General features: G+C 58.5%; 101 protein-coding genes and 2 pseudogenes (2 of these 103 running past the window's edge). 63 read left to right on the forward strand and 40 right to left on the reverse strand.

Annotated elements, in window-relative coordinates; genetic code table 11:
- Together I6I72_RS11260 and I6I72_RS11265 are read right to left on the reverse strand one after the other, a co-directional pair.
- On the reverse strand, positions 1-9 hold the 5' portion of the coding sequence (locus tag I6I72_RS11260; RefSeq protein WP_005528582.1) for a CYTH and CHAD domain-containing protein. Its footprint begins 1692 nt before the window's first position; the window shows 9 of its 1701 coding nt (coding positions 1-9); its start codon is at positions 7-9; its stop codon lies off the left edge, out of view.
- Between the two features lie 92 nt (positions 10-101).
- The gene (locus I6I72_RS11265) at positions 102-1199 is read right to left on the reverse strand and encodes a DUF2786 domain-containing protein (RefSeq protein WP_049062564.1); all 1098 of its coding nucleotides are present in this window, start codon (positions 1197-1199) and stop codon (positions 102-104) included.
- A 186-nt stretch (positions 1200-1385) separates the two neighbouring features.
- Here I6I72_RS11265 and I6I72_RS11270 point away from each other — a divergent pair, with 186 nt between their 5' ends.
- From I6I72_RS11270 to I6I72_RS11295, 6 genes are all read left to right on the forward strand, one after another.
- A complete protein-coding gene (locus tag I6I72_RS11270; protein ID WP_005528586.1) occupies positions 1386-2717 on the forward strand; it encodes a glutamine synthetase family protein in 1332 nt (443 codons plus the stop codon).
- Between the two features lie 24 nt (positions 2718-2741).
- Complete coding sequence (locus I6I72_RS11275; protein WP_201806892.1) at positions 2742-5840, forward strand: bifunctional [glutamine synthetase] adenylyltransferase/[glutamine synthetase]-adenylyl-L-tyrosine phosphorylase; 3099 nt, start codon at positions 2742-2744, stop codon at positions 5838-5840.
- Positions 5841-5952: 112 nt separating this feature from the next.
- Positions 5953-6270, forward strand: coding sequence for a hypothetical protein (locus tag I6I72_RS11280; RefSeq protein WP_005528589.1), 318 nt, complete (start codon positions 5953-5955; stop codon positions 6268-6270).
- A 21-nt stretch (positions 6271-6291) separates the two neighbouring features.
- The gene (locus I6I72_RS11285; RefSeq protein ID WP_049062566.1) at positions 6292-6732 is read left to right on the forward strand and encodes a hypothetical protein; all 441 of its coding nucleotides are present in this window, start codon (positions 6292-6294) and stop codon (positions 6730-6732) included.
- Positions 6733-6903: 171 nt separating this feature from the next.
- Positions 6904-7113 carry a hypothetical protein gene (locus I6I72_RS11290; RefSeq protein WP_049062567.1) on the forward strand — a complete coding sequence of 70 codons (210 nt, stop codon included), beginning with the start codon at positions 6904-6906 and terminating at the stop codon, positions 7111-7113.
- A 51-nt stretch (positions 7114-7164) separates the two neighbouring features.
- Entirely contained in the window at positions 7165-7884 is a 720-nt protein-coding gene (locus I6I72_RS11295) for an AAA family ATPase (RefSeq protein ID WP_049062568.1), read from the forward strand.
- Here the strand turns inward: I6I72_RS11295 and I6I72_RS11300 are convergent.
- Positions 7881-9182, reverse strand: coding sequence for an MFS transporter (locus I6I72_RS11300; RefSeq protein ID WP_201806894.1), 1302 nt, complete (start codon positions 9180-9182; stop codon positions 7881-7883). The genes I6I72_RS11295 and I6I72_RS11300 overlap by 4 nt on opposite strands.
- A gap of 38 nt (positions 9183-9220) precedes the next feature.
- Here I6I72_RS11300 and thrC point away from each other — a divergent pair, with 38 nt between their 5' ends.
- From thrC to I6I72_RS11325, 5 genes are all read left to right on the forward strand, one after another.
- Positions 9221-10669 carry a threonine synthase gene (gene thrC / locus I6I72_RS11305; RefSeq protein WP_034656791.1) on the forward strand — a complete coding sequence of 483 codons (1449 nt, stop codon included), beginning with the start codon at positions 9221-9223 and terminating at the stop codon, positions 10667-10669.
- 9 nt (positions 10670-10678) lie between these two features.
- The gene (locus I6I72_RS11310) at positions 10679-10846 is read left to right on the forward strand and encodes a hypothetical protein (protein ID WP_165033296.1); all 168 of its coding nucleotides are present in this window, start codon (positions 10679-10681) and stop codon (positions 10844-10846) included.
- Between the two features lie 28 nt (positions 10847-10874).
- Positions 10875-11756 carry a trypsin-like serine protease gene (locus tag I6I72_RS11315; RefSeq protein ID WP_236081506.1) on the forward strand — a complete coding sequence of 294 codons (882 nt, stop codon included), beginning with the start codon at positions 10875-10877 and terminating at the stop codon, positions 11754-11756.
- Positions 11757-11803: 47 nt separating this feature from the next.
- Positions 11804-12334: an NUDIX hydrolase gene (locus tag I6I72_RS11320; RefSeq protein ID WP_049062570.1), complete on the forward strand. Its 531-nt coding sequence runs from the start codon at positions 11804-11806 to the stop codon at positions 12332-12334.
- 194 nt (positions 12335-12528) lie between these two features.
- Positions 12529-14163 (forward strand): CTP synthase, encoded by a 1635-nt coding sequence (locus I6I72_RS11325; protein WP_049062571.1) that lies wholly within the window; start codon positions 12529-12531, stop codon positions 14161-14163.
- A 155-nt stretch (positions 14164-14318) separates the two neighbouring features.
- Here the strand turns inward: I6I72_RS11325 and I6I72_RS11330 are convergent, their stop codons facing one another.
- Complete coding sequence (locus I6I72_RS11330; RefSeq protein ID WP_053088620.1) at positions 14319-14681, reverse strand: hypothetical protein; 363 nt, start codon at positions 14679-14681, stop codon at positions 14319-14321.
- 433 nt (positions 14682-15114) lie between these two features.
- Between I6I72_RS11330 and I6I72_RS11335 the strand changes: the two genes are divergently transcribed.
- On the forward strand, positions 15115-15429 hold the full coding sequence (locus I6I72_RS11335; RefSeq protein ID WP_201806897.1) for a hypothetical protein: 315 nt from the start codon (positions 15115-15117) through the stop codon (positions 15427-15429).
- Positions 15430-15555: 126 nt separating this feature from the next.
- Here I6I72_RS11335 and I6I72_RS11340 read toward each other — a convergent pair whose 3' ends face one another.
- From I6I72_RS11340 to I6I72_RS11365, 6 genes are all read right to left on the reverse strand, one after another.
- The gene (locus I6I72_RS11340; RefSeq protein ID WP_049062347.1) at positions 15556-16323 is read right to left on the reverse strand and encodes an ATP-binding protein; all 768 of its coding nucleotides are present in this window, start codon (positions 16321-16323) and stop codon (positions 15556-15558) included.
- 6 nt (positions 16324-16329) lie between these two features.
- Positions 16330-17952: an IS21 family transposase gene (istA, locus tag I6I72_RS11345; protein ID WP_201806769.1), complete on the reverse strand. Its 1623-nt coding sequence runs from the start codon at positions 17950-17952 to the stop codon at positions 16330-16332.
- Between the two features lie 656 nt (positions 17953-18608).
- Positions 18609-19406 carry a TIGR02391 family protein gene (locus I6I72_RS11350; protein ID WP_049063053.1) on the reverse strand — a complete coding sequence of 266 codons (798 nt, stop codon included), beginning with the start codon at positions 19404-19406 and terminating at the stop codon, positions 18609-18611.
- A gap of 129 nt (positions 19407-19535) precedes the next feature.
- A complete protein-coding gene (locus I6I72_RS11355) occupies positions 19536-22139 on the reverse strand; it encodes a DEAD/DEAH box helicase (protein ID WP_049063054.1) in 2604 nt (867 codons plus the stop codon).
- 3 nt (positions 22140-22142) lie between these two features.
- A complete protein-coding gene (locus tag I6I72_RS11360; protein ID WP_201807875.1) occupies positions 22143-24146 on the reverse strand; it encodes a site-specific DNA-methyltransferase in 2004 nt (667 codons plus the stop codon).
- 112 nt (positions 24147-24258) lie between these two features.
- A complete protein-coding gene (locus tag I6I72_RS11365) occupies positions 24259-24819 on the reverse strand; it encodes a hypothetical protein (protein WP_049147640.1) in 561 nt (186 codons plus the stop codon).
- Between the two features lie 412 nt (positions 24820-25231).
- Between I6I72_RS11365 and I6I72_RS11370 the strand changes: the two genes are divergently transcribed.
- The 3 genes from I6I72_RS11370 (at position 25232) to I6I72_RS11380 (ending at position 28296) form a co-directional block, all read left to right on the forward strand.
- Positions 25232-26629 carry a hypothetical protein gene (locus tag I6I72_RS11370; RefSeq protein WP_201806898.1) on the forward strand — a complete coding sequence of 466 codons (1398 nt, stop codon included), beginning with the start codon at positions 25232-25234 and terminating at the stop codon, positions 26627-26629.
- Positions 26630-26860: 231 nt separating this feature from the next.
- The gene (locus I6I72_RS11375) at positions 26861-27784 is read left to right on the forward strand and encodes a hypothetical protein (RefSeq protein ID WP_201806901.1); all 924 of its coding nucleotides are present in this window, start codon (positions 26861-26863) and stop codon (positions 27782-27784) included.
- Between the two features lie 2 nt (positions 27785-27786).
- Positions 27787-28296 (forward strand): hypothetical protein, encoded by a 510-nt coding sequence (locus I6I72_RS11380; RefSeq protein WP_065420408.1) that lies wholly within the window; start codon positions 27787-27789, stop codon positions 28294-28296.
- Positions 28297-28386: 90 nt separating this feature from the next.
- On the opposite strand, the gene I6I72_RS11385 is transcribed toward I6I72_RS11380, so the two are convergent.
- From I6I72_RS11385 to I6I72_RS13775, 4 genes are all read right to left on the reverse strand, one after another.
- Positions 28387-28557 (reverse strand): hypothetical protein, encoded by a 171-nt coding sequence (locus I6I72_RS11385; RefSeq protein WP_201806904.1) that lies wholly within the window; start codon positions 28555-28557, stop codon positions 28387-28389.
- A 140-nt stretch (positions 28558-28697) separates the two neighbouring features.
- Complete coding sequence (locus I6I72_RS11390; protein ID WP_080986236.1) at positions 28698-29465, reverse strand: ATP-binding protein; 768 nt, start codon at positions 29463-29465, stop codon at positions 28698-28700.
- Entirely contained in the window at positions 29462-30400 is a 939-nt protein-coding gene (locus tag I6I72_RS13770) for a Mu transposase domain-containing protein (RefSeq protein WP_236592628.1), read from the reverse strand. The genes I6I72_RS11390 and I6I72_RS13770 overlap by 4 nt, the downstream gene beginning before the upstream one ends.
- Before the next feature lie 168 nt (positions 30401-30568).
- Positions 30569-31105, reverse strand: coding sequence for a hypothetical protein (locus I6I72_RS13775; protein WP_236592629.1), 537 nt, complete (start codon positions 31103-31105; stop codon positions 30569-30571).
- A 172-nt stretch (positions 31106-31277) separates the two neighbouring features.
- On the opposite strand from I6I72_RS13775, the gene I6I72_RS13935 reads away from it, so the two are divergent.
- Both I6I72_RS13935 and I6I72_RS11400 read left to right on the forward strand, forming a co-directional pair.
- On the forward strand, positions 31278-31469 hold the full coding sequence (locus tag I6I72_RS13935; protein WP_305764321.1) for a hypothetical protein: 192 nt from the start codon (positions 31278-31280) through the stop codon (positions 31467-31469).
- Positions 31470-31942: 473 nt separating this feature from the next.
- Positions 31943-33135, forward strand: a protein-coding gene (locus I6I72_RS11400) for an IS3 family transposase (RefSeq protein ID WP_370633393.1) whose coding sequence is annotated in 2 segments (ribosomal slippage) — positions 31943-32225 and positions 32225-33135 — 1194 coding nt in all. Because the reading frame shifts where the segments join, the coding sequence is not laid out codon by codon here.
- 41 nt (positions 33136-33176) lie between these two features.
- On the opposite strand, the gene I6I72_RS11405 is transcribed toward I6I72_RS11400, so the two are convergent.
- The 5 genes and pseudogenes from I6I72_RS11405 to I6I72_RS11420 form a co-directional block, all read right to left on the reverse strand.
- On the reverse strand, positions 33177-33770 hold the full coding sequence (locus I6I72_RS11405) for a hypothetical protein (protein WP_049062777.1): 594 nt from the start codon (positions 33768-33770) through the stop codon (positions 33177-33179).
- A gap of 7 nt (positions 33771-33777) precedes the next feature.
- On the reverse strand, positions 33778-35469 hold the full coding sequence (locus I6I72_RS11410) for an LGFP repeat-containing protein (protein WP_005528623.1): 1692 nt from the start codon (positions 35467-35469) through the stop codon (positions 33778-33780).
- Between the two features lie 252 nt (positions 35470-35721).
- Positions 35722-36339 (reverse strand): annotated as a pseudogene (locus tag I6I72_RS14020) (ISL3 family transposase).
- Between the two features lie 43 nt (positions 36340-36382).
- A complete protein-coding gene (locus I6I72_RS14025) occupies positions 36383-36673 on the reverse strand; it encodes a hypothetical protein (RefSeq protein WP_407644961.1) in 291 nt (96 codons plus the stop codon).
- Positions 36674-36907: 234 nt separating this feature from the next.
- A pseudogene (locus I6I72_RS11420) lies at positions 36908-38102 on the reverse strand (IS3 family transposase).
- Positions 38103-38214: 112 nt separating this feature from the next.
- Here I6I72_RS11420 and I6I72_RS11425 point away from each other — a divergent pair.
- Positions 38215-39045 carry a hypothetical protein gene (locus I6I72_RS11425; RefSeq protein ID WP_049147239.1) on the forward strand — a complete coding sequence of 277 codons (831 nt, stop codon included), beginning with the start codon at positions 38215-38217 and terminating at the stop codon, positions 39043-39045.
- A 215-nt stretch (positions 39046-39260) separates the two neighbouring features.
- Here the strand turns inward: I6I72_RS11425 and glnA are convergent, their stop codons facing one another.
- Positions 39261-40694, reverse strand: coding sequence for a type I glutamate--ammonia ligase (gene glnA, locus I6I72_RS11430; protein ID WP_049147237.1), 1434 nt, complete (start codon positions 40692-40694; stop codon positions 39261-39263).
- Positions 40695-40845: 151 nt separating this feature from the next.
- Between glnA and I6I72_RS11435 the strand changes: the two genes are divergently transcribed.
- The gene (locus I6I72_RS11435) at positions 40846-41319 is read left to right on the forward strand and encodes an RDD family protein (protein ID WP_049064027.1); all 474 of its coding nucleotides are present in this window, start codon (positions 40846-40848) and stop codon (positions 41317-41319) included.
- Between the two features lie 98 nt (positions 41320-41417).
- On the opposite strand, the gene I6I72_RS11440 is transcribed toward I6I72_RS11435, so the two are convergent.
- From I6I72_RS11440 to sucB, 8 genes are all read right to left on the reverse strand, one after another.
- Positions 41418-42200, reverse strand: coding sequence for a DUF4191 domain-containing protein (locus I6I72_RS11440; protein ID WP_049147234.1), 783 nt, complete (start codon positions 42198-42200; stop codon positions 41418-41420).
- 30 nt (positions 42201-42230) lie between these two features.
- A complete protein-coding gene (gene lipA / locus I6I72_RS11445) occupies positions 42231-43295 on the reverse strand; it encodes a lipoyl synthase (RefSeq protein ID WP_049064023.1) in 1065 nt (354 codons plus the stop codon).
- 100 nt (positions 43296-43395) lie between these two features.
- The gene (lipB, locus tag I6I72_RS11450) at positions 43396-44223 is read right to left on the reverse strand and encodes a lipoyl(octanoyl) transferase LipB (RefSeq protein WP_049147233.1); all 828 of its coding nucleotides are present in this window, start codon (positions 44221-44223) and stop codon (positions 43396-43398) included.
- Positions 44224-44332: 109 nt separating this feature from the next.
- A complete protein-coding gene (gene gcvH, locus I6I72_RS11455; RefSeq protein ID WP_049064020.1) occupies positions 44333-44722 on the reverse strand; it encodes a glycine cleavage system protein GcvH in 390 nt (129 codons plus the stop codon).
- A 106-nt stretch (positions 44723-44828) separates the two neighbouring features.
- Positions 44829-45941 carry a glycine cleavage system aminomethyltransferase GcvT gene (gene gcvT, locus I6I72_RS11460; protein WP_049147231.1) on the reverse strand — a complete coding sequence of 371 codons (1113 nt, stop codon included), beginning with the start codon at positions 45939-45941 and terminating at the stop codon, positions 44829-44831.
- Between the two features lie 3 nt (positions 45942-45944).
- Positions 45945-48800 (reverse strand): aminomethyl-transferring glycine dehydrogenase, encoded by a 2856-nt coding sequence (gcvP, locus tag I6I72_RS11465; RefSeq protein WP_049147240.1) that lies wholly within the window; start codon positions 48798-48800, stop codon positions 45945-45947.
- Between the two features lie 100 nt (positions 48801-48900).
- Positions 48901-50070 (reverse strand): MFS transporter, encoded by a 1170-nt coding sequence (locus I6I72_RS11470; protein WP_049147230.1) that lies wholly within the window; start codon positions 50068-50070, stop codon positions 48901-48903.
- A 171-nt stretch (positions 50071-50241) separates the two neighbouring features.
- The gene (sucB, locus tag I6I72_RS11475) at positions 50242-52356 is read right to left on the reverse strand and encodes a 2-oxoglutarate dehydrogenase, E2 component, dihydrolipoamide succinyltransferase (RefSeq protein WP_201806906.1); all 2115 of its coding nucleotides are present in this window, start codon (positions 52354-52356) and stop codon (positions 50242-50244) included.
- Between the two features lie 161 nt (positions 52357-52517).
- On the opposite strand from sucB, the gene I6I72_RS11480 reads away from it, so the two are divergent.
- A complete protein-coding gene (locus I6I72_RS11480) occupies positions 52518-52937 on the forward strand; it encodes an oxidoreductase (protein WP_080974108.1) in 420 nt (139 codons plus the stop codon).
- Positions 52938-53092: 155 nt separating this feature from the next.
- On the opposite strand, the gene I6I72_RS11485 is transcribed toward I6I72_RS11480, so the two are convergent.
- Positions 53093-54640, reverse strand: a complete 1548-nt coding sequence (locus I6I72_RS11485) for a leucyl aminopeptidase (protein ID WP_049146907.1) — start codon at positions 54638-54640, stop codon at positions 53093-53095.
- A 71-nt stretch (positions 54641-54711) separates the two neighbouring features.
- Here I6I72_RS11485 and I6I72_RS11490 point away from each other — a divergent pair, with 71 nt between their 5' ends.
- Positions 54712-55809: a branched-chain amino acid aminotransferase gene (locus I6I72_RS11490; protein WP_049146906.1), complete on the forward strand. Its 1098-nt coding sequence runs from the start codon at positions 54712-54714 to the stop codon at positions 55807-55809.
- A 75-nt stretch (positions 55810-55884) separates the two neighbouring features.
- Here I6I72_RS11490 and I6I72_RS11495 read toward each other — a convergent pair whose 3' ends face one another.
- Positions 55885-56910 carry a nicotinate-nucleotide--dimethylbenzimidazole phosphoribosyltransferase gene (locus tag I6I72_RS11495; RefSeq protein WP_049146904.1) on the reverse strand — a complete coding sequence of 342 codons (1026 nt, stop codon included), beginning with the start codon at positions 56908-56910 and terminating at the stop codon, positions 55885-55887.
- A gap of 30 nt (positions 56911-56940) precedes the next feature.
- Entirely contained in the window at positions 56941-57657 is a 717-nt protein-coding gene (locus I6I72_RS11500; protein WP_049146911.1) for a DUF3043 domain-containing protein, read from the reverse strand.
- A 153-nt stretch (positions 57658-57810) separates the two neighbouring features.
- Between I6I72_RS11500 and I6I72_RS11505 the strand changes: the two genes are divergently transcribed.
- Positions 57811-58155: a HesB/IscA family protein gene (locus I6I72_RS11505; protein ID WP_005528647.1), complete on the forward strand. Its 345-nt coding sequence runs from the start codon at positions 57811-57813 to the stop codon at positions 58153-58155.
- A 200-nt stretch (positions 58156-58355) separates the two neighbouring features.
- On the opposite strand, the gene asnB is transcribed toward I6I72_RS11505, so the two are convergent.
- A complete protein-coding gene (gene asnB / locus I6I72_RS11510; protein WP_201806916.1) occupies positions 58356-60278 on the reverse strand; it encodes an asparagine synthase (glutamine-hydrolyzing) in 1923 nt (640 codons plus the stop codon).
- A 410-nt stretch (positions 60279-60688) separates the two neighbouring features.
- On the opposite strand from asnB, the gene ctaC reads away from it, so the two are divergent.
- The 14 genes from ctaC to I6I72_RS11580 all read left to right on the forward strand — a co-directional run bounded on the left by ctaC (position 60689) and on the right by I6I72_RS11580 (position 76571).
- Positions 60689-61765, forward strand: a complete 1077-nt coding sequence (gene ctaC / locus I6I72_RS11515) for an aa3-type cytochrome oxidase subunit II (protein WP_005528651.1) — start codon at positions 60689-60691, stop codon at positions 61763-61765.
- 22 nt (positions 61766-61787) lie between these two features.
- Positions 61788-62219: an aa3-type cytochrome oxidase subunit IV gene (gene ctaF, locus I6I72_RS11520; RefSeq protein WP_005528653.1), complete on the forward strand. Its 432-nt coding sequence runs from the start codon at positions 61788-61790 to the stop codon at positions 62217-62219.
- Between the two features lie 569 nt (positions 62220-62788).
- Positions 62789-63400, forward strand: a complete 612-nt coding sequence (ctaE, locus tag I6I72_RS11525; RefSeq protein WP_428829069.1) for an aa3-type cytochrome oxidase subunit III — start codon at positions 62789-62791, stop codon at positions 63398-63400.
- A gap of 71 nt (positions 63401-63471) precedes the next feature.
- Complete coding sequence (gene qcrC, locus I6I72_RS11530) at positions 63472-64359, forward strand: cytochrome bc1 complex diheme cytochrome c subunit (RefSeq protein ID WP_005528657.1); 888 nt, start codon at positions 63472-63474, stop codon at positions 64357-64359.
- Positions 64356-65576 carry a cytochrome bc1 complex Rieske iron-sulfur subunit gene (gene qcrA, locus I6I72_RS11535; protein ID WP_049146900.1) on the forward strand — a complete coding sequence of 407 codons (1221 nt, stop codon included), beginning with the start codon at positions 64356-64358 and terminating at the stop codon, positions 65574-65576. The genes qcrC and qcrA overlap by 4 nt, the downstream gene beginning before the upstream one ends.
- Entirely contained in the window at positions 65576-67198 is a 1623-nt protein-coding gene (qcrB, locus tag I6I72_RS11540) for a cytochrome bc1 complex cytochrome b subunit (RefSeq protein WP_005528662.1), read from the forward strand. The genes qcrA and qcrB overlap by 1 nt, the downstream gene beginning before the upstream one ends.
- 1389 nt (positions 67199-68587) lie before the next feature.
- Positions 68588-69217 carry a C40 family peptidase gene (locus I6I72_RS11545; RefSeq protein WP_046645209.1) on the forward strand — a complete coding sequence of 210 codons (630 nt, stop codon included), beginning with the start codon at positions 68588-68590 and terminating at the stop codon, positions 69215-69217.
- A gap of 164 nt (positions 69218-69381) precedes the next feature.
- Positions 69382-70443 carry a C40 family peptidase gene (locus I6I72_RS11550; RefSeq protein WP_368917695.1) on the forward strand — a complete coding sequence of 354 codons (1062 nt, stop codon included), beginning with the start codon at positions 69382-69384 and terminating at the stop codon, positions 70441-70443.
- 10 nt (positions 70444-70453) lie between these two features.
- Positions 70454-71581, forward strand: coding sequence for a glycosyltransferase family 4 protein (locus I6I72_RS11555; RefSeq protein ID WP_005528670.1), 1128 nt, complete (start codon positions 70454-70456; stop codon positions 71579-71581).
- 98 nt (positions 71582-71679) lie between these two features.
- The gene (locus I6I72_RS11560; RefSeq protein WP_034656803.1) at positions 71680-72633 is read left to right on the forward strand and encodes an ROK family protein; all 954 of its coding nucleotides are present in this window, start codon (positions 71680-71682) and stop codon (positions 72631-72633) included.
- 21 nt (positions 72634-72654) lie between these two features.
- Positions 72655-73401, forward strand: coding sequence for a lysophospholipid acyltransferase family protein (locus I6I72_RS11565; RefSeq protein ID WP_005528673.1), 747 nt, complete (start codon positions 72655-72657; stop codon positions 73399-73401).
- Positions 73402-73404: 3 nt separating this feature from the next.
- Positions 73405-74604, forward strand: coding sequence for an acyltransferase family protein (locus I6I72_RS11570; RefSeq protein WP_005528675.1), 1200 nt, complete (start codon positions 73405-73407; stop codon positions 74602-74604).
- 24 nt (positions 74605-74628) lie between these two features.
- Complete coding sequence (locus I6I72_RS11575) at positions 74629-75138, forward strand: polyadenylate-specific 3'-exoribonuclease AS (RefSeq protein WP_005528677.1); 510 nt, start codon at positions 74629-74631, stop codon at positions 75136-75138.
- Positions 75139-75182: 44 nt separating this feature from the next.
- A complete protein-coding gene (locus I6I72_RS11580) occupies positions 75183-76571 on the forward strand; it encodes a class II 3-deoxy-7-phosphoheptulonate synthase (protein ID WP_049145569.1) in 1389 nt (462 codons plus the stop codon).
- Here I6I72_RS11580 and I6I72_RS11585 read toward each other — a convergent pair.
- Entirely contained in the window at positions 76568-77932 is a 1365-nt protein-coding gene (locus I6I72_RS11585; RefSeq protein ID WP_100087024.1) for a protein kinase domain-containing protein, read from the reverse strand. The two genes, I6I72_RS11580 and I6I72_RS11585, sit on opposite strands and share 4 nt — an antisense overlap.
- A gap of 29 nt (positions 77933-77961) precedes the next feature.
- Between I6I72_RS11585 and I6I72_RS11590 the strand changes: the two genes are divergently transcribed.
- Complete coding sequence (locus I6I72_RS11590; RefSeq protein WP_306592344.1) at positions 77962-78429, forward strand: Rv2175c family DNA-binding protein; 468 nt, start codon at positions 77962-77964, stop codon at positions 78427-78429.
- Here I6I72_RS11590 and I6I72_RS11595 read toward each other — a convergent pair.
- The 3 genes from I6I72_RS11595 to I6I72_RS11605 are packed head-to-tail and all read right to left on the reverse strand — an operon-like array spanning position 78426 to position 81727.
- Positions 78426-80030 (reverse strand): alpha-(1->6)-mannopyranosyltransferase A, encoded by a 1605-nt coding sequence (locus tag I6I72_RS11595; RefSeq protein ID WP_046645212.1) that lies wholly within the window; start codon positions 80028-80030, stop codon positions 78426-78428. The two genes, I6I72_RS11590 and I6I72_RS11595, sit on opposite strands and share 4 nt — an antisense overlap.
- Positions 80031-80035: 5 nt before the next feature.
- Positions 80036-81127 carry a polyprenyl synthetase family protein gene (locus I6I72_RS11600; RefSeq protein WP_049063088.1) on the reverse strand — a complete coding sequence of 364 codons (1092 nt, stop codon included), beginning with the start codon at positions 81125-81127 and terminating at the stop codon, positions 80036-80038.
- Between the two features lie 36 nt (positions 81128-81163).
- Positions 81164-81727 carry an N-acetyltransferase gene (locus I6I72_RS11605; RefSeq protein WP_034656807.1) on the reverse strand — a complete coding sequence of 188 codons (564 nt, stop codon included), beginning with the start codon at positions 81725-81727 and terminating at the stop codon, positions 81164-81166.
- A gap of 213 nt (positions 81728-81940) precedes the next feature.
- Between I6I72_RS11605 and I6I72_RS11610 the strand changes: the two genes are divergently transcribed.
- The 22 genes from I6I72_RS11610 to ileS all read left to right on the forward strand — a co-directional run bounded on the left by I6I72_RS11610 (position 81941) and on the right by ileS (position 108103).
- Positions 81941-82381 (forward strand): SAV_6107 family HEPN domain-containing protein, encoded by a 441-nt coding sequence (locus I6I72_RS11610; protein WP_049063089.1) that lies wholly within the window; start codon positions 81941-81943, stop codon positions 82379-82381.
- Positions 82382-82583: 202 nt separating this feature from the next.
- On the forward strand, positions 82584-82976 hold the full coding sequence (locus tag I6I72_RS11615; protein ID WP_049063090.1) for a DUF3040 domain-containing protein: 393 nt from the start codon (positions 82584-82586) through the stop codon (positions 82974-82976).
- A 696-nt stretch (positions 82977-83672) separates the two neighbouring features.
- Complete coding sequence (mraZ, locus tag I6I72_RS11620; RefSeq protein WP_005528693.1) at positions 83673-84107, forward strand: division/cell wall cluster transcriptional repressor MraZ; 435 nt, start codon at positions 83673-83675, stop codon at positions 84105-84107.
- 155 nt (positions 84108-84262) lie between these two features.
- Positions 84263-85330: a 16S rRNA (cytosine(1402)-N(4))-methyltransferase RsmH gene (gene rsmH, locus I6I72_RS11625; protein ID WP_005528695.1), complete on the forward strand. Its 1068-nt coding sequence runs from the start codon at positions 84263-84265 to the stop codon at positions 85328-85330.
- Positions 85327-86133 carry a hypothetical protein gene (locus I6I72_RS13780; RefSeq protein ID WP_236592630.1) on the forward strand — a complete coding sequence of 269 codons (807 nt, stop codon included), beginning with the start codon at positions 85327-85329 and terminating at the stop codon, positions 86131-86133. The genes rsmH and I6I72_RS13780 overlap by 4 nt, the downstream gene beginning before the upstream one ends.
- 444 nt (positions 86134-86577) lie before the next feature.
- Entirely contained in the window at positions 86578-88470 is a 1893-nt protein-coding gene (locus I6I72_RS11635; RefSeq protein ID WP_201807881.1) for a peptidoglycan D,D-transpeptidase FtsI family protein, read from the forward strand.
- Positions 88471-88529: 59 nt separating this feature from the next.
- A complete protein-coding gene (locus tag I6I72_RS11640) occupies positions 88530-90095 on the forward strand; it encodes a UDP-N-acetylmuramoyl-L-alanyl-D-glutamate--2,6-diaminopimelate ligase (protein ID WP_049063094.1) in 1566 nt (521 codons plus the stop codon).
- Positions 90092-91627 (forward strand): UDP-N-acetylmuramoyl-tripeptide--D-alanyl-D-alanine ligase, encoded by a 1536-nt coding sequence (locus I6I72_RS11645; RefSeq protein WP_201806917.1) that lies wholly within the window; start codon positions 90092-90094, stop codon positions 91625-91627. The genes I6I72_RS11640 and I6I72_RS11645 overlap by 4 nt, the downstream gene beginning before the upstream one ends.
- A gap of 28 nt (positions 91628-91655) precedes the next feature.
- Positions 91656-92768 carry a phospho-N-acetylmuramoyl-pentapeptide-transferase gene (mraY, locus tag I6I72_RS11650; protein ID WP_049063096.1) on the forward strand — a complete coding sequence of 371 codons (1113 nt, stop codon included), beginning with the start codon at positions 91656-91658 and terminating at the stop codon, positions 92766-92768.
- A 2-nt stretch (positions 92769-92770) separates the two neighbouring features.
- Positions 92771-94210: a UDP-N-acetylmuramoyl-L-alanine--D-glutamate ligase gene (gene murD / locus I6I72_RS11655; RefSeq protein WP_049063097.1), complete on the forward strand. Its 1440-nt coding sequence runs from the start codon at positions 92771-92773 to the stop codon at positions 94208-94210.
- 25 nt (positions 94211-94235) lie between these two features.
- Entirely contained in the window at positions 94236-95744 is a 1509-nt protein-coding gene (locus I6I72_RS11660; protein WP_049063098.1) for an FtsW/RodA/SpoVE family cell cycle protein, read from the forward strand.
- 29 nt (positions 95745-95773) lie between these two features.
- Complete coding sequence (gene murG / locus I6I72_RS11665) at positions 95774-96871, forward strand: undecaprenyldiphospho-muramoylpentapeptide beta-N-acetylglucosaminyltransferase (RefSeq protein WP_049063099.1); 1098 nt, start codon at positions 95774-95776, stop codon at positions 96869-96871.
- 36 nt (positions 96872-96907) lie between these two features.
- Positions 96908-98362, forward strand: a complete 1455-nt coding sequence (gene murC / locus I6I72_RS11670; RefSeq protein ID WP_005528714.1) for a UDP-N-acetylmuramate--L-alanine ligase — start codon at positions 96908-96910, stop codon at positions 98360-98362.
- On the forward strand, positions 98355-99005 hold the full coding sequence (locus tag I6I72_RS11675; protein WP_070509016.1) for a cell division protein FtsQ/DivIB: 651 nt from the start codon (positions 98355-98357) through the stop codon (positions 99003-99005). The genes murC and I6I72_RS11675 overlap by 8 nt, the downstream gene beginning before the upstream one ends.
- Before the next feature lie 249 nt (positions 99006-99254).
- Positions 99255-100571, forward strand: coding sequence for a cell division protein FtsZ (gene ftsZ, locus I6I72_RS11680; protein ID WP_070509014.1), 1317 nt, complete (start codon positions 99255-99257; stop codon positions 100569-100571).
- 31 nt (positions 100572-100602) lie between these two features.
- The gene (gene pgeF, locus I6I72_RS11685) at positions 100603-101331 is read left to right on the forward strand and encodes a peptidoglycan editing factor PgeF (protein ID WP_070509012.1); all 729 of its coding nucleotides are present in this window, start codon (positions 100603-100605) and stop codon (positions 101329-101331) included.
- Positions 101332-102027 carry a YggS family pyridoxal phosphate-dependent enzyme gene (locus I6I72_RS11690; protein ID WP_005528722.1) on the forward strand — a complete coding sequence of 232 codons (696 nt, stop codon included), beginning with the start codon at positions 101332-101334 and terminating at the stop codon, positions 102025-102027. It abuts the gene before it with no gap.
- Between the two features lie 106 nt (positions 102028-102133).
- Positions 102134-102571, forward strand: a complete 438-nt coding sequence (locus I6I72_RS11695; RefSeq protein ID WP_070509010.1) for a cell division protein SepF — start codon at positions 102134-102136, stop codon at positions 102569-102571.
- Between the two features lie 134 nt (positions 102572-102705).
- Positions 102706-102996, forward strand: a complete 291-nt coding sequence (locus tag I6I72_RS11700; protein WP_005528727.1) for a YggT family protein — start codon at positions 102706-102708, stop codon at positions 102994-102996.
- A 223-nt stretch (positions 102997-103219) separates the two neighbouring features.
- The gene (locus I6I72_RS11705; RefSeq protein ID WP_049145590.1) at positions 103220-104368 is read left to right on the forward strand and encodes a DivIVA domain-containing protein; all 1149 of its coding nucleotides are present in this window, start codon (positions 103220-103222) and stop codon (positions 104366-104368) included.
- Between the two features lie 70 nt (positions 104369-104438).
- A complete protein-coding gene (locus tag I6I72_RS11710) occupies positions 104439-104636 on the forward strand; it encodes a zinc-binding dehydrogenase (RefSeq protein ID WP_070509008.1) in 198 nt (65 codons plus the stop codon).
- A gap of 290 nt (positions 104637-104926) precedes the next feature.
- Positions 104927-108103 carry an isoleucine--tRNA ligase gene (gene ileS, locus I6I72_RS11715; RefSeq protein WP_201806927.1) on the forward strand — a complete coding sequence of 1059 codons (3177 nt, stop codon included), beginning with the start codon at positions 104927-104929 and terminating at the stop codon, positions 108101-108103.
- 78 nt (positions 108104-108181) lie between these two features.
- Here ileS and I6I72_RS11720 read toward each other — a convergent pair whose 3' ends face one another.
- Together I6I72_RS11720 and I6I72_RS11725 are read right to left on the reverse strand one after the other, a co-directional pair.
- On the reverse strand, positions 108182-109366 hold the full coding sequence (locus tag I6I72_RS11720; protein ID WP_049063121.1) for an MFS transporter: 1185 nt from the start codon (positions 109364-109366) through the stop codon (positions 108182-108184).
- A 101-nt stretch (positions 109367-109467) separates the two neighbouring features.
- A complete protein-coding gene (locus I6I72_RS11725) occupies positions 109468-110124 on the reverse strand; it encodes a GntR family transcriptional regulator (protein WP_046645229.1) in 657 nt (218 codons plus the stop codon).
- Positions 110125-110310: 186 nt separating this feature from the next.
- On the opposite strand from I6I72_RS11725, the gene I6I72_RS11730 reads away from it, so the two are divergent.
- Complete coding sequence (locus I6I72_RS11730; protein ID WP_049063108.1) at positions 110311-111702, forward strand: DNA polymerase IV; 1392 nt, start codon at positions 110311-110313, stop codon at positions 111700-111702.
- Here the strand turns inward: I6I72_RS11730 and I6I72_RS11735 are convergent.
- Positions 111699-112616 carry an asparaginase gene (locus I6I72_RS11735; protein WP_005528740.1) on the reverse strand — a complete coding sequence of 306 codons (918 nt, stop codon included), beginning with the start codon at positions 112614-112616 and terminating at the stop codon, positions 111699-111701. The two genes, I6I72_RS11730 and I6I72_RS11735, sit on opposite strands and share 4 nt — an antisense overlap.
- Positions 112617-112755: 139 nt before the next feature.
- Between I6I72_RS11735 and I6I72_RS11740 the strand changes: the two genes are divergently transcribed.
- Positions 112756-113367, forward strand: a complete 612-nt coding sequence (locus tag I6I72_RS11740; protein ID WP_049063109.1) for a hypothetical protein — start codon at positions 112756-112758, stop codon at positions 113365-113367.
- Positions 113368-113486: 119 nt separating this feature from the next.
- Here the strand turns inward: I6I72_RS11740 and I6I72_RS11745 are convergent, their stop codons facing one another.
- Entirely contained in the window at positions 113487-114446 is a 960-nt protein-coding gene (locus I6I72_RS11745; protein WP_049063110.1) for a hypothetical protein, read from the reverse strand.
- Positions 114447-114479: 33 nt separating this feature from the next.
- On the opposite strand from I6I72_RS11745, the gene lspA reads away from it, so the two are divergent.
- Both lspA and I6I72_RS11755 read left to right on the forward strand, forming a co-directional pair.
- Positions 114480-114995, forward strand: coding sequence for a signal peptidase II (gene lspA / locus I6I72_RS11750; protein ID WP_049063111.1), 516 nt, complete (start codon positions 114480-114482; stop codon positions 114993-114995).
- Positions 114979-115343 carry the 5' end (the start) of an RluA family pseudouridine synthase gene (locus I6I72_RS11755; protein ID WP_049063112.1) on the forward strand. The gene runs 559 nt beyond the window's last position, so 365 of the gene's 924 nt are visible here — the first part of the coding sequence; its start codon is at positions 114979-114981; the stop codon falls past the right edge of the window. The genes lspA and I6I72_RS11755 overlap by 17 nt, the downstream gene beginning before the upstream one ends.

Consider the following 115343-nt stretch of genomic DNA (forward strand, 5'->3'; position numbering starts at 1 on the left):
GGTGGACATGCACACACCTTTGTCAGTACGTATTAATAATCTGGATTACTTATCAGTAGCCTACCTGGCCCGCGGAGCAAATGTGTTTGCATTTGCAGCCATTAACTAGCAACCTCACGGGGGCCATCTAATCCCCGCGAATCGCCTGAAAGATGGGACTTTTCGGCCGCGTTCACGCCGTCATTGACGCCTGCCCAACTAGAAGCTGATAAGGACATTGAGGAAAGGTGCGGAAAGAGTCGATTGCGTGTTTCCTCAGACTTGACTTGTCGGCCATATAGAGCCGGAATAGCGCGGCGCGCAAGTTCACGGCCGGCTGCATCGTTTCCATTCTCTGCGCTGTGTTCATTAGCGGCGTCTGCGAGACCTTCGAAGTTGGCTTCATCAAGTAGCTCACCAATGCGAGCGGCATAGGCCAGTAAGAAGCTACGCCGATATGCGGCGGTGTCGCCGCGACGTCGCGCTTCCGCGGCTCCGTTGCCCGAGCGCATGTACCAGTCACACTGGCGGTTAAGTGAATCAAAGAGCTGGGCTACGTGTGCCGTATCTGTTGCGGATCCAATGACGCTCGCTAGGCCTTTGCCATGCACGAGTACCGTGGCGCACCCGTTGTGGTGGGCAATGACGCCGAGCAGAGTGGCTTGATGCTTCACATACGGCGTATGGATATACACGCGCCGGGCAAGGCAATCCACCTGGTCTGCGTCCAAAACCTCGTCAATGCGATAGCGCTGTTGCAAGGATTGGGCTTTGGCTATCAACGCATCCGCCTCATCTTCGAAAGGTGTGGACTCGGCTTTACGCAGCAAATTGGCCACCTTTTCCCGAATCTTTTCTTGCTTGGAGCCGCCACCTGCAGACTTCGTGCCCGGCGCACCAGCGAGTAGCTCAGTATCGCGGAGCAGGGGAAGCTTTGCCAGTTGATCGACTATCGCACGCAGCTTTGTCTTCGGAACGGAAATTGATGCACGCTTGGGAGGGGCTAACATCAGCCAATCTTTTCTCAACGCAGGTGAAGTAATGCGTGCCGGGATGCGTGGGGCCGCCCGGAAGAGGATGGGGTGGCTTGCGGTTCCTAATACGTGCAGTAGGTCGTAGGGTGACCATCCTTTCCCCGCGGCGGCGACTACAAGGTCTATTGCTTGGTTAGTTAGTGCCTGCTGGGCGCGGTCCTGGGTCTGGTTGTGTGAGCGGTACATACTTTCCTCCCTTTAGTACGTGTGTTCGTATGTGCCAATAGGAAAGCACGGCGAACGGACACCACTGCATGCTTTCGCCCCCGTTCTTCGCCCCCGCGATGCTTTGCTGAACTGGGCAAAGAAGTGCCCTAAAAGTGTCCGATAGAGTGCACAACGCTCGTTCGATTCGAAGGTAAGGTTTAGAACATGAACAGCCAACATGAATTCGTCCTGCGCACGGTCGAAGAACGCGATATTCGTTTCATTCGCCTGTGGTTCACTGACATTTTGGGTGCACTCAAGTCCGTGGTCATGAGCCCTTCTGAGCTGGAGTCTGCTTTTGAAGAGGGCGTGGGCTTCGATGGTTCATCAATTGAAGGCTTTTCTCGTATTTCTGAGTCGGACACTTTGGCGCTGCCAGATCCGTCGACCTTCCAGATCATGCCTTTCGACCAGGATGATCCGGACATTATCTCAGCGCGAATGTTCTGCGATATCGCGCAGCCGGATGGCCAACCTTCCATGGTGGATCCGCGCCATATCCTGCGCCGCCAGGTAACTGAGAGCGCCAATGAGGGCTTTACCTGCATGGCCGCACCGGAAATTGAGTTCTACCTGTTGGAACAGTCGCTAGACAATACCAATCTCATCGCGACGGATAACGGCGGCTACTTTGACCAAGCCACCCACGATCGTGCGCCAAGCTTCCGCCGCCGCGCCATGTCAGCGCTTGAGGCAATGAGCATCGCCACCGAGTTCAGCCACCACGAAACCGCGCCGGGCCAGCAGGAGATCGATCTGCGCCATGCCGACGTGATGACCATGGCCGATAACATCATGACCTTCCGCCACGTCATTAAACAGGTGGCTGCTGACCAAAAAGTCCAGGCCACGTTCATGCCGAAGCCTTTTGAACACTTGCCAGGCTCCGGCATGCACACGCACTTGAGCCTTTTCGAGGGCGAGCACAATGCATTCCATGATCCAGACGATGAATTCTCCTTGTCCACCACGGCCAAGCAGTTCATCGCGGGCATCCTAGAGCACTCCGTGGAGATGACGGCAGTTACCAACCAGTGGACCAATTCCTACAAGCGCCTGATGTTCGGCAACGAGGCGCCCGGCTCGGCAACCTGGGGCGTATCCAACCGCTCCGCGCTGGTGCGCGTGCCTACCTACCGTTTGGGGAAGGCGGAGTCACGCCGCGTAGAGATCCGCTCCCTGGATTCGGCAATGAACCCATATTTGGGCTACGCGGTGCTTTTGGCAGCCGGCTTGCGTGGCATCAAAGAAGGCTACGAGCTCGGTGATCCCGCTGAGGACGATGTCCATCAGCTCACTCGCCGAGAGCGCCGCGCAATGGGCTACCGTGACCTGCCGGTCAGCCTGGACCAAGCGCTGCGTGAGTTCGAGAAGTCGGAGTTCATGGCAGAGGTCTTGGGCGAGCATGTCTTCGAGTACTTCCTGCGCGCCAAGTGGGACGAATGGCACTCCTACCAGCAGCAGATCACTAACTTCGAGTTGAACCTTAACTACTAAAACGGGAAACCTTCAAGGAATTTCATGCGCCCCATTGCCGTTCCATCACCAGCCACCCTTGGCCTGACGCGTTCCACCGCGTTGGCAGATCTTGAGCAATTGGGATGGAACAATCCAGAGTCCCTTGATCTGCTGTGGACCTTGGCCGCCTCCGGAGACCCAGACCTTACGCTCAATACGCTGATCCGGATCTACGAGGCAGCTCCTGAGCTTGATGCCGAGCTGCGCGCAGACGAAGCATTGCGCGTGCGCACTCTGGCGTTGTTGGGCGCCTCCTCCGCATTTGGCGACCACCTGGCGGCCAATCCTCACCTGTGGTCTGAGCTTGCAAAGCCCTTGCCCACACCCACTGAGATGCTGCAGGAAATGCTGGGCTGCGTCAGCGCTACTCCGGCTGAGTTCGAGCAGTCAGAAGACTCCGCAGAGTCCACTGGCTCGGAATCGGAATCCACACCGGATACCGCCTCTTCCGACCTCAGTACGGCGGGCACCTACCGGGCCGCGGAAGGGGACCACAAAGTCGCCCTCAAATCCACGTATCGCACGCTTATGATGCGCATCGCCGCACACGATGTAGCCGGTACGTTCTACTCTCGCAAAGGCCAGGCGCATCCGCAGCCACGTGTGAAGTTTCAGGAAGTTACGCATTTGCTGACTGCGCTTGCCGACGCCGCCCTGACCGCAGCGCTCGCCGTCGCCGTCCGCACCGTGTTTGGCGAGGACCCCCTCGACGCCAAGCTGGCCATCATGGCGATGGGCAAGTGCGGAGCGGGCGAACTGAACTACATCTCGGACGTCGATGTCATCTTTGTCAGCGACGTCGTCACCCCGAAAATCACCAGGGTCGCCTCCGAATTCAATCGCGTAGGCTCCGCATGCTTTTTCGAAGTCGATGCGAACCTGCGGCCCGAAGGCAAGTCTGGTGCGCTCGTTCGCACCCTCGAATCCCACGTTGCCTACTACAAGCGGTGGGCCGAGACCTGGGAGTTCCAGGCCCTTCTCAAGGCTCGCCCGCAGACCGGCTACCTGCCTTTGGCGCAGGAGTACCTTGCCCAGATTGGCCCGATGGTCTGGACCGCATCGCAGCGCGACTCCTTCGTCGAAGACGTCCAAGCCATGCGTCGCCGAGTACTGGAGAACGTGCCCAAGGAGCTGCGCCAGCGCGAGCTTAAGCTGGGCGAGGGCGGCCTGCGCGACGTCGAGTTCGCTGTCCAGCTGCTCCAGCTGGTACACGGCCGCTCTGACGAAACGCTGCGCGTCTTGTCCACCGTTGATGCCCTTACCGCATTGGTCGCTGCCGGATACGTGGGACGCGAAGACGGCAACCAGCTGATTGACGCCTACGAGTTCCTGCGCTTGCTTGAGCACCGCCTCCAACTCGAGCGTTTCCGCCGCACCCACGTGCTGCCAGAGCCGGATGACACGGCCGCCCTCAAGTGGCTGGCCATCATTGCCGGCTTCAACCCGCAGGGCAATAAGTCCGCTGCCGAGCGCATGAACAAGTACCTGAAGGAAACGCGTTTGCGCATCCAAGACCTACACTCGCGCTTGTTCTACCGCCCACTGCTCAACTCCGTGGTGGCCATGTCTGCAGACGAGCTCAAGCTTTCCCCAGAGGCAGCAAAGCTGCAGCTGGGCGCCCTTGGCTACGCCTACCCAGACCGCGCTTTTGAGCACCTGACCTCCCTGGCTGCGGGCACCACCCGCAAGGCCAAGATCCAGGCTATCTTGCTGCCTACGCTCATGGGCTGGTTGTCCTCGACTGCTGACCCGGACATGGGCCTGCTTAACTACCGCAAGCTTTCTGAAGCTGCGTATGACCGCCAATGGTTCCTGCGCATGCTGCGTGACGAGGGAATCGTGGGCCAAAGGCTCATGATTATCCTGGGCACCTCCCCGTTTGCTGCGGATCTCATCATTAGCGCTCCCGACGTCGTCAAGCAGCTCTCCGACGGCGCCTCCGGCCCGAAGCTCCTGGAGACCAAGCCCGAGCAAGTCTCGAAGTCTCTGGTCAATTCCACCAAGCGCCACGCCGACCCCGACAAGGCCGTGCGCGTTGCGCGTTCCCTGCGCCGCGTGGAGCTAGCCCGCATCGCTGCAGCTGACCTTCTGGGGTTTATGCCTGTGCAGCAGGTTTGTTATGAGTTGTCCACGATTTGGAATGCCGTTCTGGAAGCCGCCCTGCGCGCCGAGGTTCGCGTATGGCTCAACGAGGTAGGAGAGAAGAACCCGCCCGCGCGCATCGCCGTCATCGGCATGGGCCGCCTAGGCGGCATGGAACTCGGATTCGGATCTGACGCGGACGTGATAGTCGTTGCGGAGCCGGCCACCGGAAACGATGAAACTGAGGCTGTGAAGTGGGCGATCGGGATCATCGACAAGCTGCGCAGGCGCCTGTCGAAGCCCTCCGGCGATCCGCCACTCGATGTCGACCTGGGGCTGCGCCCAGAGGGGCGCTCCGGCGCCGTCGTGCGCACCATCGCCTCTTATGAGCGTTACTACCGCGAATGGGGCGAGGCCTGGGAGATGCAGGCGCTGCTGCGCGCTGCGTTCGTGGCCGGTGACCGCAGTGTCGGCGACGAATTCCTCGCCATGGTGGACAAGTTCCGCTACCCAACCGACGGCGTGAGCGAGAAAACCATCCGCGAGATTCGCCGCATGAAAGCACGCGTGGACAACGAACGCCTGCCACGTGGCGCGGACCGCAATACCCACACCAAGCTGGGGCGCGGTGGGCTTACAGATATCGAGTGGACCGTGCAGTTGCTCACGATGATGCATGCCCACGAATTCGAGGACCTGCATGATCCCTCGACGCTGCGGGTTCTGGACGCCGTCGAAAAGCATGAGCTTGTCCCTGCGCACCAGGCACAGATACTGCGCGAAGCATGGCTCATGGCCACCGATGCCCGCAACGCCCTTGTGCTGGTGCGTGGCAAACGCGTGGATCAGCTACCCACTCCAGGCCCGCAGCTGGCCCAGGTGGCGGGCGCTGCCGGATGGGCGCCGGAGGAAAACCAGGAGTTCTTGGACGTCTATCTCAAGACAACGCGCCACGCCCGCAAGGTAGTCGACGAGGTCTTCTGGGGCGAAGCGGAAACCTTCGAGCACGACGAGCGCTAAGGGTTCACCCTGATTTATCCCCGAATTGTGCGCTGGGCCCTGTCGGTAGCGCCGTGTAGTGCCTAGGCTTGGAAAGCGAAAACACTGTCCAGCGCACCAGAAGGAGCTCACCATGTCCTTGAACCTGTCCCTTGACATCACCACCGCCACCCTCGCTGACCTTGAGGCATTCCTCGCCGCCGCGCGTGCTGCGAGCGCTACTGACGACGCCGACCTGGTCCTTGACGGCACCCACCTGCGGGTAGATGTGTCCTCCCCGCGCGCCGAAAAGCCGCAAGCGGAAAACCCACAGGCCACCGCGCATCCGCGGCATAGCGTTGAGCGGCCACTGGGCGATAACGCTATCCGTTCCATTATCGATATTCTCTCTGAGCGACTCGACCCGCCACGCGGAGGCAGCTCTTTTGGTACCTTTGGTCCGAGTATTTAACAGGGAAGTAGACTCATCACCGTGCAGAAAAACAAGATTGCCGCAGTCTGGGCGCTTGTCATTACTATGTCAGTCATCGCCGTAGCGGTTGGGTGGTTCGCCACGACGCGCCATCACCCGCCAGCGAATGCCCAGACGGTAGAAGAGGCAATCGCCGGTGGTGTGCTGCAGATCGAGAATCCTTATTCTCCCACCAACGTAGATGATGAGGACCGGATGTATTCCCTTGCGGAAGCGCTGGGAATTCCTATTGAGTCGATGCCCCGGGAAATATTCGAGTCTGCTTCGAATCGTACTGAAGCGCGTTTGACGATGGTGCAGATTCTCAAAAAGGCCCAAGAGCAGGGCACCCTCAATCGCACTGAGGCTGAGGCAGTGCTTGCCGCTTTTGACGCAGGCCTCATCAACCCCGCCGTGGACACCATCGTTGCGGAAAGCTCACCGGCTCAATGGTTCCGCTGATCGTTGGGCTCTAGACCTCCACCTGGCAACCTCTACCTGTAAGACTTCCCATCAATACACAGTCGCCGTGCAGGGCGGCTCGAAGTTTTCTCCAGCCCAGGACCTTAACCTCAATGTCATAAAGGTCATAAAGGTAACGAATGCATAACGCACTTCGTGTGGAGGAGGAACATGACTTGGCGCGAAAAACTCGGCACAATCGGTGGCATTGGCTTAGCGATTGCCATCCCCATTAGCGGCGGATTCGGTATTTCTTATGCGGTCAATGCGATGCCGCTTGAATCCAGCGTGGAAATCCCCACGAGCAAAGACCCAAGTGCGCACCGTCCGGGCGAAAACCTGGGCGCGGCGTTGCGAGGTGTAGAAGATAAGTCGCATTAGCTGCTCGGTATCAACGCGCCGCGCATACCGTCAGCAAATATAGTAGGGGCTATGCTGCTGCAATCGATTAGCATTTCCGAGCCTCCTTTCGAAGACTATCTGCTGGAGCTGCCCAGCGTGCAATACCTCATCGACCTGCCCTACTTCGAGTTCACAGCGCCGGTGACCTGCTTGGTGGGGGAGAATGGCGCGGGTAAGTCCACGCTTTTAGAAGCGATCGCTGTGGCACTGCGTTTCTCGCCCTTGGGCGGACGGTACGACGACCCAGACCGCGAGCGCGCGCCACTGCGCGGTCTGGCACGCGTGTTGAAGTGCTCCCTTAACGGCAACCTCCACCGCGGTTATTTCTTGCGCGCCGAGACCCACGAATCAGTGCTCAAGGCCGCGAATCAACCAAAGGAGCGTGGCGGCCGCAGCCACCTGCCCATCGACGTCGATCTTCTCAGCCGCTCTCATGGCGAGTCCGTCTTTGACGTTCTCGGCGAATACGTCGATGGACGTGGCCTTTATATCCTTGACGAACCCGAAGCCGGACTGTCAGTGATTCGACAGATGGCACTCATCGCCGAGATTCACCAAGCAGCGCAGCGTGGTGCGCAGTTCATCATCGCAACGCACTCACCGATTCTGCTGGCCGCGCCAGGCGCCGACATCGTCGAGCTAGGGGAGTCCGGCTTCGAAAAAATTCCCTTCGACCAAGCCGAGCCCGTGGTCGCCACGCGGGAGCTTCTCGACGCCCCCGAGGAGACCATTAACTTCCTCATCAACTAGGAAACGCTGACCACGGTCACCTTTGGGCGGTAGCCGCCGCCGCGCTTGCGCAGGAAGTGCGTGACAACTATGCCGAGCATGCCCGCAAGCCAAATGATGAGGGAAGTTACAGCGGCCGCGTGGAAGTCGCCCAGTTCGTAGTGCGGCGCGTGGCCACGGCTATCGAGCACCATGCCAAAAATTTGCGCTGCCACCATCGAAGAGATGAATCCACCCATGTTGGCCAAGCCTGTTGCCGTGGCCACCACGCTGCGTTCCATGTTCTCGCGCACGATGTCGAAGCCATAGATCGAGCACGGCGAGCACAAGGAAATAGCCACCATGAGGATGAAAAGGCTGAAGAAGCTGTTGCCCCAGAGGAAGAAAGCCGTCCACGACATTATGTTGAGTGTCGTGAAAAACAGTGCCATCCAGTCGCGGAAACCCTGTGCGCGCGAGGAAATCTTGCCGTGAATTGGCCCTAACGCAATCATGCAGATCGTATAAAAGGTCAGCACCGTTCCGGCCTGCACCTTGGAGATTCCTAGTCCCTCCGTCATGAACGGCATTCCCCACAACATGACAAATACAGTCGCACCCAAAAGGCCACAGAAGTGGATGAAAAATCCTTGCCATGCAACGGGGGAACGCAGCACCATGGCCAGGCTGGCGGCCAAGGAATGCGCCTGCGAATTGGGCTGCTCGGCGGGAGTTTCGATGATGCCTAAAGATTCAGGCGTGTCTGCTACGGCAACCGCCGCAGCTAATGCGATGAGGATGCCCGCCGCACCCAAAGCTACAAAGGCTGTGGTCCATCCGGTCCACCCCAAAAGCGCAGCGAAAGGAATAGCGGAGACGAACTGGCCGAGCTGACCCAACGATGAGGTCACCTGGGTAAACATTGGCGTGCGGTGCAAGGGGAACCAATATGGCAGGATGCGCATCACGGATAAGAAAGCTGTGGCGTCGCCCGCACCAATCAAAAGCCGAGCGGCAATAGCCATCCAATAATTTGTGGTTAAGCCCAGTGCTACCTGTCCCACGCCCATGATGACAGCGCCAATAACGAGCAGTTTGCGAGGGCCATACTTATCAATGAGCACACCCGTAGGAATCTGTGCAAACGCATAGATGCCCAACTGCACCGAGGTGAAGACCGCAATGCGAGAGGCATCGACGTCGAAACGCGCCATCGCTTCCAGCCCCGCCACACCAAAAGAGGTACGCCCGATAATCGCCACGATGTAGACAAGCATCGCGGCAACCCAAATGGATAAGGCCTTGGTGGTCACAACTTCCCGTGGATTTGGCGCAGACATGGCTGATACTTTACGCCCGCCCTACTAAGATGCAGGGGGTGAAGTTCATTTCTACGCGTGATGCAGCCCGCCAGCCCGCCTCCTTTACGGATATCCTCCTCGGAGGCCTAGCCCCTGATGGAGGTCTTTACCTGCCGGAATCCTATCCGCAGCTTTCCGGTGCCGTGCTTAACGAGTGGCGCCAGCTGCTTGCCGAACAGGGGTATGCGGCCTTGGCCGCGGAGGTGCTCAAGCTCTTCGTGGATGATATACCCACTGATGATCTCGAGGGCATCGCCAAGCGCGCGTACACCTATCCGAAGTTCAGCAGCGAGGAAATTGTCCCCGTGACTGAGCTGGGCGACGGCCTCTTCGTGGGCCACCTCTCCGAAGGCCCCACCGCTGCCTTCAAGGACATGGCCATGCAGCTGCTCGGCGAGCTCTTCGAGTACGAACTCGCGCGCCGTGATGAGACCCTGAACATCCTGGGCGCCACCTCCGGCGATACCGGCTCCTCCGCCGAGTACGCCATGCGCGGCCGCAAGGGCATTCGCGTCTTCATGCTCACCCCAGCCGGGCGCATGACCCCGTTCCAGCAGGCTCAGATGTTCGGCTTGGATGACCCGAACATCTTCAACATTGCCCTCGACGGCGTCTTCGACGACTGCCAGGACGTGGTCAAGGCCACCTCAAACGACGCCGCTTTCAAGAAGGAGTACCGCATCGGTGCGGTCAACTCCATCAACTGGGCACGTCTAATGGCGCAGGTTGTCTACTACATCAACTGCTACCTTAAGATCACCACGGACAATGAGCAGAAGGTCTCCTTCAGCGTTCCTACCGGCAACTTCGGCGACATCTGCGCAGGCCATATCGCACGTTCGATGGGGCTTCCCATCGACAAACTCATCGTGGCCACCAACGAGAACGACGTTCTCGATGAATTTTTCCGCACTGGCAACTACCGCCCGCGCCCCTCGGCTGAGACCTACAAGACCTCCTCGCCATCGATGGATATCTCCCGCGCATCGAACTTCGAGCGCTTCATCTTCGACCTCGTGGGCCGCGACGCGGAGCGCACCGCGGAGCTCTTTGGTCCCAAGCTCAAAGAGGGCGGCTTCGTGCTGAGTAAAGAGGAGCTGGAAAAGGCCCGTGAGCAGTACGGCTTCGTCTCCGGCAGCTCCACCCACGCCGACCGCCTGGCCACCATTAAGGACGTCAACGACACGTACAACTATCTGGTGGATCCGCACACCGCGGACGGCATTAAGGTCGCGCGTGACGCTCAGCAAGAGACCAACATCACCACCCCGATCATCTGCTTGGAGACGGCCCTTCCGGTCAAGTTCTCCGAGACCATTGTCGAGGCGATCGGCACCGAGCCTGCCACTCCGGAGCGTTTCGCTGGCATCATGGACGCAGACCGCCACGTCACGGATCTGCCCAACGACGCGGCGGCGGTGCAGGACTTCATCCGCACCTCCATCGCGAACACCGACGTCAAGTAGGAAGAAGACATGGCACAAGAGCAATTCTCCGGCCCGGAATACTTCACCGAGTTTGACCCAGAGAAGTTCATTCGCGACATGAAGCAGATGGCCGAGATGGAAAAGGAAAACAGGGAAAAGGAAAACAAGACGGGCGAGACCCCGGGAAAGAACACCGATGGTGATGCAGCGGTTTAGACCGCGCTTTTTCACGCCACTAGCCGCCGTGGCGCTCGCAATTGGTCTCGGCGGCTGTTCGCTCATTCCTGTGGAGACTCTGCAGCACGCGCTTGGCGACGCCGCGAATGCCCTCACCGCTTCATCCCCACCAGAAGATGCGGCAGCGGCTACCCCTCTCGCAAGTACTGCCCCGGATAGACTCAGCGCTTCTAACCCTGGAACGATCAAACCGGCGGTATCGCCGATGCCGCCTGGTACGGCTCTTGATATCTCCTCCCAAGATCCACAACCAGGTGAGTACTTTGATTTCCAGATGTGTACCGCCGCGTGGTCTTTCACTCTGGAAGATGGCCGTACCTTCGCGGTCACGGCGTCACACTGTGGCCAGGTCGGGGACCGAGTATGGGCTGGCAACGCTCATCGCACGTTTACTTATCCAGCCGAACCTGTTGGTGAGGTGGTCTACTCCGATCTTTTTGCTGAGGATGGGCACGGCCTAGACGTGGCGTTCATCGAGCTGCATGGCGACGTAGGCTACTACACGCCGAAGTATATGGAGGCGAATCTTGCCACTACTGAGGAATTGCCGCAGCAGTTGTGCAAGCTAGGGCGCATCACTGGGGAGACTTGCGGGGAGCTGACCCATGGGCCGGAAAAGAGTGGGCTCAACGCAGGGGATACTCGCCTTGAGACCACCGCCGCGCGTGCCCGAATCTGCGGTACGCAAGGGGATTCGGGAGGACCCATATACGCATCGCTGCCAGGGGGCAACGCTGTTATCGGAGTGGTCTCTGGCACGACCAAGCAAATCCAGGAAAACCATGATTGTTCCGACCATCCAGACATGGAACTGTCCTTTACCCCGGCCGCGGACATCTTTAAACTCATCCCGCAGGTACTTGGCAGCGAAGTGGCCCAGGCTCAGTAGACCTTGTGGATAAACCACAAAGAATGAGGCGGGATAGAGTAGATGCTATGGCGACTCCTGACTACATCCTCACATTGCGTGAAAAAATTGGCCACGACCAACTCTTCCTGCCGGCTTGCACGGCGGTCATCATTCGTGACGTGCCCATGAACGCTGCGCTGTGGGAAGTGCCGTCGGTGCTTCTCGTGCAGCGCGCGGACAATGAGACGTGGGCGCCGGTGGAAGGCATCTGCGAGCCGGGAGAGGAAATCACCACCACAGCGATTCGCGAGGTCAAAGAGGAAATTGGCCTCGATGCGAAGGCTGAGGCGCTGCTCGGAGTAGGTCAGGTTGGGCCGGTTGTTTACGGCAATGGCGACGAGTGCATGTTCATGTCCACCGCCCTGCGTTTGAGTGTTCCGGATGGGGCGGAGCCGGTTGTCTCTGACGAGGAAAACTTGGCGGCGCAGTGGTTCTCGGTGGCGCAGATGCCGGCGTCGCTAAGCGCGCGCAATCGCATGATCATCGGTGATGCAGTTGCCCAAATGAAGCACCCGCAGGGCTTCCGCCCGCGTATGGGATTTGTGAAGCGAAATTAGCGTTTCCTGCCGCAGTGAAAAATGCCCTCCTAGCTGCATATCTGTCGTCTGATTGTTTTCTGGGCTGATTCGGTGATAGCCTGAAGATCCGTAGGTCGCCGCGTGAGGCGCCCGCGGATTTTTTTGATCGTGGGGTCATAACGTTGCGCATTGCCTGCCGCATTCGCAGTCAAAACTCCCGAAAGGCGCATATCATGCCATCGCGCTCCAGTCAGCAGACCAAGTTCATTTTTGTCACCGGAGGCGTCGTGTCCTCCCTGGGTAAGGGCCTGACGGCGGCGTCGCTGGGTCAACTGCTCATCGCCCGCGGGCTCTCCGTGACCATGCAGAAGCTCGACCCATACCTCAACGTAGATCCAGGAACGATGAATCCGTTTGAGCATGGCGAGGTCTTCGTTACGGAGGACGGCGCTGAGACCGACCTCGACCTCGGCCACTATGAGCGTTTCCTCGACCGCAACCTGACCAAGAACGCCAACGTGACCACGGGCAAGGTGTACTCCTCGGTGATCGCCAAGGAGCGCCGCGGTGAATACTTGGGCAAGACCGTGCAGGTCATCCCGCATATCACGGATGAAATCAAGGACCGTGTGTTAGCCATGGCCGAACCGGATGCTGAGGGCAACGTGCCGGACGTGGTTATTTCTGAAATCGGTGGCACGGTCGGCGACATCGAATCTCAGCCCTTCCTCGAAGCCGCCCGCCAGGTGCGCCACGCGGTAGGACGCGAGAACATCTTCTTCATTCACTGCTCGCTGGTGCCGTACCTGGGCACGTCGGGGGAGCTGAAGACTAAGCCGACCCAGCACTCGGTGGCTGAGCTGCGCTCCATCGGCATTGTGCCGGATGCGGTGGTGCTGCGCTGCGACCGCGTGGTGCCAGATGGCCTGAAGCACAAGATCGCGCTGATGACCGACGTAGACGAGGAAGGCGTAGTGTCCTGCCCAGACTCGCCGTCCATTTATGACATTCCGGAGGTGCTCTACAGGGAGCACCTGGATACCTTTGTGATTCGCAAGCTGGGGCTGCCATTCCGTGATGTGGATTGGACGCAGTGGGGCGATCTGCTCGATCGCGTGCACAACCCGCAGCGCGAGGTCACCGTGGGCATCGTAGGCAAGTACATTGACCTGCAGGATGCGTATCTGTCGGTGGCGGAGGCTATCCGCCACGCCGCATTTGCCCACCATGCGAAGGCAAACATTAAGTGGATTACCTCAGATGACTGCGAGACCGACGCAGCCGGCCAGCTGGGCGAGCTCGATGCGATTGTGGTGCCGGGCGGATTTGGCGTGCGCGGGATTGAGGGCAAGATTGCGGCGGTGTCTTATGCCCGTGAGAAGAAGGTTCCGTTCCTGGGCTTGTGTTTGGGGCTGCAGTGCACGGTGCTTGAGGCGGCGCGACGGGCGGGTATTTCGGATGCGTCCTCGACGGAGTTCGACCCGAATACGCCATCGCCGGTTATTGCGACGATGGAGGAGCAGCAGGCGGCAGTAGCCGGCGAAGCCGATTTGGGTGGCACCATGCGCTTGGGCGCATACCCGGCGACGTTGCAGGAAGGCTCCGTTGTGGCTGCGGCCTATGGAGCCACCGAGGTCTCTGAGCGTCACCGCCACCGCTACGAGGTCAACAACGCCTACCGCGAGCAGATTACTGAGGGCTCCGGCCTCGTATTCTCCGGCACTTCGCCCGATGGAAAGCTGGTGGAGTTTGTTGAGTACCCTGAGCACCCATTCATGGTGGCTACCCAGGCGCACCCGGAGTACAAGTCGCGCCCGACGCGTCCGCACCCGCTGTTTAACGGGCTGGTTGCTGCTGCGCTGAGCTAAAAACAGCCGAAAGTGCGCTCAGCGTCAGCGGTTGATGTGCACTTTGACCATCTTGTGCTGCCTCGATGGGGTGTTTGGGGCGGAAAGATGCTTCGAATGCAGGGGTGCGTTGGGGATGCCGTGGTGCGGACGCAGGTTGGTAGCCGATGCGGAGCTTAGTGGTGCTTGACGACGTCGCGAAGCGCGTCTGCGTCCTCGACCACGAAGATGCGGCCGGAGGCGATGGAGTCGAAGACCTCCTCGTAGGAGGTCCACGGATGCGAAGAGTCAACGCAGACTAGGACGGCGTCGTCGACGGTGATGAGCAGTTCACCGCGGGAAGCGAGCGCAAAGAAGAGTTCGCAGTCGGAATAGGCGTAGCGCCAAGCGGTGGCATAGAAGTCACGCGCGCCGGGGAAGGAGGTCTCCAGTAGCAGCGTTGAGGTTAGAAGAAAGATGCCATCGCGCGGCAAAGGCACGAGAATCTCCCTGATCGCAGGCATGTTTGCTTGGGCCAAGGAAACAAAGGTTAAAGGCATAACCTTCACCTTAACGCGCTGCATTCATTTTCTACTGAGATGAGGGGACCGGCGCCGCTGATTGTACGCTCGCAAAGAATCGGAGTCGAAAGCCTGCTAAAACGCCAGAACCCGCGCCCAGAAGCGCGGGTGGTAGCTCTAAACAGAGGGGGACATTTGCGTTTCTCTTTGACCAGTGCGAACACACACCCCCACAGTGACCCTTCACGACGAAACCCCCTCTGATTTCACGGCGCCGGAGCTTTACGCAGGTCAACCAGGTTAAGTTCACGCGGTTACCCCAACCGAAAGTGCTCACGCTGCAAGCGTCAGAAGGGCGAGTCAGGTTAGTGTCGCACGGTGTCGCTGCGTTTCTATTTGGCGTGCAAGCGAACGGGGCATCAAGGAAAACCTTCCCGAAAGACCGCGTGGCTTTCCCGCTGAAACTGATTAGATGGGAAATGTGGAACATCTACCATTCGATACTCTTTCATTATTCGTCGCAGCAGCGGCGCTGTTTGTTTCGCTTGTTGCGCTGCTTCTGTCCTGGCGTCAGCTTCACGAAGCGACAACTTCCAACGGCGGTCGTGGAATGAATATCAGTGTTAAGCACATCTCTCGTGAAGATGTCAGCTCAGAAGATGCCGTGAAAATAGACGAGGCGCTCGCGGGAATGAGGCACGAGTATGTTCCGTTCATGGTGTCCTTCGAGGTTACGGGGCCAGCCGAGTACTACCAGGTGATCCCATACACTTGGGGGAAGTGCTGAGCGCGGGTAGTTGGTACCGCGGTTACGGCTCCGTGGTACTGCCTGTTTCCGGTTAGTTGGTACCACCGCCGGGGGTTGACCGGCGAGAGCCCAGAAGCGAAGTCGGGTTTCGCCGGTCAGTGAAGGTTAGCTGTCTACGGTTGTCTGAGCGTGCGCGAGGTGTTGGCGCATGTCGTAGTCGCCGAGTTCGATGCGCTGTCCGGCGTTGAGTCTGCTGACCAGTGAGTCTGCTCCGACGGGGTCAGGGAGTTTCTTTATCCAGTAGGCCGCAGTTGTTTGGGAGACGATGATGGTCGGCAGTCTTCCGTCGCGGTCGAATATGATCTTGGTTAGGTCTTCTTGTCCGCGCTGGTTGATTCCTATCGTTAGGAAATCATCAAGGATGAGTACATCAATGTTTTGTAGCCTGCGCATTTTAGCTACGTAGCGTTCATCTGCCGGCGGGAAGGCCGCTAATTCATCGACGAGCTGATCCAGTCGGTAGTAGGCGACGCTGTATTCGGCCTGGCAGGCAGCAATACCGATAGCGCAGGCGATGTAGGTTTTACCTGCACCGGTCGGTGCCAGGACGTGCACATTGGAAGGTTCGTCGCGCCAGGGTGTTGCGGCCAGTCGTTTGAGCTGGCGTAGATTCAACCTTCGTTCATCGGGGTTGATCAGCTCGGCGAGTGTTGCTCCCGGATAGCGGAATTTGGCTTGGGCTATGGCTTTGACGATGTTGGTTTGCCGACGCTTGGCTGCGGTTTCTTCCACTGCCTTTAAGAAGATCTCCTCTGGTAGAGCGGTGTTGGCGTCATCGGCAGCGGCCAGGTCGAAGAAGATATCGGCGAAGGTCGACAGACGCAGTTTACGCAGTGTAGCGCGCATGTCGTCGTCAAGATTGATGGTGGTCATGGTGGTCTAGGCCTCCTTCTTCGAGGTCGCGGTTGGGGTGTCGTAGTAGCTGGCGGGGCGCAGGAACACTGCATCAGGGATGGCGGTGATATCTACAGTGCGCGACTGGCCTTGATCGACCTGGACTGCTGGCGTTTGGTTAAGGGTGTGACCGTTGCGGGCGATGTCGGCTTGAATCCGTGCAATGACCTGCATGTTGGGTGCCAGGTTATGGTCGATGACTTGCTGGCAGGCAGGCTCTAGCGTGGTCTTGTTGTGCTTGTTTCCCAGCTTGACGAGTACGTTGCGGGCGGTATGCAGTCCGCGGGGTATGGCTTTGGCGTTGCGGTCCAAGATTGATAAGACAACCTTGGTGGTTGCCGGCCCAAACGACGAGGCCCGAGCAAGCAGCTCGTTGCGGGTAAGAGGTTTGATCCCAGCGATATCCTTGTCCGGGGTATGTGCCGGATCGGTGCAATAGCGGTACTTGAACCCGTGCATGCGCGAGTGTTCTGCAACCAGCTCGTCACCGTCGAAGATGCTGACCAGGCTGTTGGTCAGCCGTGCCCGCAGAGTCTTGCCGATGTACTGAAACGGCACCGAGTAGTACTGGTAATCGCAGCAGATATGCCAGTTACGGTCGACTTTGACAGCCCGCCAGGACACTTCCGTAAACGGAGTATCCGGCAAGTCACGCATCATGGGTGCTTCATCCGCATCAAATAGCTCCCTGCGAGTGAGCCCATCAGGCCTAGGCATGTTCATGTTGATGTCGTCGACGCGCTGGGCGATAGTCTCGTTGAGCTCATCGAGGCTGTAGAAGGTCATCCCGTCGAAGTAGCCGAGGATGCGCGTGTAGACGAGTTGGACGGCACGTTCCACAGCAGCTTTATCCCGAGGTTTTCCAGGCCGGGCTGGCACGAGGAGGATGTCGTAGTAGTCGGCGAAGTCGGCGTAGCGTTCTTGGATGCGCCGGCCGGGCTTGTTCTTCACCGGACGGTAGGTCGCGGTCGGTGCGTTATCGGGCACGATGATGCCAGGACGTTTGCCGAGGTAGTCCAAGGCTTTCACATGGCAGGAAATCCAGTTGTCCATCTTCTCGTTAGCTGTTGCTGTCACAAACAGCAGTGAAGAATACGGGCAGATGGCCACGAATAAGCTGGCTTTCATGCCGACGTCGCCGGTGGCTTTATCGATGATGGAAACCTTGTCGCCGGCCCAGTCGACGTAGAGTTCCTGGCCTGGCTCGTGTTCGATAATCGAGGTCATTCCAGAGGTGCGGATGTGGGTGCGCAGTCGTTCGCAGAACTGGGAGTACTGATACTTCGACTCACCTTCACCAGCAGGTGCAGCAACGTAGTCCATCCACAGCTTGTGGCGAGTGAGATGCGTGTTGTTGGCAAGGCGCTTGGCGAGCTTTTCAAAGTCTGGCTGGTCGTAGCGCTTGCGACGGGCCCCACGGTGGTCGCTGAAGTGCTCGTCGAAGAATGATGGATCCAGCTGAGCAAACGACTCCTTAGTGATGCCGTGGTCAGCGATGAGTGTCTTGACTTTGGCGATATCGCGTCTAGAACAGCCAAGCGCTGCTGCGATAGCGGAGTAGGTTGCCCCATCTAGACACAGTGCCATGATGTCTTTGAAGTTGGCCATGAAAGGCCCTCCTTAAGGTCATGAAAGGTGATGACGCGCCGGCACAGGTTGTGCCCACGCCACCTATACAATGACCGAAAATGATTGACGGTACCACCTACCCGGAAACCCGGTACCAACTACGCGGATTACCGGTACCAACTACGACGAACCGGCAGGGAAGGACGGAGTGAGTGATCGGACTGGATTTGAAGAGCCCATCCCTAAGCTCACATGTGAAGATGAGAGGGTCAGTGTAGTTTCAATGATCCAGAAGGAACTCATTGATGGGATCAGATTTGGTGTGGCGTGGCTTCAACCTGATGGAGTCGGTCTGAAACCTGGAGCCATCCGCTTCGACTTGAACGGGGACTTAGAGGAGTGGGTGTGGAGGAATCGCTTCGTTTCCAAACTGCCGTTCGTCAATCCAGGGCGATGGAAACCACGCAAAACCCCAAGACCATCCGTTGGTCCGCTGACTCAGCCATGGGAACTTCGACAAGCTCGTAGGCTAAGTTTCATCGGCAAGAAGCGACTGCAATAACAGAAAAACTGAACACGGACCCCGCTGGGCATTTATAAATAACTTCCTGAACTGTGCTAATGCAGGCCCCGAGTCTCAGTTTCCCACGAAAATGTTCCACTAATTCCCATTGCGAAACCGGCTGTGTCCGTGGCTAAGCTCTTAAAGTAGCGTCGTCGAGGCGCCGGTGAACATACGACAGCAGCGACAATGCCTCGTAGAGTTCCGTTTCTGTCACTATTCGGTTCAGTCTCGGGTCGTGTGCGGTCGGGTTTCGATACAAGCCACCAATCGACTTCACGAGATTACACAGCCCATTTTGTTCGTTTTGCTCAGTCTCGGTGTTAAGACTGTTGATGGCTAAGATGCCACTCTTTGTAGACAGTGCCGCGTCTGCTAATGCCGAACCGTCGATGCCCAAACCCGTCATGTCCCGCAAGCGCTGAAACACGGACTTTGAGGCTTCCAAGACCGCGTGAAGGTAACCGTGGCGCAGAATCTCTTCCTCGCAGTAGGCCAGGACCTCCTTGTGGGTACCACGTCGGTTTAGCTCCTCCCGCACTGTGTTGGTGAGTCGCTGGGCTTCCATTAGGGTCGATGCGCCCTTTGTCCGTGCTATTCCACCCTCATCGTTTACCTTGAGACCGTGGAGCACAAGAACTGGGTTGATGAGGCGTCGCCTGATGTCAAACAGTTCTGAGTTGTGGACGTAGCGGGCCGGAGCGAAGGCGCGTGCGAGGAACGTGATTACGCGGTCGGCGTTGCCGCGGGTGCGTTGGGAGTGGTCAAAAGCGGCTACCAGTCGCTTCCACTTTGTAATTTCGCCAGGGTCGTACATGTTGAGCTGGTGAAGGAGTTGCTCGATCTCGCGGCCGGTGAGACCATTTTCCGTGTCGCCGATAGCTTTGGCTAGTGAGGTAAGCGTTGCAGATGGGAATGACGGTGTGCTCATAGACTTAGAGTCTATTTCCTTGATTGCGTTGGCAAGACACCTCACGGGAGGACGGACAAAACCCCTGCTGCACGAGTGCCTGAGTGGGCGCTCATGCAGCAGGGGCCTCAAACCTAGGCGACTTGATTCTTAACTCGGCAGCATCCTCTCCACGCAGCCAATACTAATGAGCTCTGCAAACGAGTCGCTGTTGCGAATGTCGCTCTCGAACGCAATCAGGTACGCCCAGGTGGCGTCCTGGTAGTCCGGGTGAGCCACCAGGGAACGTAATAGACGCTCGGTGGCTTCACGCTTGCGTAAAACGATCTCGTCCTCGCGCTTGTCGTCGGCCTTACCTTCAATAATCCAATAGGTTCCGTCTGTGCCCAGCACGACGAAATCAGGAATATAGTCGTTGCGCGTGGTGTAGGCGACCTTCGCCCCGTTGTCCTCATAGATACGCGTCCACCACGTCACGTTCGGGTCGAAGTTGAGTAGCCGGGCGAGTTGGTACTCGGCAGTAAACGAGTCGAAGGCGGCGGCGTCGAACAAGCCTTTGTCCCATGGTCCGTAGTACTGCTTGGCTGCAAACCCAGCGTCCTTGGTGCGCGTCTTCTGGTTCACGTTCTCCAGCGGTTTCTGTACCGTCCGGCCAACGGGAAGGATGTAGGAGGTCTGCACCGGCAGAGTTACTGGGTGGACAGTGACCTCAGTGAACGTGTTCTTCGCAACCGCAGCCTTCGCTTCCTGCTTTACCATGTCCAGCAGACTCACCACTGCGGACTCCTTGGCCTTGACAGTCCACTTCTCAACCCCGGAGGCTTTCATAAACGTCGGGACAATGCTACGGCGCAGCACCGCGTCATTTTCTTTCGTCGCCTGGAAAAGCCCCGTTCGCATGAGCCTATTCGTCAGCTCACTCTCCACCTTGCTTGTCGATTCCCTGAAACTCGGCACAGACTGGCGTTCCATGTGCTTCACACCCAGTTTGTCGGCGGCTTCTTCGACGATGATCTTTGCGCGGTCAAGAAGTTCCCCGTGGTCAGTGACTTTCTTCGCGGCCTCGACGATCACCGAGGTGGGAATATCCACCAAGCTGAACGGGCGCTGTGTCTCAGTCATTGTCGAGGAGGGGAACGTAAAGGTCTGCCCCTCAAACGCCTCGTTCACTTTTACGACAACCGGCGCGACAATCTCGACACCAGTGGTGATCTCCTCGTCATCGCCTACGTTTCGAGCCCCGATAGGAAGACCCGAACCGGCAGACGGTACGCCAGTTGCTGAATGGTCCTGATCCCCGGTGGTCGCGCCGGCTCCATTGCCATCTCCAGTATTGTCGTCAGCTTCGGTACCCGTCCCAATCTCGCCGCCGGTCACACCAGGATCAACAACAGGGGATACGCTGCCGCCGCTCGGTGGCAAGACCAATTCCGGCTTGACGCCTGGAATGTCTTCCTCGATACCGAACTCACGCAGCACGTTCTCCGACGTCAACAAGTCAACGAATGACTTATGGGAGATAATATCAAGCTCGTCGATGGCAGGAACTCTCGTGAGCTTGCCAAAGGGCAAGCGAAGGCCACGGCCCATTACCTGCTGGGTGAGCACTTCCGAGCCCATTGCGCGCAGGGTACACATCACCGCAATACGCTTCGTGTCCCACCCTTCGCGCAGTTTATTTACGGACACGATGACCCGGACAGGGGAGTTCGGTTCGTCAAGGTTTCGTAGCAGGGTTTGCGTTGTCGCGTCATCGTGCTGGTTATCGACCTGGAGGACGGCATGGACGGCGTTCGGGTCTGGGAAGTACGTGTTGCGCAACGTCGTCGCGGTTTCCGTCGCGTGGTTGACATCGGTACACACGACGAAAAGAAGTGGCTTCGTTTGCTTGCCGTCAGGGTGTGCTTCTCGGTGCAGACGGTATGCCTCCTCCTTCAAAGCCAAAAGAGACATAGCGTCCTGGAGCTGGCGCTCCGCCTCGCCCTTTTTGTAGCCCTTGTCGCGGTAGACCAAGACGGGTTGTTTGACGAACCCGTGGGAGATCGCCCTCCATAACGGGTAGCGGAAAACAACGTCATCGTCCTTGGACGATGACGCAGTAAGTCCCACTGTCGCAGCAGGATGGAAGGCCTTCAACGATTCTTGGAAACGCGCAGCAGTAGAACCAAACAAGTGAGCTTCGTCGACGATCACCACTAGGTCGTCCAGTTCAATAAGACGTTCTGCGAGGATGCCCGTCTCCTCCTGGAAACGCCACGTCTTGCGACGCTGGGCCTCCACGCCAGTCGCCTCGTTCTTGCCTCCGTCTTTTGGTGGGAACAGCTGCTGGACGTTAAAAATGTAGACCGTGGACGCACCCTCACCGGCGAACAGGTGGTACCACGACTCACCCAAGCGCAGCTTATGCACGTCGTCTGGAGTGACCAAGGCAGGTGGGATGTCAAAACCACCGATGTAGCGGTTCGACCCCTGCGAGAAGTCAGCGACCGTCTTGTTCTGCACCACAGTGTTCGGGGTAACTAGCATCACATTCATCACGCCTTGGCGGCGCAGGTATTCCACTAGCGACGCCATGATGTACGTCTTGCCGACACCAGTGGCAAGGTCGAGGAGCAACTGCTTCTGTGGGTCAAAATCGCCACTTTCCAGGCGTCGAACAATGGCCTTGAGCGCTTCAACATTCGGCTGACGCAAGTCGAACTTGGCCTTCATCTGCTCGATCAAATTCTCGTCGTAGGAGATATTCAGCGGCATGGTCTAGTTCTCCTCTTCTTCGCCAAATGGGAACAAGTCAAGTGGGACGTGGACTACGCGGGAGCCATTCTTGTAGGAACGGACCACATCGCGCACCCCCTCGTCCAGGTTGGTTGCAGCAAACAAAATCGAATGACCCTCCGGCAGGTGCGCCATAAGGTCGCCCACCTTGGCTTCGGTGAGTACACCCTCCACGACGGCTAGATGCTCGTTGTTACGGCGACCGGAGAAGTGTGGGTCACTGGCCGACAGATGGAACCCCAGGTTTGCCGCCACCGAAGCGATCAGCGTTTCGCCTGTCGCAGCGTCGGTTAGATGCGTGTATCCGGTCTCTGAGGTGTAGTCGTAGCATGACGGGGCGAGCTTGGCGACGGTGAACCCACCTCCGCCCAGCCAATTCACCACGTCACCAGAGTTTTTCGTCTTGACCAGCGCCTTGAGTGCTTTGATGTCAGCAGACTTCTTGAGGTCGTCGTGCTCCTTGATTGCCTTGTTGAGCAAGCTCGTGAGCTTCTGCGCCTCGTCTGGGGTCATGCCTTCCGGCAGGCCATTGTCTGTGTCGTCGATACGCTCACGCTTTGATGTGGAGATTCCTCCCATGTCTTCGCCGTTCACCACCTTTGTCAGACGAGGGAGTGTAAAGCGGTGAAAGGTGTCTTCCAGGAGTTCGCACGTCACCCAGCGCCGTCCCATTTTTTGAGCTACCGCAGCGGTGGTACCCGAACCGGCAAACACATCGAGGACGATGTCGCCGGGGTTGGTTGCAATGTGGATGATGCGTTCGAGGAGGCGTTCGGGCTTCGGAGTCGAAAATGCGGCCTCGTCAGGAAAAAGTTGGTTCATTTCGGCCTTGGCGGTCCTATTGTGTCCAACATCGTCATGTCCCCAAAAGGACTGGATAGACCTGTCCTGTTTGATTTCGTCAAGGTATCGCTTGAGCTTGAGGCCACCGCGGCCGCCGTCAGTGAAGTACAGGCGTGGCATGGGGGCTCCGTCGTAGATCGAAGTACCATCCGCCAGTGTTTTCAATGGCCCGGAAACGGCAAAATCTAAGACATCATTACGAAGGTTTTCGATTGGGATTCCCGTTGCGCGACTCCGCCTCTCAAGGTCAGGCTCCACTTCGATGTAATCGGCTGTCTCGTTCAACCAGGCATGGAAGTCAGTTCGGTTTTTGCCCCACTGGCGATTCTTGGCGGGATAAATAAACTCACCGGTCACCGGGTTTTGTACACCATAGACTGCTGCAACCTGTCGACCATTCTTGTCCACCGAATGTGGTGCAGCTGGGTTGTCACTAATCCACCTTCTCGGGTCTTTGTCTGGACTGGTGTAAAGATCATCACGAGAAGCTAGACGTGGCAGTTTGTTTGAGACCCAGCCAGGGCACTTGCTGTAAGCAATGATGACATCGTGGTCTATTGAAATTGCTTTAGCGTCGTTTCGAGGAGAATAAGCCTTTTGCCACACCACCTCAGCCACAAAATTCCCCGACCCAAATACCTCGTCCATAAGCATCCGCATCCGGTGGTTTTCCACGTCGTCAAGGTGAACCCAAATCGAGCCGTCCTCGCTCAACAAATCGCGGAGGTGAAGGAGTCGGTCACGCATCATCGTCAGCCACACCGAGTGTTCAAGATTGTCTTCATAGTGGGTGAATGTCTGAGCGGTGTTGAACGGCGGGTCAATGTACACACATTTAACCTTGCCGACATACTTGTCCCGCAACTCCGGCACGCGTGTCAGCGCCTCTAGAACATCCCCGGATTCTCCCTGAATGAGCAAGTTGTCGCTCTGTGGCTCCAACTCGGCTCGTTCCCCGTATTGCACCCCGTCTCGCTTCTCGTTTCGCCGACCCGTCACCGTTTCGAGAACCGTCAAGGTGTGCGTTTCGCAGTACCGTGGGTCGCGGGGGTCGACCCAGGTGTACCCATATTTTCCGGTTTCTGTGGGAATGAGTGCCTTGTCTTTATTGAACCAGGTCAGCTCAAGTTTTTGTGGGGGCATGGTTCCTTCTGAAATTCGTGTCTGAATGTTTGCTGAAAAGTCTTTCTCAATGGTAGCAATTAGGCGGATAGACCCCATTGCTTTTAGTGGCATAGGGTCGCAGTCGGAGGGGCTACTGCGTGCTGGTGAGGATGCCAAGCATCGCGGTGGCGAACTTCCCGTAGCTATCGAGCGCCGGACCAATGGCTGTGAACGCCCCCAGCAGTCGCCCAGGCTGTTTTCCGTTTTCAGTTGCTGCGAGCACCGTGTCGGCTTCCGCGACGTGGCCGTCGTGACGGAGCGCTTCGGCAAGGGCAAGGACCTGTGCTTCAGACACTGCGAGGGTGACATTCTGTGTGTTGCCGGAGCCGATAATTCCCGCGTTTACAGGGGCATTGAAGTTGAAGACTGGGGCCGGAGTTGGCGTTGGTTCGGGGCGAGTGGTGGCAAGACCCGCGGCGACTTCTTCACCGTCGGCGGTCAGATTGCCGCACCACATGACGTGGTACATGTCGGAATGGGATTGCTTGGTCATGTAGCCGTTGTCGATACACCAATGACCGACTTTGACAATGCTCTCGGCAGTAACGCCGTGGCGCTCGCCTAGGGTGGTGGCGTTGAGGTCGCGTAGTGGGTGCTGTCCGACCTCGCGGATCAGGTCGTCGGCGATGGTGTATTTATCGGACTGGGACATTAAGGGCATCTCCTTGGTTTATGGGGGATTGGTCTTATTGCTACCTTATTCCGTTGCCTGGACAACTCCACTGAAAATGTCGCATGAATGTTCGATCCTTGCATTTGGTGGCTGTTTACTGTGGTTGCGTCAGTTGCTGAGTCCCAATCAGTGGCAGAAGTGAATTTGCGGTGCTTACCCGGAGGACAGGGGATTCAGGAAACCTCCCTGCCGGCACCTAGCCACCTGTATACAACCAGCTACCACGTCGTATCAAACGCGATACCACGAATAGTTTGCAGTGAATGGAGGCTCTGCCGTAGCCCACGAACTCTAGGTGCCACTAGGCCGCTGTCCCAGGCTGGAGCAACCCACCGCGACCCCTAAGGGCTTCCAGGCTGCGCGACCGGGCTACCCATTCGATAATGAACCTATGGCTGCGAAGACTCTCAATGAGCGTCAAAAGGAAGTCCTGCATTGGATCAGCGACGGCTGCCCGGCGGACTCGGTTCCACAAGGCAACTACAAGATTTCCGCTCGTACCCTAGAGGGCCACGGTCTCGTGAAAATCAAGGGCCATGGACAGACCTGGAAAGCCACGGTAACTGCGCGAGGTAAACGAGTCCTCGCAGGCACCGAACCATTGGTAAAACAGCGCAAGCGCACCGCAGTCTTTCCACCCCGGCCAATCGAACGCCCGGCGCCCGTTCCTCCGCCACCTCCAAAGCCCAGTGACGAAGTGGTCGAGGCGCTGTACAAGCGTCTGCGCAACCCGAAGGGCGTGGCGTGTCGCGCCCTGTGCTCCGAAGAAGTGTTCAAGACAGTCTGGGAGCCAAGGCTCAAAGCCCTAGCGCACCGCGAGGACCTTATTGGCGAAGACATGGTTTTGCATTACGAGTTTGCCCCGCGGTATTACCTGCGTGAACCGACGTCGCACGTCTGGGTTGGTCTTGTGAAGAAGGTCGTCTTTGACCCCCGCAATCTGGACATTGCAACAGGGGAGAAACGAGTCAACAAGTTTCACCCCATGGTCGGCAAGTTCTCCGAGGGTAAGCACTTCAACGTTTCTCCCCAGACGCAACCCCGTGCCCGCCGTTTACTGCAAGTCCTGTTCAAAGAAGTCGAACGTCTTGGCTGGACAGTGGAGTACGAGAGAGATGAACGGTACTACAGCTATGCCCACAACGTTCCCAGCTATGTGAAAGTGAAGACGAAACACCGAAGCTATGAAGTCAAGGTGGTGGAAGCTCACGACTCCTTCCAACGCGAGCCCACGAAACAGGAAATTGAAGAGCACAGGAGGTGGACTGGAAGCTCTGACATGCCCACACGGAAGTTCTACACCCAAGCCAAAAACGGGCGGCTGAGCATTGAAGTTGGGTTTCGTTCCGTCAGAGACACCAAGCGCAAGCCCGAACGGCTGGACACAGAACTTTCTGACCTCCTTGACGCGCTAGTCGAGATCGAATTGGCCGACAGTGTCCGGGCGGAAATGAAGGAGATTCAAGACTCCGCTTGGCAGCGCCGTCTCGACACCGCAGCGAAGCTCGTAGCGCAGCGCGTTCAGGAAGACCATGAGTGGAAAACCCTGACAGAACAAGCGGCTAGGTGGCATGAGTATGTCTCAGTGCAGCAGTTCTTGGCGGCGGCGCGGGAGGGTGGTGTGGACCCTGACTACCTAGCGTGGAGTGCGCGGGTCGTGGGGCGGGTGAAGCCTTTGTCGGCTGTGAACATTCCAGCTCCCGCAAAGTTCGACCGCTACGACCACCGAGCCGAGATCGAAGCGGTGGCGGGGCGGTTGACGGACGACTTTCAGTGGTGGGACGAGTGACGGTTACTGGTCGGAAATTTCAGTTAAGAGTTTCAGTGCTTGGCATTCTGAGTTCAGGAACGGGGTTCCGTTTCCGTGCCAGGGCAAAGTGTGGGCAGTCTATGAAGGGTAAAAATGCCTAGCGTGCAAGAGTGTTTCTAATTCCTTATGTCGTAGTATTTAATATGAAAAGTTGAGCTGAAAGTGCCTGGCTGATTGTGTCAATACTTTCGATATGAGGAGAGTGTTTCTGTGGGCCGTCGAGTGCTAACCGTCAGTGAAGTCACGTTTCGACAAAAGAGAAATCCTAAAGGGAAATCTTTCGAGCCGGCTGATCTCGACGGGGCCGATCTGTTAGAGGTTTTCGGAGATTGGATCAAGAACCTAAGCTCTGACGACACCAAGGATGATGTTCAGCAAAAGTTCCTCAAGGTAAGTGACTCAAAGCTCGTCGCAGAGCGCGTCTTATTTTTGCAGGTGAGCATTGGTTCCTACGGCGAGGGTGGTGAAGTCATCGAGGTGGAAACCGAAAGGGTAACGGCCAGATTTTCAGAAAATGAGGTGCCAGTCGGAGAGAATCGACTGCTTCTCTTTGTCCCAAAGCGCGGAACGAAAGCCTACCTCTTCTCTGAGGAGTCGTCACGAGGCAGTTCGGGCCGAATTATTTTGAAGAGGTTTAAGAAGTACTTCGGAGAATACTCGACGAAAGTGCTTTGTGAATTTCAATCAGTTGTTGAAAGCGAAGCCTGGATTGAAGCTGCGAAGCTAAAAGAGGTCGAAGTCAGAGTTGAAGGTAGGAGCACTGACGTCGACGGAAATATCGTGGAGACAGGTACCTTGTGTCACATCGCCCGACCGAAAAAGAGGAAGTTCTTTTCCTCCGATCTGCTCGGGAAATTGAGAGACAAAAAGAACATTTCAAAGGTTGTCGGGGTAGGTGAACTACCGGAGGGCCCAGAGGTTTATGTGACCATGGTTCACAACAACCGACAGAAGAAGTTTGAACTCGGAGACATTGAAGCCCCATTAGTCCGAGAAGTGCTCAATGACTCTAACGAACCAGTCTTGACTGACACTGAACTCTTGGCTCGATGTGAAGAGAGGGGCATGGAATTTTGCGAGAGACTAGGTAATGATTGGGAACACTCATGGAGTCGTGCTCTCGCTAAGGAATAGAAGTGAAAAAATCCTCGCTGAAAGGAATAGTTTTAGACCACTTCGGAACCCTTATCGACAACAAAGATAAATCACGTCGATTGGAAGACTGGCTTACCCAAGTTGGGCTACCCATTGTGATCGGGGTGGTTTGCTTTTGTAGGGGCGTCAAACTCGGCGAAGTTGGGACTGCTGTTTCGGGAGTATCAATCGTTTCCGCCTTATTGTGCGCAATGGCAGTATTTCTGTTCCAGCTCCGAGTGGACTTGAGCAAGTCTGACAAAATTTTGCAAAGAGACTACGACTTAGTCGACCAGTGCATGTTCAACACCTTATGGGCAATCGTTTGGGGTATGGGACTCTCGGTTTTCTTGATCGTTTGCGAGGCGGGTGGCTGGCTCAATTCCGCAAAGTCTGGCCCGGTAGTGACCGGAATTGCAGTCGCCGCGTCGGTGCATTTTGTGTTGGTGATTGCAATGTGTCTAAAACGCCTCCGTGAGGCGTATCGGAGAATCGGTATGAAAGACCTCTAGAACTCTTCAAACGAAAGACCGTAGCCCCTCGCCAGTGAAGAAGGAGGGGCTACGGTCGTCCTCTTTTTCAGACTCGGCTGATTTGGAAGGTTAAACCTTACGTCTCAGTGCTAGAGCTAGTCCGGCGAGCGCCAGGAGCGCTAGGGCTAGTGCGGAAACGGTACCGGCGTTAGCACCCGTCACGGCAAGCGCAACACGCTTCGGGGCGGGAGCGGGAGCGGGAGCCTTGGTCGGAGCCGCGGTGGCCGGAACGTCACGCACAACGGTCTCAGTCGTGGTTGCACCCTCCTCAACGCTGTTTAGAAGACTGAAATGGTAGCGGCGTGGTGAGTATCCGGTAGCACCTGAGTGAGTACCCGGTAGCGCAGGGATCACCCAGGTGCCACGGAGACGTTGGAGGGTTACTCGTTGGCTTCTAAGCGCATATTCGGTCCTTCCAGTGTGATGATCTCAGCACCAACGACAAGCCGGTTGAGAATCGACTCTGCAATGACCGCGTCAGGAATCGACGCATACCAGTCTTTCGGGGTGAACTGGGAGGTCACAATCGTCGAGCCGGTATGTTCGCGCGCGGCGAGGATATTAAATATCTGATGCGCCGTGGCAGCATCAATCGGCGTGGTTAAAAAGTCATCCAGGACAAGTACGTCCACGTTGTGGAGTTGCTCAATGAACTTCAACCGGGTGGGGTCATCGGGCTGTAAGACTGCAAGTTGTGTTGCAAGCATGTCCGTGCGGTAGAAACTCGCGGAGTAATCGTTGCGGCACGCCGCGTTGATTAATGCTTGGGCCAGGTAGGTCTTGCCGACCGAGGATTTGCCCAGGATGACAATGTTTTGTCCCAAATGGCACCATTGACCATGAGCGAGTCGGCTGATTTGCTCCGGGTTGATGTTGCTGGCAGGTGTGCACACCACGTTTTCAAGACAAGCATCAAGGTTTGGCGATCGGGATGCTTTCAAAAGTTTGTTGATGCGTCGTTCACGCCTGGCCGCGACTTCCTTATCTAGTGCGTAGAGCACCTTTTGTGAAAACGTCCACGTGTCGAATGCTGGGTCATTAGCAATGTCGATCACTGTTTTACCGAACGCGGTCATACGCAACGCTGTGAAGTCAGCAAGGACAGATTCATCAAGAAATCGATCCATTGGCGGGGTTGAGTTTGTCATGAGTTTCGGGTTCCTTTCTTCATAAGGTTGTCCATGCTGAACTGGTCTGCGCCGCCAAGTAGTGCCCCAGTGGTATCGCGAGGTTCAATCACAGCCGAATCAGGCAAGATTGGTGTAGTAGTGCGTTGTGCTTGGTCGAACCCGCGGGGTCGGGTGGTGTGCTCTTTGCGTACCGCGGCCATCATGTTTTTCACTGCGGTATAGGACACGGCACGTCGGCTGCCATCATGGGATGTCAGGCGCAGGCAGGCCTCTTCCAAAATGGGTTTGTTGGCGTGTTTCCCCATCGACAACACGTTCCGACACGACTGGTAAGCCTGGGCCGGGATTGCTTTTGCTGCGATGAGCTCTTCGATGACTTTGCGTGTTGCCGGCCCAACTTTGCTGGCTTCGCGGTAGAAGTACTCACTCGTCCACAACCCGCGTGTGGTATCCATGCCTGAGGGAATGTGGTCGCAGTCAGTGACATAGGCCCCGCGTGTATGTGAAACCCGGTGGGTTGCAACGGTTTGACTTGCATCAAAGACTGTCAGTACCTGGCCGGTGATACGCACATCGACGGTGCGCCCAACGAGTTGATGCGGTACCGAGTAGCGCACCGTGGCAACAATGATGTGGAAATCTGGTGCGACTTTCGCGCGTTTCCATTCGGTGTGCTGCCATGGTGTTTGCGGCAGATCGGCAAGAAGATGCTGCTCATAGGTTTCAAACAGGTCCCGGCGGCTTGATTGCTGACTCCGAAACGGCGTGACATCGTTAATTACATCGACAAGGCTGACAATCTTGCCATTGAGCTCGTCAAGATCAACGCACTGGTGACCATCGAGTGCATGGATGATCTTGTGTGTGACGATTTTGACTGCGGCTTCCACATTCGCTTTATCTTTCGGTCGACGCGGGCGGGCAGGAAGAGCTGCAGTGTTGTAGTGCTCCAAGAACTGTTCGTAGGTGTCATTGACCTTCCGGTTTCTATCTGACGTACTGATTGCGTTCGACGCAGTCGACGCGTTATCAGGCACGACGACCTGGCAGACACCACCGAAGTATTCGAATGCACACCGGTGAGCATCAAGCCAGGCCTGTTGGCGTTGGTCAGCACACGCTCAGGCAAACAGCATCCCTGAATATGGAAGAGAGGCGACAAAGATACTGACTTTTGCACCCGGTTTCCCGGTTGGGTCAAACAGTCGCATCTTGGTGCCTGCCCAGTCGACTTGCATGGTGTGTCCTGGTGCGTGTGTGATGCGTGCTGAAAGCCCGGTCGCGTCGACATGTGCTGCGACAAGTTGGCGGAACCTGTCGTAGCTGTAGTGCCGCTGCCCCGGCCCGGCTGGGGTGGTGGTGTAGCGTGCCCATAAGACTTGCAGGGTCTGCTTTGTACGTCCTGTGCGGGCTTTGACGACTTTTTCGAAGTCAATCGGGACGGATTCACCTTGCCCGGTACTTCGTTTGTCAACGAACAACTCGTCTAGCTCGTTGTCTGTCAGCGCTGCGACTTGCTCAACGGTGCTAAACCCACAGGTTCGCAGTGTGTGGTTCGCGCGTGCGATTACACGGTGCGAGCACCCGAGTTGTTGTTCTATTTGGCGATAAGAACGCTGTTTGATCAGCAACGTCATTATCGCGCGGTAATCCGTCATGAGCGGACTCCTTCCAGATGATGCCACACCCGTGTGGTGTGGCTACCGGAAGTATGAACGTGAGGAGATGTGCAGCGCTACCAGATACTCACTGTCGTGCTACCGGATAGTCACGACACTGCTACCAAATAGCCGGTCGCAACACAACGCGGCGGGAGCAGCGTGAATTGCGGTGAAACAGTTTTCACCGCTGCCGACGGCCTATTCTATGACAACAGCGATGGGGCATGTGATACAAGCAGAAAAGTTGAGGTCGATCCCAGAAGCCGATTGTACGTTTGAAGCTGCGGATACCGAAGCAGCTATTAGTCGTGAGCACACAATGTGGATGGCATCCAGGACCGGGAGAGGACCGAAAACGTAAACCTAGACGGCACTTGGTGAGGAAAGAGGATTCTTTCTATCGTTATTAAGAGTGCCTACCGCCCGAACAAACTCAAGAGTCCTATCGCTCAAGTGGTCTTGTTCGCTAAGGGCTCCCAGCTCTTTGCTGGTATTTTCTTATGTCTGCGTCTAATGCCCAGTGAGTGAGCGATGCAAAACCGCGTTGAACTCAGGAATGTCGGCTTCTCTTCTTCCTCGAGGGCGATTCTTACTGTCTGCAGCAAGGATTGCATTGCCCACGCGCCCAAGGCCAGGATAGCGATGGCCACGCTAACAAAGTCCAGGCTTGATTCTCATTATCAGCATGGCCCCAGCCAATGGGGCGTTTGGTAAAAAGAGACTTCTAATTAGTCGCTCACCCCTTCGAAAGGTTTGGAGTTTGGACCTGACCCCTGTTTGGTAGACACCTGATATCCAGCCCGGTTGGGTTGGGAAGAAAGGTAATCTACCACCATGCCTAGGTATTCCGAACAGTTCAAACGTGATGCTGTGGCCCTCTATGAAAACAATGAGGACCTTTCACTTCACGCGGCTTCAGCAGAGCTTGGAGTCAATCGTTCCTCGCTTTTCTCCTGGCTTCAGCAATACGGCACCGGCAAACGTGCCCGCACGAAGGCCATGCGCGACAACGCCAAGGAGACGACTGATTCCGAGCGAATCCGCCAGCTAGAAAAAGAGAACGCGAAGCTGCGCGAAGAACGCGATATTCTGCGCAAGGCCGCGAAATATTTTGCCGAAGAGACACGCTGGTGATCCGCTTCCAGTTTGTCTATGACCACCGAACCGAGTACTCGGTCAAGCGGATGTGCCATGTGTTAAAGCTCAATCGCTCCTCGTTTTATAAATGGGTCAACACCCACGAAAATCGCAGGTTAAAGATATGTTCCGATGCCCTTATTGGTGCAAGAATCAAGGCCATCTTTGATGATGAGAACGGGCTTTATGGTGCTAAACGCATCGCTGCAAGCCTCAACGACGATACGGACTTCGGCCCGATCAACCATAAGAAGGTTGCGCGCATCATGAAATCCATGGGGCTAAAAGGCTTTAGCAAACGGCGTCGATGCATCACCACCCGGCGCAAGCCTGGTCACCGTGTCATGCCAGATTTAGTAGGCCGTACATTCACCGCTGACGAGCCGAACCGTGTTTATGTAGGCGACATCACCTACCTGCCGTGTAAGGGCGGTAAGAACATGTACCTGGCCACGGTCATTGACACCTATTCACGAAAACTTGCAGGTTATGCACTCGCAGACCACATGCGTGTCTCACTGGTCATCGAGGCTTTGTCCCATGCCAGCACAGTCCGCGGAAGCCTTGACGGGGCTATTTTCCATTCTGATCATGGAAGTGTGTACACCTCACAGGCGTTTAGGGACCACTGCGCCCAACTTGGTGTACGCCAATCCATGGGCGCGGTGGGAACTAGTGCCGATAATGCCCTGGCAGAATCATTTAACGCCACCTTAAAACGTGAAGTGCTACGTGATCGGAAAGTCTTTGATAATCCCATTATCTGCCGGCAGGAAGTCTTTCGATGGTGCATGCGCTACAACACCCGCAGACGGCACTCCTGGTGCAACCTTCTAGCCCCCAATGACTTCGAAGCACTCACATCAGCTACACTGACCCAAGCAGCATAGCTAACCCCCGACGTGTCTACTTTCCGGGGGTCAGGCCCTTTCTATTCCACAGTACAACCCGGAGGGCGACTATTTGCAGGTCCATCCTTGAACGCATCTAGTGTTACTTCGTCCAACGTAATCGGATCATGGGTCCCGGCGACGTAATTCTGGACTAAAAGCGTGCCACGGGGATGATTCTCGACTTCTGCAATCGTGATTCCACTGAGTTCAGGCACAAATCGGTGCTCATCTTCGCCTCCCTTGTACGTGATTGGGATGACCCAAAACTCTAACTGCGGGTCCGCGATAATCGAGTTCAGTACTGGAGGATTATTGGATGTAGAAGCCGGTAATCGAAGCTCAACGTACCCACCTTGTGGGTGCTTGAGGTTGATCCGTTCACTGAGGGGCGGATCTCCGGGAGTGGTTGATTGAATGAGAAGCTCTACTGATTCAACCTGAATATCACAAGCAATCATATGAACAGTGACACCGCCCGTTTGATCTAGAGAAACAGCGATGTTTCCGGATGGGCTAGCCTCAGCCATCTGATCGAGACCGTCGAAAAATCCACACCCAGACAACGTTAGCCCCAAAAGAACCGAGACGAGCAAAACGGGTCGCTGCCAATTCTTAAGTTTTATTTTTAACATTCTGCCGCTACCTATTCATATTTTTAACTCGTTGATAGCTGTGCATGACCGTATACGCGGAGTCGACAAATCCTCTGCAACGAGTGAATGAACTGTTGTAGGACTCGCGGCATACATATTGCCAATCTCTCCTCAGGGCGGGGTCACATAGATTGGATCGAGCAGTGTAGTTATCCGGATTTAGACCATAGCAAAGATCATGGTAGCTGCAGGGCCCACGAAGATCAGCTGCAATCTTTGTTTTATCGTCGAACCAAAACTGAGGCGAGGGGGCCGTGCAATAGTCATGTAGCGTAGGGTTAACCCCGTTAGGGTTATATACGTATTTGCTCGAAATCGATATAGGGGACTTTATCTGAAAGGTGTAGGGTTTCCCGCTGCTATCCGTGGCAACTACTGTTCCATTTTCAGGCGGATACGCTTGATGCCCGGACTGGACAACCGGTAAGTCCAGCTGAATTTCCCTGAGAAGGTCTACTCCGTAAGCATCGCGGATGAACTTAATCAGAGTATTATCGACCAGCTTTCCGTTACTGAATGTGGTGCCTTCGTCGCCTTTCACAAAATCTCGAACACGAAGTGTTCCACCGGAAAATTCTTGGGTGATGTCAGACTCAGAATCAAGATACTCATCAGAGGTTGGAAATCCGAAGTTGCTCTTTTCGTACCCATTTTTGCCCCATTCCGAAAGTATCGCTCCTTGGACGGCGTGTGCACCCGTTTGAGGAGTCCAATAAATCATTCCGTTTTCAAATACGTTATAGCGTCCTACGCCATCCGGGGTTGTCAACTCATCACTAACAGGATATCCAAGTTCGCCAGTTTGTGCACCCATGGATTGCCATTTGTCGAAAATAGCTCCTTGAATGCTGGCTTGACTTGCCGGTAGCGCATTGTGAGTGTAGACGTGTCCACCTTGGAAATCTTGTCTGTACCAAGCATTACCCTGGGCAATGTCACTTGTTATGGGGTAGCCAAGAAATCCACCCTCCCAGCCATGCCGTTCCCAGACCTTGGAAACTGGAATGCTGACCGTATGCGCTCCAGTCTCGGGTCGCCAGTAAATAAATCCATTAACAAACTCTGAGCGTTTCCCAATTCCATCTGGATTGGTGAGTTCATTAGATTTAGGAAGGAGGAGGAAGCTGGTCGGTCCACCGATACTGTCATACTTTTCCTTGATTAGACCGCATACTTCGAAACTTGTAGGCCAGTACACTCCGCAACCTTGACGGGCATTCAAAGTCGGTGCGGTTGGGGAGGCGAGCTGTGCTTCTCGGATTTCAGCCTGGTCAGCTTCAACTTTGCTGACGCCGGCAGGAATATCTTCCATGTCAGAACGCATCTGACCAGGAACCAGTTTATTCTTTGGATCTGAGGTTGGATGCCACTCTGCTAGCCCCTGCGGATTGAGTTCGTCTTCCGTGGCTTGATTGACCTCATACCACTCAGCGCCGGGTGGGGTCGGAATATCCCATTGTGCAAATGGCCCGTCTCCTATGTGTGAAGTATCCGCTTCATTATCGGAAATAGGGGACTGATCAGAAATAGGGGACTGAGGAGTTTCTGATAGATGTTGCTGTTGGTTCTGGCGAGACGAGCCAGAAAAAGATGATTGGGCTACCGCAGTGGCGGGCATGCTACTTAACAACATGCCCGCTATGACAACGGCAAGACTCTTTCGAGAGAGAATTTTCATTGTGGCCCTTTGATGATTTGAGAAGAGAGTTCTTCTAGAACGGCATAATAGATATTGCTATGTCATTTCGTAGCCAAACGAGAAAACTTCTTTATTTTCTAGGCCACTGATCGTGTTGTTTTATATATTTTTCAGCAACGGTTTCTTCGCCTCGTCGGCTTAGGTGCCTGTATCGCCGCGGCCTAACCCACATTGCTAATAATCATTGTTGTGGAACAGGAAGCGAACCTGGGTAAACGGGCCCTTCCGGTTTTAGAGTGCGTTGGTTTTGTCCTGTAGTTGTCCGGAGTGGATTAGGCATCGCAAGATGTAGTGGTTGAGGTTTTTAAATCCTAGGGCGATGCCGCGTAGGTGTTCGAGTCTGCCGTTGATTGCTTCGACGGGGCCGTTGGATGCGCCGATATCAAAGTAGGCGAGCAGCGTCTTTGCGTCGACGCCACAGGGTGCGCCCCAGTTGGGCGAGCTCTTCTAAGCCTTTCGGTAATCCTTTACGCAGCGTATGGATGATGCGTTCCATGAGCTTTTTGCCTTCCGATTTCTTCGGATGCGCGTACGCTGCGACCTCATGTCTTGGTAGAGCAGCCACGTTACTTCCAGGCACACGTAGTCGTCATCGGTGGCCCACAACACTTCTAAGCGTTGCTTTTGCCGCTCGGTGAGATAGTTCGTCCTGGTCAACAGTGTGCACCGGTGCTTGTACAGTGGGTCATCTTTGCGTCCGCGGCGCCCGGTGGTCTCACGTTGGAGTCGCTGTCGGCAACTGGTGAGCTTGTCGGCTGCTAGATGCACCACATGGAAAGGGTCCATGACTTTGTCTGCTTGTGGTAGTTGCTCTTCGACTGCGGTGGCATAACCGGTGAACCCATCCATGGTCACCACCTGTATCTGTTCACGGAAGCTGGGGTCGCGCTCTTTAAGCCACCCGCTTCAGCACGTCGGCGGATCTGCCTGGTCGCATGTCTAACAAACGTGCAGGCCCACGCCCGTCTACCAGCGGGGTGAGGTCAACAAGTATGGTCACCAGGTTTGATGCCTGACCTGGTTTTCTGGTGTGTTTCCATACATGTTCATCGACTCCAAGAATGCGAACCCCGTCTAGGTGACAAGGGTCGCCGTAGACAAGCTGGCGGCAGGCATCTAGTGCGACCTGGTTGACCAGGTCCCAGCCCACACCGAGTGCTTTGGCGGTAGCGGACACACTCATTCGATCTATGGCTAGGCGTTGCAGGATCCAGCGGGTGACCCGATAAGTGAGCTTGGCGCCGTCATCAGCGCAGGTTAAAGATTCTTGGAAGATCCTCCTCTTACATGAGTCGGCTGTGCACCGGAATCTGGGTACTTTTACGTGCAGCCTGGTGGGGAATCCGACGACAGGAAGATCAACGAGTCGACGGGTGATGGGCCTGACCCCCGGAAAGTAGACACGTCGGGGGGTTAGCTATGCTGCTTTGGTCAGTGTAGCTGATGTGAGTGCTTCGAAGTCATTGGGGGCTAGAAGGTTGCACCAGGAGTGTCGTCTGCGCGTGTTGTAGCGCATGCACCACCGGAAGACTTCCTGGCGGCAGGCGATCGGATTGTCAAAGACTTTCCGATCACGTAGCACTTCACGTTTTAAGGTGGCGTTAAATGATTCTGCTAGGGCGTTATCCGCACTCGTTCCTACCGCGCCCATGGATTGGCGCACACCCAACGACGAGCAATAGCTTCTAAAGGTTTGTGAGGTGTACACACTGCCGTGATCGGAATGGAATACAGCCCCGTCAAGACTGCTACGCACACCGTGGGCGTGGGCTAGTGCATCGACGACCAGTGAGACGCGCATGTGGTCTGCGAGCGCATAACCTGCAAGTTTCCGTGAATAGGTGTCAATGACTGTGGCCAAATACATGTTCTTGCCACCCTTACAGGGCAGGTAGGTGATGTCGCCAACATAGACGCGGTTCGGCTCGTTGGCTGTGAATTTACGGCCTACTAAATCTGGCATGACGCGGTGTCCAGGCTTGCGCCTGGTAGTGACACATCGACGTTGTTTAGTAAAAGCCTTTTAGCCCCATGGCTTTCATGATGCGTGCGACCTTCTTGTGGTTTATCGGGCCGAAATCCGTATCACTGTTGAGGCTTGCAGCGATGCGTTTAGCACCATAAAGCCCGTGCTCATCATTGAAGATGGTTGTAATTCTCGCACCAATAAGGGCATCGGAACACGTCTTTAACCTGCGTTTTTCACGGGTTTGGACCCATTTATAGAACGAGGAACGATTGAGCTTTAACACGTGGCACATCCGCTTGACCGAGTACTCGGTTCGGTGGTCATAGACAAACTGGAAGCGGATCACCAGCGTGTCTCTTTAAGCAAAATATTTAGCAGCTTTACGTAGAATATCGCGTTCTTCGCGCAGCTTCGGGACTTCTTTTTCGAGCTGGCGGATTCGCTCGGAATCAGTCGTCTCCTTGGCGTTGTCGCGCATGGCCTTCGTGCGGGCACGTTTGCCGGTGCCGTACTGCTGAAGCCAGGAGAAAAGCGAGGAACGATTGACTCCAAGCTCTGCTGAAGCCGCGTGAAGTGAAAGGTCCTCATTGTTTTCATAGAGGGCCACAGCATCACGTTTGAACTGTTCGGAGTACCTAGACATGGTGGTAGATTACCTTTCTTCCCAACCCAACCGGGCTGGATATCAGGTGTCTACCAAACAGGGGTCAGGTCCATACTCGCCAGGCTCCGCGGTCGACCATTACCAGCGGCCCATGCGTGCCGCCGGCTGGAGGTTGCTCGGTGACATTCCAAACAAGCAGGCCGCACGGGGTATCCAGGGCGAGTATGAGGGCATTGCATTTGTGGACGGACAAGCATACTGTCCGGCGATTAAGGCAATGCCGCAGCTTCTGGACCCACGTGCAGCGCTGGACGCGAGTGACATCAATGCGGAACAATTCGAGCGCCTCGTTGCCCAGCGTGAAAACCTGCGTATGCGGACGAAGCAAGTCAATGAAGATGGTTCCATTCGCTTCGCATGCCCGGCTCTAGAGGGCAAGGTGTCCTGTCCAGCTCGCAAGAACGACTCACAGGCTAAGAGGGCGGCGGCAAGACGAACCCTTGGTGGTCGGGCGCCGCTGCCATTGTCTGTCAAACAGGTTCCTGTCGAGCGTCAACTGGGCAAAGCTTGTTCTGGTAAGTCTGTCACCGTTCCGCTCTATCTTGACAAAGGCGGCGTGGACAACATCAACAAGCACCTTCACCAGGGGCCGGCCGCCTATACGCAGGAATGGCACGACACCTACAAGCGCGGCCGTGCTGCCATCGAAGCCCGAAACGCTAGTGCCAAGCACGATGTCTCGCTTGGGCTTGGAGATCGAGCGAAGCGCGGCATGCGCGGCTTTGATGGCTTCGCCATGCTTCTGACCGTTCTTGTCGCCGCGTCGAACGCGCTTCGAGTCATTGGCTACCTCAAACGCGGACGCGACGCCGAACTTGCTCCGACGCCTCCGCGCGGAGGGCGTCCTCGCAAGAAGCGCTTTGATGATCATGTCATTGGGCTGGCGTGGGGCAACGCGCCGCCCGCCGAAGAGGCTGCATAGGAGGCCACGAGACCCTGTTTGGGGTCCGTGGTCTAACGGCCGTGAGTTGGCGTGATGCTCAGGTCATGCCGGCGGCGAATACTACGGAAAATGGTCCGTGGATAGACAAAAATGCGGCCCCGTGGACACTCTTGCGGTGAAAGTCCACGGGGCCGGGCTATTTGTTAGAGATTCGCAAATCTCAGCAGGCTAGAACCGTAAAAGTCCCAGGGCGTTTAGCAGTCGTAGTACATTTCAAACTCGAGCGGCGTCGGGCGCAGGCGGGAAGGAGCGATTTCCTTTTCGTTCTTGTACTGCAGGTAGGTCTCGATGAGATCCTCAGTGAATACGTCGCCCTCGGTCAGGAACTCGTTGTCCTCCTCCAGAGCGCGCAGGGAAGTCTCAAGGCTGGTTGGTGCCTGCGGGATGGAAGCCTGCTCTGCCGGCGGCAGCTCGTAAAGGTCTTTGTCGACCGGTGCGTGCGGCTCGATGCGGTTCTTGATGCCGTCCAAGCCAGCCATCATCATGGCTGCGAAACCGAAGTATGGGTTGCCCGATGGATCCGGTGCGCGGAACTCGATACGCTTTGCCTTTGGGTTGGAGCCGGTGATCGGAATGCGGATCGCCGCAGAGCGGTTGCGCTGGGAGTAAACGAGGTTGATTGGAGCCTCGAAGCCCGGCACAAGGCGGTGGTAGGAGTTCAGGGTTGGGTTGGTAAACGCCAAAACAGCCGGTGCGTGGTGGAGGATACCGCCGATGTAGTAACGAGCGATGTCGGAGAGGCCACCGTAGCCTGCCTCATCGTAGAACAGCGGCTTGCCGTCCTTCCACAGAGACATGTGGGCGTGCATACCGGAGCCGTTGTCGCCAGCCAGTGGCTTTGGCATGAAGGTTGCGGACTTGCCGTACAAAGCAGCGGTGTTTTTGATGATGTACTTGAAGGTCTGGATATCATCAGCCGCGTGCAGCAGGGAGTTGAAGCGGTAGTTGATCTCGTTCTGGCCACCGCCGACCTCGTGGTGGAAACGCTCGATGGTAAATCCTGCCTCCTGCAGGTTGCGTACCATTGCGTCGCGGATTTCGCCGTGCTTATCGACGGGCGCGGTGGGGAAGTAACCACCCTTAATGCGGGTCTTGTAGCCGGTGTTTGGATTGCCATCGAAGTCGGCCTCGTTGCCGCGGTTCCACCAACCCTCGTCGGTGTCTACCTCGTAGAAGCCGTGCTCCACGTCGGTGGAGTAGCGCACGGAGTCGAAAAGGTAGAACTCTGCCTCAGCGCCGAAGTTACAAACGTCAGCGATACCGGTGGAGGCGAGATACTCCTCGGCCTTCATTGCGACGTTGCGTGGGTCGCGGGAGAAGGGCTCCAAGGTGAAAGGATCGTTGACGAAGAACTTGATGTTCAGCGTCTTGGAGGAGCGGAATGGGTCCACGATGGCGGTTGCTGGGTCTGGCAGCAGGGTCATATCAGACTCATCGATGGAGGTAAAGCCGCGGATCGAAGAGCCGTCGAATGCTAGGCCCTCTTCAGCTGCTTCCACCGTGAATTCAGATGCCGGAATGGAAAAGTGGTGCTCGGTACCGGGGACGTCGGTGAAGCGAATATCGACGAACTCTACGTCCTCTGCCTCAATGAAGTTGACGATCTCCTGGACGGACTCGAAAGACACTGTTTTGTCTCCTCAGGGTTTAGAAAAATGTTCTTTTAGTGAGTTTACCTATTTTGATTGGCGCTCGGACGATAGCCCATCGATCAATAGGTATTTTGGGAGAACTTTTTTGGTTTTCGCTTGTGGCAGCTGGGGCGCTAGATTAGTCAGCATGGCGGATAAGCGAACATGGCTCGATGGGCCCGAGATTCCAGGTGAAAATGATGATTTTGCGGGCCCAGGAAAGTGGCCTGGTGAAAAGCTTGGGCTCCCCGAAAAGGGAGCTGGTGCGTTGGCGCCGGTGGCACGCCGCGCGGGCGCTGTGCTCATCGATTGGATCATGTGCATGTTGCTAGCCAACCTGATCATCATGTTCACCGACGCGCTCGGCGGTGCGGCGTTCTTGGGCTATGCTCTGTGGGTCCTCGTCGGCATCATCTGTGGCTGGCTCTTCGCACGCACCCCCGGCATGTTGGTGCTCGGCATGGGCGTGGCGCGTCTTGATGTCCCCGGTGAGCGCGTGGGATTCTGGCGCGCGGCAGCGCGCACCATCCTCACCGGCTTCCTCTTCCCAGCGGCAATGGTCGATACCGACGGCCGCGGTATCCACGACCGCGCAACCGGCACCGCAGTGATCATGGTCTAGTTCTTCTATCTTGCGGCGTCGCCAAGCGGCTCCTACAAATACCAAAAACCGGCCCTTTCCTTGGTGGATTCCAAGGAAAGGGCCGGTTTGCACAAGTCTTATTTGCCCTTGCGCTGCTGTGCGCGGCGCAAGCGGCGGTTCATGCCAGCCATGTTTTGCGCCTGGCGTGGCATCGGTCCCTTCGGCAGACCCGGGGTGGTGCCTGGCAGGTCATCCATGGCCTCAATCCTGCGGATGTTCGCGTAGGTCTCATCCTTTTTGAAGTTACGTGGGAACTTCATCACGTGATTGCGCAGCTTGGATACTGGAACCTCGCCTTCGCCGTTGCCAACCCAGACCTCGTAGACCGGCACGCCACCGGCGAGCTTATCCACGCGCTTCTTCAGCGTGTTGAGAACTGGGGCTAGACGCTTGCGGTCACCCTCGCAGACGAAGATGACACCGGCGTTGCCGATAACACGGTGGATGAGGTCCTGGTGGCGAGTAACGCCGACCGCAGTCTTGACCTTCCAGACGATGCCCACGGTGTTGCGCAGCTGCTGCTCCAGAGCCCAGCCAGCCACACCTGGCTGATCCTCAACCTTCTTGTACATGTCGCGCTCAAGACGGCGGGTGAACAGCCACATCGCGAGCAGGGCGCCGATGCCCAGACCTAGGATGAGCATGAACCACTGGCCGTTGAAGAGCAGGCCGATAAGGAAGAACAGCAGGCCCATTCCGAGGAAAGCAGCGAGCATGATCGGGATCAGCGCCTTGTCCTGCTTGCGTTGCATGTTGAACGCTTGCCACATCTGGGAGCGGGTTTGCTTGCGCTGCTCGCGTTTCGCGGCGCGCTCTTGCTTCTTTGCAGCCTTCAGGCTTGCCTTATCGTCTTGTGCCATGGTTCCTACTTTAAAGGTCAGCGCTGCTAATTACCGAATTGCAGCAGCGGCGGAGTCGGCGTTAGCCGGGGTCTTGGCCATGCGCGTGGTCACAGGGGTCTCCTCTGAAGGGCCGTACTTCTCAAGCAGCGTGGAAGCTTCCTGCGCAGTTGCGCCCTGGGAGGTCTCAGCGAGGTGCTTGAGATTATCCGGAAGCTCGAAGCCGCGAGCTTCCATAGCCTGCACGTACAGGCGGCCAGCGCGGTAGGAGGAACGGACCAGTGGGCCGGACATGACGCCGCCGAAGCCGAGCTCCTTAGCGAGCTTGGAGTGCTCCACGAACTCCTCTGGGCGTACCCAGCGCTCGATTGGGTGGAAGCGCGGGCCTGGGCGTAGGTACTGGGTAATGGTGATAATGTCGCAGCCAGCAGAGCGCAGGTCGCGCAGAGCTTCCTCGATCTCTTCCTTGGTCTCGCCCATGCCCAGAATCAGGTTGGACTTGGTGATGAGACCAAAGTCGTGAGCCTGGCGAATGACGTCGAGGGAACGCTCGTAGCGGAAGGCCGGGCGGATGCGCTTGAAGATGCGCGGCACGGTCTCCAGGTTGTGGGCGAAGACCTCAGGGAGAGCCTCGAAGACCTCCTGCAGAAGGTCCGGCTTGCCGGAGAAGTCAGGGGTCAGGTTTTCTACACCGGTGTGCGGGTTGAGCTCGTGAATCTTGCGCACGACCTCGGCGTAGAGCCACGCGCCTTCATCCGGCAGATCGTCGCGGGTCACGCCCGTGATGGTGGTGTAGTTGAGGTCCATCTCCTGGATGTTTTCTGCAACGCGGCGCGGCTCGTCGCGGTCCAACTCCGCCGGCTTACCGGTGGCGATGTCGCAGAAATCGCACCGACGGGTGCACTTGTCGCCACCGATGAGGAAGGTGGCCTCGCGCGATTCCCAGCACTCGTGGATATTCGGGCAACCAGCCTCCTGGCACACGGTGTGCAGGGAAGCACCGGACACGCGGGACTTCATATCCTCGTAGCCCGGACCGGTGCGGACCTGGTTGCGGATCCAGCGTGGCTTCTGTTCGATGGGGGATTCCGCATTCTTCTTCTCAATGCGGAGCATCTTGCGTCCTTCAGGCTTAACAGTCACGAAAACTCACTCTACGGGGTCGGAATTGTCTCTAACTAATACAAGTGGGGCGTGTGGCGGAATATTCCGCTTTTTATTCGGGTTTATTTGCGCCGCTCTGTTGCTCCTGCGCGAGGCGCTTTTGTCGGGCCTTTTCATTCGCCACCTTGATGGGGTCAGGTGCCGAGGCGAACGAGTGGTCTGCGACGGTGAGTTCACCGGAAAGCGCACGCTCGAGGGCGTCGAGAAGCGGTGCGGATGCCTCTTCCATGGTGACCTCACGGCCTAGCTCCAAGCTCAAGGTGGTGACGTCGGCGTCGTCGATGCCGCAGGCGACGATGTGGTCGTAGTACTCCAGTGTGTTGGTGCAGTTCAGCGCTAGGCCGTGCATGGTCACGCCGCGGGTGATGCGAATGCCCAGGGCAGCAATCTTGCGGTCGCGGGTCGGCGCCTGCGGATCGGCAGCACGAGTGGTCGATGGCACCCACACACCTGAGCGGCCGTCCACGCGCCCAGCGGTGACAACGCCGAGTTCGCGCACGGCCTGAATGATGGCCTCTTCGAGGCGGCGAACGTAATCCACGACGTCGACTGGCTCTGCCAGCTTGAGGATCGGATAGATCACCAGCTGGCCCTCGCCGTGCCAGGTGATGCGCCCGCCGCGGTCCACGGTGATGACGGGTAGACCATTGTCCGGCATATCCTCCGGCTGAGTGCGCTTGCCCGCGGTGTAGATGTTCGGGTGCTCTACCACCAAGATGACATCGCCGTGCTCACCAGCAGCGCGCTTGGCAGCCAAGTCGGCTTGCAGGTCCCACGCCTCTTGATAGTCCATGCGGCCGAGATGGCGGATTTCCAGGGGCTCTTCAGACGCGCGGATGGAACGGTCAGCGGGGAAGAAAGGCTCGCGAGGAGCAGTCATTCGGGATGCTTCCTTTGGTTGTTTAGAACTGATTCGCTACTCATACTGCCACCGAAAGTCGGGCATGCAAAAGGCGGGAGGAAATCCCCTCCCGCCTTATGCGTTGTGACTAGACGCCGTTTGCGGCAGCGTACTCGTCAGCGGTCATCAGCTCGCCGGTCTCGGAGACCTCGACCTCGAAGAGCCAGCCCTCTCCGAATGGGTCGTTGTTGATGACTGCGTAGTCATCGTGCACGGCCTCGTTGACGGCGGTAACGGTGCCGGTTACTGGGGAGTAGAGGTCAGAGACGGACTTGGTGGACTCGACCTCGCCACAGGTGTCGCCAGCGGTGACGGTGTCACCAACTGCCGGCAGCTCGGCGAAGACGACCTCGCCTAGGCGGTCCGCAGCCACGGAGGTAATGCCAACGCGAACGGTGTTGCCGGTAGCGGCATCAGCGGAGGAGTTGATCCACTCGTGGTCCTCGGAGTAGGAGAAATCTGCAGGAAGGTTAGCCATGGTGGTGGGGTCCTTTCAAAGGTATAAGCCTAGACGCGGCCGAACAGCGTCATGCGGCTGTTCGGTGCTTGCCTAGTTATCTTAACGGTTGAGACGGTAGCGCGGATTATTTTTCGCGCTTGTAGAACGGAAGTGCTGCGACGGTGAATGGGTAGCGCTTGCCCCGGATGTCGACCTCGACGGCGTCGCCAGCCTGCAGGTTTGCGCTGGTGTCCAGCAAAGCAATGGCAACCGGGTGGCCCAGGGTCGGGGAAGGCTGACCGGAGGTGACAGAGCCCACCTTGGTCTCGCCCACGAAGACCTCGGAGTCGGCACGGGCAGCGCGGCGCTGCTCAGAGACCAAACCGGTGATAGCAACCTGTGGACCCTCTTCGGCACGCTGACGCATCACGTCCGCGCCCACGAAGTCGGCTTCCTTCTTGGCAAAAGCACGCGCCATGCCGGCCTCTACCGGGGTGATGTCGCGGGAGAGCTCGTTGCCATAGAGCGGCATGCCGGCCTCCAAGCGCAGGGAGTCACGAGCAGCCAGACCACACGGGCGGATGTCGTACTCAGCGCCAGCCTTGAGCAGCTCCTGCCACAGCTCTGGGGCGTCGGAGTTGTAGACGATGAGCTCGAATCCGTCCTCACCGGTGTAACCGGTACGGCAGATGAAGGCATACTTGCGGGCGACCTTGCCCGTCATCGCTGCGTAGTACGGCAGCTCCATGACGGCTTCCTGCTTGGTGTCCTCGACCAGCGGGATGAGAATCTCCGCAGCTTTCGGGCCCTGTACTGCGATCATGGCGACGTCGCGGGACTCGTTGTTGAGGTCCACATCGAAACCCTCAGCGCGCTCGTTGAGTGCCTCCCAGACCACGTCGGCGTTGCCGGCGTTTGGCACGACCAGGAACTTGGTCTCGTCCAAGCGGTAGGTGATGAGGTCATCGATGATTCCGCCGTCTTCGGCACAGATCATCGAGTACTTTGCCTTGCCCACCTTGAGGTTGGTCAGGTCGGAGATGAAGCTGTAGGACAAGAACTTGGCAGCGTCTTCACCGTTGACCCAAATCTCGCCCATGTGGGAAAGATCGAATAGGCCAGCGGAGTTGCGCACCGCGCGGTGCTCTTCCAATTCGTTGTCGTACTTCAGCGGCATGTTCCACGGGCCGAAAGCCGTAAAGGATGCGCCAAGCTTTTCATGCTCTGCATGCAGCGGGGAGTTGAGCAATTCAGTCATTGTTTAGTCCTCTTCAGTCAGATCGAAAGCCTCTGGTGGCGGGCAGGCGCACACGAGGTTGCGGTCACCGTAAGCCTCGTCGATGCGGCGCACCGGCGGGAAGTACTTGTTGGCACGCAGGGAAGCAACTGGGTAGGCAGCTTCCTGGCGGGTAAAGCCGTAGTTCCACTCGTCGGATGCGACGGACGCAGCGGTGTACGGAGCGTTGTGGATGACGGATGCCTCGTACTCGACCTTGCCGTCGATGATGTCCTGGATTTCCGCGCGGATGGAGCGCATAGCCTCGATGAAGCGGTCTAGCTCGGCCAAGTCCTCGGATTCGGTCGGCTCGACCATCAGGGTGCCAGCCACCGGGAAGGACAGGGTCGGTGCGTGGAAGCCGTAGTCCACGAGGCGCTTTGCCACATCGGCCGCGGTGACGCCGGAGGCGTCGGTCAGCTCGCGCAGGTCGAAGATACATTCGTGCGCCACGAGGCCCTCGTTGCCGGTGTAGAGAACCGGGAAGGAATCCTGCAGGGACTTAGCCAGGTAGTTAGCGCCCAGGATTGCGTGGCTGGTGGCCTGCGCGACGCCCTCGGAGCCCACCATGGCCAGGTATGCCCACGAAATCGGCAGCACGCCGGCGGAGCCGTACTGGCTGGCGGTGGAGGGAACGCCGTGCTCGGTCGGGGTCGGCTGGGCCGGATCGATGGAGGCGTCGTTGGCGTTGGTCGGTAGGAAGGGCACCAAGTGCTTGGCGACGCCCACCGGGCCAACGCCCGGTCCACCGCCACCATGCGGGATGGTGAAGGTCTTGTGCAGGTTGAGGTGGGAGACATCGCCACCGAACTCGCCGGGGCGTGCCCAACCGGTCAGAGCGTTCATGTTTGCGCCGTCGATGTAGACCTGGCCGCCAGCAGCGTGGACCTTGTCGCACACGTCGCGGACCTCGGGGTCGAACACGCCGTGGGTGGATGGGTAAGTGATCATAATGCCGGCGATGTGCTCACCGTGCTGTTCGATCTTGGCATCCAGGTCTGCCAGGTCGATGGAGCCATCGTCTGCGGTAGCAACGACGACCACCCGCAGGTTAGCCAAGGTAGCAGAGGCCGCGTTGGTGCCGTGTGCGGAAGATGGGATGAGGATGACGTCGCGGCCAGAGTCTCCGTTGGCAACGTGGTAGCGGCGGATGGCCAGCAGGCCGGCCAGCTCACCCTGGGAACCAGCGTTGGGCTGGATGGAGACCTTTGCATACCCGGTCAGCTCAGCGAGCCAGCCCTCGAGTTCCTCGATGAGGGCGCGCCAGCCTGCGGTGGTCTCTTCCGGTGCGTATGGGTGGATGCCCGCGAACTCCGGCCAGGAGATGGGCTCCATGGCGGCAGTGGGGTTGAGCTTCATGGTGCACGAACCCAGCGGAATCATGGTGCGGTCCAGAGCCAGGTCCTTGTCCGCCAGGGTGCGCAGGTAGCGAAGCATCTGGGTTTCGGAGTGGAGGGAGTTGAAGATCTCGTGCTCCAGCGGAGCCTCGGCGCGGACGAGCGCGGAAGGCAGGGCATTAACGGCGGACTCGGCGTTGTCCTTGTCTGCGGACTCTGCGCCGAATGCGGCGGCGAGCTTGGCGACGTCCTCAAGCGTTGCGGACTCACCAAAGGAGACGGAGATCTTCTCGGAGCCGATAGCGCGCACGAGGTACCCCTGTTGTTGAAGGGATGCCTTGATGCCTGCGGCGTCGACGCCGGTGACAGTGACGGTGTCGAAGAACTCGTCAGCGACCAGGGTCTTGCCTGCGCCCTTTACGGCAGCGGCGAAGGAAGCGGCGAGCCCGTGAACGTGCTCAGCGATCTTCTTCAGGCCCTCTGGGCCGTGGTAGACAGCGTACATGGACGCTACGTTGGCCAACAGCGCCTGCGCGGTACAGATGTTGGAGGTAGCGCGTTCACGGCGGATGTGCTGCTCACGGGTCTGCAGGGCCAGGCGGTACGCCGGGCGGCCCTCGGCGTCCTTGGAAACGCCGACCAAGCGGCCAGGCATCTGGCGCTTGAGCTTGTCGGTGACAGCCATGTAAGCAGCGTGCGGGCCACCGAAGAACAGTGGAACGCCGAAGCGCTGCGTGGAGCCGATGACGATGTCAGCGCCCAGCTTGCCCGGTGCCTCCAGAAGGAGGAGGGAGAGCGGATCGGCCACGATGGTGGCTACTGCGCCGCGGGTGTGCAGCTCCTCGATGACACCGCGTGGGTCGTAAATGTCGCCCTCGGTGCCGGTGTACGCAATGACGGCGCCGATGAGGTCTTCGCCCACGAGGCCCTCGCGGATATCGAGGATTTCCACCTCGAGTTCGATGGCGCGAGCGCGCTCCGCCGCCACAGCGAGCACCTGCGGATGCAGGCGGGAGTCCAGGATGACGCGGCGGCCCTTCTTGACCGCGCGGGACATTAGGCCGACTGCTTCAGCGGTGGCGGATGCCTCGTCCAGCAGGGAAGCGTTGGCGATGGGCAGACCAGTCAGGGATTCGATCATGGTCTGGAAGTTCAGAAGTGCTTCCAGGCGGCCCTGGGAGATCTCCGGCTGGTACGGGGTATAAGCGGTGTACCAACCAGCGTCCTCCAGCAGGCCGCGGCGGATGACGGCCGGGGTAAGCGTATCGGAGTAGCCCTGGCCATAGAAGGACTTCAACACGATGTTCTGGCTGGCGTATTCGCGCAGCTTGTCCTGCGCTGCATTTTCGCTCAGCGCATCAGGCAGGGCTGGTGCCGATGCGGCGCGGATGGTGGTGGGCAGGGCAGCGTCGACAAGAGCGTCGATGCTGTTGTACCCCAGTGCGTTGAGCATCGTCGCTTGCTCGGAAGAATTTGGTCCGAGGTGGCGCGAGATGAAATCCATAAGTTCAATCTCCTTTGAAAGAAGCTCCGTGAAGGACGTCATGGTGAATGCCTAAAACATGGCCTAAACCGGAATTAAGTATAAGGCCTGTTGCTGTGGCCTAAACTCGTTTACCCCTACCGAGTTCCCTAAGCCACACTGTTGTTAATAGTGCAATGACAACACCACACATAAAAGTGGCCGAATAGCCCACTGCTGGACCCAGTCTTGACAAGATGAACGGCGCGAAAAAGCCAAGATAAGTCAGTGAATAGAACACCCCCGTTGCTGCCCCCAACTCTTTTGGATCGGCTAAAGATTGAGTTTGGGCGAGTCCGGTGAGCATCGTGATGCCATAGGCACTGCCCATCACGATGGCGATGAGCGGGAGTAGCCACAGCGTCCAGCTTTCAGTGCGCTGCGTGGCGAGCAGCAAGCACAACGCCATGCCGATGGCTGCAAGGAACATTCCGTGAGCCGCGGTGAAGTGAAAGCGCCCTGCGAGACGCTGAGTGGCGACGCCGGTGCCCATGGTCAGGAAAGCGATGGCGCCAGTGAGCAGGACTGGATGCGCGGAATGCTCGCTGAGCAATGCAGGCATGAACACCAAACCAGTGGTGGCGGTGCCGAATACCCACGGCGCATAAACGGCGACTGGAACAAAACGCCGGCTAAATAAGCTGCGTGGGACCCAGACCCGATGGGCAGCGCGGGTAGCGGCGGCTTGGGCGCTCGGGCAGTGATCGGCTGGAGTAGTCCACACCAATGGAATGATGAGGATAGCTAGGCTGACTGGTGCGAGGAAGGGGAGCAGCGTTGGGGCGGGCGCGAATTCGGCGAGCAGTCCGCAGAAGCCGGGTGCGAGGGAGAAGCCAAGGGAAAGAGAGATAGAGGAGCGGCGTGCACCGGTGACAGCGGAGGTGCTGAGCTCCTTGAGCCATGCAGCGCCGGAGGACATCGCCAGGCCCACTGCGGCGCCAATGATGAGGCGGCCTACCAGGAGCACAAGAAAGCTACCCGAGTTTCCGAGCATCAGCACCAGCGAGCCAACCAGCGTGCACGCCACGGCAGGGCGCATTATGGTTTTCCGGCCAAGAGAGTCTGATAGTGGGCCGCCTAGGAAGAGCGCCACCATGAGCCCAAGGGCATAGACACCGAAGAGGAACGATGACCGACTGAAACTCAGGCCCGCCTTCAGCTGATAGACCACGACCATGGGCGCGAAGAAATTGGCGCCAAAAGCCACAAGGAACATGCCTAAGGCAACGCGGAACCAATCTGAACGCAGCATGCGTCACAGTATATAGTGTCGTGTCTCACATTAGAGATTGGGGGGACAAGTCTTAGCGGGCGGAATCTAGCGGGCAGAATCTGGCGGTCGTGGAAACACCTACGGCCCCTTCGCACCCAGCAGATGTGGGGGGGAGCGAAGGGGCCGTGACCCTTAAGCGGGAATCAGGACTTAGATGTCGAGGTCAGCTGCGAAATCAGCGGTCTCGAGGCGGTCCTTGATGGTGGTGATGAAGCGGCCTGCGTCAGCACCGTCGACGACCTGGTGGTCGTAGGTGAATGGCAGGTAGCACATCTGGCGGATGGCGATTGCATCCTGGCCGTTCTCATTCACGACAACCGCACGCTTGGTGATAGCAGCGGTGCCGAGGATGCCAGCCTGTGGCGGAACCAGAATTGGGGTATCCAGCAGCGCGCCTTCAGAGCCGATGTTGGTGACGGTGAAGGTTGCACCGGTCAGATCGTTTGGCTTCAGCTTGTTGTTGCGTGCCTTGTCAGCCAGCTCAGCGATTGCCTTGGCAATCTCCGGCAGGGTGAGGTCCTGTGCCTTGTGGATGACCGGGGTGAGCAGGCCACGTGGGGTATCAACTGCGATGGCCACGTTGACGTCTGCGTGGTAGGTCATTTCCTTGGTCTCAGGGTTGTAGGAAGCATTGACGTTCGGGTGGGAAACCAGAGCCTCAACGGTTGCCTTAACGATGAACGGCAGGAAGGACAGGTTTGCCTCGTACTTTTCGATGAAGGCCTGCTTGGACTGCTTGCGCAGATCCCAGATGGCGGTCATGTCGACTTCCTGGACGTGGGTGAGCTGGGCAGAAATCTGCAGTGCCTCGACCATCTTTGCAGCGGTGATTTCGCGGATGCGGTTGACCTTCTGCGTGGTGCCGATGAGCTCCTGCTTTTCTGGGTCGACAGACTTGGTGGACCAGCGAGCGCGAGGATCGGTGGAGCCTGCGTTTGCGGAAGCCGGAGCCTCGCCCTCGCCAGCAGCAGCCAGAACATCCTGCTTGCGGATGCGGCCGCCGACGCCGGTGCCGGAGACGGTGGAGAGATCTACGCCGTGCTTCTCAGCCAGCTTGCGGACCAGCGGGGTGACGTAAGGAACGTCGTCGCCGTTGTTGATCTTGGTGGTGCCCTCGGTGACGGACTCGCCGAGCTCTGGCATGGCAACGTCGGTTGCGGAGCCGGAAGCTGCTGGTGCGGACTTCTCTTCCTTCTCCTCGACCTTAGGCTCTGCCTTTTCTTCGGCCTTAGGCTCAGACTTCTCTTCTGCCTTTGGCTCTTCCTTTTCTGCAGGGGCTGCCTGCTCCGGTGCGGCGTTGCCGTCGCCGATGCGGGCGATGACTGCTCCGACGTCGACGGTGTCGTCTTCGTCAGCGAGGATTTCGACCAGGGTGCCGGCGACTGGGGATGGGATTTCGGTGTCGACCTTGTCGGTGGAGACCTCGAGGAGTGGCTCGTCGACCTCGACGGTGTCGCCGACGGACTTCAGCCACTGGGTGATGGTGCCCTCGGTGACGGACTCGCCGAGCTCTGGCATGGCAACGTCGGTTGCGGAGCCGGAAGCTGCTGGTGCGGACTTCTCTTCCTTCTCCTCGACCTTAGGCTCTGCCTTTTCTTCGGCCTTAGGCTCAGACTTCTCTTCTGCCTTTGGCTCTTCCTTTTCAGCAGGAGCTGCCTGCTCCGGTGCGGCGTTGCCGTCGCCGATGCGGGCGATGACTGCTCCGACGTCGACGGTGTCGTCTTCGTCAGCGAGGATTTCGACCAGGGTGCCGGCGACTGGGGATGGGATTTCGGTGTCGACCTTGTCGGTGGAGACCTCGAGGAGTGGTTCGTCGACCTCGACGGTGTCACCGACGGACTTCAGCCACTGGGTGATGGTGCCCTCGGTGACGGACTCGCCGAGCTCTGGCATGGCAACGTCGGTTGCGGAGCCGGAAGCTGCTGGTGCGGACTTCTCTTCCTTCTCCTCAGCCTTTTCTTCGGCCTTAGGCTCAGACTTCTCTTCTGCCTGAGCGGAATCGTCGGAGGAATCGGAAGTAGACTCGCCCTCGTCACCGATGATGGCAATCACAGCACCGACGTCGACGGTGTCATCTTCCTCAGCCTTGATTTCGAGGATGGTACCCGCGACAGGGGATGGAATTTCGGTGTCGACCTTGTCGGTGGAGACCTCGAGCAAAGGCTCGTCGACCGCGACGGTATCGCCCACGGACTTCAGCCACTGGGTAATCGTGCCTTCGGTTACGGATTCGCCCAGTTCGGGCATCACAACGGAGTGTGCCATAAGTAATAAGACTCCTCGAAAGTCGGAATTGTTTAACGCTGGTCATTAATCCTACCGCGTGTCTAGTGTCAGCGCGCACATGTGGGTGTAGCAGTGCCTATAAGTGGGGGAGGGCGGGGGACTCAGGCATACAGCAAGACAGTTGAGTAAACTCGTAGGCTATGTTTAATCCCTTTCGACGAAACCGGTCTCAATCACAGCTGCGGCCCCCGCGGGCACCAGGAGAGACCATTCGGAAGGAAGATGCTCTAGCCCTGCAAGAGTGGGCGGGCGGACGCGTCTATATCGAGGCATTCGTGGAGCCGGAAACCGTGGTCAATGAGATGTCCGTGGTGGTCGTCGACGAGCACGGTGACTTTATCCGCCGCCGGATTGGCGGCCCCAAAGGAATTGACGCCGTAGCCAAGCTCTTGCAGTGCGACGTCTATGACGTAGAGGAGACGGGGTACCCCCAACGCATGCGCGAGCGGATCGAGCGCGAACGTATTCTGCGCAAGCGAGAAGAACAGCGCCAACGCAGGGAGCGCTTTGAGCGTGAACATGGCAGAGCTAAGGACAACCCAAACGATCCTTCCGCTTAGCGCTTACAAATAAAACCGATTAGCGCTTACAAATAAAACCGATTAGCGCTTAAAAATAAAGCTGACAAATAAAACAGCAAACGGCGAGTAGCTCCCGCAACCAATACGGTTGCCGGGCGCTAGTCGCCGTTTCTGTGTGTTACTGAGCTAGCAGATTACTTGGAAGCAATCTCGCGCAGCGTTGCCACGACAGTACGCACTGGCACGCCGGTGGCGCGCTTCGGGGTGTAGCCGCGAGGGCTGCCGTTGTTCCAAGACGGGCCAGCGACGTCGATGTGTGCCCACTCGATGCCTTCGCCGACGAACTTCTGCAGGTAGGTGCCTGCATACTCCATGCCGCCTTCGCGCTTGGCGTTGATGTTGCGGATATCCGCAGCCTGGGACTTGATTTCCTCGTCGTGCTCCTCCAGCAGCGGCATAGCCCAGGCGTTCTCGCCGACCTCACGGCCGATTTCCGCGATGCGGTCGCGGAAGATCTCAGAGCCCATGACACCAGCGGTACGGGTGCCCAGGGCGACGATCTGGGCGCCGGTCAGGGTAGCGGTTTCAATGAGGTAGTCCGGGTTGTCCTCAGACGCGCGAGCGATGGCGTCTGCCAGCACCAGACGGCCCTCGGCGTCGGTATTAAGAACCTCAGAGGTGATTCCGCCGTAGTGGGTAATGACGTCACCCGGACGAGTAGCGCCGGAGCCCGGCATGTTCTCCGCGAATGGCAGGGTAGCGGTGATTTTCACCGGAATCTCCAACTTCGCAGCCGCGATGATGGCAGCAGCCATCGCAGCGGAGCCACCCATGTCAGAGATCATGTCCCACATACCGTTGCCCGGCTTCAGGGAAATGCCGCCGGTATCGAAGGTGATGCCCTTGCCCACCAAGGCCACGGAGGTCTTGGCCTTCTTCGGAGCCCAGGTCAGGCGCACCAAGCGAGGTGGGCGCTGAGAGCCCTTGCCCACGGAGATGATGCCGCCGAAGCCTTTCTTCTCCAGCTGCTTCTCATCGAGGACCTCAACCTCCAGACCAGCTGCCTCAGCCTCAGCGGTGATGAACTCAGCGTAGGTCTCTGGGTACAGGACGTTTGCCGGAGTGTTCACCAAGTCGCGGGCGAGGTTTACCGCCTCCGCGGTGATGCGAGCTGTCTCGAACTCTTCAGCCGTAGACTTGCCACCGATAACGGTGAAGGAAGCCGGTGCCTCAGCCTCGGAGGATTCGGTGGAGCGGATGCCGCGGTAGGAGTAGCCGCCAAGGATAAGGCCCTCGACAGCGGCGCTAATGCCAAAGTCCGACAGCGTTGTGGTTACCGCACCAGCGCCAGCAAGAGCGCGTGCCGCAGCGCCCGCATTACGGCGCAGAATCTCGGCGTCGAGAAGCTCTGCGTCACCCAAGCCCACAGCAACGATGGTGGAAGCCGCAGCGTCCTTCGGTGCAGGGATGCGGGTAATCTCGCCCGCGCGACCGGTGGCGCCAACTGCAGCCAGGGCGTCGTAAGTAGCGCGCAGCGCATCCGGGCTCAGCAGGGCGCTGCCTGGTACCTCAAGCCCATCCTCGCCGGTAAATGTTGCGATAAGCAGGGCATCGACCTTCTTAGGGGCTTTCTTGGCCAATTCAACGGTGGGGAAGGTGCCACGGGCTGGCAGGGTAAACGCGGACTTTGCCACGATCTCCTCCTTGCATTCGGGGGTGAATAGTTTTACCTCACTCACCATACCCTTAGTGTTGGCGTCGGTAATCTGCCCCTTTTCCTGCCTGGCTATAGATAAAGGGGTAGCCTGTGAGCATGTTGAACTACACCGTGACCCGCACTGAAAATCCCACCTCTCCTGAACGCCTAGCTGAGATTCTGGCGAACCCAGGCTTCGGCAAGCACTTCACCGATCACATGGTGACCATCGATTGGAACGAAGAGCAGGGCTGGCACGACGCACAGGTGCGCCCGTACGAGCCGTTCAGCATGGACCCGGCCTCCAACGTTTTCCACTACGGCCAGGCGATCTTCGAGGGCATCAAGGCCTACCGTCAGCCGGATGGCTCTATTGCTACCTTCCGCCCGGAGGAGAACGCGCAGCGTCTCAACAACTCTGCTGAGCGCATGGCTATGCCGGCTCTGCCGGAGAGCGAGTTCGTCGAGTCCCTGCGTCAGCTGGTCGAGGTAGACAAGGACTGGACCCCTGAGGCTGGCGGTGAGGCTGCCCTCTACCTGCGTCCTTTCATGATCTCCACCGAGGTCTCCCTGGGCGTTCACCCGGCTAACTCTTACCGCTACATCGTTATCGCTTCCCCAGCAGGCGCCTACTTCGAGGGTGGCATCAAGCCGGTTTCGGTCTGGCTGTCCACTGACTACGTGCGCGCAGCACCGGGTGGTACCGGCGCGGCGAAGTTCGCCGGTAACTACGCAGCTTCCTTGCTTGCGCAGGCACAGGCTGCGGAGAAGGGCTGCGACCAGGTTGTCTGGCTCGATGCCATCGACCGCAAATACATCGAAGAGATGGGCGGCATGAACCTGGCCTTTATCTACGGCGAGGAAGGTGACCAGACTCTGGTCACCCCAGCCCTGTCGGGCTCCCTGCTGCCGGGCATTACCCGCAAGTCCCTGCTTGAGGTTGCACAGGACATGGGCCTGAAGGTTGAGGAGCGTCGCATCACCGCGCAGGAGTGGCGCGATGACGTTGCTTCCGGCGCCATGACCGAGGCCTTTGCTTGCGGTACCGCCGCAGTTATCACCCCGGTGGGCCACGTCTTGGGTGATGACGTGGACTTCGTCGTCAACAACAACGAGGCGGGCAAGACCACCTTGGCGCTGCGCGAGCGTCTGACCGGCATCCAGCGTGGTTCCGTAGAGGATACTCACGGCTGGCTGCACACGCTGACTAAGTAGCAAAATGAGATAAGGGAGGGCGCCGCGCTTGGCGACGCCCTCCCTTCCGCATGTTTTCCCACACGCTTCTCTGGGTTAGTCCTCGTATTCAGCCGCAGGGGCTTGTGATTCGTTGCTTTCTGCAGCGGCGAGGGCCGCGAGCTCGTCGCCTGCCAGCTCAACCGCGGCGTCGATAAGCGGCACTGCACTTAACGCTGCAAGGCCTTGGCCGGCGCGCATCCTGAGCTCGAGCAACGGCTGCAACTTCAGCAGCTCAAGGGCCTTGATGTGGGAAGGCTCCGTGGTCGCGCTTGCCGCATAAAGCCAGTGCTTGACTCCGGGCGCCAGCTTTTCGGCATAGACGGCGGCGGTGGCGGTAAGGGGGCCGTCGATAAGCATCGGTGTTCGGCGCGCTGCCGCCTGGCACATAAAGCCCACCAGGGCAGCAAAGCTCGGTGAGGAGGCTGCCTTGATGACTTCGATGCCATCGAGATTGCGGATGCGGAACATTGCATCGCGGATGACGGTGACTTTGGTCTTCCACATTGCGTCGGTGGTTCCAGAACCCGGACCCACGATGACAACCGGCTCGGTGGCAGTGAAGTTGCCCATGAGAACGGCCGCCACGGAGGTGCCACCCACGCCGAGCTCGGCGGGGATGAGGAGATCGGCGCCGGCATCAATCTCTGCATCGGCCGTGGTCTGCCCAAGCGTGAAAGCGGCGTCGAACTTTTCAGTGCTCATTGCGGGCTCCACATCAATGGAGCCAGAAGGCGCGCACTCCACGACGTGGATGCTGGCGCCTGTGCGGCGTGCCATCGTGTGTGCAGGGCCTGCGCCCTCTGCGAGCTCGGTGAGCTGTTCGGCATCCGACTCTGGAGCGAATGCGGAGAGCCCAACGCCCTCAAAGGTGCGGGTAGCGATGCCGTGCGCGCCGGCAAACACGATGACGCGTGTGCGCTGTAGCGGCGCGGCAGGTGCTACGCCTTGGCAGGCGGCGAGCCAGCTTGCGACGTCATTGAGCGTGCCAAAAGAATCGCCGCGTACAGAGGTACTTAAGGCGTCTGCTACTGCGAGACGCGCCTGCTGATCCGGCCGTGGAACCGGAATGATTTCAGGCATCACAACTCCTAAGCCTTGGGAAGAAGACGGTTAGACCGTAGCGCCGCGCTCAACGCGTGGCTTCGGGGTGCGCCACTTACGCGGCTGGGTTGCACGAGAATAAGCATAGAAGCCCAGTCCGAAACCTGCCTCGGTTGTGCCAGGGAACTTCAAACGCACCGAGTTGTTGCACTTGCGCGCCAGCCAAATGCCTTCGATAGCGAAGATTGCGATGAAGACCATAGAGATGATGGAGACCCAGTTGGCAAAGTTCGGGTTGTAGTTGCCCAGCAACATAACAACTAGCAGGACGATAGCTGCTGGCATTACCCACTCGTTGATGAACTTGCGGGAGTCAACCCAGTCACGTACGTAGCGGCGCACTTCACCCTTATCGCGGGGGAGAAGGTAGCGCTCGTCGCCACTTGCCATGCGCTCCTGTGCGACACGGTTCGCCTCACGGGATTCCTCACGCTCCTTGCGCTTATAAGCCTTCCACTCCTCCTTGGACATGGAAGCCTTGAGCTCCTTGCGGCGCTGGTAACGCTGCGCATCGGACATGCCGTTTGGATCGCGCTTTACGCCGCGGGCGATCTCTTGCTGATCACGCTTCGGCGTCGGGCGGCCCTTCGGCGGGGTGTAGCCCTTGCGGTGGGTTTCGGAGTGCCCTTCGCCGGCCTCGTGCTGTGCGGCGGAAGTATCCGCCTGCGATGCAGGGACAGCGGCGTCCTGGGACGCGTTTTCATCTTTTTGCCACGGAAGTTTCACGGTGATCAGACTACAAGGTTGGTGGTCAATAATGGGAATAGGCCCGCCGCCCATGACGTTGCAAGGAATGTAACCGAGGTCAACCTTTTCCCGATCACGCTGATCGGGGTAGGGTAGGGGCCAGAAAAACCCGTACTTATTTGAGGAGAAGACATGACCGCTCCAGCTTCCGCTACCGGTGTCATTCTGACTGAGGCAGCAGCCGCCAAGGCAAAGGCTCTGCTTGACCAGGAAGGCCGCGACGATCTAGCCCTGCGTATCGCTGTGCAGCCAGGCGGTTGCGCTGGCCTTCGCTACCAGCTTTACTTCGATGACCGCACACTCGACGGTGATAAGGTCGACACCGTCGGTGGCGTCAACCTCGTGGTGGACAAGATGTCCGTCCCTTACCTCACCGGTGCCAAGATCGACTTCGCTGACACCATCGAGTCCCAGGGCTTTACCATCGACAACCCGAACGCCGGCGGCTCCTGCGCTTGCGGTGACTCTTTCAACTAAATAGCGCTTTTATAGCGAAAGCGGGCTTGGAGGCAAGGTACCTTCCAAGCCCGCTTTGTCGTTTTATTCTTACTTCTTATTCTGCTTGGTTTCCCGCCTTCTTGGTTGATGACGTTGCCCATGCAAAAGGCTCTCCCCCTTACCCGGAGGTAATAGGGGAGAGCCTTCGAATAAACGTCAAAGTGACGAAACGCTCTGGCTTAGAGCTTTACGGGGTAGTCGCGCTGCTCGATCTGTGGATCGATGCGGTTTTCGACGAAAATGCCGTGCCAGATCATGAAGGACAGGACGGTCCACAGGCGGCGGGAGTGATCGGAGACGCCATCGCGGTGCTCCTTGAGCATCTCCAGGACTTCCTTCTTGTTGAAGATGTCCTCGGTCTGCGACTCGTTGATCTGGTCTTGTGCCCACCCGTAGAGCTCGTCGCCGGCCAGCCAGTGGCGCATCGGTACCGGGAAGCCCAGCTTCTTGCGGTGCAATACGTGCGGTGGAACGATCTGCTCCATGGCCTTGCGCAGCGCGTACTTGGTGGTGCCGTGGGAGATCTTCAGATCGTGTGGAATGGTTTCTGCGACCTTGAAGACTTCCTTGTCTAGGAACGGAACACGCAGCTCCAGGGAGTTGGCCATGTTCATCTTGTCTGCCTTGACCAGAATGTCACCACGCATCCACGTGAACAGATCCAGGTGCTGCATGCGGGCTACTGGATCGAAGTCACGGGACTGCGCGTAGATAGGTGCGGTCACCTCGCGGTGATCCCATTCTTCCTTGGCCCATGGGATGACGCGCTGCATCTGCTCGAAGTTGAAGGAGCGGGCGTTGCCGTAGTAGCGCTCCTCCATGGTCATAGAACCACGGTTGAGCAGCGACTTCCCCTTCATGCCCTCGGGAAGTACCTTGGAAAGCCGGCCTAGACCGCGACGCAGTGGGGATGGGATCTTTTCGAAAGGTGCCAGGGAAAGCGGCTCCTTATAAATGGTGTAACCGCCGAAGAGCTCGTCGGCGCCCTCGCCAGAAAGAACCACCTTGACGTGCTTGCGGGCTTCCTGCGCCACGAAGTACAGCGGGACCAAAGAAGGGTCCGCGACTGGATTGTCGAGGTACCACATGATCTTCGGGACCGCGGTGGCGTATTCCTCGGGGGAGACAATCTTGACAATGTGCTCCACGCCAATTGCCGCGGCGGACTCGGCGGCAACGTCCACCTCGGAGTAGCCCTCGCGCTCAAATCCGGTGGTGAAGGTGAGCAGGTCAGGGTTGTGGCGCTTGGCCAGTGTTGCGATGGCAGTGGAATCAATGCCGCCAGAAAGGAAGGAGCCTACGGTCACGTCTGCGCGCATGTGCTTCTCGACGGAGTCCTCGAGAGCTTTGGCAATCTTGTCGAAGAGCTGCTGCTCCTGCCCCTGGGCAACCTTCTGTACTGGGAAGCGTGGCTTGAAGTAGCGGGCGTTGACCACCTTCTGGCCCGGCTTTAACGTGACGGTGGAACCGGGCTCAACGCGACGAATGTTGGAGTGTAGGGACTCTGGCTCCGGCACGTATTGCAGATCGATGTAGTGCTCGATAGCTCGCTTGTCTAGGCTCAGGTCTAGACCGAGCGGCTCCGCCATTTCGAGGATGCACTTCATTTCGGAAGCGAAGATGGTGCCTGCATCCGTGGTTGCGTAATAGAGCGGCTTGATGCCGAACTGGTCGCGGGCTGCGAACATCGTCTTGGTTTCGGTATCCCAAATGACGAAGCCGAACATGCCACGCAGGTGGTTGACCACGTCTTCACCCCAGTGGTGGTAGCCCACGACGATCGGCTCACCATCGCCCTCGGTGTTGAAGTTCAGGCCGGCAGCGCTAAGTTCTTCACGCAGCTCGATGTAGTTGTAAATTTCGCCGTTAAAGGTGAGGGCGTAGCGCTCTGGGTTATCTTCTGGTCCCCAGCGAAGTGGCTGGTGGGAGTGCTCAAGGTCGATGATGGAAAGACGGTTGAAACCGAAGGCCGCATCTTCGTCATGCCAGGTGCCGGCGGCATCTGGGCCACGGTGGCGCATGCACTGAAGGGACTGCTCAAGGGCGTCTACGTACTCGGCCGCATTGTGGTTAGCGGTCAATAGTCCGCAAAGTCCGCACATAGTGTGGTTGCTCCTTATTAATGAAGGGTATTTTTCTTCCGACCACTTTACGGCGCGAAGGGGCAAAAGCAGGAACGCGCGCCGAGTTGGCAGCTTCATCTCAGGCTTCATAAAGCTGATAGGGCAGAGGTGGCGTGAGCTTACCCTTTAGGGTGCGAACTTTCGGATGATGCAGACGCCGGCGCTTTGTGAATTGGGTCATAGATGAAGGGGGTCTATAGGGGGCTTGGTTGGGCCCTTATGCAGGTGGGCCGGTAACATTCACAGCGTTCTTTGCTTGCAGAGCTTAAAAGCAAGAGTTTGTGGACTCCGAAAAGGTAAGAAACGCAGGCTCCATCCACTATCCTGATTGGATAGGAATGCTCTGTGAGTATTCGAGAAGTTTGTGTGGACAGAAAGGCAGAACACACGTGGGACAGCGTAAGCAGCGCAACTTTGCTCGCAAGGCGGGCCTAGCTGGCGCAATCGCTCTTGGTGGCTTTGCATTGGCCGGTTGTGACGTGAAAGCTCCAACCGCCGTTGAGAACCTCTTGGGCTTTGGTTGGCCAAAGGGTATTACCCCTGAGGCAGAGTCCATGTACAACTTCTGGATTTGGGTCTGGGTTGCAGCATGGATTATCGGTTTTATCATGTGGGGCTTGTTCCTCATTGCCATCTTCAACTGGAACGCGAAGAAGGCTGAGAAGGACGGAAAGGGTGAGTTCCCGAAGCAGCTGCAGTACAACGTGCCGCTGGAGATGGTGCTGACCATCGTTCCGATCCTCATCATCATGGGCCTGTTCTTCTTCACTGTTCAGGCGCAGCAGAAGGTTACTGCCCTGGATAAGAACCCAGAGGTTACCGTCGATGTCACCGCTTACCAGTGGAACTGGAAGTTCGGTTACGCCGAGAACAAGGTTGATGGCCAGAACTACAACGGCGAAGACGTCGAGCGTAAGAAGCTGGCGGAAGAGTCTGCTATTGACCCTGAGGGCGTAAAGAACCCGAACCCAATTCACGGCAAGTCCATGGGTGATCTCTCCTACCTGAACTTCAACAAGATTGAAACCGTCGGTACCACCGAGGAGGTTCCAGTTCTGGTTCTTCCTTCTGGGACTCCGATTGAGTTCCGTCTCGCTTCCGGTGACGTCTCCCACTCCTTCTGGGTTCCGGAATTCCTCTTCAAGCGAGACGCCTACGCACACCCTGAGGCAAACGCTCAGGAGCGTCGTTTCCAGATTGAAGAAATCGCCGAGGAAGGCGCATTTGTTGGCCGTTGTGCTGAGATGTGCGGTACCTACCACGCCATGATGAACTTCGAGATTCGCGTCGTTAGCCGCGAAGACTTCAATAAGTACCTCACCTTCCGTGAGCAGAACCCGGAGGCAACCAACGCTGAGGCTCTTGAGCACATCGGCCAGGAACCGTATGCAGTGACCACCTCTCCGTTCAACTCTCAGCGCGATACCCGCGACGGTGACAACTTTGTTGGCACCCCGAAGGCATAAGTAGAAAAGGACTGAATTCACAATGCGTGCAACATCTAAGGTCTTCTACTCGATTGCGACCTACCTATTCGTATCCCTCGTGATCTACGTCCTGGGCGTTAACTTCGTTAAGGATGATGGCTACCTCTACGGCCCCGAGTGGGCAGGCATCGTAGGTTTGGTTCTTGCCTTCCTACTCTGTGTCATGCTTGGCGTATACCTCAGCTTTACCGACTCCCGCGTCGACGTCGCTCCTGAGGACTGGGAAGAGGCAGAGGCTGAGGACGGCGCTGGCATCCTCGGCTTCTTCTCCCCGGGTTCCATCTGGCCGCTGGCTATGACCGGCTCCATCGCCCTGCTGGGTCTTGGCATCATCTTCCTGTACTTCTGGTTGATTGTGCTCGGCGCTGCCTGCCTGGTAGCTTCCGTTACTGGTCTGTCCCTGCAGTACGGTCTGCCGAAGGAAAAGCACTAAGCTTTTCGTGAGCGTCGGAACAAGCTTCACGACGCCCGCCTGAAACTTCTCGCGTCCCCCATCGCATAAGCGGTGGGGGACTTTGGCGATCTTGCGTCGGCTAGACGCCAAAAAAGTTCCCGAAGGTCCCAAAAATTTTCGAAGATGCTCGCCAGTGGGGGAGAGCGGGCCGTGAAACTAATGGGTATACGTAGTGCTTTTGGGGAAGTAATAGCACGTGAGGGCTATTTTTTACGGGGGTCAACCGAAAGTTGGAAACCTGCGATTTTAACCTGAAGCACCTTTGTGATTTATGTCATTGAACTTCCTCTTCAAACTGGTTGCAAAGGGTGGGTGAAGGTCTCAACTTTTGGGGCGTAAATTTGACCTGGTTAGGTATGGGTCGTTCAAAAGCTTGTTTACCTGCAGGGATGAGGCGTCGTAAAGCGCGCTCAAAAGTTCCCGCTAAACCGTATTTTTTCCAGATTGGGAACATTCTGGCAGTGGGCTGCAAAGGGGGTGGGAGGCGGTTAGGAAAATCGGGGGGAATAGAAGTGACTTCAGGGTTCTGACCGGCCATACTATTAAGCGTGACGAGCGTAGTTTCAAACCAAGGTATGGCAGCACCACGTGTTGCCGCGCTGAACCGACCCAACATGGTCAGCGTGGGCACCATCGTGTTCCTGTCTCAGGAATTGATGTTCTTTGCCGGACTGTTCGCGATGTGGTTCACATCCCGCGCGAACGGCCAGGAAGGCGACTGGGCGGAGCATACCGCTCATATCAACGTGCCGATGGGCTTTCTCATTACGGCAGTGCTGATTACGTCTTCCGTGACCTCTCAGTTCGGCGTTTTCGCAGCAGAAAGGGGTGACGTATACAAGCTCCGACTCTGGTACTCAGTGACTTTGCTGTTGGGTGTTGTCTTCTTGGGCATCATGGCATTTGAGTGGACAGAGTTGATCATTCACGGTGTGACTATCCAGTCCAGCGTTTTCGGTTCGGTCTTCTACATTCTGACCGGCTTCCACGCTGCACACGTGACCGCAGGTCTTATTTCGTTCGCGATCATTTTGGCGCGTATCGCTAAGTCCAAGTTCACGCCTGCACAGGCAACCGCAGCGATGGCAGTGTCTTACTACTGGCACTTCGTCGACGTTGTCTGGATCGGCGTGTTCGTAGTCATCTACCTAGTCCAGTAGGCCGTAGGAGCCCGGGAGCAGGCTCTCGGCCTACAGCCATCCATTTCCGTGTACGAGTTATCTAAAGGAAAATGATGGATAACATCCAGCAGACCGCCGCAGTGGAAGAGACCACTGCCGCGGCTAAGAAGACCCGCCGTCGCCGTAAGGCGAAGCGCACTCTTGCCGGCGCCTTCGCACTGAGCATCGGCCTGACTGGCGCTGGTGTCCTGGCTTCTGCCTTGACCCCGGATGCGCAGATCGCCACGGCTCAAAAAGATGACCAGGCTCTCATCCAAGAGGGTAAGGACATCTACGATGTCGCTTGTATTACTTGCCACGGTGCAAACCTTCAGGGTATTGAGGGCCGCGGTCCTTCCCTCGTAGGTGTCGGCGCCGGATCCGTGTACTTCCAGGTTCATTCTGGTCGTATGCCGATGATGTCTAACGACGCACAAGCAGAGCGCAAGACCCCGCGCTATACCGAGCAGCAGACTCTGGCACTGGCTGCATACGTCGCTGCGAACGGCGGCGGCGCAGACATCGTCTACAACGAAGACGGCACCGTCGCGCAGGAATCTCTCCGTGGCGCTAACTACAACGGCCAGATTCAGGCCGAGGACGTAGCTAAGGGCTCCGAGCTGTTCCGCATGAACTGTGCATCCTGCCACAACTTCACCGGCCAGGGCGGCGCGCTGTCCTCCGGTAAGTACGCTCCGCCGCTGGCTCCGGCCAACGAGCAGGAGATCTACCAGGCAATGCTGACCGGTCCGCAGAACATGCCTAAGTTCTCCGACCGCCAGCTGACCGCAGACGAGAAGAAGGACATCATCGCCTACCTCAAGTCTGCAAAGGAAACCCCGTCTCCGGCTGGTTGGGACCTCGGTGGTCTCGGACCAGTTGCTGAGGGTCTTGCAATGTGGATCATCGGCATCAGCGCTCTGTGCGTTGCCGCTATGTGGATTGGATCGCGCTCATGAGCAATGTAAAGAAGAACTACACCGACGCTGAGCTCGACAAGATGAGCAATGATGAGCTGGCTGCCCTCGGCACCGAGCTCGACGACGTAACCGTTGCATTCCGTAAGGAGCGCTTCCCGGTCGAAGGCGACCCAGCTGAAAAGCGTGCCGCCACCAACGTAACCATCTGGTTGCTGATTTCGGTCATCGCAGGCCTTGCCTTCTTGGGCGTATACCTGTTCTGGCCGTGGCAGTACAAGATGCTGGGTGAAGACGGCCTCTGGGGTCACACCCTGTACACCCCATTGCTGGGTGCTACCTCTGGCCTGGCCATCATGGCCTTGGGCTTCGCAATCGTGCAGTACGTCAAGAAGATTCTGCCGGAAGAGATTTCCGTGCAGCGTCGTCACGACGGTCCTTCCGAGGAAGTTGACCGCCGTACCCTTACTGCACTGCTCAACGACTCGTGGAAGACCTCCACTCTGGGTCGCCGCAGCACCATCAAGGGTCTGCTTGGCGGTGCCGGCGTTCTGTTCGGTTTGACTGTTATTGCTCCGCTTGGCGGCGCGGTTAACAACCCGTGGAAGAAGCGCCACGACCTGAACTACGCAGGTGACGGTACCCTGTGGACCTCCGGTTGGACGATGCACGAGAAGGGCGTCAAGCTCTACCTGGCACGTGATACCTCCACTATTGCTGAAAAGCACGAGGGCGAGTCCGGTACTCACTACACCACTCGTGGCCTTGCTCGCCTCGTTCGCGTACGTCCTGAGGACCTCGCTGCCGGCAGCATGGAGACTGTTTTCCCGCTCGCTGCGGAAGACGTCAACGATGGTGACCTGTGGTCTGAGGATAAGGACGTCTACGAGAACCACATGCACTCCATTCACGGCAACCGTAACGCCGTGATGCTCATCCGCCTGCGTCACTCCGATGCGCAGAAGGCTATTGAGCGTGCTGGTCAGGAAGACTTCCACTACGGCGATTACTACGCCTACTCCAAGATCTGTACCCACATTGGTTGCCCGACCTCTCTGTACGAGGCTCAGACCAACCGCATTCTCTGCCCGTGCCACCAGTCGCAGTTCGACGCTTTGCACTACGGTAAGCCGGTCTTCGGACCTGCTGCTCGTGCACTGCCACAGCTGCCGATCGGCGTGGACGAAGAGGGCTACCTCGTTGCCAAAGGTAACTTCATTGAGCCTGTCGGACCTGCATTCTGGGAGCGTAAGTCATAATGAGTAACAAACTTGCCAAGATGGGCAACAACATGGATTCGCGCTACTCCGCCGCCGGAGTTCTGCGAACCCAGCTGAACAAGGTCTTTCCGACCCACTGGTCCTTCATGCTCGGTGAGATGGCTCTATACAGCTTCATCATCCTGCTGTTGACCGGTATCTACCTGGCACTGTTCTTCGATCCTTCCATCACGAAGGTCATCTACGACGGTGCGTACACCCCGCTGAACGGCGTCGAGATGTCTCGCGCATATGCAACGGCGCTTGACCTCTCCTTCGAGGTTCGCGGTGGTCTGTTTGTCCGCCAGATGCACCACTGGGCAGCACTCATGTTCATGATGTCCATGGTTGCTCACATGCTCCGCATCTTCTTCACCGGTGCGTTCCGTCGCCCGCGTGAGGCCAACTGGATCATCGGTTGTGCACTGATTCTCTTGGGCATGGTCGAGGGCTTCCTCGGCTACTCTCTCCCGGACGATCTGCTCTCCGGCGTTGGTCTGCGAATCATGTCCGCTATCATCCTGGGCCTGCCTATCATCGGCACCTGGCTGCACTGGGCAATCTTCGGCGGCGACTTCCCGTCCGACCTCATGCTGGACCGTTTCTACATCCTGCACGTTCTGGTTATCCCGGGCATCATCCTGGGCCTGGTTGCCGCTCACCTCATCATGGTTTGGTTCCAGAAGCACACCCAGTTCCCTGGACCGGGTCGCGCTGAGAACAACGTTGTTGGTGTCCGCATTATGCCGGTCTTCGCTACGAAGGCAATCGGCATGGGCATGATGGTGGCTGGCGTTCTGGCCCTGATGTCTGGTCTGCTGACCATTAACGCCATCTGGCTGCTTGGCCCGTACAACCCGTCTCAGGTCTCCGCTGGTTCCCAGCCGGATATCTACATGCTGTGGACTGACGGTGTTGCTCGTGTCATGCCGGCATGGGAGCTGTACCTCGGCAACTACACCATTCCTTCCGCATTCTGGGTTGCACTGCTTTGTGGTGCGATGGTCGTCCTGCTGTTCGCTTACCCATTCCTTGAGAAGAAGTTCACTGGCGACGACGCTCACCACAACCTGCTGCAGCGTCCTCGTGACGTTCCGGTTCGCTCCGCTATCGGCGCAATGGCAATCACCTTCTTCCTGCTGGTGACCCTGTCCGGTGGTAACGACCACGTCGCACACTTCTTCCAGATCTCGCTGAACGCAATGACCTGGGTTGGTCGTATCGGCCTCATCGTCTTGCCTCCAATCGCTTACTTCATGACGTACCGCATCTGCGTTGGTCTGCAGCGTTCCGACCGCGAGGTCCTGGAGCACGGCATCGAGACCGGTGTTATCAAGCAGCTGCCGAATGGTGCCTTCATCGAGGTCCACCAGCCGCTTGGCCCGGTCGACGAGCACGGCCACCCAGTTCCGCTGGAGTACGCTGGCGCACAAGTCCCGAAGCAGCTCAACCAGCTTGGCTTCGCTGACGCCGAGACCCAAGGCATCTTCGCTCCGGACGACGCCGCTCTCATGCACCGCGTACACGAGATTCACGAAGAGAACCATGCCGAAGAGGCAGAGATGTACCGTCGTCTAAACGAGGCTAACCGCCGCGATGACGAAGAGAACGGCCGCATCTAAGCCCTCCTTCTAGGGCTAGCGCCCGAAACTCGCTCACAACCCCCGTCTCCTCCTTTATAGGAAGTAGAGATGGGGGTTTCGCGATCCTGTTGGAAGACCTAGCGGTTGTTTCCTAGATTGGTTCCCTGGTCGGCTATCAAGGCGTGTAGGGGCGGGCGTTAAGGGGAGCTGGCACCGGGGTGCAATATCTGTTACCTCCGTTGGAGCATTCTGGCGCCACGATGGCTTTAGGCGCGCCCTAAGCGCTGTCTGCTGGAGTGAGGAGCCTTCTAGACAAGTTGTGGGATCGATCAGGTGGTGAGAATCAGGAATTGTCGGGAAATTCCCTTCGAGGATAAATAAGAGAAGCCTTTGAAAAGCGCCGGCAGTTCTTGCCTAGTTATGCCTCTGTACATGGCTGGCACGGCTACTCAATCCAGTGTGCAGATTTGGTCCTATATATAGGAAGGGTTTGAGTTCTTACGAGGCTGCTACCGTGTGGGCGTGCTTTGCTTTTGCTGCTCTACGCTGTTTGCTCTCATATAAGGTGTTAAGGGAAGAGTCTGAATAAGCAGGGGAGTGCGCCCGCCGCAGATTTACTTTGTGGCGGATAATGACACGGGATGGCATTTAGAATCGGCTTCAAGGGCTTGTCACGTGATTCCGGGACTGTGTCTTGGTTAGCGCGGGGTACAGCGTCCTAAGGCGGCTATAGCGGCGTTGCTAACTGTCAAACCGAGCGGTGTGGAGTTCTCTGGCACCGACCTGACGTTGATTACGGCTCGTGGATTCTCATTTAAGTCTGCTATTTAGGATGCTGATCTTGGCCGTTTTCGGGGCGAGTTTAGAGTGAAAGTTGTTGTTCTAGCGCCTTGTGTGAGTTCGTTTAGTGACCATGTGTCGAAGCTCACAAAATACATTTTTCAACGATCTGAAGCTTCAATCTTTGATGATATGTGCGCAATCTTAGGGTGTGGCGAAGTGTGGCATTGTCGCAGGTGAGAGATTGTCTCAAAGTGATAACGGGGAGCGTTGCCCGAGCGTTTATTGCGAACATTTCGGAATTGTCAACAGAAGATAACGGGGCGGTAACAGCGTCCTTTTTTGACGGAAAATTCGACACGGGACGTGATGATTTCGTAACCTACTTGAGACATTGAGTTGCCGACACGAGGCACTCAATACGAACTGAAGATTTAAGCGCCGCATCTGGCCCCTCCTGAACCGGGGGCCGAGTGGAGATGTTTCTACAGGAACGAAACATCAACGAACGCTAGGCCCGTCCAGGGTCAGAGCTTTGATTATCCGATTCGCTCGGAGGCGGCACACTTTAGTCCCAGCAAAACATCCTTTGCTGAACTGAGCGTGTGCAATCGAAGTAGGCGCGCAGGAAGATTTGGAGTTTATTTCGTGGCTAAGCACCGTCGTCAGGGCGCAATCAACACCCGCCGTATCGCAACCACCGCAGTTGCAGCAGCATCCGCAGCCGTTGCTGTCCCGGCAGTCGCACAGGGTGCAGAAGTTGTTATCCCTAACACCGACTTCCGCTTTGAGGTTGCAGGACTGGAAAACGTCCCGAACATCAACCAGGTGCCGAACATTCAGCAGTATGTTCCTTCCCTGCAGCAGGCAAACGTAAACTACGCCGCGTCCGTACAGGCTCCTGTTCCGGCTCCAGCCGCAGCACCGGTTCAGTCTGTAGGGCAGAAGGCACTTGCAGCAGCGCGCTCTGCAATGGGCTCCCCATATGTTTACGGTGCGGCAGGCCCTAGCGCATTCGACTGCTCTGGTCTGACCTCTTGGGCTTACCGTCAGGCAGGCGTTGAGATTCCTCGCACCTCCCAGGCTCAGGCAGCTGGCGGCCAGCAGGTCTCCCTTGATGCCCTGCAGCCAGGCGATATCATCGTCTATTACTCTGGCGCCTCTCACGTCGGTATCTACACCGGCAACGGCACCATCATCGACGCTTTGAACTCCGGTACCCCGGTTCAGGAGCGTTCCCTGCACTACATGCCGATTCACTCCGCAGTTCGCTTCTAAGCGTCCGCCTGTTTCGGTCTAAAGGCTCTTCTCGTCCATCTCTCGATGGAACAGAAGGGTCTTTTTATGGTTTTATTGAGACTCGTGCCGGTATAGAAATCGGCAGCTCCATGCGCTATCATCAAGCAGTCTTTTAATATTTTCTAAGCCTTGGGAATTTCGACGTGCTTTCTTCGACTTTGCGGGCTCGCCGCACAGCAACCGCGGCTTGCGCTGCAGCTCTTGCTTTTTCTGCCGCCTGTGGCGCTGTCACTGCGCCTGTAGCTTTTGCTCAGGAAGTGGAGGACACTCAACCAGAACAGTTGCAGCAGCTCATTGACCGCGTTGTGGAAGTAGCGCAGCGCGTTTCCGCAAAAAGCGAAGAGGTGAAAACGCTCGAAGATCAGCTCAGCGAAGCTGAAAAGGAAGTCGTAGCCCTCCAGCAGCATGCCGATGAAGCCAAGGCTGCAGCGGAAGATGCTTCAGTTGCCGTTGCGGCTCAGCAGGGCCGCATCAACGGCATTGCACAGTCTCGTTATCGCGGAGATTCCCGTAGCGCTGTGTCCGCAGCGCTCAATGCAGCTGACACAGCCTCGGCTGTAGAGCGCATGGGATACTTGGGCGCACTTTCCCGCACCGCACAACGTCATCTTCTGGAAAAGTCTGCAGCCGCGCGGGAAGCGCGCGCTCTGCAGGAGGAGGCCGCTGCCGCAGTCAAGGCCGCTCAAGATAAAGCTGCCGATCTCAAGGTCAAGCGTGACGGCCTAGTGAAAGAACAGCAAGAGCTCGAGAAACAGAAGAAGGACATCGAGGCACAGGTCGATAGCCTGAACGAGGAGCAACGTGCTGCCTTCGTTGGACGCTTCGGTGCTCAGAACGTTGACCTCGCAGCGTTAGCAGATGGCTCCGGCTCAGAGGCAGTGGCCGCGGCTCTCACCCGTATCGGTGCGCCCTATGGTTGGGGAGCAACAGGTCCGGATACATTCGACTGTTCCGGATTGATGGTGTGGAGTTATCAGCAGATGGGCAAGTCCATTCCGCGTACCTCCCAGGCGCAGCTCGCCGGCGGCACGAAGGTGCCGCTTGATCAGCTCCAACCAGGTGACATTATCGGTTACTACCCAGGTGTAACCCACGTCGGTATGTACGTCGGTGATGGCCAGGTCGTCCACGCTTCGACCTACGGCGTTCCAGTCCAGGTGGTTCCGTTGGACTCTATGCCTGTTCAAGGCGCAGTGCGCTACTAGAGTAGGGCGCATGGCGCGCACTCTACTGGTTACTAATGATTTCCCGCCCACAATCGGCGGGATTCAGTCTTATCTACGGGACTTCGTTGACACGATCGATCCTTCTGAAATCGTGGTGTTTGCCTCCACCCAGGACGCAGAAGCCGCCGCGCTTTTCGACTCTGCCCAGCCCTATACTGTGGTGCGGTGGCCACACAAAGTCATGCTTCCGACTCCCGCAACTGCGCGGGAGATGCAGCGCCTCGTCAGGGAGCACGGCGTCGTCAATGTGTGGTTTGGCGCAGCAGCCCCCTTGGCGCTGATGGGTAAAGAGGCCAAAGAGGCCGGCGCGCACAAGGTTATCGCGACGACGCACGGTCATGAGGTGGGGTGGTCAATGCTGCCTCTCGCGCGCCAAGCCTTGCGCGAAATCGGTCGGCACGCTGATGTCATCACGTATATCTCTGACTACACATTGCGTCGCTTGACCGCGCCCTTCGGGCCTGGTCCGCGGTGGGTTCATCTTCCTTCCGCTGTGAGCCTCGAGGATTTCTCTCCGGCGGATGCGGCGGCAAAACAAGCTGCGCGAGCTCATTTTGGCCTTTCTGAAGGACCAGTTATTACCTGCATTTCCCGCCTTGTTCCCCGCAAAGGGCAGGACCAGTTGCTGCGTGCGCTTCCGCAGGTACGGCAGCGTTTCCCCGATGCCCAATTGCTCATTATTGGCCGTGGGCGTTACCGCACTGCTCTCAGTGAACTGGCTGACATCTATGCCCCCGACGTAGTTATCCGGGAAGCGAAGGACTCCGAAGAACTCCAGCAGGCATTGCATGCGGCGGACGTTTTCGCGATGCCTGCACGCACCCGCGGCGGAGGGCTTGATGTTGAAGGCTTGGGAATTGTCTATCTGGAGGCCCAAGCCTCCGGAATCCCGGTGGTAGCAGGTGATTCCGGCGGCGCCCCGGAGACTGTGACGCCAGAGAGCGGAATCGTGGTACATGGTTCAAGCGTTCCTGAACTAGTCGAGGCATTGTGCACTTTGCTTGGCGACGCCTCCCTTGCTCATCGCATGGGCCGCGCCGGACGCATGCATGTTGAACAGGAATGGACGTGGGAGATCATGGGGGAGCGTCTTCGCCGAATTCTCGATGAGGAGTAGCAAAAGCGATACAACGGCTGCGGGGTATTCGCTTGATCGATTCTTCACTGGCGCGCAGAATGTGAACATTAACCCACATGGGGTATATCCTTTTGTGCATGCTTGAACACGCCCATCCTGCCGTCGACTCCGGTCTCACCATCGGTTTCGACATTGGCGGCACCAACCTTCGTGCGGCGGCTATCGACGCCGATGGCGAGATCGTGGACTCCGTGAGCGTGCCGACGGCCAAAGTCGCCACGCAGCTTGAAGATGACATTGCCCGTGCAGTCGAGGAACTCAGTGCGACCCACGAGATCTCCGCCGTGGGGCTGGCTCTCGCGGGATTCCTTGACCCAGAGTGCGAAACCGTGCGTTTTGCCCCGCACTTGCCATGGCGCGATGCGCCCGTTCGTGAGATCTTGAGCAAAAGGATTGGCCTGCCGGTGCGTCTTGAACACGACGCAAACTCGGCAGCCTGGGGCGAGTGGCGCTTTGGCGCGGGCCGCGGCGCAAAGGACTGGGTGTTCTTCGCAATCGGCACCGGAATCGGTGCCACGCTCATGACAGAGGACAAGATCTACCGCGGAGCCTTCGGCACCGCCCCAGAGTTCGGCCACCTCACCGTGGTTCCTGGCGGACGTGAATGTTCGTGCGGCAAGCGCGGCTGCTTGGAGCGTTATGCGTCGGGCACCGCACTGCCAGACACCTGCGAGGAACTGCGCCCACAGTACGAAACAAAGCTTCCGGCCAATGCCACCGGCGTGCAGATTACGCAAGCGGCCCGCGAGGGTGACCCGCTGGGGTTGGCCGTTATGGAGAACTTTGGCACGTGGCTGGGACAAGGCTTGTCCATCGTGGCAGATGTCTTGGACCCTGAACTCATCGTTGTGGGCGGCGGCGTCGCCAATGACGCGGATCTCTACCTAGAGCGCGCACGCGAGAACATGGCACGACAGATCGTGGGCGCTGGACATCGCCCACTGGCCCGCGTGGCCACTGCGGAATTGGGTTCAGCCGCGGGTATGATTGGCGTTGCTGACCTTGCCCGTCATGGGCTCACCGTAGGTTAATTAGACGACAGGGACTTCACGATGCGAAACAAGTGGTACTGGGCCTTTAAGAACATTTTTTTCGGCCCTGCTCTGCGAGTATGGAACCGCCCATGGACCGAAGGAATGGATAATATTCCAGCCGAAGGCCCAGCCATCCTTGTTTCGAACCATCAAGCAGTGATGGATTCTTTCTTCTTCCCTCTCATGTGCCCGCGCCAAATCACGTTCTTGGCCAAGAGCGAATACTTCACCACACCAGGCGTGGTTGGCCGTGCACAGGCTTGGTTCTTTAGTTCCGTTGGACAAGTTCCGGTAGAACGCGACAGTGACGCTGCAGGCGATGCCATGCTTAAAGCTGCCAAGAAGATCCTCGACAGGGGAGACCTCTTTGGTATCTATCCAGAAGGTACCCGCTCTCCAGATGAGCGCATCTATAAAGGCCGCACTGGCATGGCGCGAATCGCCATGGCCACCGGCAAGCCCGTCATCCCAATCGCCATGATCGATACCCGCAAAGCGAACCCCATTGGTAGTTGGGTCCCGCGACCCATCAAGGTAGGGATGCGAGTAGCCAAGCCCATCGATCCGCATGCGTGGGCGGCCGAACGCGGCCTTAACCCAGAAGAGCACGAGACCATTCGTGCTTTCACCGACTTCGTGATGCATGAGCTCGCTGAGTTGGCTGAGAGCTCCTACGTGGACCTATATGCATCGGACGTAAAGGCATCGCTGCAGGCAGGCCACGGATACCCCGCTGGGGCCGAACCAACTGGGGAGGCACGCTAGCCATTGAGCCCCTCGCAGCCTCGATTAGCGTGGCCGGACATCGCCAAGGGCATTTCAATCCTAGGCGTTGTCCTTTTGCATGTCACCCTCACCGTTCCCGAATCCAGTGAGACTCGGCTGGCCGCTTTCAATGTGTGGCTTGATCCCCTACGCCTGCCGTTGTTCTTCCTCGTCAGCGGCTATTTTTCTAGCAAGGTCTTTAGCTTTACTTTCCCACAGCTCTTTGCCCGACGCCTGTGGTATTTCCTCGTGCCCTACGTCGTGTGGATGGCGGTGGAGCTGCAAGTAAAGCGTGTGGAATTGCATTGGGTTTTCGAAAGCCCGTTGTTTGACCGCAACGAGATGCTCTTCAACATGGTGGTGGGCCACACCATGGCGTGGTTTATCCACGCGTTGATATTCTTCAATATTTTCTTGTGGTGCGTGCGCAAGCTGCCCGGGTGGCTGGCGCTGCTGCTGAGTTTTGCACCCCTGCTCTTTATGGCGTGGCAGGCGCACTACACGGTCATTGCTAAAGCGATGATGTTCCTCCCAGTGTTCGTGGGCGCTGCCTTCTTCCGCGACTGGATTACCCGTTTCGCAGCAGAGGCAGAGGCCCCTTTCCAAGGCCGTTTTACTCGCACAACATTCTTCGTCTACGCGGGAGTCATTGCATCTTATGCTGGTGGTTTCCTGTTCCGCCGCGCCTGGGACGAGTACCCACAGGAGGTCTTTATCCCGTGGCCGCTTCCTGGTGCGGAATATCTGACTTCGAACGAGGTCCACATCATGGTCCGCTTTGTTGAGCAGACACTCGAGGTTCCTTTTGGCATTGTCATGGCCATTTGGGTTTCTCATTTGCCCAAAGTCTCTACCGCCTTGCGCTTCGTGGGCTCGCATACGCTGCCCATCTATCTGGGGCACCCTATCGGCTTGACAATCGGCTACGGTTTCTTCATGGCTTGGTTCCCGCACACTGTCTCTCTTGACGGCCAAACCCTCCTGGACAACACGCGGTTCTGGCTCATCGCCTGCTTTGTCTTCGCAGTTTTGGCTGCCTTGGCACTGTGGGCGCTGGGCAAAGTACCAATTGTTGGATGGCTTCTTAAGCCTCCGTCGATTACGCATCTGGTGGAAACAGCCCCGCGGCGCGACCACCCAGAAAATGAGGCGTCGTTAAGCATGGGCGCAGGGCCCACGAGACCCCATCGCATTCAGATCTAGGCAAGGCAACTAAGATAAGACCCCGTGCGCTACTTCTATGACACCGAATTTATCGAAGATGGAGAGACCATTGAGCTGGTCTCCATCGGCATCGTTGGGGAGGATGGTAGCGAATATTATGCGGTGTCCACGGACTTCAACCCCGCCCATGCCAACGCTTGGGTGCGCGAAAACGTCCTAGACAAGTTGCCTTCCCCGAGTAACCCCGTATGGAAGTCGTGCGAGCGCATCCGCGAGGAGCTGCTCGAGTTCTTCGCCGCCCACGCCACGCCGGTGGAACTGTGGGCCTGGGTTGGCGCCTATGATCACGTAGTCTTGGCCCAGCTCTGGGGTGATATGACCGGTCTTCCTAAGCGGATGCCGCGTTTTACGCGCGAACTCAAGCAGTACTGGGAATTTGCCGGCTGCCCCAAGCTGCCGCCGGTTCCGCAGGGCAATCACGATGCGCTTGTCGACGCCCGCCACAATCTCGCAAAATTCCGCGCCTGCATGGATGTACTACCCCTAGGAAGGGCCAACCAAGTCACTATCTAGCATCTAACTAACGCGCGACAGGTTAATAGTGGTTAAATAGCCATGTGAGTTGGACAGTAGATATCCCTAAAGAAGCACTTCCGGACCTCCCACCATTGCCAGCAGGCATCGAGGAGCGATTCCAGGACGTCATCGCGCGTGATGCGAAGCAGCAGCCCAGCTGGGATCAGTCCCAGGCAGACAACATTCGCAAGATCCTGGAATCTGTTCCACCGATCGTTGTGGCCCCAGAGATTGAAGAACTCAAGCGCAAGCTTGCTGACGTCGCCCTGGGTAAAGCATTCCTCTTGCAGGGCGGCGACTGCGCTGAGACCTTCGAGTCCAACACTGAGCCGCACATCCGCGGCAACGTGAAGACCCTCCTGCAGATGGCCGTGGTGCTCACCTACGGTGCCTCCACCCCTGTGGTCAAGCTCGGCCGTATTGCCGGCCAGTACGCTAAGCCGCGTTCTTCCGACGTCGATGGCAACGGTCTGCTCAACTACCGTGGCGACATCGTCAACGGTGTGGAACCCACCGAGGAAGCTCGTCGTCACGACCCAGCCCGCATGGTGCGTGCATACGCGAATGCGTCCGCAGCGATGAACCTCGTGCGTGCGCTGACCTCTTCCGGCACCGCTGACCTGTACCGCCTCCACGAGTGGAACCGCGAGTTCGTGGCCAACTCCTCGGCGGGTGCGCGCTACCAGGCGCTTGCCAATGAGATTGAGAACGGCCTTGCTTTCATGAATGCTTGTGGGGTTTCCGATGAGACGCTGCGCTCGGCGGAGATTTACTGCTCCCACGAGGCATTGCTCAAGGACTACGAGCGTTCCATGCTGCGTCTCGGCGTCGATTCCAACGGCGAAACCAAGCTTTATGACCTGTCCGCACACCAGCTGTGGATCGGTGAGCGCACCCGTGGCTTGGAAGACTTCCACGTCAACTTCGCCTCGATCATCGGCAACCCAGTGGGCATCAAGCTCGGCCCGGGCGTTACCCCGGAGCAGGCCGTTGAGTACGCAGAGAAGCTCGACCCGAACCGTGAGCCGGGCCGCTTGACCATGATCACCCGCATGGGCCACGACAAGGTGCGCACCGTGCTTCCGGCAGTAGTCAAGGCAGTGGAGGACTCCGGCCACAAGGTTGTTTGGCAGTGCGACCCAATGCACGGCAATACCTTCACCGCATCGAATGGCTACAAGACCCGCCACTTCGACAAGATCGTGGACGAGGTGCAGGGCTTCTTCGAGGTACACCGCGAGCTGGGCACTCATCCAGGTGGCGTGCACCTCGAATTCACGGGTGAGGACGTCACCGAGTGCCTGGGCGGCGCAGAGGACATCACTGACGTGGACCTGCCGGGCCGCTACGAGTCCGCAGTGGACCCGCGCTTGAACACCCAGCAGTCGCTGGAGCTGTCCTTCCTCATCGCAGAGATGCTGCGTAACTAGGCGAAGAACGTCGGCATAGAACCGTATTGGCCGGAGCCAAACCACCACCCGCCCAAGGCGACGGCAACGGTTGCTAGCCCAACGAACGCCAAGAACAGCAGCAGTGTGAACACGTTGCGGTTGCTTAATGGGCGCTCGGCTGGCTCGTCTTCAGCGATGTGCGACAGCGCGCCCTGAGGCTGGGGCTCCAGCGGCGCCTGTGCGTGATAGTTAGGTGCTGGATACTCCGCGCCGCGTGGGACCACAGGTGGAACTGGTGGCGCGACGAAGGGCGGAGCCGGCAAATCCGCGCGAGTTTCAAAACTCAGCGGTGCGCGGTGGGGGATATCCGCAGGAGGGGTCTGCGGAATGTATTCGGTCGCTGCCTCTGGGGCAGGGGCTGTATGCTGCTCTGCGGGGGTTGCAGAGGGAGTATCGATAGCGGTGGTCGCGTCAAAGACGTGCGTGGCGCCGGTTCCCGAGAAGTCGGTGGGCTGTTCAGCTGTGCGGGCGGCCGCAGCGTTGCGCGGAACTGGAACGGTGAACTCCGGCAGATCTAGGTCCCGTGTGACGTCGTCAAGAGCGTCGAGGAACTCCCCGGCGTCGGCGAAGCGTTCGCTGGCTTGACGAGCGGTTGCGGTGGCCACGAGGGCGTCGAAAAGCTTCGGCACCCCGGCAATGCGTGACGACGGCGCCGGAACATCCGCGTGCAGGCGCGCTGTCGCGTGCTCCATCGGGGTAGCGCCACTAAACGGCACGGTGCCGGTGAGCAGCTCGAAGAGAACCACGCCCGCAGAATAGACATCGGATGCAGGCGTGATCGGCTCGCCCGTGACTTGCTCAGGGGAGAGGTAGGACACCGTACCGACGATCTGGTTCGACGCCTGCTCGGCCGCCGCGGAGCGCACCAGACCAAAGTCACCGAGCTTCACCCGGTTATGCGAGGTAATGAGCACGTTGTCCGGTTTAATGTCGCGGTGTACCAGGCCAGTGCGGTGCACCTCGTCCAGGCCCATGAGCATCGGGTGCATCACGGCGGCAGCCGCATGCGCAGGCATGGGTCCGCGCTCGGCGAGCAGCTCGCGCAACGTGCCGCCCGTGATGAGTTCCATGATGAGGTAGATGGGCACGCCTTCGGAAGAGAAGTCATGCACGGCAACGAGATTGGGGTGCTGTAGCTGCGCCATGGCGCGGGCCTCCCGCTCGAAGCGCTTCACAAAGGCAGGGTCGTCCTGGTAGCGCTCGTCCATGACCTTGGCGGCCACAGCTCTGCCTAGGCGCAAGTCAACGCAGCGATACACGGTGGACATACCACCTTGCGCGATTGGCCGATCAACTCGATAGCGGTCTTCGAGTACGTCGCCTATTTCCAGCCTTGTCATGCATTCCAGTATGGCTGATAGGGACGCAGATGTGGTATCCAGCTAAGGTTGTGTCTGTGAGTAATGCAGATACAAACAGTGCACGGACAAACAACGTAGAGACAAACAACGCGCAGAACAATTCTCCTGCTGACAAGACGCAACAAATCGCAGCCCTGCTGGCTGATGAGAAGTTGCTGACATTGCAGGAAGTGGCGGACAAGCTTGATCTTCAGATCACCCGCGTCTTCGACCTGCTCAACGCACGCAAGTTCATCGCGTGGCGCGACGGCGAAGGCACCCGCTACGTTCCTGCTTCCTTCTTCAACGAGAAGGGCGTTATTTCCAAGTACGTTTCTGGCGTCATCACGGTCTTGACCGACGGCGGCTTCAACGACGACGAAATCTTCGTGCACCTGTTCACCGAGGACGATTCCCTTCCGGGCCGACCCATCGACGCACTGCACGGTCACCTTGCGCGCGAGGTCATCCGCCGCGCGCAGGCTTCGGCCTTTTAGGAAGCTTCGGGGGAAGATGCGGGGGCGTCGTCAAGCACAGGGCGTGGCTTGGCGGCGCGATCCCGCTCCCGTAAACCGCTGCCGAGGTTTTCCGGCAGCCCAGCAAAGATCCACTGCGTAAGCGCCCATGCGGCCACGACCATGCCGATGTCCCACCACCAGTTGTAGAGCTGGTGGTTTCCGTCGCCGGAGAAAGCTACGCCGATAAATAGCGAGACGCCCGTGGTGATCTTGATGAGCAGCAGCGGCGGGCGGAATGTGCCCATGAGGGTCAACACCGAGGCGTAGTACCACGGCAGAGTTACAGAGTTGAACACGAACGCGACCTGGTAGGCGCCAGCGGTACCTGCGATGGCGCGGTTGATGGAACCGCGGCCCAGCCACCACATTAAGACCAAACCGATGAGCATGAAGACCATCGAGATGCTGCGCAGCATACCCAGTACACCGTTGTATGTGGTTTCTGGGCTAAAGACCTGGATAAGCGGGATGAGGACGTCGGCTGCGAAGGTAGGGCCGGCGAGGGGATTGACCACCTTGGAGTTGCCGCTGATTTGGGAGAGCCATCCCCAGGAACTGCCCGAGACCCATGTAATGACGGCGACGGATAGAGCTACCTCAACCAACGCCACGATTCCAGAGATGACGAATGCGAGCACCTGTTTGGCGACGCCGCGTTCCCGCGGTGCGTGGTGAAGCACCATCATCCACACTACGAAGGGTGCTGCAAAGATGGCCGTTGCCTTGAGCGCCACGGCCACGCCGATGAGGATGAGGCCGATGTGGAAGCGCTTGTGTACCGCGGCAAGCAGGCCCAGGGACACGAGGGCCACCATGACGGACTCGTTGTGCATGCCACCGATGAGGTGAAGGACAACTACCGGATTGGCCACACCCAACCACAGTGCCAAAGCGGGGTCGCCGCCTAAGGCGCGGGCCAGGCGGGTAATTGCGAAGACGATGACGGCAAAGCCGAGGACGGAGATTGCCTTGTAGACGATGATTCCTGCGGCGACGTTATCGCCCACTAGGCGCGTGACGCCTTCGGCGGTCCACAAGTGCAACGGGCCATAAGGGGTGGTGGTGTTGCGCCAGTCATGGGAAACCTCAAGCAGAAATGGTCCCGGGTTGACGGCTGCGCCCTCGGTATAGGGATCGAAACCATCGCGCACCATGGCGCCTTGCATGAGATAGGAGTAGACGTCGCGGGAGGCAAGAGGTGCAGCAAAGAGCAGTGGAGCGATCCATGCGGCGAGCATGCGACGGATCTCGCGCAGGCCTCCGTCAGGAGTAGGATTCTTCAGCTGCGGCGCGACCACCTGGCGGCCGGCCAGGATCCATGCAGCGACGAGGCCAAAGAGGCCGAACCAGTAGAGAACCATGCCCACGTTGCGGCCGTGCCCGTAGGCCAAGAACCCGATGTTGAGGGCCTCCAGAAAACCGCCTCGGTTGCGCGTAGCGCCGCCGGAGAAGGAGACAATCATCAAGATGATGGAGGCAACGATGCCCACCGGTAGTGCATTGGGCAGCTGCAGGCTATACACCTTGTGCTTTGGGCCTGCGGTCTGAGGAGCAGGGGAGGCAGGAGATGTAACTGACATGCTGCCTACATTCGACGAGCCGTGGCCTTGATGGCCAGTGCCTCGAGGGTCTGAGTGACGTCGGCATCAACCTGCGCCTCGCGGAGGTGGCGCAGCCCTGACTCGGTGAGAGCGGTGATTTGCTCTTCAAGCAGCGCTGGGGCGCCGGAGTCCTCGATGATTTGCGCCATACGGGCAATGTCAGCGGGATCCTCGGTGTTGCCGATGAGACTACGCAGCGTCTTGGCAGCGGCTGGGTCCTTCGCGTCGGCGTGCTGGAGCGCCAAGGAAAGGAGGACGGTGCGCTTGCCTTCGCGCAGATCGTCGCCAGCAGGCTTTCCAGTGATCGCGGGGTCGCCGAAGACGCCGAGCTGGTCATCGCGCAGCTGGAAGGCGATTCCGATGTCGCGGCCGTAGCCACGGAAAGCGTCGATAAGCGCAGGCTCGGCGCCTGCGACTGCGGCACCAAGGTGAAGCGGTCGCTCGATGGTGTACGCGGCCGTCTTGTAACGGTTGACCGAGTTGGCTAGCGCTAGGTCTTCGGAACCCGCGGCCTCCAGCGAAATGTCTAGAATCTGGCCGCCGATGACCTCGGTGCGCATACCTGACCATGGGCCGCGAGCGCGATGCAGCGCGGCGCCGCTGAGGCCGGAGCCCTGCAGCATGTCTTCGGCCCATGCGAGTGCAAGATCGCCAACCAGGATGGCTACTGATTGACCGAAGAAGTCGGCATCGCCGTGGTAGCCCTTGGCCCTGTGTTGTGCTGCGACGGCGCGATGCACAGTGGGATTTCCGCGCCGGGTATCAGAGGAATCGATGATGTCATCGTGGATAAGCGCGCACGCCTGGATGAACTCCAGCGATGAGGCGGCGGTGGCCATAGCCTGGGCATCCTCGCCGCTCTCTAGGCCGTGCGCGCCGAGGAAGCCAGCCCACGCGTAGGTGGGGCGAATGCGCTTGCCGCCATCGAGAACGAAGGACTCTAGGAAGTTCGTTGCGTTGACAACGGGTTCACCAATTTCTGCAACCTCGGGGCGACGCTGTGCGAGGAACTCGCTGAGCTTTTCGCGGGCGAGGTCGGGGAACTGCTCGATGGTGGGAATGCTGTTGTCTTTCACCCCTCACACGTTACCTGTTAGGGCAGACGTTTCTAATTAGGTGGCAGACAGGGGCAACCGTGCCGCGAGAATCGCAAAGGCGCGTTCGTCTGCGGGGTATTCGAGGTTGCGTAGGACATCGAAGAATCCCACTTTGCGGTAAAGGCCAAAAGCGGCGTTTGCCTCGTTGGGGACCTCGGGCGTGGATAACAAGAGATAGGAGGCTGGCGCGTTCCACGCGAGTTCCTCGATGAGGCAGAGGCCTAAGCCATGGCCCTGCAAGTTAGGGGTGACATGAATCTCGGCGAGCTCGAAATAGTTGTGCAAGATGTCCAGTTGCTCGGGCGTGGGGCCGCCGGCCTCGGTGAAACCGCGGCGCAGCTGGCGGTCCCACCAGGTGTCCGGCGTACCGACAAAACCGTAGGCCAAGCCCGCGATGCCGAATTCATTTTCGGCGATAACCGCAGTGAATCCGGGACGCATGACATCAGCCTTCCACGCGTTAATCCGGTTAGCCCGAATGGTGGGGTTATATCCCATGGCTTCGATGTAGATGTCCACCAACTGTGGGGCCAGCATGGCGAATTCTTGGGGGCTCAGGCGCCGAATTTGAAAACTCACACTTCTAATAACAGCAGACTTAGGGGTTGTTCGACAACGTAATTGCGCAGCTTTTCTGTTTTTAAAAATGAACATCGTGTGTAGATTTTCGAAAGTTAAAAACGCTCTGAAGTGGAAAAACTATTGCACTATTCGAACAAGTGATCTAAAATGAAGGTAGATGTCCGGAAGGCTCTTTAGATTGTTAGTCAATACCAGCGAAGGAGGAGCATCATGGCACAGGTAATTTCAGCTACGGCCCAGTTCAGGGGGTCGCGCGCGGCAGTGGGCGCATTCAAGCGTGACCGTTTTATGGAGCAAGCAAGCGACTTGCTAGCGCAAGCTCGTGCCATGGCTGCTGCGGGCCGTTGGGATCAGGCGCTGGAGTTTGCTTATCAGGCGGGCCTCCGTACGGCCGGTGCTCGTATTGCGGACTCTGCGGTGGCAAAGCGGCGTCGCCTTCCGTCGAGTGCTTGGGCGCAGCTCGCACTCGTTGGGGGAGAGGAAAAGGAATGGGCTGAGCGCTTTGGTGCTTACTCTCGCCTTCGCTCCCGGGTGGCCTCTGGCTTGGAGGACGCTCCTTCGGACGAGGTTGTCCTTGAAGTGATGGCCTTGGCGGCGGAATTCCTTTCCTATGTGGAAGAGGAAATGGGCTTCGGCTCCCTTGCTGCGTAAAGCGGGAACTGGGACATGTTCGGCGTGTTGTACCCCAGTTATGTGGGGGTAGACTGTATTTGCGGGAACTAACTGATTACTCTGGGCGTTAGATAATTAGTAGTTCACAAAATATGGTGTATCCCAAAGCGTGTGCGGCCAGCATTTGTGCACTGCGTTGTGGAACTTAGCCCTAGACCCATTGAAATCAGTTGGAGGAACAGTGTCGCTTTCCGAGCACGAGCAGCAAGCTCTCCGTGAAATTGAACGGTCCTTATTGCGGGATGATCCTAAGTTTGGTTCCTCTGTTGCTGAGGATTCCGGCTTCGGTGGCAACGGTGGTGCGATTACCCTTCGAGGCATTGCGCTCATCGTCGTGGGTCTCTTGCTCTTGGTGGGCGGCGTAGCCCTCGCGCAGCAGAACCTCTGGTTCGTCAGCATTTCTATCGTCGGATTCCTTGTTATGTTTGCCTCTGGCGTGTGGATGCTGCGTGGGCGCAAGGAGAAGGTGCCGTCTTACTCGGATGCTCGCGCTAAGCAGAAGTCGGCCGGTGGTCAGGGCGGAGTAGGCGGCCGTCTGGAGGAGAACTTCCGCCGTCGTTTCGAAGAGCGATAAGCGCCAGCGCTGAAACAAGCCGAATTTGTGGTTTGAGCCCGCATTCCTAACTTCCCAAGCGGAAGAGGGGATGCGGGCTTTTTGCGTTCAGCCCTTTGTGAGATTCACACTTCAAGGTTCCCACTTTCTAATCCCCACTTTGCCCCACATTCCCCACTTTCTCCCACATTCCCCACTTTGCACCACCGGGGAGACGTTTGGGCTGAAGCTGTGGCGGCGCTTTTTAGAAATGCAACCCTGGAATCCCAGACCTTGTGGTCGCTGTTGTCGGAGTTTGGAGTGTGAGCAAAACTGACCTTGACGTCTGGTTTTCCGGGTCTGCTGTTTTGGGAAATGGGTAAATGGCATCGGATGGTGCGCGGTGTGCGGGTGGAGAATTCACAATATAAGGGGCTATTGCGGCCTATGGTGCGCAATATGTAGGTGTTTCTGGTGGGGCCAAAGGGGTCATTGTGGGGTGGTGTCAAGGGGGTAGCGGGGATTTCTTCCCACCGTTAAAACGGTCGTCTACCTCGATCGATCGAGTTGGAATTCTTTGAACACGCGGCTTGGGGTGACAGAAGTGGGGGAAAGTGGGGTAGAGTGGGGCGCAGTGTGAAAGTGAGCGTCAGAATTTCGAGTAACTCCCGAGGGTTTGGCGCAAGGTTTCATGCCAGAGGAATCCGGAGTTTCGAGTGACAGGAAGGTGGGCCCGGGATGTTTCTGGGTACCTACACTCCCAAACTCGATGACAAAGGGCGGCTTACGCTTCCCGCTAAGTTCCGCGAAGATTTGGCTGGCGGCCTTATGGTCACCAAAGGTCAGGATCACTCTCTAGCGGTTTATCCGCGTGAGGAATTCGCGGCGCGTGCACGGAAAGCGGCAGCAGTGTCTCGCACCAACCCAGACGCGCGTGCGTTTATTCGTAACTTGGCAGCAAGTGCGGATGAGCAAAGGCCGGATGGACACGGACGAATCACTCTTTCAGCCGCACACCGCGAATACGCAAACCTCTCAAAGGAATGCGTAGTGGTCGGTTCAGTGGACTTCCTCGAAATCTGGGACGCAGCCGCGTGGGCTGAGTACCAGGCGCAAACTGAAGATGCTTATTCGGCAGCAGACGCCGATGACGTACTCGCTGGGTTGCTCTAAAGAGCAAGGGCAGCGATGAGTGCGTGTACGGACTCTGCCCGAGGTGGATGCTCTGGTGTACTTCCCCGATATCAGAAACCTGCCTCGGACAGGGCCCTATACGCACTTTTTTGCTCTGTGGGACCAATTGAGAAAAAAGGGGGTGACGAGCAGTAATGACGGCTCAAGACAAGAACACTGACAACGTAGCCAACAACATTAACTACGACATAGCCGAAAACCACGGCCATGTTCCAGTCATGCGCGAGCGTATGGCTCAACTGCTCGCGCCCGCAATTGAGGCGGCCGGGAGCAACGCGGTTGTCGTTGACGGCACTTTAGGCGCCGGTGGCCACGCCGATTTTTTCCTGCGGACTTTCCCTAACCTGCACGTGGTAGGCGTTGATCGTGATGGCGCATCGCTGGCCGCAGCCACCGAGCGCTTGGAGCCATTCGAGGATCGCTTTGTGGGCGTCAACGCACGCTTCGACGAGGTCGGCGGCGAAATTGCCAGGGGAGAGGGCGCAATCTTTGACATTGCTCGCGAGCACGGCATTGCTGGCGCCCTGTTCGACTTGGGTGTTTCTTCCATGCAGCTCGACCAAGTTGAGCGCGGCTTTGCGTATAAGACGGATGCACCATTGGACATGCGCATGGACCCCTCGCATGGCATTACCGCTGCAGACGTGTTGAACACGTACAGCCATGGCGACCTTGCACGAATTCTCAAGACCTACGGGGATGAGCGTTTCGCCGGCAAAATTGCCTCGGCGGTGCTCAAGGAGCGTGAGAAAGAGCCGTTCAGCAACTCCGAACGTCTTGTTGAACTGCTCTACGCCACCATCCCCGCGGCAACTCGCCGCACCGGCGGGCATCCGGCAAAGCGCACCTTCCAGGCATTGCGCGTCGAGGTTAACCGCGAGCTTGAGGCAATCGAGCAGGTGATCCCCGTTATTACAGATGCACTACACGTCGGCGGACGCGCGGTGTTCATGAGCTACCAGTCTCTCGAGGACCGCACCGTTAAGCAGGCTTTCGCCGAGCTGGCTGCGTCTAAGACGCCAGCCGGGCTTCCGATGGATCTCCCGGGCACGGCTCCAAAGTTTAAAACGGTCACCCGTGGCGCTGAAAAGGCGAGCGCCGAGGAAATTGAAGAAAACTCCCGCGCCGCATCCGTGAGGGTGCGGGCCATAGAGAGGCTCGAGGGCGAGCCTCACCTGCACCCACCGGGAGGTAGTGCATGAGCCTCTACGAACGCACAACCGCACCACACACTTCCCGCATCACCACACAAGAGAGGACCCGCACCATGGGGGCGAGCCGCGACTTTACAACCGGTACCGATACCGGAGCTGCCACGACTCTTCTAGAGCCAGGTCGCCGCGCCGTTCCCCAGCGCACTCCGCGTCGAACGCCGCACCGTACCCAGGTGCCGGCGCGCCGCGGAAACCGCTTGGGTTCGAAGCAGGTTGTTTCTTTCCGTGGCCGCCGTCTTCCACAGCAGTCGCTAAATAAAAAGAGCTCGCTTTTTACTCGTATGTCCTTCATGGCCATCGGATTGCTGATTTTCGGCGTCGTGGTGTCGATGTGGCTTTCTGGTATCTCGACTGCCCAGACCTTTGTGGTCAAGGACTTGACAGTTCGCGAGTCTGAGCTGAATAACGAGCTCGAGACGCTGAATCGTGACCTCGAAAATGTGCGCTCGGCTTCTGACGTTGCGCGGCGTGCCAATGATGCCAAGATGGGTGTACCTACCCAGCCAGGAATCGTAGAGGTCGGCCCAGACGGGGCTGTCAATGAGAAGCGTCCGGCTGAGTTGAACACTGAGTCCATTGTTGACGTCAACGGCGAGCCAGTCCGTCCGGGCCAGGCATCGAGTGATCCGAACGCAACGAAGGACATCTCAGATAGTCTCAACGAGGTGCCGCAGGGTCGTCAACGTGAGGCGCGCAATAACAATGGCCAGGCTCCGGCCGGGCAGGAATCTGCTCCGGCAGCACCGCAGGATCTGCCGAACATCCCAGCCCAAGCGCCATACGCTAACTAGCTAAAAATCCTGCTTCTTCAGAAGTGCTCGCGCGTGCCTGTGCGAGCACTTGGCTTTTATAAGGCAAAATCTTCAAGCAAGACTGCCTGCTTTGCGGGCGAGCTTCAAGACCATCGGTCATGCCGAGCCCGCAACCGCATTTAAGTGGCTTTTGTATTCGACGCGGCATAAGGAAAAGGTGACTTTGTGACTCCACCAAATTCAGGTGACCGTCGACGCGGTTCCCGAGGGGAGCATGGGCGCGATGGCAGGGATAATGCTGCCGACCGCGGTCGTTATGGCCGCCAAAGTGGGCGTTCCGGTGGTCGTAGCCATCGGGGGGCCGCCACTGGATCCGCTATGCCGCGTGCAGGTTCGGCGTCGCGCCCGAGTGAGCGAGTAAAGCCTGCAACACGTGATCCGCAGGCCCAGGGCGGTGGCCGTACCGCGCGTGCCAAGGCTGCCATGGCTTTGCCGCAGAAGGCTATCTTGCGGCAGCGAGTCAAAACCGTTGTTGCTGTCCTTATGGTGGTGTTCGTGGCCTTGGTCGGGCGCTTGGCTTGGGTACAGATCGTCTGGGGTCCCGACTTTGCCGCTAAAGCTGTGGCTCAGCGATCCCGCGTGTATATCGACTCGGCTCGCCGCGGTGAGATTGTCGATCGCAATGGGCAGCGACTTGCCTACACAATGAAGTCGCGTTCACTCACCGTTTCGCCAACGCGCCTGCGCGACGAACTTCGTGAGCAGGAGGAGTTGGAAGCTACCGGAGAAGCTTCCTTTGACGGGCTTGACGACGCCGCGCGTAAGAAGTTTCTTGACGATAAGCTCGAAGAGCGACTCAAGGACATGGCGAAGGGCATCCCTTCCAAAATCAACGATGCTGGATTGGACACCGGCGACGTGGACGAGAAACAGATTCTGGATAAGCTGCACGCGGATACCCAGTACGAGGTTCTAGTTCGTAACGTGGACCCGGATGTAGCAGTGAAAATCGCTTCTGAGTACCACGGACTCGCAGCTGATGAGCAGCAGATTCGCCAGTACCCGAATGGCTCCATCGCGGAGAACGTCATCGGCAAGGTCTCCATGGACGGACAAGGTCAGTTCGGCTTCGAAGCTTCCGGTGACTCCACTCTGACTGGTATCGATGGCAGCTCCACCGAGGATGTTTCCACCAATGGTCAGGCAATTCCCGGCACGTTGCGCGATGAGGTCTCAGCAACCGACGGCAAGAACGTCACCTTGACCCTGGACCTTGATTTGCAGACCTACGTACAGCAGAAGCTGGAGAAGGCACGCGCCAACTCCAAGGCCAAGAATGCACAAGCGGTGGTCCTCGACGTTGCTACGGGCGAAGTCTTGGCCATGGCCAACACGGGAACCATCGATCCGAACAAGGACATCGAAAAGCAGCTCAAGGAAGACAAAACCTTCGACAACCACAGCGTTTCGCACCCGTATGAGCCTGGCTCAGTGGCCAAAATCATCACCGCGGCCGCAGCGCTGCAGGAGGGCGTTACCACCCCAGACCAGGTTCACCAGGTTCCAGGATCCATCGATATGGCTGGCGTAACTGTTAATGATGCCTGGGATCACGGCGTCGAGCCTTACACCACCACCGGTATTTTCGGTAAGTCCTCAAACGTGGGCACTCTAATGATCGCCCAGCAGTTGGGGCAGGAGCGCTACGCCAAGTATCTCAAGGCCTTCGGCCTTGGTCAGACCACTGGTATTGAACTGCCAAACGAGTCTGCAGGTTTGGTCCCCGATCAGGAGCAGTGGTCCGGCGGTACCTTCGCCAACCTGCCGATCGGCCAGGGCCAGTCGTGGACCACGCTGCAGATGGCCAGCGTCTACCAGACTTTGGCGAACGGTGGTGAGCGCATCGAGCCACGCATCATTTCCTCCATCACCAATTCCAACGGCGAGAAAGAGGAGCTCGCCGCTCCCAAGAAGACGCAGGTAGTAAGCAAGGAAACCGCGAAGACCACTGTGGATATGTTCCGCGCTGTCTTCCAATCCGACCCGAATGGCGTCCAGAACGGCACCGCCGGCGGCAACAAGATCGAGGGATACCAACTTTCCGGCAAGACCGGTACCGCACAGAAGGTTGACGAGAAGACGGGAGCCTACTCGAACTCCGCCTACTGGATCACCTTCGCGGGTATCGCGCCTGCCGACGACCCACGCTTTGTTGTGGCAATCATGCTCGACGAGCCGCAGTCCGGAGTTAACGACAATGGTTCCGGTGGTCAGTCCGCAGCGCCTGTCTTCAAAGACATCGCAAGCTGGCTGCTCAATCGCGATAACATTCCTACCTCCCCGCCTAGCCCAGAGCTAACGTTGCGAGCTCAGTAAGCCCCTCAACTATTAAAACCTCAAGAAAAGTTCACTAGAAAGCTTTAGGGAGAAATGCAATGAGCGTAGACCTCCAGACCCTCGCCACCATTGGCGGCGGCCGCGTCATCGGCGATGAATCCGTCACTGTTTCGACGTGTAGTCTCGACTCGAAGGCGATTGCCGCCCGCGGGCTCTTCGCGGCCCTTCCAGGTACGCGAGTACACGGTGCCCAATTTGCCGGTGACACTGAGGCAGCGGCCATCCTCACCGATGAGGCGGGCCTACAACACCTGCAAGAAGCTGGTGAGCGTCGCCCCATCATTGTCGTGGAAGACATTCGTGCAGTGTTGGGTCTCATCGCCGCTGAAATTTACGAGCACCCCACTGAGCACTTGACCGTACTGGGCGTGACAGGAACATCAGGCAAGACCACCACGAGCTACCTCCTCGAGGCGGGTCTTCTCCACGCAGGCCACAAGGTGGGTCTTATCGGCACAACCGGAACCCGCATCAACCGTGAACCCGTGCCGACTAAGCTCACCACTCCCGAGGCTCCGACCCTGCAGGAGCTCTTTGCGCGCATGCGCCACGAAGGAGTCACGCACGTGGTCATGGAGGTCTCCTCCCACGCACTTGAGCTTGGGCGCGTGCGAGGTACCCAGTTCGATGTTGGTGGTTTCACCAACTTGAGCCAGGACCACCTCGACTTCCACCCAACGATGGAGGATTACTTCGCAGCCAAGGCAGCGCTTTTCGACGGCGCGCAAGCAGCGTCCGCTGCCGTAATCTGTGTTGATGATGACTGGGGCAAGCGCATGGCGCAGCAAGTCGCTGGCAAGCCACTGACGCTCGTTTCAACCACAGGCGAGGAAACAGCCGAGAACACCAACCAGGTGATTAGCGCCCGTCAGTTAGGCACCGAGCCCACTGGCGCACAGCACGTTGAATTGAGCTTCAGTGGGGAGACCTATTCCTTTGAGCTGCCGATGCCAGGCAAGTTCAACATCGCCAACGCTGCGCTGGCAGCAGGCATGGCAGCTGCGGTAGGCGTGGACACCGAAACCTTCCTAAACGGTGTCGAGCGCGTGGCCGTACCGGGGCGGATGGAGAGCATCAGCCGTGGCCAAGATTTCGTGGCAGTTGTCGACTACGCCCACAAGCCAGCAGCCATTGCAGCGGTCCTTGATACTCTGCGCGGCCAGCTGTCTGAGACCGGCGGACGCCTCGGCGTCGTCGTCGGCGCCGGCGGCGACCGCGACTCTTCAAAGCGTCCGCTCATGGGCGCAGCTGCAGCAGAACGCGCAGACCTCGTCGTGGTTACGGACGACAATCCGCGTAGCGAGGACCCTGCAGCCATCCGTGCCGCTGTCATGGCGGGCGCGCAGAAGGCTTCCCAGACCGCAGACATTCGCGAGATCGGCTCCCGTGCCGCGGCCATCGACGCAGTAGTGGAGTGGGCACAGCCCGGCGACGCTATCGTCGTCGTTGGCAAGGGCCATGAGGTCGGGCAAATCGTGGGTGATGAAACCCTGCACTTTGATGACAGGGAAGAAGTTGCCCGCGCTCTTGACACCAAACTCGGCGGTGGCGCGCCGGTTAGGCATGCGGAGTACGGTGACACTGTGAGTAAGGAACAAGCATGATTGCATTGACCCTCCAAGAAATCGCCGACATTACCGGCGGCCGCCTAGATTGTGTCCCAGATCCTGCAGCTACAGTTACTGGATTCGTAGAGTTTGACTCCCGCAAGGTCACCCCAGGTGGCCTCTTCCTCGCGCTGCCAGGCGCCCGCGTCGACGGCCACGACTTTGCCGAGAAGGCCGTTGAATCCGGTGCGGTGGCCGTTCTCGCCGCGCGCCCAGTGGGCGTTCCGGCCATCGTTGTTGAACCCACCGGCAAGGTGGAAGGCGACGGCGCAAACGCCGACATCTATGCCAATGACGAGGATGGCTCCGCCGCCGCAGTCATCCAGGCGCTGTCCGCACTGGCCCGCGCCGTCACCCAGCGCCTAGCCGCTGAAGACGGCCTCAACATCGTGGGCGTGACCGGTTCCGCTGGTAAGACCTCCACCAAGGACCTCATCGCCACGATCTTCCGCGCCGCTGGGGAGACGGTAGCACCACCAGGCTCCTTCAACAATGAGGTCGGTCTGCCTTATACCGCACTGCGCTGTGACGAACACACCGAGTACCTCGTGGCCGAGATGTCTGCTCGTGGCATCGGCCACATCCGGCATTTGACCGGCATCACCGCACCCAAGGTAGGCGTAGTCCTCAACGTTGGTACCGCACACCTAGGCGAGTTCGGTTCGCGGGAGAATATCGCGCTCGCGAAAGGCGAGCTCGTCGAGGCGCTCCCATCTGCAGCTGAGGGCGGCGTCGCCGTGCTCAATGCAAACGATTCTTTCGTCGCTGGCATGGCGCCCCGCACGAATGCAAAGGTGGTCTATTACTCGGCCGTCGCCAAGCAAGGCTCCACTCCGCCAGCGCAGTACTATGCCACGGACGTGCAGCTTGACGACGTCGCCCGTGCTTCCTTCCTCATGCATACTCCAGGTCATGCGCCACTTCCGGTGAAACTTCAGGTCTTCGGTGCGCATCAGGTGTCGAATGCGCTGGCCGCAGCAGCCGCCGCCATCGAGTTGGGGCTGAGCGCTGAACTCGTGGCAAACGCGTTGTCTGGACACCGCATTGCGTCGGAGCACCGCATGGACGTGCGCAACCGCCGCGACGGAGTCACCCTGATTGATGATTCCTATAACGCAAACCCGGATTCGATGCGTGCGGCCATCGCAGCGCTGGCATACACGGCCACTGCGCGTCCCGACGCACGTTCTATTGCCGTGCTCGGCGAGATGGGTGAGCTGGGCGACGACGCTCTCGACGCACACCGTCAGCTGGGCGCAGAGCTCGCGAAGTACCACGTAAACCATCTGGTTGCTGTAGGCAGCAGCCCCAATACGCGGGCGATGGCTGAAGCTGCACAGGCAAAGGGTATAAATACTAGTGTCAGTGTCGATGTTGATGAGGCCGCAAAGATTGTTGATAGTCTCCTCCGTACCCCGCCTGTGGGCGTGGACGATTGGCCGCAAAGGGACGTTAAAGATGTCGTCCTTGTCAAAGCTTCGAATGCCCAACGCCTGTGGCTCGTCGCAGAAAAGCTCAACCAGAGCTAGTTCACGGAAATAGAAGGAACCCAAGCACGTGACTCAGATCATCATCGCTGGTGTGGTCAGCTTCCTCGTAGCGATTTTTATCACCCCACTCCTGATCCGGTATTTCTCGGACACAGGAAAGGGCCAAGAAATCCGCGAGGACGGCCCCAAGTCGCACCTTCGTAAGCGCGGCACGCCAACCATGGGCGGTCTTGCGATCCTCGCCGGTATCACCGTGGCTTACCTGACGGTCGGCATCTACGGGCAAATCACCGGCCATGGTGGCTTCACCTACTCGGGCATCCTGGTCCTCGGCTTGACTCTGGGGCTTGGTGGCTTGGGTTTTGCTGATGACTTCATCAAGCTCTTCAAAGAGCGCAACCTGGGCCTGAACAAGACGGCCAAGCTGGTGGGCCAGCTGGCGCTCGCTCTGGCCTTCGGCCTGCTGGTTCTACAGAACCCCGATGAGAAGGGCCTGACGCCTGGCTCCACGAAGCTTTCCTTCATTCGTGACATCGAGACCTTCGACATTGCCGTTGGCCCGACCATTGTCGGAACCATCGTGTTCCTTATCTTCATGTACATCCTCATCGCGGCATGGTCTAACGCGGTCAACCTGACCGACGGCCTGGATGGTTTGGCGGCGGGTACCACCGCAATCGTGATGGGTGCGTACACCATCATGACCTTCTGGCAGTTCCGCAACTCTTGCGCGGCTGACTTCACCGCTGGCTGCTACCAGGTCCGTGATCCGCTGGACCTGGCGGTTCTGACTGCCGCCGGCCTGGGTGGTTGCCTGGGCTTCCTCTGGTGGAACGCTGCACCGGCCAAGATCTTCATGGGCGATACTGGTTCCCTGGCCCTGGGTGGCCTGGTTGCGGGCATCTCCGTGACCAGCCGCACCGAGCTGCTCATGATCATCATTGGCGCGCTCTTCGTCATCGAGACCGTTTCTGTGGTCATCCAGATCGTGGTCTTCCGTTCCACCGGCAAGCGTTTCTTCCGCATGGCTCCAATCCACCACCACTTCGAAAACGGCGGCTGGGCCGAGACCGCGGTTGTCATTCGCTTCTGGCTCATTGCGGCGATGGCCGCCATGACTGGTGTGGCAATCTTCTACGGCGAGTGGCTCGCTGATTCCGGCATCGGGCTGGTGGGCTAGTCATGACTAAAGTGCCAGAGAACCTAGCTGGAGGACTTCCCGAGTCCTTGCGAGGCCGTATCTTGGTGGCTGGCGCCGGAGTGTCCGGCCGCGGCTGCGCCACTGTCTTGCTGGGGCTGGGAGCAGACTTGGTTGTGGCCGATGGCAACGCCGACTCACGTGCCGCACTCGCTGCCGACCTATGCGTCGCGACCGTTGATACCGCCGCTGTTGATCCCGCGGAGTTCTCCCTCGTGGTTACCTCACCAGGCTGGGCGCCGAGCTCACCACTGTTGGTGGCCGCCGCTGCGGCGGGCGTTGAGGTGATCGGCGATGTCGAGCTGGCTTATCGCTTGGATAAGGCAGAGCTCTTTGGCCCCACGCGCACCTGGCTTGCTGTGACCGGCACCAACGGCAAGACCACTACCACGGGCATGCTGGCTGCCATCATGGCGGCCGATGAAAAGCGCTCTGGCAAGCGCTCCCAGGCCGTGGGCAATATCGGCACCTCGCCCTTCGATGCGCTGGCGGCAAGCCCACGCGTTGACGTACTGGTCGCCGAACTTTCTTCCTTCCAACTGCACTGGTCCTCCCAGCTGACCCCAGAGGTCGGCGTACTGCTCAACCTGGCAGATGATCACCTCGACTGGCACGGCTCCTTCGCCGCCTATGCCGAGGCGAAGGCCAAGGTCCTCAAGGGCGCGCACGCGGTCATCGGCCGCGACGACGCGCACGTGCGCGAATACGCGGACAAGGCGCGCAATGCCGGAATGATTTCCGCTGATGTGCACGCCTTCACCCACACCGAACCTGCCGATGGGGAAGCGGGCGTTGTCGAAGGAAAACTCGTTCTTAACAACGTTGCCGGCCACTCGGTAACCCTCATCGAGGACGTCACCACCATTGAGCCTGCCGGAATGGCTGGAGTACTGGACGCCGGTGCCGCCGCAGCTGCCGCCGCACTGGCAGGCGCAGTACCCCGCTCGATTACCGAGGGGCTCGTCAGCTACACCGTGGCCGGCCACCGAGGCGAGGTCGTGCACTCTCACGCAGGCGTCGACTATATCGATAATTCCAAGGCCACCAATCCGCACGCTGCCGAGGCCGCGATGCGTGGGCTTGATTCCGTGGTGTGGATCGCTGGCGGTCAGCTCAAAGGTGCTGACACCTCAGAGCTGCTCGAAACACACGCCACGCATATCAAGGTGGCGGTGATAATGGGCGTCGACAAGCAGCTGCTCGCCGACGCCATCGTCGCGCATGCCCCAGGCGTGCTTACCATCCTTATCGAATCCACCGACCCCGTTGCCGCCATGGATGAAGCTGTGGCTGCGGCAGTGCAACACGCCGAGAGCGGCGATACTGTGCTTTTGGCACCTGCTGGGGCATCGTTGGATATGTACACGGGAATGAGCCAACGCGGTGACTGCTTTGCCGCGGCTGCCCGACGCATCGCACGTTAATCACGCACGCACCCCAGGAGAATCCATGACTGCCACTCGGCCGCAAACACCGGCGTCGAAGACGCTCGGCCAGCGCGTGCAAGAAATCCGCCAGCACTACCGTGCTCAGCCGGGCTTGGACTATCAGCTGCTGCGCATCATCATCTTCTCGTTGATCGGCATCGGCGTGCTGATGGCTTTTTCTGCATCCATGGCGACATCCTTCACGGAGACTTCCAATGTTTGGGCAGAGGCCATCCGCCAGTGCCTGCTTGTCTTCGGTGGTTTGGTGTTGTTCTGGCTGGCGTTGCGTATCTCGCCTTATACGCTGCGTAAACTAGTCCCGTGGCTGCTGCTGCTGTCAATACTCCTGCTCATTGCGGTGCTTATTCCGGGAATCGGTACCGGACGCGACACCGTGGGTTCCCAGTCGTGGATTTCCATCGGTAGTGTTGGCTTCCAGCCTTCGGAGTTTGCCCGAGTGACGGTGGCTATGTACGGCGCAACTGCGTTGGCCGGTAAGTCCCACCGCTCGCTACATCCGACCGATCCCTTCATGATGTATTCCATCATCTCGGGGCTGATGTTCTTCCTCATCGTGGCCCAGAGTGACCTTGGCATGGCGGTATCTTTCGCCATGGTCGTGGTCTTTACTTTGATTTTCGCTGGCGTTGACTGGCGGGTCCCCGCGGTGGTCTTGGTCCTCGGTACGTTGGGCTTGCTCGCTGTGTTCCTATCGGGTGGCTTCCGTTCGCACCGATTCCATACCTACTTTGATGCAATTCGCGGAAACATTGAGGATACGCAGGGCACAGGTTTCCAGGCATACCAGGGCTTTCTATCACTTGCCGACGGAGGCTTTTGGGGCGTAGGTCTCGGGCAGTCGCGCGCCAAGTGGTTCTACCTACCCGAAGCTAAGAATGACTTTGTCTTCGCTATCATCGGGGAGGAACTCGGCCTGTGGGGCGGCGTCCTCGTTATTTTTCTGTTTGCGGCATTGGGATACATCGGACTGCGCACTGCGAAAAACGCGCAGGACCAGTTCCAATCCTTGTTGGCTGCCACTTTGACGGTGGGCGTGGTTATCCAGGCGTTCATCAACATCGGCTACGTCATTGGTTTGTTACCTGTGACGGGTATTCAGCTGCCGATGATTTCTGCAGGTGGTACCGCTGCACTTATCACTATTGGCTCGATGGGAGTGTTGTGCAATGTGGCGCGGCACGAGCCATTACAGATTTCGGCGATGCAGAACTTTGGGCGCCCGCTATTCGACCGCCTATTCTTCATCCCCGAGCCCCAGCTTGCTGGTGACGCGCCAAAGCGTAAGACGGGACGACACGCTTCACGAACTCCAGCAAAACGCGGGAAAGGGCAATCCGGCGTAGTCGGACAATTGGCTCGTCGCAACGCAGAACGAGAAGAACGCTTTGGCCGCCCAGTGACGAGCCGACAGCCGCGGGCTGGGGAGAATAACACCGGTTCTACGGCGCCGCGGGGTGAGTACCGCCAGCGTGGCGCCGATCGGCGAGACGGGCGCGGCGAGCGCCGTTAAGCAGCAGGCGCACTGGTAGCGTGTAGGGCATGAATTCCACCCCCATTTCCGTCGTCATTGCAGGTGGCGGCACCGCAGGCCATATTGAACCAGCACTCGCAGTGGGTGAAGCGCTCAGACAGCGCCACGGCGCCCGATTAACGGCGCTCGGTACCCAGAAAGGGTTGGAACGCGACATCGTTCCGGGGCGTGGGGTCGATCTGCGCCTCATTACGCCAGTGCCCGTGCCGCGCAAGGTTAACGCTGAGCTGTTCAAGCTTCCCTTCAATCTGATTAAGTCCGTGCTGCAGACGCGCAAGGTGCTTAAAGAGGTCGAAGCGGACGTGGTGTTTGGAACCGGTGGTTATGTGGCAGCGCCGGCATATCTAGCTGCCAAGTCCATGGGTATGCCGTTCTACGTGTTGGAGACGAACGCGCTTTCCGGCATCGCCAATAAGCTCGGCGTGCGTATTGGCGGAATTGGACTTAATGCACACCGTAACTCCGGCATGCCCGGCGAGGTCGTGGGCATTCCGGTACGTCCTGGGCTGGGCGAGGACCCCGACGGCAGCGCCGCAGCCGCAGCACGCGAACGCTGGAATTTGGACCCAGAACGTCCAACCATCGTGGTTACCGGCGGCTCGCAGGGCGCTGTCAGCATCAACACCGCGGTTGCGGGCGCGCTGTCGCAGTTGACGGAGAAGTACCAGGTTCTTCACGCCTATGGCAAGAAGAATGTGGCCCCAGCGGAAGCTGAGCACTACACTGCGCTGCCTTATATCGATGACATGGCCGGTGCGCTAGCCGTGGCAGATCTTATGGTGTGCCGTTCCGGTGCCATGACGGTTGCCGAGGTTACTGCGGCCGGCGTGCCTGCAATTTACATTCCGCTGCCTATCGGAAACGGTGAGCAGGCGCTGAACTCTCGCGAATTGGTTGCGGCTGGTGCTGCAGTGCAGATTCTTGATGCGGAGCTAACCCCGCAGCGCCTGGTGGATGAAGTGCAGGCAACCCTTGGGGATGAGCAGCGGTATGCGGCTATGCGTAAGGCGGCTGCCACTAACTCTGCGGGCGACGTTGCCAATACGATTGCCGATCACATCAGGGATATGATCGACGAAGCCTCGCGCGCAGCGCACACCGACTAAAAGTCGGCCTTATTAGCGAATGTGAAGGAAAAGTAAATGACAAACTCCTACGATCTTTCCCGCGTCCACATGGTGGGTATTGGTGGCTCCGGCATGTCCGGTTTGGCCCGCATCTTGGCTAACCGCGGGGGCGTCGTGACTGGCTCTGATGTGAAGGCCTCCACTCCAGTGGAAGTACTGCGCACGATGGGCGTGAAGATCGCTATCGGCCACGCAGCTGAAAACCTTGAGTTGGCAGGTGACAAGCCTACTGTTGTGGTGACTTCCTTCGCCGCTATTCCACAGGACAATCCAGAACTTGCAGGTGCTCGCGCGGCCGGTATCCCGGTCATCCGCCGCTCTGACCTTCTGGCGGAGCTCATGGAGGGGCACCAGCAGATTCTGTTGGCGGGCACCCACGGAAAAACCTCCACCACGTCCATGACCGTGACCGCGATGCAGCAGGCCGGATTGGATCCTTCCTTCGCTATCGGCGGCCAGCTCAACCGTGCAGGCACCAACGCCCATGCGGGAACCGGCGCGGCATTCGTGGCCGAAGCCGATGAGTCCGATGCCTCCTTGCTGCGTTACAGCCCAACCGTCGCAGTAATCACCAACGTCGAGCCTGACCACCTAGATTTCTTCCACAACGCCGAGGCTTATTACAAGGTCTTCGATGATTTTGCTGATCGCATCGAAGAAAGCGGGTACCTCGTTGTGTGCCTGGAAGATGATCACGCTGCCCAGACTGGCCTGCGCGCGCTCGAGCGCGGCATTCAGGTCCTAGGTTATGGCAGCGCGGAAGCGGGGGAGAAGTACCCGTCCATCCCGCTGGCGGCTGAGGTTCTGGAGGAGAAGGTTTCCGTCATCGGAATGCAGGTCCGCGTGCGCGTGGCACTGCCGGGTGCACAGTCCCAAGAGCTGTCCTACGAGCTGCAGATTCCGGGCCATCACATGGTACTCAATTCCCTGGCCGCGCTTGTCTCCGGCGGGCTTGCGGGCGGCGAGCTCTCCGAGCTGGCTGAGGGCCTGACGGACTTTACCGGCGTGCGCCGCCGTTTTGAGTTCCGAGGCACCGAGTCTCAAGTGCGCGTCTTCGACGATTATGCGCATCATCCCACCGAGGTCACTGCTGTGCTCACGGCAGCGCGTCAGAAGGTCGAGGCTGAGGGCAAGGGGGCCCGCGTTATCGCTTGCTTCCAGCCGCACCTGTACTCGCGCACGATGGAGTTCGATAAGGAGTTCGCGCAGGCGCTGGCGCTTGCCGACGCCGCCGTGGTCCTCGACATCTACGGCGCCCGCGAGCAGCCGGTGGAGGGGATTACCTCTCGCATCATCACTGACAAGATGCCGGAAGACATGAAGGTGATCTTCGAACCGAACTTCTCTGAGGCGGCGCAGGACGTTGTCTCGCTGGTGCAGCCTGGCGACGTCGTGCTCACCATCGGCGCCGGTTCAGTGACGATGCTTGCCGCAGAAATCTTGGACGAGCTAAAGGCGCTGAATGTCTAAGAAATCAATTACCGCAATAGTCGCCGGAATTCTTGCCGTGCTGGTCTTGGCGGCTGCTGCCGTGTGGCTTTTTCCAGTGTTTAAGGTTTCCTCCTTTGAGATCCAAGGCAATTCCCACGTGGATGCTGCACAGGTGGAAGAGTCCAGCGGGGTAGCGGTGGGGGAGAATCTGGTTCGCGTTGATGCTCGTGCGGCGGCGTCGGGAGTGGCACACCTGCCGTGGGTAAAGTCTGCGACGGTATCGCGTGCCTTCCCATCGACCCTCGATATCGAGGTCATCGAACATGAGGCGGTGGCTTTCCGCGAGGGCAATTTGCTTATCGACGCCGAGGGTAAGGAGTTCACCACGGACACCCCGCCGGAGGGCGCAGTGGAAATTACCGGCAGCGCGGAGCCGGGTTCGCAGGATTTGCGCGATGCCGTTGATGTGCTTGCTGCGCTGCCACAGAACCTGCGTGCGCAGGTCAAGTCGCTGGAGGTGAAGAACGCGTACTCGATGACTTTCCACCTCCAGGATGAGCGGACCGTTTTCTGGGGCGCCTCGGAGGATAATGCGAACAAAGCCTTGGCGTTTGAAACCGTTCTAAAGATGGAAGGCCAAAACTGGAATATTTCTAACCCGGAATTGGTCACAAGTAAATAAAATTAGCGTTCAAAACTTAAGCCCTGCGCAGCCCCAAATAGTGTCAACGGGTGGGGTGCGTGGGGCTTTTGTGATCTGAAAACCTGCATGTCAGCAACCCTAAACCACTACTTGAGGGTACCGACACGCGGCAAAATGAACGCGAAAATTACAAGCGCGTCGTTAAAGATGGAACTAACCGCTCGCAACAAATGCTGGGCGCACAAATCCTCGTTTACGCACCAACAGTGAAAGGTGAGAGCCCCTCACATGATCTCTACTAGCAATAACCTCGCGGACATCAAGGTCGTCGGTGTCGGCGGCGGCGGTGTCAACGCCGTTAACCGCATGATTGAAGAAGGGCTGAAGGGCGTTCAGTTCGTCGCAATCAACACGGACTCGCAGGCACTGATCTTCTCTGATGCCGACACCAAGCTCGACATCGGACGCGAGGCCACTCGCGGTTTGGGCGCGGGTGCTAACCCAGAGGTCGGCAAGACCTCTGCAGAAGACCATAAGACCGAGATTGAGGATGCCCTGGAAGGCTCCGACATGGTCTTCGTGACCGCAGGCGAGGGCGGCGGCACCGGTACCGGCGCCGCCCCGGTCGTTGCTTCCATCGCCAAGAAGATGGGCGCGCTGACCGTCGGCGTTGTGACCCGTCCATTCAAGTTCGAGGGCGCTCGCCGTACTCGTCAGGCTATGTCCGGTATCGAGGAGCTGCGCGAGGTCTGCGACACTCTCATCGTCATTCCGAATGATCGCCTCATGCAGCTCGGTGGCGAAGAGCTCTCCATCGTCGAGGCATTCCGTGCTGCCGATGAAGTCCTCCACAACGGTGTGCAGGGTATTACCAACCTCATCACCATCCCGGGCATGATCAACGTCGACTTTGCTGACGTCCGCTCCGTCATGGCTGATGCCGGCTCCGCACTCATGGGCATCGGCTCCGCACGGGGCGATAACCGCGCGCTCAACGCTGCTGAACAGGCCATCAACTCGCCGCTGCTCGAGTCCACGATGGAAGGCGCCAAGGGTGTCCTGCTCTCCATCGCTGGTGGCTCCGACCTTGGCCTGCACGAGGTCAACGCCGCTGCTTCCATGGTGGAGGAGCGCGCTGACGAGGATGCCAACATCATCTTCGGTACCATCATCGACGACAACCTGGGCGACGAAGTCCGCGTCACCATCATCGCCACTGGCTTCGATGCGCAGGCAAACATGACAACTAACGTTGCGCCTCAGCAGCAGCAACAACAACAGCGTCCGGGCTCCCTCTTCGACAACCGCGAAGAGGCTGCCCCAGTCCAGCAGCCTGCACCGCAGCAGCGCTACGAGGAACAGCGCTACGAAGAGCCGCGCTACGAAGAGCCGCGTCAAGAAGAGCGTCCTCGTTTCGAGGAACAACCGGCAGAGACCTACCGGCCGCGTCATTCCTCCAACGGTGGTTTGTTTACCACCTCTGAGCGTTTTTCTCGCGAGGAGCGCCGCGACGACTACCGCCTGTCGCGTCCGGCTGAGCGCCGCGACGACCGTCGCCAGGATGACGGTGACGACGATCTCGACGTGCCGTCCTTCATGCGCTAAACGCTGAAGGTACTGCGCTAATCTGGAGTGCATGCCAGTAAACGAGGAAGCACCACAACGCCCCGTGCGCATGGTTTTTACAAGCCGTGCGGGCGGGGTTTCGTCGTCCCCATACGAGTCATTTAACCTGGGCGATCACGTCGGCGATGACCCGGCGGACGTCGTCAGTAACCGAGCCCGCCTGCAGCGCGTGCTGGGGCTCGACGACATTGTGTGGATGGAACAGCTCCACACCAACACCGTCACGCGCGTGGACCGTGGCAACGCCGGCACGCCGGTCGAGGCCACCGACGCCATCATCACCACGGAAAAACGCCTCGGGCTCGGTGTGCTCGTCGCGGACTGCACGCCGGTGCTGCTTTCCGACGTCTCCGCCGGCGTCGTCGCCGCCGCCCATGCAGGTCGCCTCGGGGCTCGTAACGGAATCATCCGCAACACGGTCGAAGCCATGCTGGAACTTGGCGCCACTCCTTCGACTATCCAGGTCCTGATGGGGCCGGCCGCCTCGGGCCTGAACTATGAGGTACCGGAGGCGATGGCGGACGACGTCGAAAAGCATCTGCCCGGGGCCAAAACCCGCACAAAAACGGGTACCTGGGGTGTGGACGTACGTAAAGGGCTCATCCGGCAGCTGATGGGGATGGGGATTATCAACATCGAGTCGGATCCGCGCTGCACCATCGAAGACACTGATTTCTTTTCCTACCGCCGCGAAGGCACCACTGGGCGCCAAGCAGGCGTTATCTGGTTGGAGGTATAAATGAACCGCAAGGAAGAACTGCAAGCAGGGCTCGAGCGCACTCGCGCCCAGATTGAGGACTTCGCTCGCGCGGCCGGGCGAGAGGTGCCGCAGCTGTTGCCGGTGACCAAGTTCCACCCGGCGGGCGACGTCGCGCTTCTCGCCGAGCTTGGGGTCACCGACGTGGCGGAAAACCGCGAGCAGGAAGCGCGCGCTAAAGCCGCGGAGTTGCCGGCGGTGCGCTTTCACATGATTGGGCAGATTCAGACCAAGAAGGCTAATCACGTGGCGCGTTGGGCGCACAGCGTGCATTCTTTGGACTCTGCGAAGCTCGCGACGGCGCTCGATCGCGGCGTTGCCAATGCACAAGAATCCGGAGATCGTGACGACGCGCTGCCGGTTTTTATTCAGGTTTCCGCCGATGGCGATACCGCCCGCGGGGGAGTGGCTCTGCCGGATGTTCCGAGTCTCGTCGAGCTCGTGGAGGAATTGGTAAACCTTGAACTGCAGGGCTTTATGGTGGTTCCGCCGCTGGACTCCGATGCTGCTGAGGTCTTCGGGCGCGTGCGGACGTTGACTGACGACGTCGCCCGGCTCCTCGGGCGCCCGCTGAAAATGTCGGCAGGAATGAGCGCGGATTTGGGTGAGGCGATCGCTGCGGGAACAGATATCGTGCGTGTCGGAACCGGCATCATGGGACCCCGGCCAGTAGGTTAGGTGGCAACGCAAACGCGCATTTCACAGGTACAATTCACTGCTTTCACATTAGCAACATTCGTACCAAGTTAAGGGCAAAACAGATTAGGTCAGAGGGAGACTAGATATGTCTTTGATTGATAGGACGAAAGAGTTCTTCGGGTTGGGCCCGATGGACATCGAAGCCGACGACGCTTACTACGCCGACGAGCGCAGCTACGAGTCCAACGGCTCCGCCGCTTATGCACCGCGCTCCTTTGAGCCGGCTCTGGAAGAGGAATTTGTCCCGACCATCGTGGCGCTTTCCCTCGTTTCCTTCGACGATGCAGCCAAGGTTGGCGCGCCGTTCCGTGATGGCGATGCGGTTGTCTTCGAACTGACTGATGCTGACAAGGCTTCCGCGAAGCGTTTCATCGACTTCGCTGCTGGCCTGTGCTTCGGCCTTGAAGGTCGCATGCTCAACCTGACCAAGGGTATGGACACCGACCGTCGTGTGTTTGCCATTGTTCCTAAGGGTGCAGACATCTCCACTCTCGAGCTGGAGCGTGCTGCACACCTGCGCTAAGTTTCAGCGTCAAAGATGCGAAGCGCCGTCCCGGTTCCCCAAGTGTTGGTGGGGAGCGGGGCGGCGTTCGCCTTTAGCGAAATTAATTGTGTGGATGCCGCATCAGTGGGGGTAGTTCAGATAGGCTCGTCCGAGTGAGCACTATTGGAATAATCCTGATCCTCATCCTGCGAATCTATTCGTGGATTCTGATTGCCCGAATCATCATTGAGATGATCCAGTCCTTCTCGCGCCAATTTAACCCGCCTCGCTGGTTTATGGTGCTAGCTGAGCCGCTGTTTATGGTCACCGACCCACCAGTTAGGGCGCTTCGCCGTCTTATCCCACCGTTGCGAATGGGTGGGGTTGCGCTCGATGTTTCAATCATCGTTTTGTTCTTGCTTTTGTCCGTCTTGATGATGGTGGTCTCGAGCATTTTCCTATAAGGCGGGTGTATTGAAACCTCCTGTTAACGTTGAGACTCGGCGATTCGTTAGCTAATGTGAGCGTTTGGATACAATCAATACTGATATTCCGTATTATTAAACGCACATGTTCTTTGTAGACGTATCTAGTGGCGCAACTTTTGGTTAGCCTTTAGATGTGTTTGCATCTCCCAAGACCTCGGAGGCTCCGGGGTTGCACCGACTTGAAGGGGAAGAGAAGTCAATGCCACTGTCACCAGCTGATGTACACAACGTCGCTTTCAGCAAGCCGCCAATTGGCAAGCGTGGCTACAACGAGGATGAAGTCGACCAGTTCCTCGACCTCGTAGAAGACACCCTTGCCCAGCTGCAGGATGAAAACGATGACCTGCAGGCTCAGGTTGAAGAGCTGCAAACCAAGGGCGGCGCTACTACAGGCGTAGCCGCAGCTTCCGCTAACAAGGGTGCCGACGAGGCCACCCTCCGCAAGGAGATTGAGTCCAAGCTCCGCGCAGAGTACGAGACCAAGCTTGTGGACTCCAAGAATGAGGTCGCAAAGGCCAAGGAAGAGGCTAAGCGCGCTCAGGAGCAGGCAAAGGCCGCTCAGGCTGAGGCGTCCAAGGCGCCAACTGGTTCTAACAACGATGCAGAACTCAAGGCTGCTCGTGAGGATGCTGCGAAGGCTCAGCGTGAACTCGAGGCAGCTCGTGCAGAAGCAACCCAGGCTAAGAAGGATCTCGAGGCTTCCAAGAAGGAGAACGAGGACCTCCGGAAGAACGCTGGATCCGCCAAGACCGCTGCCGTTTCCGGCATTGCGGGTGCTGGTGCGGGCGCTGCCGCCACCACGGCTGCGGATGGTCTGGCTACCCCGGATACCCACATGCAGGCTGCTCGCGTCTTGGGTCTGGCTCAGGAGATGGCAGACCGCCTCACCTCCGAGGCAAAGGCAGAGTCCGAGTCCATGCTGTCCGAGGCGCGCACCGCGGCCGAGAAGCAGCTTAACGACGCCGACTCCCGCTCCAGGGCACAGCTGGCCGACGCCCAGAAGAAGTTTGACGCTCAGCTGCTCGACGCAGACACCCGCTCCAAGAAGCTGGTTTCTGACGCTGAGGCTAAGGCAAAGCAGACTGAGTCCGAGGCTAACTCCCGCGCTGAGGCTCAGATCCGCCAGGCTGAGGAGAAGGCTGCAGCCCTGCAGGCTGACGCTGAGAAGAAGCACACCGAGGTTATGAACACCGTCAAGCAGCAGCAGACGGCCCTCGAGGCTCGTATCGCCGAGCTGCGTACCTTCGAGCGCGAGTACCGCACCCGCCTCAAGACCCTGCTGGAGTCCCAGCTGGAGGAGCTTGAGACCCGCGGCACCGCTGCACCGAACGGTGAAGCTGGCAAGTAAGCTTTTAACGGCTTAGGCTTTAAGGCGTCCTTCCATGGCATTGGGAGGGCGCCTTTTTTGGAGGTAAAACATGCTTGTTGCAGCACTCGTTTTGGCATTCGTAGCGTTCTTGGCGCTGGTGAACTTCGTACTAACTTCTGCCGATTGGTCTTTGTATCTGCTCTTCGTTGCCGCGGGGCTTGGGATGGTGCTCTTCATCATCGACGGCTTCCGGAAGCGCAAACCGGATCTTGCGCAGGACGAGGCGGCAGGGGAGTACCCTGCCTAACTGGCCTGCCAGCGAATCTTGCCGTTTGCCCCTATGGGGGAGCCGCAGCCTGTGAAAATTTGACGGCATGGGTATACTTCGAAGACGTATGCACTGAGCCGGCAATCACCGGGGAGCATCTCGGAAGAACGCACAAAGTGCCAAGAACGCACAAAGTGCCAGTAGAACCGAGCGGGTGGGACCGAAATCTCCTTCACTGAAACGAAGTGGGCGTCGTCAGGCGCCAAGCAGGGTGGTACCGCGAGCCGCAAGGCGCGTCCCTGCACCAGCCCACGAGTGAAGGAAGATTAATGAGCGAAAACGTTGGCGGCGTTTACCCCAAGGTTGATATGACCGGCGGCTCGAGCCGTTTCCCAGACATGGAAGAAGTCGTCCAGAAATTCTGGAAGGAAGACGGAACTTTCCAGGCCAGCTTGGACCAGACCAAGGATTGCCCTGAGTACATCTTCTACGACGGTCCTCCCTTTGCTAATGGTTTGCCGCACTACGGCCACCTGTTGACGGGCTACGTCAAGGACATCGTTCCGCGTTACCGCACCATGGCTGGCAATTACGTCCCGCGCGTCTTCGGCTGGGACACGCACGGCCTACCTGCAGAGCTGGAGGCTGAAAAGCAGCTCGGCATCACAGACAAGGGCCAGATCGAGGAGATGGGCCTCGAGAAGTTCAACGAATACTGCGAGAAATCCGTCATGCAGTACGCCGGCGAGTGGGAAGACTACGTCAACCGCCAAGCGCGCTGGGTGGACTTTGAAAACGGCTACAAGACCTTGGACATCGGCTACATGGAATCGGTCATGTGGGCATTCAAGGAGCTCTATGACAAGGGGCTTATCTACCAGGGCTTCCGCGTCCTGCCTTACTCCTGGGCCGAGCACACCTCGCTGTCCAACCAGGAGACGCGCCTGGATGACTCCTACAAGATGCGGCAGGACCCGACCCTGACCGTTACCTTCCCGGTCACCGGCGCGAAGCCTGGCTCCGCGGCCGAAAAGACCTTGTCCGAAAACGCTGAGCTTGGCGATGCCGCCTTCCTCGCTTGGACCACGACTCCTTGGACCCTGCCATCCAACTCGGCGCTGGCCGTCCACCCAGAGGTCAACTACGTGCTGTTCAAGGCCACCGACGGCGATTTTGAGGGCAAGACCTTCGTCATGGCTGAGGCGCTGACCGGCACATTGGCTAAGGAACTCGGCGAGGTGGAAGTCCTGAAGAGCTTCCTTGGTAAGGACCTGGAGGGCTTTACCTACCAGCCAGTTTTTGACTTCTTCCCAGACCTGGAGAGTGCTTTCCAGGTAATCCTGGCGGATTACGTTACAACGGAAGACGGTACTGGTGTTGTCCACCAGGCTCCGGCGTTTGGTGAAGACGATATGAACACCTGCCAGAAGTACGGCATTGAGCTGGTCATCCCGGTTGATGAGGACGGCGAGTTCACCTCTCAGGTCCCGCCTTATGAGGGCCAGCTTGTCTTTGATGCGAACAAGGACATCATCAAGGACCTGAAGGCTGCGGGCCGCGTGGTACGCCACGTGACCATCGAGCACTCCTACCCGCACTCCTGGCGCTCTGGTGAGCCGCTTATCTACAAGGCACTGCCGGCATGGTTTGTGAAGGTCACCGAGTTCCGCGACCGCATGGTCGAGCTCAACCACAACGAGATCGAGTGGCTGCCAGAGCACATCCGCGACGGCCAGTTCGGGAAGTGGCTCGAGGGCGCGCGCGACTGGAACATCTCCCGCACCCGTTACTGGGGCGCGCCGATCCCGGCGTGGGTTTCGGATAACCCGGAGTACCCGCGCGTGGACGTCTACGGCTCGCTCGACGAGCTCGAGGCTGACTTCGGCGTGCGCCCGACGTCGCTGCACCGTCCGTACATCGATGAGCTGACTCGCCCGAACCCGGACGATCCAACTGGCAAGTCGATGATGGTTCGCGTTCCTGACGTTCTGGACTGCTGGTTCGAGTCCGGTTCCATGCCGTTTGCACAGAAGCACTACCCGTTTGAGAACAAGGAATGGTTCGAGACTCACTCGCCGTCCGACTTCATCGTGGAGTACTCCGGCCAGACTCGCGGTTGGTTCTACGTCATGCACGTTCTGTCTACCGCGCTGTTTGACCGTCCGGCCTACAAGAAGGTCGTGGCGCACGGCATCGTGCTGGGCAACGATGGCCTGAAGATGTCGAAGTCCAAGGGCAACTACCCGAACGTCAACGAGGTCTTCGACCGCGATGGTTCTGACGCTATGCGTTGGTTCCTGATGTCCAGCCCGATCCTGCGTGGTGGCAACCTCATCGTCACCGAGCAGGGTATCCGCGAGGGCGTGCGCCAGGCTATCCTGCCCATCTGGAACGCGTACACCTTCCTGCAGCTCTACGCGAGCCGCGAGGCCCGCTTCGACGTCTCCTCGAAGAACGTGCTTGACCGTTACATCTTGGCCAAGACTCACGACCTCGTGGAGCGCACGAACGACGCCCTCGCGAACACCGACATCGCTGCGGCCACCGAGGAGGTGCGTCACTTCGCGGACGTGCTCACCAACTGGTACGTGCGCCGTTCCCGCGACCGTTTTTGGGCGGGCGAGGAGCAGCACGAGGAGGCCTTCAACACGCTGTACACCGTGCTGGAGACCGTCACCCGCGTGGTGGCTCCGCTGCTGCCGCACGTGGCTGAGGTCATCTACCGCGGCCTGACCGGGGAGCGCTCTGTGCACCTGGCTTCCTACCCGAAGGCAGAGGACTACCCGGCAGACCCGAGCCTCGTGGCATCGATGGATGCCACGCGCGCTGTGGCTTCGGCGGCGTCGTCTGTGCGCAAGTCCAACAAGCTGCGCAACCGCCTCCCGCTGCCGAAGCTGACCGTGGCCATGGCTGATTCCGCGCAGCTCGCTGACTTTGCGGACATCATCCGCGATGAGGTCAATGTGAAGGATGTTGTTCTCACTGATGATGTCGATTTCGTGGGCACCTTCGAGGTTGTCTGCAACGCTAAGGTCGCTGGCCCGCGCTTGGGCAAGGACGTCCAGCGCGCCATCAAGAACCTGAAGGCGGGCAACTACGAGCGCCGCGGCGACGAGGTTGTTGTTGACGGCGATATCGTTCTGGGCGCTGATGAGTACACCGAGCGTCTGCAGGCGGCGAACCCGGCATCGACGGCGCGTATCGACGGCGTCGACGGCCTGGTTGTCTTGGACACCGAGGTCACCGAGGAGCTCGAGGCAGAAGGCTGGGCCGCCGACGTCATCCGCGGTCTCCAGGATGCCCGTAAGGCCGAGGACTTCGAGGTCTATGACCGCATTTCGGTGGTCTTGTCAGTTCCAGCTGACAAGGAAGAGTGGGCTAACCGCCACGCAGACCACATCGCGGCTGAGGTCCTGGCAACCGAATTCACCGTGGTCACCGAGCCTCTCGAGGGCCACCAGGTGGTCAAGGGCGCTACCGCAACCGTAAAACGCGTTAATGCTTAGAAACGTTAACGTTTAGAAAGTGCCCGGAAAGGAAGACTTCCTTCCGGGCATTTTTCTGCTTGCCGAGGGCAAATGCAGCTATCGTCTAGTGCCTGGCAGGTGCGAGCGCCAGGCAAAGATGACGTTTACGAGGCAGACGAGCGCAAGGCAGCTGCCGATGATGAACAAATTGCTAAAGGCCACGTAAGGTGCAAGCGCGCTAAACGCCATGGGGATAAAGAAGCCGGTATAGGAAATCGAGTAGTACACCGCAGTCAGGCCCGCAAGCTCGCGCTCGCCGGCGATGCGCTGGACCTCCGAAAGGCCAGCCACCAAAGCCAGGCCGTAGCCCGCGCCCATCGTTGCCGCAGCGGCAATGCCTAGCGGAAGCGAGAGCGTGTGCGCCGCAATCGCCGCGAGGAAAGCGCCGACCGTAATAACAGCCATCGCAATTGCAGAAGCGCGCGCCGACTTGTGCGTGTCGATAAGGCGGCCGAGCATCTGCACGCCCACGCCGCAGCCCAGGGTGATAACCGTCATGAGACCTGAGAAAGCAATGGGAGTCTGGCCCGCGGACTTTGCAAGCAGCTGCGGAAGCAACGCATAAGCAGCACCCGCGCAGCCAAAGACCCACGGTGCCACCGGGACCACGACGCGCAGGAAGCGCTTGTGCGCGGCCGTCGGGATGTGGAGCATCTCCAGCATCTCGCGGACGGTGAGGTCAAGGATGGTGGTCTTGACGGTCCCGTGGTGCGGCTGGCGGGTCTCCGGCGTATGGCTGAGCCAAACCGCGGTCACGAGAGTAATCAGGATATGCAGGACGTAGGCCAGGTGCGTCGGCCACGGGCCCCACTGCGCCAGTACCGAGGCAATGCCCGCACCCACCAGGAAGCCAGCAGTCAAGCACAGCGACGCCTTGCGCGCACCGGCAGCAGGATCGCCACCCGCGCGGGATACCAGCTCTGTCACCCAAGTGGAACCTACCGCCATGACCAAGCCCAGCGCCATGCCGCAGAGCACGCGACCCAAAGCGATGATGAGCGGCTCATGCGGCGCGATGGAAAGCAAGAAAGACCCCATCAAAGACAGGGGAGCGGCCGGCAAAAGGGTGGGTTTGCGTCCGATGAGGTCAGACAGCGGGCCGCCCACGAGCAGCGCTGGGATGATTCCCAGCACGTATGCGGCAAGTAGACCGTTGACGGTGACCTGCGAGAAGTTCGACGTCTCGCGGTACATCACCAGCAGCGGCGTGAACTCGTTGCCGCCCCAGGCCACAGCCACCATCGTCCCGGCCACGGGAAACCAGGAATGCTTGTTCACAAGGGGCTGAGATATTTCCTTATGAGCGGGCGCCTCGACTTGCGGGGTGGAGTGTGCAAAAACTGTCACAGTTGTTTCCTTGAAGTTGTCAGATGGTCGTCGAGTTCGGTGAGATACGTGTCGATGTCGCCGGCACGGAGGGCGTCGGCAAGCAGGCGATGCTGCGCGACGAACGCGCGGGCACGCTCCACATTGCGCCCGATGGCGGTCGCAGTGAAACGCTGTTGACGCTCGCGCAGGGAGTGGCCAAGGCTAGCCAGCAGGCTATTTCCACCGTTGTCCATGATGGTTTGGTGGAAACGTGCGTCGAGGCGGGTGTAGGTGCGCAGGTCCTCGGCGTCGAGAGCCGCGGACTGTTCCTCGATGGTGGCGTCCAAGCAGTCCGCAATCACAGTTCGCTCGGTGTCGTCGAGGCCGCAGATGTGGCGGGCAGAGTGCTCGTCGACAAGCATGCGTGCCTCGTAGACCTCGCGAATCTCGCGCGGGCTAATCGGCACCACCAGGGCGCCGCGCTTGGGGTAGAGCTTGAGGAATCCTTCTACCTCGAGGCGAAGAAATGCCTCACGCATGGGGGTACGGCTCATGCCCAGTTCGGCGGCGATGGCTGCCTCGGAGAGCATTTCTGAATCATCAATGTCGCCGTCAATGATGGCGCGCTTGACGTATTCATAGGCGCGCTCCGCGGCTGGCGTGCTTACATTCTGCATGCATTCATCTTGCATACAAGAGCGCCTTGCTGTCTAGAAAATAGCTAAATTCGTGAGATATCGATCGCCAAAACCTCAAGTGAGACCCACACGACTCCCGGTATGGAATGACTGCTTGTGAAAGAACGCCTCCTCGCTCCTGGTGGTGCCGTGGCATTGCGAAGGTCCTAAGATTAGGACGCATGTTCTAAACTGGTGTGCATGCAACGCTGGGTCTTACACATCGACATGGATGCCTTTTTCGCATCCGTCGAACAGCTGACCCGGCCGACCCTGCGTGGGCGCCCAGTGTTGGTCGCGGGTGTCGGCGGGCGCGGCGTCGTGGCGGGCGCGTCCTATGAGGCCCGCGCTTTCGGGGCGCACTCGGCCATGCCGACATTCCGCGCGCGGCAGCTGGTTGGCTTGCGCGGCGTGGTGGTTCAGCCGCGGCACGTGGTGTATTCGGCGGCGTCGAAAAAAGTATTCAAGATTCTCGCCGAGCACGTAGGCCTCATCGAGCAGCTCTCCATCGACGAGGCCTTCATGGAGCCCGAGGCACTCGTTGGCGCCACGGCCGAAGAGGTCAAGGAGTGGGCGGATAACCTGCGCGAGTTGATTCGTGAGGAGACCGGCCTGCCTAGCTCCATCGGGGCAGGCGCGGGCAAGCAGTTCGCCAAAATTGGCTCTGGCGAGGCGAAGCCTGACGGCACCTTTGTTATCCCGGTGGAGAAGCAATTGGAGATCCTCCATCCACTTCCCGTGGGCAAGCTGTGGGGAGTAGGGCCGGTGACGCGGACAAAGCTTTCGGCAATTGGGGTGGAGACCATCGGGCAGTTGGCGGCGATGTCGCAGAAGGAAGTGGAGATTTCCCTCGGCGCCACGGTTGGCATGGGCTTGTGGAAACTGGCGCAAGGCATTGATGACAGGGTCGTGGCCCCGCGTGCGGTGGCCAAGCAGATCTCCACGGAGCACACTTATTCCAAGGATCTGCTCACGGTGGGTGCGGTGGATGCGGCCATCACCAGGGCTGCCGAAGGCGCACATCGACGCCTGCTTCGCGACGGCCGTGGTGCCCGCACCGTCTCGGTCAAGTTGCGCATGGCGGACTTTCACATCGAATCGCGTTCGGCGACCTTGCCTTATGCCACCGATGATCTGGAAACCCTCAAGGCCACGGCTTTTAAGCTGGCTCGGTATCCCGACGAACTCGGGCCCATCCGCTTGGTCGGAGTAAGCTACTCGGGGCTGGAGACTGCCCGCCAGGACGTACTGTTTCCCGAGCTGGACCGAGTGGTGGTGCGCCCGCCGAGCAAAGCCGATGACGATTACGAGGCTGGCGTGTCCGACAACTCGCTGGATACCTCCCGTGTGGAAATCAGTATCGAGGACGAGCCCGATACGTCTTGGCGGGCTACCCAGGACGTCTATCACCCAGACTATGGCCACGGCTGGATTCAAGGTGCAGGCCACGGTGTGGTGAGCGTGCGATTCGAAACGCGCGCCACAGGGCCAGGTCGCACCAAGTCCTTCGCGGCCGATGATCCCGATCTGGTGCCGGCCGACCCCCTAGAGTCGCTGGCCTGGCCGGAGTTGTTTGCGGAGTTAGAGGACTAGCGCGCGTACTGCTTAGGTGCGACGGCGGTCTCAAAAACCTTCACCACGGGCGTGCCCGTGGCCAAGGCTGCGGCCAACAGGATGCGTGCCTGTCCTGGGCGAAACTCGCCAGCATTGACCGCGCCTTTGTCCGCCAAGGTGGCGCCGCCGCCGGCCCCGCCATAGGCCAGCGAGGTCTTGCCATAAGGCACACGCGTGCTGACGACGACCGAGATGCCCGCATCGAGCGCGCGGGCCACGCCTTCGCCCATCCCTGCCCCCATGTTGCCTGAACCCAAGCCTTCGATGACGAGGCCGGCAAAGTGGGAGGAGGCGGCGTCGACAAGCACGGCTTCAGCGCCCGGATACGCGGCAAGGATGGCTACTGGGTGCTGCGCCAGCGCAGCCAGGGGGAGGGGGAAGATGCTGCCTTCGCCCACAGGCATCGACTCGAAACCGTTGAGATGGAAGGTGTGGTTCTTGCGGGCACCGCGCGCCGGGATGGTCATGCCGCCGAACTGGATGAAGACGCCGGGCTGGGCCTGTTTGATGAGCGCGACAGCGTCCTGGAGATTGCGCGGGCCATCGCCGTTTGGGTGATCGAATGAGCGCTGCGCGCCGGTCAACACCACCGGCTTCGTGCCGGGATCGAAGATAGACAGCGCCATGGCTGTCTCTTCCATGGAGTCGGTGCCATGGGTGATGAGGATTCCCTCGACCTCGGCACGGTGGAGCAACTCGTGGACCGTGGCAAGCAGCTCATCGAGGTCCTCCAACGTGATGGAACTGGAGTCGAGCTGGCGGAACTCGATGACCTCGATGTCGGCGTCAAGGGAATCCGCGAGTTGTTGGCCGCTTACGGTAGGGACCAGAGAGCCGTCTTCTTGGGTGGTGCACGCGATGGTGCCGCCGGTGGCGATGAGTGCGATAGTCATGGCTTACACACTAGCGTTGAGCCTAAAAGGCCGTCTCGCTGGGCGCGGGTCGCCCTGAAATGGATGGGGCGTGGGTAGTGTGGTGTAAAGAACTGCGACGTCGGGTGTGGCGTCGCGAAACCCAACGTGAGGAGAAAAAGTGAAGTTCACCAAGCTCAGCGCCGCGATTATGGCAGTGAGCGCTGCTACCGCATTGGCAGCCTGCTCTTCTTCCGATGAAGTTGAAAAAGCTGGCCCAGCAACTATTGAGAAGAGGCCGAGCTCCGAAGAAACCTCGATTGCCTCCGCAGAAATCCCAGACGCAGCGGCACTGAATGCCATCCTGGCTAAGGCAACTGACCCCAACGTGCCGGTGGAGGAGAAGACCAAGACCGTACAGGGCTCGGAGCAGGCTCCGGAGCTTTTCGACGTCATGGCTGCATCGCAGGCCGAGTCCGGCGCTGTCTTTGAGGTCGTGGACCCAGTTCTGCCTGGTTACACCCCGGAGTCGGCGCTAGCCACCGTGAACTTCTCCACCCCTGACGGCCAGGGACAGACTGCGGACCAGGTTGAGTTCGTCTTTGAGGACGGCGATTGGAAGCTGTCGAAGAACTGGGCTTGTATCTTGGTCTCCAACATCGTCCCTCCGGAGCAGGTTCCGCCGATGTGCGCTGATACTGCTGGCGGTGCGGGCGCTCCTGCCGAGGGCGCACCGGCTGAAGGCGCTCCTGCTGAGGGCGAGGTCCCACCAGCAGAGGCACCAGCGCAGTAAGAAATATCCGGGCTGTGGCCCGGATCTTTTGTTGGATCGGTGGCCCGGTGTGCATTCGAACCATCGTTTAGGCCCCGCGGCGGCGGGAGCGAGCACAAAGATGGTCCGAATACACGCGGCTACTCAGCTGGGGTGAACTGCAGATCCGTTGTGGTCGACTGCACCACGCGCAGATCGGAGTCCTCGGTGCCGTAGATGATTTTGGTGTCGATGGAAACATCGCCGTCGGTAGGCAGCGGCTGCTTCAGATCCACGGTGAGCTCGCCCTTGGAATCCGTCGTGGAGCTCAAGACCTTAAGCTCCTTGTTTGCTAGGTCCGTTCCCTCCGCCTGGCCTTCGAAAGACAAGGCGCCCAGCGAAGGGCGCTGCTGCACTGAAACATCCAGCTTGACCACATCGCCGGCCAGCTCTTTCATCGTGTAGGTAGTGGTCTGCAGCAACGTCGACTCACCCGCAACGCGGGACTCCACGGTCCACTTCGCGCCCCTGCCAATCGCATCCTCAGGGAACACCACCGGCAGAGAAGTCAGCTTCATAATCGCCTGCTCAGTAATGCCGCGGGCCTCGTCGGTGCCACCCTGCGGTGCCGCCAAACGCAGCGAAGACATCTGGCCTGAGTCCACCGCACGCCAGCCAAACTGGAAGCCCTCGCCGCTCGCTGCATCAGCATCACCGGAGTACTCCGGCACGCCGGTTGAGCCAAAGACATTGCGGGTAGCTGGCAGCTGGCCTTCGACGTTCTTCGTAGCCTTGTCCACGCTGACCTCTAGCGGGAGAGTGGTGGTCGCGGATTTGACCTTGGCAGGATTGAAATCCTTTGCCGCGGAGGACTTAAGCAGGTCTTGGCTAAAACCTTCCGAGACGGTGTACTTAATCTTTTGCTCTGCATCGAGGTCATTGAAAGTCAGCACGCGCTTTTCCCCGGTTCCGGTGGATTCAACGGTGATGCGCGGGGCGTCGACAGGCAGGCCCACGGGCTCTTCGACGCTGGGTGCCGGCTTTTCATAGGAGCACGCGGCGAGCGGAGCGGCGCTAAGGGCGAGGATGGAAACTGCGGCTAAAGCTTTAACACGGAACACAGTATTCCAAATTACCGGAAGGGGGTGTTTAGAATGATTCGGGTGAGTCAAAAAAGAAGGAGTTTCGTCGGCATGATGGCCGCGGTGGTTATCGCGGTGGCTGTCATCGACCAAGTGTTTAAGCAAATCATGCTGTCCATCCTCACTGAGGGGGAGCCGATGAATGTCATCGGCGGATGGTTCCGCTTCTACCTTCTATTCAACCCCGGCGCTGCCTTTTCTATGGGTGGCGAGGGCAACACCTGGCTGTTTACCACTATTCAGCTGGCATTTGTTTTGGGCGTAGCCATCGCCGCGCCACGGATGCGGGATAAATGGCAGGCCATCGGACTGGCGATGATCGCAGGCGGCGCGCTCGGTAACCTCATCGATCGCCTCTTCCGTGAGCCCGGCTTCTGGTTTGGGCACGTGGTGGATTACATTTCCGTGGGACGCTTTGCGGTGTTCAACCTGGCAGATGCATCTATTACCTGCGGAGTCGTGGTGTTCGTCATCGCGATGTTCTTCGAAGAACGCGAAAAGGGGGCAGCGGATGCGCGAGAGTCGTAGATTGCCGGTCCCCGAGGGCCTCGAAGGCATGCGCGCCGACGCCGCGTTGGCCAAGCTCATCGGCATCTCACGGGGCAAGGCCGCAGATTTGTGCGCGGCTGGCGACGTCGAGGTCGACGGCACCATCGTCGGCAAGTCGGACCGCTTGGAGGCAGGCGGCTGGATCGACGTCATGATGCCCGCCCCCGAAGAGCCGCTGGTTCCCAAGGAAGAGCTCGTTGAGGGCATGGACGTGCTCTACGCCGACGACGAGGTCATCTGCGTGCATAAGCCCGTGGGTGTCGCCGCGCATCCGACGTTGGGCTGGGAGGGCCCCACGGTCATTGGCGGTTTGCGGGCGGCGGGTTA

The organism is Corynebacterium striatum, assembly GCF_016728105.1.
Taxonomy (GTDB): Bacteria; Actinomycetota; Actinomycetes; order Mycobacteriales; family Mycobacteriaceae; genus Corynebacterium; species Corynebacterium striatum.

Coding starts and splice junctions, on each gene's coding strand:
- I6I72_RS11635 (WP_201807881.1), top strand. CDS start 86,578: ATGGCTTTGCCGCAGAAGGCTATCTTGCGGCAGCGAGTCAAAACCGTT.
- murG (WP_049063099.1), top strand. CDS start 95,774: ATGAATTCCACCCCCATTTCCGTCGTCATTGCAGGTGGCGGCACCGCA.
- I6I72_RS11325 (WP_049062571.1), top strand. CDS start 12,529: ATGCCATCGCGCTCCAGTCAGCAGACCAAGTTCATTTTTGTCACCGGA.
- I6I72_RS11660 (WP_049063098.1), top strand. CDS start 94,236: ATGACTGCCACTCGGCCGCAAACACCGGCGTCGAAGACGCTCGGCCAG.
- I6I72_RS11370 (WP_201806898.1), top strand. CDS start 25,232: ATGGCTGCGAAGACTCTCAATGAGCGTCAAAAGGAAGTCCTGCATTGG.
- istA (WP_201806769.1), bottom strand. CDS start 17,952: ATGGCCAACTTCAAAGACATCATGGCACTGTGTCTAGATGGGGCAACC.
- asnB (WP_201806916.1), bottom strand. CDS start 60,278: ATGTGCGGACTTTGCGGACTATTGACCGCTAACCACAATGCGGCCGAG.
- I6I72_RS11320 (WP_049062570.1), top strand. CDS start 11,804: ATGGCGACTCCTGACTACATCCTCACATTGCGTGAAAAAATTGGCCAC.
- I6I72_RS13780 (WP_236592630.1), top strand. CDS start 85,327: ATGAGCCTCTACGAACGCACAACCGCACCACACACTTCCCGCATCACC.
- I6I72_RS11330 (WP_053088620.1), bottom strand. CDS start 14,681: ATGCCTTTAACCTTTGTTTCCTTGGCCCAAGCAAACATGCCTGCGATC.
- I6I72_RS11425 (WP_049147239.1), top strand. CDS start 38,215: ATGCGTGCCGCCGGCTGGAGGTTGCTCGGTGACATTCCAAACAAGCAG.
- I6I72_RS11390 (WP_080986236.1), bottom strand. CDS start 29,465: ATGACAAACTCAACCCCGCCAATGGATCGATTTCTTGATGAATCTGTC.
- I6I72_RS11565 (WP_005528673.1), top strand. CDS start 72,655: ATGCGAAACAAGTGGTACTGGGCCTTTAAGAACATTTTTTTCGGCCCT.
- I6I72_RS11350 (WP_049063053.1), bottom strand. CDS start 19,406: ATGAGCACACCGTCATTCCCATCTGCAACGCTTACCTCACTAGCCAAA.
- I6I72_RS11440 (WP_049147234.1), bottom strand. CDS start 42,200: ATGGCACAAGACGATAAGGCAAGCCTGAAGGCTGCAAAGAAGCAAGAG.
- I6I72_RS11360 (WP_201807875.1), bottom strand. CDS start 24,146: ATGCCCCCACAAAAACTTGAGCTGACCTGGTTCAATAAAGACAAGGCA.
- I6I72_RS11490 (WP_049146906.1), top strand. CDS start 54,712: ATGTTGAACTACACCGTGACCCGCACTGAAAATCCCACCTCTCCTGAA.
- I6I72_RS11675 (WP_070509016.1), top strand. CDS start 98,355: ATGTCTAAGAAATCAATTACCGCAATAGTCGCCGGAATTCTTGCCGTG.
- I6I72_RS11270 (WP_005528586.1), top strand. CDS start 1,386: ATGAACAGCCAACATGAATTCGTCCTGCGCACGGTCGAAGAACGCGAT.
- lspA (WP_049063111.1), top strand. CDS start 114,480: ATGATTCGGGTGAGTCAAAAAAGAAGGAGTTTCGTCGGCATGATGGCC.
- qcrB (WP_005528662.1), top strand. CDS start 65,576: ATGAGTAACAAACTTGCCAAGATGGGCAACAACATGGATTCGCGCTAC.
- I6I72_RS11690 (WP_005528722.1), top strand. CDS start 101,332: ATGAACCGCAAGGAAGAACTGCAAGCAGGGCTCGAGCGCACTCGCGCC.
- I6I72_RS11705 (WP_049145590.1), top strand. CDS start 103,220: ATGCCACTGTCACCAGCTGATGTACACAACGTCGCTTTCAGCAAGCCG.
- ftsZ (WP_070509014.1), top strand. CDS start 99,255: ATGATCTCTACTAGCAATAACCTCGCGGACATCAAGGTCGTCGGTGTC.
- I6I72_RS11335 (WP_201806897.1), top strand. CDS start 15,115: ATGGGAAATGTGGAACATCTACCATTCGATACTCTTTCATTATTCGTC.
- qcrA (WP_049146900.1), top strand. CDS start 64,356: ATGAGCAATGTAAAGAAGAACTACACCGACGCTGAGCTCGACAAGATG.
- I6I72_RS11590 (WP_306592344.1), top strand. CDS start 77,962: ATGTGGTATCCAGCTAAGGTTGTGTCTGTGAGTAATGCAGATACAAAC.
- mraZ (WP_005528693.1), top strand. CDS start 83,673: ATGTTTCTGGGTACCTACACTCCCAAACTCGATGACAAAGGGCGGCTT.
- I6I72_RS11480 (WP_080974108.1), top strand. CDS start 52,518: ATGTTTAATCCCTTTCGACGAAACCGGTCTCAATCACAGCTGCGGCCC.
- I6I72_RS11695 (WP_070509010.1), top strand. CDS start 102,134: ATGTCTTTGATTGATAGGACGAAAGAGTTCTTCGGGTTGGGCCCGATG.
- ileS (WP_201806927.1), top strand. CDS start 104,927: ATGAGCGAAAACGTTGGCGGCGTTTACCCCAAGGTTGATATGACCGGC.
- rsmH (WP_005528695.1), top strand. CDS start 84,263: ATGACGGCTCAAGACAAGAACACTGACAACGTAGCCAACAACATTAAC.
- I6I72_RS11310 (WP_165033296.1), top strand. CDS start 10,679: ATGGCACAAGAGCAATTCTCCGGCCCGGAATACTTCACCGAGTTTGAC.
- lipB (WP_049147233.1), bottom strand. CDS start 44,223: ATGACTGCTCCTCGCGAGCCTTTCTTCCCCGCTGACCGTTCCATCCGC.
- I6I72_RS14025 (WP_407644961.1), bottom strand. CDS start 36,673: ATGAGTGTGTCCGCTACCGCCAAAGCACTCGGTGTGGGCTGGGACCTG.
- I6I72_RS11410 (WP_005528623.1), bottom strand. CDS start 35,469: ATGAAAATTCTCTCTCGAAAGAGTCTTGCCGTTGTCATAGCGGGCATG.
- I6I72_RS11435 (WP_049064027.1), top strand. CDS start 40,846: ATGGCGGATAAGCGAACATGGCTCGATGGGCCCGAGATTCCAGGTGAA.
- I6I72_RS11405 (WP_049062777.1), bottom strand. CDS start 33,770: ATGTTAAAAATAAAACTTAAGAATTGGCAGCGACCCGTTTTGCTCGTC.
- I6I72_RS11495 (WP_049146904.1), bottom strand. CDS start 56,910: ATGCCTGAAATCATTCCGGTTCCACGGCCGGATCAGCAGGCGCGTCTC.
- ctaF (WP_005528653.1), top strand. CDS start 61,788: ATGCGTGCAACATCTAAGGTCTTCTACTCGATTGCGACCTACCTATTC.
- I6I72_RS11295 (WP_049062568.1), top strand. CDS start 7,165: ATGCTGCTGCAATCGATTAGCATTTCCGAGCCTCCTTTCGAAGACTAT.
- I6I72_RS11735 (WP_005528740.1), bottom strand. CDS start 112,616: ATGACTATCGCACTCATCGCCACCGGCGGCACCATCGCGTGCACCACC.
- I6I72_RS11640 (WP_049063094.1), top strand. CDS start 88,530: ATGAGCGTAGACCTCCAGACCCTCGCCACCATTGGCGGCGGCCGCGTC.
- murD (WP_049063097.1), top strand. CDS start 92,771: ATGACTAAAGTGCCAGAGAACCTAGCTGGAGGACTTCCCGAGTCCTTG.
- sucB (WP_201806906.1), bottom strand. CDS start 52,356: ATGGCACACTCCGTTGTGATGCCCGAACTGGGCGAATCCGTAACCGAA.
- I6I72_RS11610 (WP_049063089.1), top strand. CDS start 81,941: ATGGCACAGGTAATTTCAGCTACGGCCCAGTTCAGGGGGTCGCGCGCG.
- I6I72_RS11555 (WP_005528670.1), top strand. CDS start 70,454: ATGGCGCGCACTCTACTGGTTACTAATGATTTCCCGCCCACAATCGGC.
- murC (WP_005528714.1), top strand. CDS start 96,908: ATGACAAACTCCTACGATCTTTCCCGCGTCCACATGGTGGGTATTGGT.
- I6I72_RS11730 (WP_049063108.1), top strand. CDS start 110,311: ATGCAACGCTGGGTCTTACACATCGACATGGATGCCTTTTTCGCATCC.
- I6I72_RS11645 (WP_201806917.1), top strand. CDS start 90,092: ATGATTGCATTGACCCTCCAAGAAATCGCCGACATTACCGGCGGCCGC.
- I6I72_RS11290 (WP_049062567.1), top strand. CDS start 6,904: ATGACTTGGCGCGAAAAACTCGGCACAATCGGTGGCATTGGCTTAGCG.
- qcrC (WP_005528657.1), top strand. CDS start 63,472: ATGATGGATAACATCCAGCAGACCGCCGCAGTGGAAGAGACCACTGCC.
- I6I72_RS11470 (WP_049147230.1), bottom strand. CDS start 50,070: ATGCTGCGTTCAGATTGGTTCCGCGTTGCCTTAGGCATGTTCCTTGTG.
- I6I72_RS11710 (WP_070509008.1), top strand. CDS start 104,439: ATGCTTGTTGCAGCACTCGTTTTGGCATTCGTAGCGTTCTTGGCGCTG.
- gcvP (WP_049147240.1), bottom strand. CDS start 48,800: ATGGATTTCATCTCGCGCCACCTCGGACCAAATTCTTCCGAGCAAGCG.
- I6I72_RS13775 (WP_236592629.1), bottom strand. CDS start 31,105: ATGACGGATTACCGCGCGATAATGACGTTGCTGATCAAACAGCGTTCT.
- I6I72_RS11300 (WP_201806894.1), bottom strand. CDS start 9,182: ATGTCTGCGCCAAATCCACGGGAAGTTGTGACCACCAAGGCCTTATCC.
- I6I72_RS11725 (WP_046645229.1), bottom strand. CDS start 110,124: ATGCAAGATGAATGCATGCAGAATGTAAGCACGCCAGCCGCGGAGCGC.
- I6I72_RS11505 (WP_005528647.1), top strand. CDS start 57,811: ATGACCGCTCCAGCTTCCGCTACCGGTGTCATTCTGACTGAGGCAGCA.
- I6I72_RS11280 (WP_005528589.1), top strand. CDS start 5,953: ATGTCCTTGAACCTGTCCCTTGACATCACCACCGCCACCCTCGCTGAC.
- I6I72_RS11275 (WP_201806892.1), top strand. CDS start 2,742: ATGCGCCCCATTGCCGTTCCATCACCAGCCACCCTTGGCCTGACGCGT.
- gcvH (WP_049064020.1), bottom strand. CDS start 44,722: ATGGCTAACCTTCCTGCAGATTTCTCCTACTCCGAGGACCACGAGTGG.
- I6I72_RS11585 (WP_100087024.1), bottom strand. CDS start 77,932: ATGACAAGGCTGGAAATAGGCGACGTACTCGAAGACCGCTATCGAGTT.
- gcvT (WP_049147231.1), bottom strand. CDS start 45,941: ATGACTGAATTGCTCAACTCCCCGCTGCATGCAGAGCATGAAAAGCTT.
- lipA (WP_049064023.1), bottom strand. CDS start 43,295: ATGCTCCGCATTGAGAAGAAGAATGCGGAATCCCCCATCGAACAGAAG.
- I6I72_RS11720 (WP_049063121.1), bottom strand. CDS start 109,366: ATGGTGGCTGTGGCCTGGGGCGGCAACGAGTTCACGCCGCTGCTGGTG.
- I6I72_RS11265 (WP_049062564.1), bottom strand. CDS start 1,199: ATGTACCGCTCACACAACCAGACCCAGGACCGCGCCCAGCAGGCACTA.
- I6I72_RS11485 (WP_049146907.1), bottom strand. CDS start 54,640: ATGGTGAGTGAGGTAAAACTATTCACCCCCGAATGCAAGGAGGAGATC.
- I6I72_RS11595 (WP_046645212.1), bottom strand. CDS start 80,030: ATGTCAGTTACATCTCCTGCCTCCCCTGCTCCTCAGACCGCAGGCCCA.
- I6I72_RS11560 (WP_034656803.1), top strand. CDS start 71,680: ATGCTTGAACACGCCCATCCTGCCGTCGACTCCGGTCTCACCATCGGT.
- pgeF (WP_070509012.1), top strand. CDS start 100,603: ATGCCAGTAAACGAGGAAGCACCACAACGCCCCGTGCGCATGGTTTTT.
- I6I72_RS11355 (WP_049063054.1), bottom strand. CDS start 22,139: ATGCCGCTGAATATCTCCTACGACGAGAATTTGATCGAGCAGATGAAG.
- I6I72_RS11340 (WP_049062347.1), bottom strand. CDS start 16,323: ATGACCACCATCAATCTTGACGACGACATGCGCGCTACACTGCGTAAA.
- I6I72_RS11365 (WP_049147640.1), bottom strand. CDS start 24,819: ATGTCCCAGTCCGATAAATACACCATCGCCGACGACCTGATCCGCGAG.